111 protein-coding genes, 1 tRNA gene, 1 pseudogene and 1 riboswitch (2 of these 114 only partly in view) are annotated in these 115343 nt (G+C 66.9%); of the genes and pseudogenes, 33 read left to right on the top strand and 80 right to left on the bottom strand.

All coding sequences use genetic code 11. From position 1 onward, the window contains the following. The 4 genes in view from MF407_RS05030 to MF407_RS05015 are tightly spaced (at most 10 nt apart) and all read left to right on the top strand, a layout consistent with a single transcriptional unit that may run on beyond the window. Positions 1-1623: the 3' portion of a cation-translocating P-type ATPase gene (locus tag MF407_RS05030; protein WP_239701587.1), read on the top strand. 294 nt of this gene lie to the left of the window's left edge; 1623 of the gene's 1917 nt are visible here — the last part of the coding sequence; its start codon lies off the left edge, out of view; its stop codon occupies positions 1621-1623. Then, positions 1623-2231, top strand: a complete 609-nt coding sequence (locus MF407_RS05025; RefSeq protein ID WP_076693368.1) for a cadmium resistance transporter — start codon at positions 1623-1625, stop codon at positions 2229-2231. Before MF407_RS05030 ends, MF407_RS05025 begins: the two co-directional genes overlap by 1 nt. Continuing rightward, positions 2228-2752 (top strand): signal peptidase II, encoded by a 525-nt coding sequence (locus tag MF407_RS05020; RefSeq protein ID WP_026936350.1) that lies wholly within the window; start codon positions 2228-2230, stop codon positions 2750-2752. Before MF407_RS05025 ends, MF407_RS05020 begins: the two co-directional genes overlap by 4 nt. 10 nt (positions 2753-2762) lie before the next feature. Then, positions 2763-3074 (top strand): thioredoxin family protein, encoded by a 312-nt coding sequence (locus tag MF407_RS05015; protein WP_239701585.1) that lies wholly within the window; start codon positions 2763-2765, stop codon positions 3072-3074. Between the two features lie 7 nt (positions 3075-3081). Here the strand turns inward: MF407_RS05015 and MF407_RS05010 are convergent, their stop codons facing one another. The 3 genes from MF407_RS05010 to MF407_RS05000 are packed head-to-tail and all read right to left on the bottom strand — an operon-like array spanning position 3082 to position 6300. Beyond that, the gene (locus MF407_RS05010) at positions 3082-5043 is read right to left on the bottom strand and encodes a hypothetical protein (RefSeq protein ID WP_239701583.1); all 1962 of its coding nucleotides are present in this window, start codon (positions 5041-5043) and stop codon (positions 3082-3084) included. A 5-nt stretch (positions 5044-5048) separates the two neighbouring features. Continuing rightward, positions 5049-5384, bottom strand: coding sequence for a helix-turn-helix transcriptional regulator (locus tag MF407_RS05005; protein ID WP_026936353.1), 336 nt, complete (start codon positions 5382-5384; stop codon positions 5049-5051). Next, the gene (locus tag MF407_RS05000; protein WP_345770830.1) at positions 5374-6300 is read right to left on the bottom strand and encodes a tyrosine-type recombinase/integrase; all 927 of its coding nucleotides are present in this window, start codon (positions 6298-6300) and stop codon (positions 5374-5376) included. Before MF407_RS05000 ends, MF407_RS05005 begins: the two co-directional genes overlap by 11 nt. A 399-nt stretch (positions 6301-6699) precedes the next feature. Here MF407_RS05000 and MF407_RS04995 point away from each other — a divergent pair, with 399 nt between their 5' ends. Next, positions 6700-7206, top strand: a complete 507-nt coding sequence (locus tag MF407_RS04995) for a DinB family protein (protein ID WP_129625630.1) — start codon at positions 6700-6702, stop codon at positions 7204-7206. 641 nt (positions 7207-7847) lie between these two features. On the opposite strand, the gene MF407_RS04990 is transcribed toward MF407_RS04995, so the two are convergent. The 7 genes from MF407_RS04990 to MF407_RS04960 all read right to left on the bottom strand — a co-directional run bounded on the left by MF407_RS04990 (position 7848) and on the right by MF407_RS04960 (position 12116). After that, positions 7848-7920: transfer RNA gene (locus tag MF407_RS04990), tRNA-Ala, on the bottom strand. 402 nt (positions 7921-8322) lie between these two features. Beyond that, a complete protein-coding gene (locus MF407_RS04985; protein WP_239701578.1) occupies positions 8323-8889 on the bottom strand; it encodes a DUF4442 domain-containing protein in 567 nt (188 codons plus the stop codon). Next, a complete protein-coding gene (locus tag MF407_RS04980; RefSeq protein WP_239701576.1) occupies positions 8886-9506 on the bottom strand; it encodes a histidine phosphatase family protein in 621 nt (206 codons plus the stop codon). Before MF407_RS04980 ends, MF407_RS04985 begins: the two co-directional genes overlap by 4 nt. A gap of 32 nt (positions 9507-9538) precedes the next feature. Then, positions 9539-9940, bottom strand: coding sequence for a ribosome silencing factor (rsfS, locus tag MF407_RS04975; RefSeq protein ID WP_239701574.1), 402 nt, complete (start codon positions 9938-9940; stop codon positions 9539-9541). Continuing rightward, positions 9937-10542, bottom strand: a complete 606-nt coding sequence (gene nadD, locus MF407_RS04970; RefSeq protein ID WP_345770880.1) for a nicotinate-nucleotide adenylyltransferase — start codon at positions 10540-10542, stop codon at positions 9937-9939. Before nadD ends, rsfS begins: the two co-directional genes overlap by 4 nt. A gap of 2 nt (positions 10543-10544) precedes the next feature. After that, complete coding sequence (locus MF407_RS04965; RefSeq protein WP_239701570.1) at positions 10545-10769, bottom strand: hypothetical protein; 225 nt, start codon at positions 10767-10769, stop codon at positions 10545-10547. Between the two features lie 60 nt (positions 10770-10829). Beyond that, on the bottom strand, positions 10830-12116 hold the full coding sequence (locus MF407_RS04960) for a glutamate-5-semialdehyde dehydrogenase (protein WP_239701568.1): 1287 nt from the start codon (positions 12114-12116) through the stop codon (positions 10830-10832). Positions 12117-12528: 412 nt separating this feature from the next. On the opposite strand from MF407_RS04960, the gene MF407_RS04955 reads away from it, so the two are divergent. After that, a complete protein-coding gene (locus MF407_RS04955) occupies positions 12529-14196 on the top strand; it encodes an HNH endonuclease signature motif containing protein (protein WP_239701566.1) in 1668 nt (555 codons plus the stop codon). Positions 14197-14338: 142 nt separating this feature from the next. Here MF407_RS04955 and MF407_RS04950 read toward each other — a convergent pair whose 3' ends face one another. The 7 genes from MF407_RS04950 to rplU form a co-directional block, all read right to left on the bottom strand. Then, positions 14339-14464 (bottom strand): NAD-dependent epimerase/dehydratase family protein, encoded by a 126-nt coding sequence (locus MF407_RS04950; RefSeq protein WP_129625622.1) that lies wholly within the window; start codon positions 14462-14464, stop codon positions 14339-14341. A gap of 2 nt (positions 14465-14466) precedes the next feature. Further along, positions 14467-15246 carry a VTT domain-containing protein gene (locus tag MF407_RS04945; RefSeq protein ID WP_129625621.1) on the bottom strand — a complete coding sequence of 260 codons (780 nt, stop codon included), beginning with the start codon at positions 15244-15246 and terminating at the stop codon, positions 14467-14469. Beyond that, entirely contained in the window at positions 15243-16376 is a 1134-nt protein-coding gene (proB, locus tag MF407_RS04940) for a glutamate 5-kinase (RefSeq protein ID WP_239701564.1), read from the bottom strand. The genes MF407_RS04945 and proB overlap by 4 nt, the downstream gene beginning before the upstream one ends. After that, positions 16373-16732, bottom strand: a complete 360-nt coding sequence (locus MF407_RS04935) for a DUF2568 domain-containing protein (RefSeq protein ID WP_170221921.1) — start codon at positions 16730-16732, stop codon at positions 16373-16375. The genes proB and MF407_RS04935 overlap by 4 nt, the downstream gene beginning before the upstream one ends. Continuing rightward, entirely contained in the window at positions 16729-18243 is a 1515-nt protein-coding gene (gene obgE, locus MF407_RS04930; RefSeq protein ID WP_239701562.1) for a GTPase ObgE, read from the bottom strand. Before obgE ends, MF407_RS04935 begins: the two co-directional genes overlap by 4 nt. A 102-nt stretch (positions 18244-18345) precedes the next feature. Next, positions 18346-18603 (bottom strand): 50S ribosomal protein L27, encoded by a 258-nt coding sequence (rpmA, locus tag MF407_RS04925; RefSeq protein ID WP_129625617.1) that lies wholly within the window; start codon positions 18601-18603, stop codon positions 18346-18348. 39 nt (positions 18604-18642) lie between these two features. Next, positions 18643-18951 carry a 50S ribosomal protein L21 gene (rplU, locus tag MF407_RS04920; RefSeq protein ID WP_129625616.1) on the bottom strand — a complete coding sequence of 103 codons (309 nt, stop codon included), beginning with the start codon at positions 18949-18951 and terminating at the stop codon, positions 18643-18645. A 213-nt stretch (positions 18952-19164) separates the two neighbouring features. Between rplU and MF407_RS04915 the strand changes: the two genes are divergently transcribed. Then, the gene (locus tag MF407_RS04915) at positions 19165-20451 is read left to right on the top strand and encodes a DDE-type integrase/transposase/recombinase (RefSeq protein WP_205744823.1); all 1287 of its coding nucleotides are present in this window, start codon (positions 19165-19167) and stop codon (positions 20449-20451) included. On the opposite strand, the gene MF407_RS04910 is transcribed toward MF407_RS04915, so the two are convergent. Then, positions 20430-23186, bottom strand: a complete 2757-nt coding sequence (locus MF407_RS04910; RefSeq protein ID WP_239701548.1) for an Rne/Rng family ribonuclease — start codon at positions 23184-23186, stop codon at positions 20430-20432. The two genes, MF407_RS04915 and MF407_RS04910, sit on opposite strands and share 22 nt — an antisense overlap. A 325-nt stretch (positions 23187-23511) precedes the next feature. Then, positions 23512-24216: a TIGR03936 family radical SAM-associated protein gene (locus MF407_RS04905; protein WP_129625614.1), complete on the bottom strand. Its 705-nt coding sequence runs from the start codon at positions 24214-24216 to the stop codon at positions 23512-23514. A gap of 92 nt (positions 24217-24308) precedes the next feature. Between MF407_RS04905 and MF407_RS04900 the strand changes: the two genes are divergently transcribed. Continuing rightward, positions 24309-25613: an MFS transporter gene (locus MF407_RS04900; RefSeq protein WP_239701547.1), complete on the top strand. Its 1305-nt coding sequence runs from the start codon at positions 24309-24311 to the stop codon at positions 25611-25613. Between the two features lie 171 nt (positions 25614-25784). Here MF407_RS04900 and MF407_RS04895 read toward each other — a convergent pair whose 3' ends face one another. The 5 genes from MF407_RS04895 to MF407_RS04880 form a co-directional block, all read right to left on the bottom strand. Beyond that, positions 25785-27764 (bottom strand): TIGR03960 family B12-binding radical SAM protein, encoded by a 1980-nt coding sequence (locus MF407_RS04895; protein ID WP_129625613.1) that lies wholly within the window; start codon positions 27762-27764, stop codon positions 25785-25787. Between the two features lie 104 nt (positions 27765-27868). After that, a complete protein-coding gene (locus tag MF407_RS15800) occupies positions 27869-28054 on the bottom strand; it encodes a hypothetical protein (RefSeq protein WP_345770829.1) in 186 nt (61 codons plus the stop codon). Positions 28055-28063: 9 nt separating this feature from the next. Beyond that, a complete protein-coding gene (locus MF407_RS04890; RefSeq protein WP_345770828.1) occupies positions 28064-29710 on the bottom strand; it encodes a long-chain fatty acid--CoA ligase in 1647 nt (548 codons plus the stop codon). Between the two features lie 118 nt (positions 29711-29828). Then, positions 29829-30983 carry a rod shape-determining protein RodA gene (rodA, locus tag MF407_RS04885; protein ID WP_239701546.1) on the bottom strand — a complete coding sequence of 385 codons (1155 nt, stop codon included), beginning with the start codon at positions 30981-30983 and terminating at the stop codon, positions 29829-29831. A gap of 14 nt (positions 30984-30997) precedes the next feature. Next, positions 30998-31954, bottom strand: a complete 957-nt coding sequence (locus tag MF407_RS04880; protein WP_239701545.1) for a bifunctional riboflavin kinase/FAD synthetase — start codon at positions 31952-31954, stop codon at positions 30998-31000. 100 nt (positions 31955-32054) lie between these two features. Between MF407_RS04880 and MF407_RS04875 the strand changes: the two genes are divergently transcribed. Then, positions 32055-33086: a putative sugar O-methyltransferase gene (locus MF407_RS04875; RefSeq protein WP_239701544.1), complete on the top strand. Its 1032-nt coding sequence runs from the start codon at positions 32055-32057 to the stop codon at positions 33084-33086. Positions 33087-33096: 10 nt separating this feature from the next. Here MF407_RS04875 and truB read toward each other — a convergent pair whose 3' ends face one another. Together truB and rbfA are read right to left on the bottom strand one after the other, a co-directional pair. Beyond that, complete coding sequence (gene truB / locus MF407_RS04870; RefSeq protein ID WP_239701542.1) at positions 33097-34002, bottom strand: tRNA pseudouridine(55) synthase TruB; 906 nt, start codon at positions 34000-34002, stop codon at positions 33097-33099. 7 nt (positions 34003-34009) lie between these two features. Continuing rightward, complete coding sequence (gene rbfA / locus MF407_RS04865; RefSeq protein WP_141928862.1) at positions 34010-34447, bottom strand: 30S ribosome-binding factor RbfA; 438 nt, start codon at positions 34445-34447, stop codon at positions 34010-34012. A 168-nt stretch (positions 34448-34615) separates the two neighbouring features. Here rbfA and MF407_RS04860 point away from each other — a divergent pair, with 168 nt between their 5' ends. Continuing rightward, positions 34616-35176, top strand: a complete 561-nt coding sequence (locus MF407_RS04860) for a hypothetical protein (protein ID WP_239701541.1) — start codon at positions 34616-34618, stop codon at positions 35174-35176. A gap of 156 nt (positions 35177-35332) precedes the next feature. Here MF407_RS04860 and MF407_RS04855 read toward each other — a convergent pair whose 3' ends face one another. The 7 genes from MF407_RS04855 to MF407_RS04825 form a co-directional block, all read right to left on the bottom strand. Then, positions 35333-36352 carry an SAM-dependent methyltransferase gene (locus MF407_RS04855; RefSeq protein WP_239701540.1) on the bottom strand — a complete coding sequence of 340 codons (1020 nt, stop codon included), beginning with the start codon at positions 36350-36352 and terminating at the stop codon, positions 35333-35335. 179 nt (positions 36353-36531) lie between these two features. Next, the gene (infB, locus tag MF407_RS04850) at positions 36532-39516 is read right to left on the bottom strand and encodes a translation initiation factor IF-2 (RefSeq protein ID WP_239701539.1); all 2985 of its coding nucleotides are present in this window, start codon (positions 39514-39516) and stop codon (positions 36532-36534) included. 107 nt (positions 39517-39623) lie between these two features. Beyond that, entirely contained in the window at positions 39624-40007 is a 384-nt protein-coding gene (locus tag MF407_RS04845; RefSeq protein WP_239701538.1) for a YlxR family protein, read from the bottom strand. Then, positions 40004-41053 carry a transcription termination factor NusA gene (gene nusA, locus MF407_RS04840; protein WP_239701537.1) on the bottom strand — a complete coding sequence of 350 codons (1050 nt, stop codon included), beginning with the start codon at positions 41051-41053 and terminating at the stop codon, positions 40004-40006. The genes MF407_RS04845 and nusA overlap by 4 nt, the downstream gene beginning before the upstream one ends. After that, positions 41053-41589 carry a ribosome maturation factor RimP gene (gene rimP / locus MF407_RS04835; protein ID WP_129625603.1) on the bottom strand — a complete coding sequence of 179 codons (537 nt, stop codon included), beginning with the start codon at positions 41587-41589 and terminating at the stop codon, positions 41053-41055. Before rimP ends, nusA begins: the two co-directional genes overlap by 1 nt. Positions 41590-41719: 130 nt before the next feature. Continuing rightward, positions 41720-42427 carry a phosphoadenylyl-sulfate reductase gene (locus tag MF407_RS04830; protein ID WP_129625602.1) on the bottom strand — a complete coding sequence of 236 codons (708 nt, stop codon included), beginning with the start codon at positions 42425-42427 and terminating at the stop codon, positions 41720-41722. Beyond that, positions 42424-44067, bottom strand: coding sequence for a nitrite/sulfite reductase (locus MF407_RS04825; protein WP_239701536.1), 1644 nt, complete (start codon positions 44065-44067; stop codon positions 42424-42426). Before MF407_RS04825 ends, MF407_RS04830 begins: the two co-directional genes overlap by 4 nt. A 134-nt stretch (positions 44068-44201) precedes the next feature. Between MF407_RS04825 and MF407_RS04820 the strand changes: the two genes are divergently transcribed. The 4 genes from MF407_RS04820 (at position 44202) to MF407_RS04805 (ending at position 47580) form a co-directional block, all read left to right on the top strand. Beyond that, positions 44202-45215 carry a hypothetical protein gene (locus MF407_RS04820; RefSeq protein WP_239701535.1) on the top strand — a complete coding sequence of 338 codons (1014 nt, stop codon included), beginning with the start codon at positions 44202-44204 and terminating at the stop codon, positions 45213-45215. After that, positions 45212-46099: an aminoglycoside phosphotransferase family protein gene (locus tag MF407_RS04815; protein ID WP_239701534.1), complete on the top strand. Its 888-nt coding sequence runs from the start codon at positions 45212-45214 to the stop codon at positions 46097-46099. Before MF407_RS04820 ends, MF407_RS04815 begins: the two co-directional genes overlap by 4 nt. 117 nt (positions 46100-46216) lie before the next feature. Continuing rightward, the gene (locus MF407_RS04810) at positions 46217-47092 is read left to right on the top strand and encodes a DUF929 family protein (protein ID WP_141928870.1); all 876 of its coding nucleotides are present in this window, start codon (positions 46217-46219) and stop codon (positions 47090-47092) included. Further along, on the top strand, positions 47089-47580 hold the full coding sequence (locus MF407_RS04805) for a vitamin K epoxide reductase family protein (protein ID WP_141928871.1): 492 nt from the start codon (positions 47089-47091) through the stop codon (positions 47578-47580). The genes MF407_RS04810 and MF407_RS04805 overlap by 4 nt, the downstream gene beginning before the upstream one ends. Here MF407_RS04805 and MF407_RS04800 read toward each other — a convergent pair. The 4 genes from MF407_RS04800 to MF407_RS04785 all read right to left on the bottom strand — a co-directional run bounded on the left by MF407_RS04800 (position 47562) and on the right by MF407_RS04785 (position 52590). Next, positions 47562-48350 carry a TSUP family transporter gene (locus MF407_RS04800; protein WP_239701533.1) on the bottom strand — a complete coding sequence of 263 codons (789 nt, stop codon included), beginning with the start codon at positions 48348-48350 and terminating at the stop codon, positions 47562-47564. The genes MF407_RS04805 and MF407_RS04800 overlap by 19 nt on opposite strands. Then, positions 48350-49054, bottom strand: coding sequence for an HAD family hydrolase (locus MF407_RS04795; protein WP_141928873.1), 705 nt, complete (start codon positions 49052-49054; stop codon positions 48350-48352). The genes MF407_RS04800 and MF407_RS04795 overlap by 1 nt, the downstream gene beginning before the upstream one ends. Beyond that, positions 49051-50835, bottom strand: a complete 1785-nt coding sequence (locus tag MF407_RS04790) for a proline--tRNA ligase (protein ID WP_239701532.1) — start codon at positions 50833-50835, stop codon at positions 49051-49053. Before MF407_RS04790 ends, MF407_RS04795 begins: the two co-directional genes overlap by 4 nt. Before the next feature lie 99 nt (positions 50836-50934). Beyond that, complete coding sequence (locus MF407_RS04785; protein WP_239701531.1) at positions 50935-52590, bottom strand: acyl-CoA dehydrogenase family protein; 1656 nt, start codon at positions 52588-52590, stop codon at positions 50935-50937. Between the two features lie 86 nt (positions 52591-52676). Between MF407_RS04785 and MF407_RS04780 the strand changes: the two genes are divergently transcribed. The 4 genes from MF407_RS04780 to folP all read left to right on the top strand — a co-directional run bounded on the left by MF407_RS04780 (position 52677) and on the right by folP (position 56087). Then, a complete protein-coding gene (locus tag MF407_RS04780) occupies positions 52677-53096 on the top strand; it encodes a Fur family transcriptional regulator (RefSeq protein WP_141928875.1) in 420 nt (139 codons plus the stop codon). Positions 53097-53150: 54 nt separating this feature from the next. Further along, entirely contained in the window at positions 53151-54692 is a 1542-nt protein-coding gene (locus MF407_RS04775) for a catalase (protein ID WP_141928876.1), read from the top strand. Beyond that, positions 54689-55075 carry an ankyrin repeat domain-containing protein gene (locus MF407_RS04765; protein ID WP_141928877.1) on the top strand — a complete coding sequence of 129 codons (387 nt, stop codon included), beginning with the start codon at positions 54689-54691 and terminating at the stop codon, positions 55073-55075. The genes MF407_RS04775 and MF407_RS04765 overlap by 4 nt, the downstream gene beginning before the upstream one ends. A gap of 70 nt (positions 55076-55145) precedes the next feature. After that, positions 55146-56087: a dihydropteroate synthase gene (gene folP, locus MF407_RS04760; RefSeq protein WP_239701529.1), complete on the top strand. Its 942-nt coding sequence runs from the start codon at positions 55146-55148 to the stop codon at positions 56085-56087. Here folP and MF407_RS04755 read toward each other — a convergent pair. The 3 genes from MF407_RS04755 to MF407_RS04745 are packed head-to-tail and all read right to left on the bottom strand — an operon-like array spanning position 56084 to position 58457. Next, positions 56084-56467 carry a DoxX family protein gene (locus MF407_RS04755; RefSeq protein ID WP_239701528.1) on the bottom strand — a complete coding sequence of 128 codons (384 nt, stop codon included), beginning with the start codon at positions 56465-56467 and terminating at the stop codon, positions 56084-56086. The two genes, folP and MF407_RS04755, sit on opposite strands and share 4 nt — an antisense overlap. A 34-nt stretch (positions 56468-56501) precedes the next feature. Continuing rightward, the gene (locus MF407_RS04750) at positions 56502-57593 is read right to left on the bottom strand and encodes a winged helix DNA-binding domain-containing protein (RefSeq protein WP_239701527.1); all 1092 of its coding nucleotides are present in this window, start codon (positions 57591-57593) and stop codon (positions 56502-56504) included. Positions 57594-57611: 18 nt separating this feature from the next. Beyond that, entirely contained in the window at positions 57612-58457 is an 846-nt protein-coding gene (locus MF407_RS04745) for a DUF4081 domain-containing GNAT family N-acetyltransferase (protein ID WP_239701525.1), read from the bottom strand. Between the two features lie 73 nt (positions 58458-58530). Between MF407_RS04745 and MF407_RS04740 the strand changes: the two genes are divergently transcribed. Then, entirely contained in the window at positions 58531-59097 is a 567-nt protein-coding gene (locus tag MF407_RS04740) for a DUF402 domain-containing protein (RefSeq protein ID WP_141928881.1), read from the top strand. Here the strand turns inward: MF407_RS04740 and MF407_RS04735 are convergent. Then, a pseudogene (locus MF407_RS04735) lies at positions 59078-59209 on the bottom strand (DNA-binding response regulator); the annotation flags it as partial. The gene MF407_RS04740 and the pseudogene MF407_RS04735 sit on opposite strands and share 20 nt — an antisense overlap. Before the next feature lie 103 nt (positions 59210-59312). On the opposite strand from MF407_RS04735, the gene MF407_RS04730 reads away from it, so the two are divergent. Further along, entirely contained in the window at positions 59313-59549 is a 237-nt protein-coding gene (locus tag MF407_RS04730) for a hypothetical protein (RefSeq protein WP_239701524.1), read from the top strand. 54 nt (positions 59550-59603) lie between these two features. On the opposite strand, the gene ispG is transcribed toward MF407_RS04730, so the two are convergent. The 12 genes from ispG to MF407_RS04670 form a co-directional block, all read right to left on the bottom strand. After that, entirely contained in the window at positions 59604-60746 is a 1143-nt protein-coding gene (ispG, locus tag MF407_RS04725; protein WP_239702850.1) for a flavodoxin-dependent (E)-4-hydroxy-3-methylbut-2-enyl-diphosphate synthase, read from the bottom strand. 96 nt (positions 60747-60842) lie between these two features. After that, a complete protein-coding gene (locus MF407_RS04720; protein WP_136622858.1) occupies positions 60843-61199 on the bottom strand; it encodes a hypothetical protein in 357 nt (118 codons plus the stop codon). Between the two features lie 509 nt (positions 61200-61708). Continuing rightward, positions 61709-63046: a site-2 protease family protein gene (locus MF407_RS04715; RefSeq protein WP_239702849.1), complete on the bottom strand. Its 1338-nt coding sequence runs from the start codon at positions 63044-63046 to the stop codon at positions 61709-61711. Between the two features lie 158 nt (positions 63047-63204). Then, positions 63205-64395 (bottom strand): 1-deoxy-D-xylulose-5-phosphate reductoisomerase, encoded by a 1191-nt coding sequence (gene dxr / locus MF407_RS04710; RefSeq protein ID WP_239701523.1) that lies wholly within the window; start codon positions 64393-64395, stop codon positions 63205-63207. Further along, positions 64392-65105, bottom strand: coding sequence for a hypothetical protein (locus MF407_RS04705; protein WP_239701522.1), 714 nt, complete (start codon positions 65103-65105; stop codon positions 64392-64394). Before MF407_RS04705 ends, dxr begins: the two co-directional genes overlap by 4 nt. Beyond that, on the bottom strand, positions 65102-66298 hold the full coding sequence (locus MF407_RS04700) for a hypothetical protein (RefSeq protein ID WP_239701521.1): 1197 nt from the start codon (positions 66296-66298) through the stop codon (positions 65102-65104). Before MF407_RS04700 ends, MF407_RS04705 begins: the two co-directional genes overlap by 4 nt. After that, on the bottom strand, positions 66298-66594 hold the full coding sequence (locus MF407_RS04695) for a hypothetical protein (RefSeq protein ID WP_239701520.1): 297 nt from the start codon (positions 66592-66594) through the stop codon (positions 66298-66300). Before MF407_RS04695 ends, MF407_RS04700 begins: the two co-directional genes overlap by 1 nt. A gap of 42 nt (positions 66595-66636) precedes the next feature. Then, positions 66637-67359, bottom strand: coding sequence for a lysoplasmalogenase (locus MF407_RS04690; protein ID WP_239701519.1), 723 nt, complete (start codon positions 67357-67359; stop codon positions 66637-66639). Then, a complete protein-coding gene (locus tag MF407_RS04685) occupies positions 67356-68807 on the bottom strand; it encodes an NAD-dependent succinate-semialdehyde dehydrogenase (RefSeq protein WP_239701518.1) in 1452 nt (483 codons plus the stop codon). Before MF407_RS04685 ends, MF407_RS04690 begins: the two co-directional genes overlap by 4 nt. A gap of 185 nt (positions 68808-68992) precedes the next feature. Continuing rightward, a complete protein-coding gene (locus MF407_RS04680; protein WP_239701517.1) occupies positions 68993-70435 on the bottom strand; it encodes a gamma-aminobutyraldehyde dehydrogenase in 1443 nt (480 codons plus the stop codon). Beyond that, on the bottom strand, positions 70420-70941 hold the full coding sequence (locus tag MF407_RS04675) for a hypothetical protein (protein WP_239701516.1): 522 nt from the start codon (positions 70939-70941) through the stop codon (positions 70420-70422). The genes MF407_RS04680 and MF407_RS04675 overlap by 16 nt, the downstream gene beginning before the upstream one ends. Positions 70942-70956: 15 nt before the next feature. Continuing rightward, positions 70957-71364 carry a DUF4386 family protein gene (locus MF407_RS04670; protein ID WP_239701514.1) on the bottom strand — a complete coding sequence of 136 codons (408 nt, stop codon included), beginning with the start codon at positions 71362-71364 and terminating at the stop codon, positions 70957-70959. Here MF407_RS04670 and MF407_RS04665 point away from each other — a divergent pair. Next, entirely contained in the window at positions 71257-71844 is a 588-nt protein-coding gene (locus tag MF407_RS04665; protein ID WP_239701512.1) for a TetR/AcrR family transcriptional regulator C-terminal domain-containing protein, read from the top strand. The two genes, MF407_RS04670 and MF407_RS04665, sit on opposite strands and share 108 nt — an antisense overlap. Before the next feature lie 179 nt (positions 71845-72023). On the opposite strand, the gene MF407_RS04660 is transcribed toward MF407_RS04665, so the two are convergent. Next, positions 72024-72485, bottom strand: coding sequence for a hypothetical protein (locus tag MF407_RS04660; protein WP_239701510.1), 462 nt, complete (start codon positions 72483-72485; stop codon positions 72024-72026). 1 nt (position 72486) lies between these two features. Between MF407_RS04660 and MF407_RS04655 the strand changes: the two genes are divergently transcribed. After that, a complete protein-coding gene (locus MF407_RS04655; RefSeq protein ID WP_239701508.1) occupies positions 72487-72699 on the top strand; it encodes a hypothetical protein in 213 nt (70 codons plus the stop codon). A gap of 1403 nt (positions 72700-74102) precedes the next feature. Here the strand turns inward: MF407_RS04655 and MF407_RS04650 are convergent. Continuing rightward, on the bottom strand, positions 74103-74525 hold the full coding sequence (locus MF407_RS04650; protein WP_239701506.1) for a hypothetical protein: 423 nt from the start codon (positions 74523-74525) through the stop codon (positions 74103-74105). 819 nt (positions 74526-75344) lie between these two features. Here MF407_RS04650 and MF407_RS04645 point away from each other — a divergent pair. Next, a complete protein-coding gene (locus tag MF407_RS04645; protein WP_239701505.1) occupies positions 75345-75572 on the top strand; it encodes a hypothetical protein in 228 nt (75 codons plus the stop codon). Here the strand turns inward: MF407_RS04645 and MF407_RS04640 are convergent. The 8 genes from MF407_RS04640 to MF407_RS04605 all read right to left on the bottom strand — a co-directional run bounded on the left by MF407_RS04640 (position 75539) and on the right by MF407_RS04605 (position 87395). Beyond that, complete coding sequence (locus MF407_RS04640; protein WP_239701504.1) at positions 75539-77320, bottom strand: exonuclease domain-containing protein; 1782 nt, start codon at positions 77318-77320, stop codon at positions 75539-75541. The two genes, MF407_RS04645 and MF407_RS04640, sit on opposite strands and share 34 nt — an antisense overlap. 430 nt (positions 77321-77750) lie before the next feature. After that, positions 77751-78818 (bottom strand): macro domain-containing protein, encoded by a 1068-nt coding sequence (locus MF407_RS04635; protein WP_239701503.1) that lies wholly within the window; start codon positions 78816-78818, stop codon positions 77751-77753. 16 nt (positions 78819-78834) lie between these two features. Beyond that, the gene (locus MF407_RS04630; RefSeq protein ID WP_239701502.1) at positions 78835-79464 is read right to left on the bottom strand and encodes a DUF4433 domain-containing protein; all 630 of its coding nucleotides are present in this window, start codon (positions 79462-79464) and stop codon (positions 78835-78837) included. Next, positions 79464-82673: a type I restriction endonuclease subunit R gene (locus MF407_RS04625; RefSeq protein WP_239701501.1), complete on the bottom strand. Its 3210-nt coding sequence runs from the start codon at positions 82671-82673 to the stop codon at positions 79464-79466. The genes MF407_RS04630 and MF407_RS04625 overlap by 1 nt, the downstream gene beginning before the upstream one ends. Before the next feature lie 3 nt (positions 82674-82676). Continuing rightward, positions 82677-83792, bottom strand: a complete 1116-nt coding sequence (locus MF407_RS04620; RefSeq protein WP_239701500.1) for a restriction endonuclease subunit S — start codon at positions 83790-83792, stop codon at positions 82677-82679. After that, complete coding sequence (locus tag MF407_RS04615; RefSeq protein WP_239701499.1) at positions 83789-85399, bottom strand: class I SAM-dependent DNA methyltransferase; 1611 nt, start codon at positions 85397-85399, stop codon at positions 83789-83791. The genes MF407_RS04620 and MF407_RS04615 overlap by 4 nt, the downstream gene beginning before the upstream one ends. A 1-nt stretch (position 85400) precedes the next feature. After that, on the bottom strand, positions 85401-85736 hold the full coding sequence (locus MF407_RS04610; protein WP_239701498.1) for a hypothetical protein: 336 nt from the start codon (positions 85734-85736) through the stop codon (positions 85401-85403). 57 nt (positions 85737-85793) lie between these two features. Continuing rightward, the gene (locus MF407_RS04605) at positions 85794-87395 is read right to left on the bottom strand and encodes a hypothetical protein (RefSeq protein ID WP_239701497.1); all 1602 of its coding nucleotides are present in this window, start codon (positions 87393-87395) and stop codon (positions 85794-85796) included. Positions 87396-87538: 143 nt separating this feature from the next. On the opposite strand from MF407_RS04605, the gene MF407_RS04600 reads away from it, so the two are divergent. After that, a complete protein-coding gene (locus tag MF407_RS04600) occupies positions 87539-88048 on the top strand; it encodes a hypothetical protein (RefSeq protein ID WP_239701496.1) in 510 nt (169 codons plus the stop codon). A 1303-nt stretch (positions 88049-89351) separates the two neighbouring features. On the opposite strand, the gene MF407_RS04595 is transcribed toward MF407_RS04600, so the two are convergent. The 8 genes from MF407_RS04595 to MF407_RS04560 form a co-directional block, all read right to left on the bottom strand. Beyond that, on the bottom strand, positions 89352-92414 hold the full coding sequence (locus MF407_RS04595; RefSeq protein WP_239701495.1) for a DUF3427 domain-containing protein: 3063 nt from the start codon (positions 92412-92414) through the stop codon (positions 89352-89354). A 57-nt stretch (positions 92415-92471) separates the two neighbouring features. Further along, the gene (locus MF407_RS15795; protein WP_239701494.1) at positions 92472-92903 is read right to left on the bottom strand and encodes a GIY-YIG nuclease family protein; all 432 of its coding nucleotides are present in this window, start codon (positions 92901-92903) and stop codon (positions 92472-92474) included. A gap of 3 nt (positions 92904-92906) precedes the next feature. Continuing rightward, a complete protein-coding gene (locus MF407_RS04585; protein WP_239701493.1) occupies positions 92907-93068 on the bottom strand; it encodes a hypothetical protein in 162 nt (53 codons plus the stop codon). Positions 93069-93413: 345 nt separating this feature from the next. Then, on the bottom strand, positions 93414-93950 hold the full coding sequence (locus tag MF407_RS04580) for a DnaB helicase C-terminal domain-containing protein (protein WP_239701492.1): 537 nt from the start codon (positions 93948-93950) through the stop codon (positions 93414-93416). A 247-nt stretch (positions 93951-94197) separates the two neighbouring features. Then, positions 94198-94890 (bottom strand): DUF6308 family protein, encoded by a 693-nt coding sequence (locus MF407_RS04575; RefSeq protein ID WP_239701490.1) that lies wholly within the window; start codon positions 94888-94890, stop codon positions 94198-94200. Between the two features lie 70 nt (positions 94891-94960). Next, positions 94961-95305, bottom strand: coding sequence for a hypothetical protein (locus MF407_RS04570; RefSeq protein ID WP_239701488.1), 345 nt, complete (start codon positions 95303-95305; stop codon positions 94961-94963). Beyond that, positions 95302-95490, bottom strand: coding sequence for a hypothetical protein (locus MF407_RS04565; RefSeq protein ID WP_239701487.1), 189 nt, complete (start codon positions 95488-95490; stop codon positions 95302-95304). The genes MF407_RS04570 and MF407_RS04565 overlap by 4 nt, the downstream gene beginning before the upstream one ends. 269 nt (positions 95491-95759) lie before the next feature. Continuing rightward, positions 95760-97133 (bottom strand): L-serine ammonia-lyase, encoded by a 1374-nt coding sequence (locus MF407_RS04560; protein ID WP_239701484.1) that lies wholly within the window; start codon positions 97131-97133, stop codon positions 95760-95762. Positions 97134-97254: 121 nt separating this feature from the next. On the opposite strand from MF407_RS04560, the gene MF407_RS04555 reads away from it, so the two are divergent. Beyond that, positions 97255-98499: a saccharopine dehydrogenase NADP-binding domain-containing protein gene (locus MF407_RS04555; RefSeq protein WP_129625554.1), complete on the top strand. Its 1245-nt coding sequence runs from the start codon at positions 97255-97257 to the stop codon at positions 98497-98499. Beyond that, positions 98496-99905: a hypothetical protein gene (locus MF407_RS04550; protein WP_239701483.1), complete on the top strand. Its 1410-nt coding sequence runs from the start codon at positions 98496-98498 to the stop codon at positions 99903-99905. The genes MF407_RS04555 and MF407_RS04550 overlap by 4 nt, the downstream gene beginning before the upstream one ends. 180 nt (positions 99906-100085) lie before the next feature. Here MF407_RS04550 and MF407_RS04545 read toward each other — a convergent pair whose 3' ends face one another. After that, a complete protein-coding gene (locus tag MF407_RS04545; protein WP_239701482.1) occupies positions 100086-102002 on the bottom strand; it encodes an acetate--CoA ligase in 1917 nt (638 codons plus the stop codon). A gap of 77 nt (positions 102003-102079) precedes the next feature. Further along, entirely contained in the window at positions 102080-102883 is an 804-nt protein-coding gene (thiD, locus tag MF407_RS04540; RefSeq protein WP_239701481.1) for a bifunctional hydroxymethylpyrimidine kinase/phosphomethylpyrimidine kinase, read from the bottom strand. Positions 102884-102916: 33 nt separating this feature from the next. Beyond that, positions 102917-103026: riboswitch (TPP riboswitch) on the top strand. Here thiD and thiC point away from each other — a divergent pair. From thiC to MF407_RS04515, 5 genes are all read left to right on the top strand, one after another. After that, entirely contained in the window at positions 103024-104724 is a 1701-nt protein-coding gene (thiC, locus tag MF407_RS04535; RefSeq protein ID WP_239701480.1) for a phosphomethylpyrimidine synthase ThiC, read from the top strand. It overlaps the preceding riboswitch by 3 nt. Continuing rightward, entirely contained in the window at positions 104721-106043 is a 1323-nt protein-coding gene (locus MF407_RS04530; RefSeq protein WP_239701479.1) for an MFS transporter, read from the top strand. Before thiC ends, MF407_RS04530 begins: the two co-directional genes overlap by 4 nt. Then, positions 106030-106692: a hydroxyethylthiazole kinase gene (locus tag MF407_RS04525; RefSeq protein ID WP_239701478.1), complete on the top strand. Its 663-nt coding sequence runs from the start codon at positions 106030-106032 to the stop codon at positions 106690-106692. Before MF407_RS04530 ends, MF407_RS04525 begins: the two co-directional genes overlap by 14 nt. After that, positions 106692-106823 carry a hypothetical protein gene (locus tag MF407_RS04520; RefSeq protein WP_239701477.1) on the top strand — a complete coding sequence of 44 codons (132 nt, stop codon included), beginning with the start codon at positions 106692-106694 and terminating at the stop codon, positions 106821-106823. Before MF407_RS04525 ends, MF407_RS04520 begins: the two co-directional genes overlap by 1 nt. Further along, on the top strand, positions 106808-107482 hold the full coding sequence (locus MF407_RS04515; protein WP_129625548.1) for a thiamine phosphate synthase: 675 nt from the start codon (positions 106808-106810) through the stop codon (positions 107480-107482). Before MF407_RS04520 ends, MF407_RS04515 begins: the two co-directional genes overlap by 16 nt. Here the strand turns inward: MF407_RS04515 and MF407_RS04510 are convergent. Further along, positions 107448-108623, bottom strand: a complete 1176-nt coding sequence (locus tag MF407_RS04510) for an AAA family ATPase (RefSeq protein WP_129625547.1) — start codon at positions 108621-108623, stop codon at positions 107448-107450. The genes MF407_RS04515 and MF407_RS04510 overlap by 35 nt on opposite strands. Before the next feature lie 124 nt (positions 108624-108747). Between MF407_RS04510 and MF407_RS04505 the strand changes: the two genes are divergently transcribed. Further along, entirely contained in the window at positions 108748-109857 is a 1110-nt protein-coding gene (locus MF407_RS04505) for a Rossmann fold nucleotide-binding protein (protein WP_239701476.1), read from the top strand. Here the strand turns inward: MF407_RS04505 and MF407_RS04500 are convergent. From MF407_RS04500 to pyrH, 5 genes are all read right to left on the bottom strand, one after another. After that, a complete protein-coding gene (locus MF407_RS04500) occupies positions 109833-110336 on the bottom strand; it encodes a DUF664 domain-containing protein (RefSeq protein WP_239701474.1) in 504 nt (167 codons plus the stop codon). The two genes, MF407_RS04505 and MF407_RS04500, sit on opposite strands and share 25 nt — an antisense overlap. A 79-nt stretch (positions 110337-110415) precedes the next feature. Then, positions 110416-111582: a 23S rRNA (adenine(2503)-C(2))-methyltransferase RlmN gene (rlmN, locus tag MF407_RS04495; RefSeq protein ID WP_239701473.1), complete on the bottom strand. Its 1167-nt coding sequence runs from the start codon at positions 111580-111582 to the stop codon at positions 110416-110418. A 3-nt stretch (positions 111583-111585) separates the two neighbouring features. Then, on the bottom strand, positions 111586-112509 hold the full coding sequence (locus MF407_RS04490) for a phosphatidate cytidylyltransferase (RefSeq protein WP_239701471.1): 924 nt from the start codon (positions 112507-112509) through the stop codon (positions 111586-111588). A 19-nt stretch (positions 112510-112528) separates the two neighbouring features. Then, entirely contained in the window at positions 112529-113095 is a 567-nt protein-coding gene (frr, locus tag MF407_RS04485) for a ribosome recycling factor (RefSeq protein ID WP_129625542.1), read from the bottom strand. Positions 113096-113152: 57 nt separating this feature from the next. Beyond that, a complete protein-coding gene (gene pyrH, locus MF407_RS04480; protein ID WP_129625541.1) occupies positions 113153-113884 on the bottom strand; it encodes a UMP kinase in 732 nt (243 codons plus the stop codon). A 257-nt stretch (positions 113885-114141) separates the two neighbouring features. On the opposite strand from pyrH, the gene MF407_RS04475 reads away from it, so the two are divergent. Continuing rightward, positions 114142-115170: a hypothetical protein gene (locus MF407_RS04475; protein WP_239701470.1), complete on the top strand. Its 1029-nt coding sequence runs from the start codon at positions 114142-114144 to the stop codon at positions 115168-115170. Between the two features lie 53 nt (positions 115171-115223). Here the strand turns inward: MF407_RS04475 and MF407_RS04470 are convergent, their stop codons facing one another. Continuing rightward, positions 115224-115343, bottom strand: the end of a protein-coding gene (locus tag MF407_RS04470; RefSeq protein ID WP_239701469.1) for an aminotransferase class V-fold PLP-dependent enzyme. It continues 1041 nt past the right edge of the window; only the last 120 of its 1161 coding nucleotides appear in the window; its start codon lies off the right edge, out of view; its stop codon occupies positions 115224-115226.

Below are 115343 nucleotides of genomic sequence, written 5' to 3'. Positions count from 1 at the left end.
GTCGTCCTCGGCTACGTCGAAGAGGCTGCGGCGCTGGCGTTCCTCTACTCGATCGCAGAGGCGCTGGAGGACAAGGCGATGGACCGCGCCCGCGGCGGGCTGCGAGCGCTGCTGAAGCTGGTCCCCGACACCGCGACCGTGCGCCGCGACGGCGCTTCGGTGGAGATTGCGGCGAAGGACCTCGCGGTCGGGCAGGTCATGGTGGTTCGTCCCGGCGAGCGGATCGCGACCGACGGAGTCGTCCGTGCGGGGCGCTCCAGCCTGGACACCTCGGCGATCACGGGCGAGTCGATCCCGGTCGAGGTCGAGCCCGGCGACGCCGTGTCGGCCGGCGCGATCAACAGCGCCGGTGCGCTGGAGGTCGAGACGACGGCGGCGGGCACCGACAACTCGCTCACGACCATCGTGGAGCTGGTGGAGCAGGCGCAGGCGGAGAAGGGCGAGCGAGCGCGCCTCGCGGACCGGATCGCGCGCCCGCTGGTCCCGGGCGTGCTGGTCCTCGCGGCCCTGGTCGCCCTGGTCGGCTCGCTGTTCGGGGACCCGGAGCTGTGGATCACCCGAGCCCTCGTCGTCCTCGTCGCCGCCTCCCCGTGCGCGCTGGCGATCTCGGTGCCGCTGACGGTGGTCGCGGCGATCGGCGCGGCGAGCAAGTTCGGCGTGATCATCAAGTCCGGCGCGGTGTTCGAGCGCTTCGGCACGGTCCGCCACGTCGCCGTCGACAAGACCGGCACCCTCACCCGCAACGAGCCCGCCGTCACCGCGGTCCTCGCCGCGGACGGCGTGACCGACGCCCAGGCGCTGGCCTGGGCGGCCGCGCTGGAGCAGCACAGCACGCACCCGCTGGCCGCGGCGATCACCGCCGCAGCCCCCGGAGCCCAGGCTGCGGAGGGCGTGACCGAGCAGGCCGGGCACGGCATCGAGGGCAAGATCGACGGGACTCGGATCACCGTCGGCAGCCCCCGCTGGCTCGACGCCGGGGTGCTCGGCGACCAGGTCGCGGGCCTGGAGGAGCAGGGCATGACCGTTGTGATCGTGCACCGCGACGGGGCCCCTGTCGCCGCGATCGGCGTCCGCGACGAGCTGCGTCCCGAGGTCCCCGAAGTGGTGCGGACTCTCGCGGCGCAGGGCGTCGGGGTGACGATGCTCACCGGCGACAACGCCCGCACGGCACGGGCGCTGGCAGCGCAGGCCGGTATCAGCGACGTGCGCGCGGAACTGCGTCCCGAAGACAAAGCGACCGCGATCGGGGAGCTGTCAAAGGCGGGGTCGGTTGCAATGATCGGCGACGGCATCAACGACGCCCCCGCTCTGGCCGCCGCGGACATCGGCATCGCGATGGGCGCGACCGGCTCGGACGCGGCGATCGAGTCCGCCGACGTCGCGTTCACCGGCCACGACCTCCGCCTCATCCCGCGCGCGTTCGACCACGCCCGCCGCGGACGCCGCATCATCAACCAGAACATCGTCCTGTCGCTGCTGATCATCACCGCGCTGCTGCCGCTCGCGCTGTTCGGCGTCCTCGGACTCGCCGCTGTGGTGCTGGTCCACGAGATCGCCGAGGTCGTCGTGATCCTCAACGGACTCCGCGCCGCCCGCACGCGTACCCCACGGCTGGAGAGCTGATGCTTGCGACCATCGGCTCAGCGATCGGCTTGTTTGCTGCGACCAACATCGATGACATCGTCGTGCTGACCGTGCTGTTCCTGGCCTCCAGCCGAGGGAAGCCGCGACCGTGGCAGATCGTCGCAGGCCAGTACCTCGGGTTCATCACCCTCGTCGTGATCAGCGTGATCGCCGCGCTCGGCCTGACCATCGTCCCCGACGAATGGGTGGGCTTCCTCGGCCTGATCCCGCTCGGCATCGGCATCTGGACCCTCGTGCGGGGCCTGCGACGCAACGGTGACGACGATGACGACGACGAGAAGATCACCGCGGTCGGGCTGTGGGGCGTCGCCGGGATCACGATCGCCAACGGGGCCGACAACATCTCCCTCTACACGCCGATCCTCCGCACCAGTTCGCCCGGCGACGTCGTCGTCATGATCGCGGTGTTCCTCGTCCTCGTCGCCGTCTGGTGCGCTGCTGGACGCCTGATCGGAACCCACAAGGCCGTCACCGAAACGCTTGAACGCGTCGAGCACTGGCTCGTACCCGTCGTGTTCATCGGCCTGGGCCTGTTCATCCTGATCGATTCCGGCGTCATCGTCCGCCTCGTCGAGGTCCTCGCATGACCCCGGACGCGGCTGCCGATGCTGAGCTGACGTCGGGAGAGCGGCAGCAGAGGGGGCGTTGGCGGCTCACGGCGGGGGCACTCGCGCTCGGCGGGCTCGTCCTCCTGATCGATCAGGGGACGAAGGCATGGGCGGAGGCCACGCTCACAGTAAGTGAGCGCCTCCCGCTGATCGGCGACCTGCTGGGCCTGCAACTCGCTTACAACCCCGGCGCGGCGTTCTCCTTCGGTGAGGGTTCCACCTGGGTGTTCGCGCTGGTGGCCGTCGCGGCCACCGTCACCGCGATCGTGTTCGCGTTCCGTGTCCGACACCCCGGGTGGGCGATCGTGATCGGCGCGCTTGGCGGGGCCGCCGCCTCCCACGCCGGCGACAGGCTTTTCCGTGCTCCAGGGTTCGCCCAGGGGCACGTCGTGGACTTCCTCGCCTACGGGAACTGGTTCATCGGGAACGTCGCCGACGTCGTGATCGTCACCGCCGCGATCGCCGGAGCGCTTCTGATGATCCGCGGCAACGAGAACTGAGAGGACCATCATGGAGATCATCCTGCAGTATTTCAACGGCTGCCCCAACTGGGAGGTGCTCGACCAGCGGCTCGCTGAAGTAGTCAACGACCGATCCGATGTCAGGGTCATACGTCAGCTGGTCGAGACCCCCGAGGACGCCGTGCGCCTCGGGTTCCACGGCTCCCCAACCGTGCTCGTCGACGGCATCGACCTGTTCGCCGACGAGCGTACCCACGTCGGGCTCGCCTGCCGGATGTTCCGCACGCCAGCTGGGATCGCCGGGTCGCCGACCGTCGAGCAGTTGCGCGAAGCGATTTCCGGCCCGGGCGCTGACGTGTGATGCTCGTTCAGGCGTGGTCGGAACGGAGTGCCGGATAGTCGGACCAGTCACCGCCGGCGAGACGCGACCATGCGGCGGCGGACGAGGTCGTGATGCCGAGGAGATCCGAGACGATCCGGGGATGCATTTGCCGGGTGAGCTCGATGAGCGCTGTGGTGCGTGCGCTTCCCGCGAGCAGGCCTTCGGCGCGAAGACGACGGCTCAGCGGGCCAGGGGTGAGGTGATTGCCTGGGTTCCGGCCGGGGAACAGCCATCCTTCAGGATGGTGCTTCGCGGCGTCGGCGAGATCGCTGATGGCGTCGCCAAGGATCTCGGGGAGCCCGATCGGCTCGGCCCCGACGGTCAGCGTGACGGGCCGCGAGCTCGTATCGATCTGTGTCCGGGTGATCGTGACGATGCGGGTCAGCTGGATGCCGTAGAGCAGTACGAGGAGCCCGGCTGCCCGGGTCTTCGGGTCCATGCCGGCATCCGACAGGAACTTGCGAGCCATCTGCCATCGGTGGTCGGAGGCGTAGCTTCGCCCTTCGAGGCGATGGGCTCGGAACTCGACTCGGAGGGTGCTCATCCGGTGCCGTCGTAGCCAGCGAGTGAATGGTGCCAGCGCGTCACGCTGGCTCGGTGAATCAGTCAGATATGCGTCGAGCCGGCGCTGCGGATAGGTTGCCAGCGTCTCTTGCTGTGACCGAATCTCTCGAAGAAGCGCGGCGCAGTACTTCAGCGCGGCCCGTTGCCTTTGGAAGCCAGCGGCTGGACTCGATGTACTGCGGGGTACCGCTCGGAAAGCCCGGGTGGACCGGAGGAGCTCCCAGGTGCAGTACCGGCGCAGGACCAGCCGGTCCTCGGCATGTTCGATGCCCGCCAACCATCCATCGAGCCAGTGGTCGAAGCGCGTGCCTTCGACATCGATCTCCGGAAGCACTCCTGAGCGGACCAGAAGCGAGAGGAGGAACGCTACCGACTGTCCCGACCGAGCTCGGGTGATGATCGCCTCGGCGGTGAGTGGCAGGGTTCCGTCCGCGATCTCGCGGAGCACCATCGCGCACTTGCTCTTGTGCATCCAGCGTTCGAGCGATGCGGCTTTGCTGTGGTGCGTGAGCAGATAGTCCGCAAGGGGGTGGAGGTCCGCGCGGATCTCTCCCGCGTCGTCGGCGAGCAACTGCTGGATCGCGACGGGCCGGCGGCACTCGACGCAGAGATGATGCTTGCGGATCTCCTCGATCGAGCCACACCCAGGGCAGGCCATCGTCACCGGAGCGCCCGCGCAGTCGGCGCAGACCTTCTGACCGTTCATGAAACCGGTCAAGAACACCCTGCGCCCGCACTCGGGACAGGGCTGCGGTCTACGCATCGCGTAATAGCAGCGTGCGCATACCCGTCGCCCGTCAAGGTGGGAGCCGACCCGGCCAGGTTCTCCGCAGAGACCGCAGGTCTTGATCGGTGCGGTATAACAGGCCAGGCAGACGAGTTCCGGGCGGCGGACGATGATGGTCGCGTGCTGCCTGCACCGCGAGCAGTCACCGAACGATCGAGGGTCGGCTCGCCAGCATTCGCGGCAGAAGCGCTGTCCGTCGATCGTGCGCTGCACGGGTCGGACCCGGCCACAGGAAGCGCAGGAGACGGACCTGGCGTTCCGCTCGCAACGAGAGCAGTGCCGACCACCGCTCGGCGTCTTGTGGGGCATTCTCACCGAGCGGCCGCAGGACTCGCACGTCGGCAGCACTACCCGGTCTGCTCCTTCTTCTACCAGCGCGCGGGCCAGATCCTGGACGGTCACCGGCACATTCGCATGCCGCCCCTCGAGGACCCCAGGCTGCTTGATCAGCGCGAGCTCAAGAAGCCGCTGCGTGAGGGGCACTGGCGCAACCGAATGCACGATCTCAGCGAGACGCTCGGGCAAGATCTCGGGAACGAGGGGACGCACGAGGTCGATAACTTCCGTGACTCTCGGCTGCTGCGGAGGCTTGGCCACCGTGGCTACTTCGTACGCGGACGGCGGATGGTTGCGCGGACAGGACGGAGATCACCGATCGACCCGCGCGTCGCTTCCTCGCCCACGGCCACCGGGGTCGATGCCTCTCGGCGAGCGATTGTCACGAGATCGTCGAGTGAGCACTCCAGCGCATCGCACAACGCCGCCAACACGTCGAGACGCACCCGCTGAGGCGGTTGCGTCACCAGCCGATACACCTGCTCCCTGGACAGGTCGATCCCGCGTTCCTCGAGCAGTGGCTTCAGCTTGGAGGTCTGGAAGATCCCGCGCGAAGCCATCACTCTGCGGAGATTCCATCCGGTGTCGAGCTCAACGGTCATCAGCTTCTCCTTCGATGAGGGCCTTCAGTGCTTCCGCGAGCACCCGGTTCTTGTAGTCCGAACTGACGGAGGCGTAGATCGAGGTCGTCGAGGCGTGCATGTGCCCGACCTGCTCCTGGACGAATCGATCGGCATAGCCGAACTCCAGCAAATGCGTGACGTAGGAATGCCGGAGGCTGTGCAGCGTCAGATCCTTCGACAGGCCAGCCTCGTCCCGCAGCTCCGCGAACCTCCGGTCGAGATACCCGGCGGACAGACGCGTGCGACGCTCGGTCACCCAGAGCGCGTCAAGGTCAACTCCGGGCGCGAAGCGTTCCCGGGCCTGCTCGAGCCATTGCTGCATGCCCGGCACCCACCAGTCGAACTCGGGCACCAGCAGCACCGTCCGCCGCCGCGGCGCACCACCTCCTGCAGCCTTCGCCCACCGCACGTGTATCGCGCCGTAACGCCCCCACTGGCGCATCTTTGCGTTGTGGTGCAGGTCGACGGTGTCGAGCATCACCGCCTCCGTGCGGCGCAACCCGAACGCGTAGACCGTCTTCAGCAGTTGTGCGTCACGCAACGCCCCGAGAGCGCCCTTCCGGCCCGACGCCACGAGCAGCTCGACGCGAGCGTCGGCGGTGTCGAACAGGCGCTCGATCTCGTCGTACGTGAACGGGCGGCGTTTCCCGTCCCCCTCGAACTCAAACCGGTGCGCGACCGTGTTCCACGGCAGACACACCTGGGACGGGACCTCACCGAACTCCCGGTCGCAGATCTCCATCCAGTCGTACAACGGGTTCGTGAGGTAGTTGCAGAATCCCCGGATGGACCCGTGATTGGCGCGCATCGTCGACAGCGTGCGAGTGCGTCCGCCCGATTCCGCGGTGAACTCATCCACATCGGCGACCGTCCACCTCCACGGGGGCTTGTCCACGAAATCACGGAACCGCGACACCGTCGCCGTCCGATTTCGAATCGTTTGCTCGCGGAGCCCGCGTGACAACTGCTGGTTCCGCCAGCCCTCGATCATCGCGTTGAAGACCTGTTCCTCCGGGTTCGCCAATGCGACGTTCGACGCTGACGTGAGCAGCCGAAGCGCCGCTGGAGAGGCCCCAAAATCTTGCATTAGATGCAACAAAGTATGGGACAGTGCATCACCGTGTCAACTCAGATCCCGGCATCCGCGAGATCACGCTGTTATCGTCGGAGCAGTTGGGTACCGAACCAGACGAATAGGCGTCGTTTGCAAGTGTGAACAGTTGCATTCACTGCAACATGCGGTGGTTGCCGGTTCCCCGGCCGTGCCCTTCGTCGAGCTTCCAGTGCGGACGGTCTGCGCGACGCCTGGGCCGCCGTCGAACACGCATGGCAGTCGGCGATCCGACGCGTGGACGCCATGCAACCAGGTTCGGTGGATGCCCAGATCGGGGACGAATGGTCATTCGCGCAGACGGTGCGCCACCTTGTCATGGCGACGGACACGTGGCTCCGCAAGGCAGTGCAGGGCGTGGAGCAGCCCTATCACCCCGCTGGTCTGCCGGACACAAGCTTCGTCGAGGACGGTCGCGACACCAGCGTTTTCAGCGTGGCGTCCCCCGGCTGGGCCGAGGTGCTGCAGGCCCGAGCCGACCGAGTGGGCATGGTCCGGGAGTTCCTGGGGTCCGTCTCCGACGACGAACTGACGTCGACTCGACCCAACCCGCATGCCCCTGAGCACCAGGAGACCGTCCTGTCGTGCGTCCGGACGATCCTCGAAGAGGAGTGGGAACACTTGCGGTACGCAATCCGCGACCTGGACGCTCTCGAGAGGAGCCAGCAGGAGGATGCTCCCAGAGGCTAGACCAGATGGAAGCCTTTGGTAGGTCTTCGAACCCGGGCCGGCCCCGCTCCAGTCGCTTTCATGAGCAGAAGAACAGTGGGGCCCACCCACAGTTTCCTGCGAGCACGCGCCGGCGGCACGCTTGCCCCGCGGCCGTCAGTTCGGTCGCGGAGCAGTTGGACGTGACGTTTCCCTCATGACGAAAGTCGATCGTTCTTTCCAACCCAGTTCGCCGTGTGAAGGATCCATCCGAGCGCGCGCAAGCACGACGTCGACGATGGGGACGTACTTCAGGCGGCCTAATGGACGCAGTAGGTCGAGTTCCTGGAGGACGACACTGGCCCATTGGGATTCGACACCCACCTCCGACTACTGGAGGCCATCGTGCTGGCCTTCGAGAGCGGCAACGAGCTGGCGTTCCGCCATCGGCGCCGATGTCCACGAACGCTGCGACAACGCCAACCGACGCCTCTGCAACCAAGCCTTCTTCATCAAGATCTACATCGACGAAGACGACCAACTCCGCGTCGAGAACAACCGCCCCTTCGAAATGCTCCTCGATCCCCAGATCAACGCCAACGCCCTCACCTGGGCCCAAGACAGCAACAAGGCCCGAACCGAAACCATCCAAGATGGCAAGGATTCGAGCCTTGTGCGTGGGGTGGAGCATAGGGGATTCGAACCCCTGACCTCTTCCATGCCATGGAAGCGCGCTACCAACTGCGCCAATGCCCCAGGTGGGTTGTCTGCCCCGTGCGGGCGACTGGATTAGCTTACTTACCCTCCCCCACGACACCAAATCGGGTCGGGCCGTGCGGTCTTGACCCGTACGCGCCGCGCAAACCACCTGGTTGCGCGCGACTGCACCCGACCCACGGACGCGGTGGGATGCCGGGCGCAGCCGCGCGATGGTCAGTTGGTAGCGAAGAACTTCTGCAAGTCCTGAAGCACCAGCCCGGCGCCGGTGGGGCCGGGCCCAAGGAACCACACGTCATCGTTGACTCGCTGCGGCGATGCGCGGCAGTGTCATCGTCGGCCCGCGAGCGCCGTCACAGGTGCTGACCGCCGACCTCGTGAAGCAGGTTTTCGGGCTCGCGTGCCGGGTGATCGAAGACCCCGAATCGCACACCCCGCTGGTCATCCCGCGGATGAGCCGTCCGCACCCGATCGAAGACCCGATCGTAGATCGCGGCGCCGGGGACGATCAGGCGTGACCTCGCGCGTCGCACGCTTCTTGCGCACGTAGAGCTGGCGCCGGACGCGTGCAACGACGGTGCCGTCGCGCAGGGTGAGCTCGGTTTCGAACCACGGCAGCACCTTCTGCCCCGACGCCGCCTCCGCGCGGATCGCCTCGGCCATCTCGGCCGAGACCTCGAAGCGTCCGTAGACGGTGCCGACACCGGGGCTGACGTACTCGATCTCGGCGGCCTTGTCCCACACGTAGTAGTCGGTGCCGAGCTGGTGCATGAGCAGCAGGGCGTGGAAGGCGTCGGACATCGCGCCGATGGAGCCACCGTAGGCGGTGCCTTGCTGGTTGCGGTTGAAGCGGGTGAGCTTGAGCTCCACCCGGCAGACGGTCCAGTCGTCGCTGAACTCCTTGACCCGTAACCCCATTCCGAGAAACGGCGGGTAGAGGTTCATGCCGCGACGCAGCATGTTCGGGCTGAAGCGGCGGCGTTCGCCGTGGCGGGAGGTCTTGCTCATGCGTGTGCGTTCCACTTCTCGATGCGCCAGCCGTGGGCGCCTTCGGACAGTTCCACCCAGTGGCAGTTGTGCAGCCCGCCGAGCGCGAGCCAGGCAGCGTGCAGGTCGATGCCGACCAGGGACGCAGCGAGCGCGCGACCGGCGACACCGTGGGTGACGATCAGCCCGAGGCCGCCCACCGGGAGTTCGTCGATGAGGTCCTTCGTCGCGGCGAGCGCGCGGGCGGCGACCTCGGCGACGGTCTCACCGGTCTCACCGCGCCGGACGTCCTCGCCGCGGGCGATCGCGTCCAGCTCGGCGCCGTGGCGTTCGCGGACTTCCTCGCCCGACTTTCCTTGCCACTCACCGACATTGATTTCGCGCAACCGCGGATCGGATTCGATGTCCTGGCCGGTCAGCCCGACCACCGCCTGCGCGGTGGCGTACGCGCGGCGCAGGTCACTGGAGCGAACGACATCCGGTGTGCGTTCGGCGAGCACCGTCGCTGCCGCTGCGGCCTGCTGAAGGCCGACCTCGGAGAGTTCGGTGTCGAGCTGGCCTTGCCAGATGCCGCCTGCGTTGTGGGTGGTCTGGCCGTGACGCAGCACGATCAAACGCTTCGGGTTCTTGCTGAGCATAAGCCGCTCGGACGGTCCCGGGATCGCCGCGATCATTCGGCGTCGGTCGTGGCCGCGTCCGTTTCGTCGGCGCCGCTCGGTAGTTCGAGGTCGATCGTGGGGCAGTCACGCCACAGTCGCTCGAGTTGGTAGAACTCACGCTCGTCGTCGTGCTGCACGTGGACGACGATGTCGCCGAAGTCGATCAGCACCCAGCGTCCGCCGCCGCGGCCTTCGCGGCGCACCGGCTTCACCTTGCGCTCGAGCAGGGCGTCCTCGATCGCGCCGACGATGGCGTCCACCTGTCGTTCGTTGTCGGCGGAGGCGATGAGGAAGACGTCGGTCAGCGCGAGATGCTCGCTGACGTCGAGCGCGACGATCGTGGTCGCCTTGAGTTCGTCGGCAGCGGCTGCTGCAGCCTTGGCGAGATCGATCGCCTCGGGGGTGACGGTCACTGTTCCTCCTGCAACTCTCCGCCGCCGGGCAGGTAGAGCTGATATTTGTTGATGTACTGGACGACGCCGTCAGGGACGAGGTACCAGACCGGTTTGTCGTCGCGGACCCGGTCGCGGCAGTCCGTGGAGCTGATGGCCATCGCCGGGATCTCCTTGAGCGTCACCTTGTCCTTGGGCAGCCCCTTGTCGGACAGTTCGTGTCCGGGCCGGGTGACTCCGATGAAGTGCGCGAGGTCCCAGAGTTCCTGGACTCCCTTCCAGGAAAGGATCTGCGACAGGGCGTCGGCACCGGTGATGAAGAAGAGTTCGGCGTCCGGACGCTGGGTCTTCAGATCGCGCAGGGTGTCGAGGGTGTAGGTCGGTCCGGCCCGATCGATGTCGACGCGGCTCACCGTGAAGCGCGGGTTGGACGCCGTGGCGATGACCGTCATCAAGTAACGGTGCTCGGCCGGAGCGACGTCGCGGCCTTCCTTCTGCCACGGCTGCCCGGTGGGGACGAACACGACCTCGTCGAGATCGAGCGTCGCCTGCACCTCGCTGGCCGCGACCAGGTGGCCGTGGTGGATGGGGTCGAAGGTGCCGCCCATGACCCCCAGGCGGATGGTCAGTGATCCGGCCGTTCGTCGCGGTTGGTGACCTTCGGGTTGTCGTGCGGCACCTGCTCGCCGAGCTTGGGCGAGGTGTTGCGGAACGACCACAGGATCCCGAACATCAGCGCGAACACCGCCAGCGCGATCAGGCCGTACATCAGGTGCGGCATCGGCAGTTCGTTGTGGTGCAGCGGGGGCACATCGCCTTCGGCGACGATGGTCAGGACACGCGACGTCATGACGGCCACCTTACCGTCTGGTGTCGAGCGCGGCAGGCGTGCCTCTCCGGAGGCTGCGGCTCAGACTCGGATCTGTCCGTCGCCCTCGACGACCCACTTGGTGCTGGTGAGTTCCGGCAGCGCCATCGGGCCACGGGCGTGCAGCTTCTGGGTGGAGATCCCGATCTCGGCGCCGAACCCGAACTCTCCCCCGTCGGTGAACCTCGAGGACGCGTTCACCATCACGACAGCCGCATCGACGCGGGCGACGAACTCGCGGGAGGCCGCGCGGTTCTCGGTGACGATCACCTCGGTGTGTTGGGTGCCGAATCGGTCGATGTGATCGATCGCGGCATTGAGTGAGTCGACGACACCGACGCTCATCTCCAGGCCGTGGAACTCGGTGCCGAACAGTTCGTCGGTGACCGGTTCGTTCGGCACATCGCCTGCAATGGCGCGCGAATCGTCGTCGAGGTAGAGCTTGACGCCGGCGTCCGCGAGTTGCTTCAGGGCGTCCGGCAGGAAGGTCGCCGCGATGTCGCGGTGCACCAGCAGCGTTTCGGCCGCATTGCAGACGCTCGGACGATGGGTCTTGGCGTTGAACGTGATCGCGCGCGCCGTCTCGGGGTCGGCGGCGGAGTCGATGTAGACGTGGACGTTGCCGATGCCGGTCTCGATGACGGGCACGGTCGCGCCGAGCACGACGCGCTGGATCAGTGCCGCTCCCCCGCGCGGGATCACCAGATCGACCAGACCGCGGGCGGTGATGAGTGCGTCGACGTCCTCGTGGCCACCGTCGAGCAGTTGCACCGAGTCGGCAGGCAGCCCGTGCGCTTCGAGAGCCGCACGGAGCACCTCGACAATGACCGCGTTGCTGGACGCAGCGGCCGACCCACCGCGCAGGATCATCGCGTTGCCGCTCTTCAGACCGAGTCCGGCAGCGTCGACGGTGACATTCGGACGCGCCTCGTAGACCATTCCGACGACACCCATCGGCACCCGAATCTGCTTGATCTGCAAGCCATTCGCCAAGGTGGAGCCGCGCACGACCTCACCGATCGGGTCGGGCAACGAGGCAACGTCCTGGAGTGCCTGAGCGATGGATGCGACCCGTTCGGGAGTGAGCCGGAGGCGGTCCTGAAGGCTCTCGGTCATGCCGCCGATGCGGCCGCGTTCGATGTCCTCTGCATTGGCGTTGACGATCCGGTCGGCCGCCGCCCGCAGCGCGTCGGCCAGTGCGACCAGAGCTGTGTCCTTCTCGGCGCGGCTGAGCAGGGCCAGCCGCTTGCTCGCCGCTCGTGCACGCAGGCCAGCAGCCTGGACGCGCTCAATGGAGCTGACGGCGGTTTGGGACACGGCGGCGCTCATGGATCAAGCGTAGATCCGAGGCTGCCACGACCGTCGGCGTTGTCCAGATGCGGGCCTGGTACCGACCCGGTGTGGTCCTAGGCCCAGTACGGAATCTCTTCGTCGTCACCACCAGCAAGGTGTTTGAGCACCGCACGCGCGGCCCCATCTCGGAAGTCGTAACTGTCCCTATGGTGTCGATTTCGCACTTCACGGGCGACCTTGTCGGCGACAGCCCTGGATGCGGGACCTGCAGGAGTCGCCGCGAACGCCATGGCCACAGCCAGTACCTCGTCGTCCTCAACGCACGGCGCCTGTTGCGACCGGAGATCCTGCCGTCCGAATAGGTGTGTCGAGACACAAATCAAACCTGCGCGACCATGCCGTCGGCTCACCGACGGAGGTTGTCGGTGGTCCCGCCTAGAGTTTCTTCATGGCCATCAGCTACGAGTTCTACGAACCGGAGTCTCCGGTGGAATTCGTTCTGCTGCAATCGCTTTCGGATCAGAAGCAGCGTTTGTTGAACCAGCTTCTGAATGCGTTGGGGTCACCCGCGGAAGTACTGACGTTTGCGAACCGGATGTCCCGTGAAGCGTTCTACCGGCTCGATGCCCACGCCGTGCGCAACGCCGGGTCCATCAGCACCGCTCGGCCCGTCGATGTCGATGACCATCGTATGCTCGAGAAAGCAGTGACCGGTTCCACCCAGTTGGCATCGATCTCCCAAGCCGTGCAGGCCATGGCCATGGCCAGGTACGCAGCGATCGATGAAGAACTCGTCGATTCCGACACCGGTGTCACGGCGAAGGTCGAGCACGCGCTCGGTCATCAGGCGTCGTTCGCGGACACTGACGTGGCGGCTGCCTGTCAGATGGCGCCCCGCACCGCGTCGAGCAAGATGAGCAACTCCATCGACGCGTGCACCAAAACGCCCGGTCTGTTGGCGGCCGCGGTCGAGGGTTCGGTCCCGTACTGGAAAGTCAGCCTCGTTGCCTCCGAGCTGGTGAGCGCTTCACCCGAGACGTCCCGCCGGGTCGAGCAGCACCTGCTCGACACGAAAGGCTTCGACAGTTGGGGTTACCTGAAGGTGAAGAGCGCCGCGCGGGCACTGGTGACCCAATGGGAGGAAGAAGCCGCGAAGAAGACCCGCCAGAAGGAAGCCAAAGAAGCCACTGGTGTCTGGGTGCGTCCCTCCGACATCCCGGGCATGGCGGAGTTGTGTGCCGTCGGGCCGGCCGACCAGATCGCCCGCATCTACGGCGCGGTCGACCAGTTGGCTGATCAACGCGCCAAGAACCCGACCGCAAGTGAGGGCAGCGAGGCCGGTGAGTCGAAGCCGACGCTCGGACAACTGCGCCTCGGCGCGTTGCACGACCTCGTCACCCAAGGTGCTGACGTCAGCTACCAAGTCGCGATCCAGGTCCCTGTCGTGCGCGAGGAACGCGAGGAACAGGCCGCCGCGGCTGCAACGAAACGTGCCACCGACGACCCGGAACACCAGCCCGAGGCGTCCCCGGACGACGGATCACCACCACCCGGACAGTCCGCCACGTCCCCACGCGGCCCGAACACCACCGACCAGCCCACCAACACCCCCAGCGCTTCCGGCGCTTCCGGTGCTTCCGGTCCCGAATCCGGCTCAACAGCAAGGAAATCGGACCACTGCTACACAACGGGGTGGGCACGCATCGCAGGGATCGGGTTCATCCGGCCCGAGGTGCTCGATGCGTTGATCGAGCAGTTCGGATGCCGCCTGACCCGGGCACTGGTCGACGCCGACACCGGAGTCACGTGTGAAATCTCGACGACGGCGTACGAGCCGACATCAAGGATGAGGGAGTTCGTGCAACAACGCGACCAGACCTGCCGGTTCCCCATGTGCACCCGCGCCGCCATCAGGTGCGACATCGATCATGTCGTCGAATGGCCCCAGGGGCCGACTGCCGTTCAGAACCTTGCCGCGCTCTGCCGCCACCACCACGACGCGAAGACCAAGAAGCACTGGGACTACGACACGAGCGACGACGGAGTCTGCACCTGGACCTCCCGCACCGGCCGCACCTACATCACCTACCCCGACTCCGTGCACGACGCTTCATGAATCAGCCCCGTGCGGTCGGGTAGCCGTTCACGGTCACCGGGTTTCGGCGCATGCGCCCTCCTCCGTCGGGCGCATGACTCAACCAGCGGCGAAGCGACAACTCAGTACAAGCCTTCGTCGGACACCTAGCTCAACCAGCGGTTCAGGGACGATTCAGACCGACCGGCGCGCGATGCACGGTGGCTACGACGTCGTCACCACGCACGGCGAGCGCGCGGACGACCTGCCTGCCGAGCGCGCCGGACGCACCGGTGACCAGGACGCGCACGGTCAGGACGCAGCCTCGCGCTGCTGGCGACGGGTGCGCAGGAAGGTGCTGACGAAGATGAAGATCAGCATCGCGACAGCGAACCAGTTGGCGTACTTCGCGATCACCTTCACCAGGTCCTTCGCGGGTTCACCGATGTTGAACCCGAGATACATCCACACAGCGCGGTAGCAGAGCGCGCCGATGAAGTCGATCAGCATGTACTTACGCAGCTTCATTCCGACGTCACCGACGAACGCCGCGACGATCGCGCCGGGCAGGAACGGGATGAACCAGGACAGGAAGATCGCGGGTGCGCCGTACTTGCGTGCCAGCCGCTCGGCGGCGGCACCGGTACGAGCTGCCCACTTCGAGCGTCCGGACATGACCCGGATGATGTCGTGACCCCAGAGTTTGCCGGCCCACCAGAAGATCCAGTCGAACTTCACCGAGGTCAGGGCTGCTGCGAGCAGCGCCACCCACCACCAGGGCTCGTCGCCAGTCGCGAGCTTGGCGCCGATGTCGGCCATGGCGATGTTCGATCCGGTGACGAACGCGAGCACGTAGGAGTCAAGTCCGAGCAGGATCGGACGCAGCGGCAGCAGGATGATGCCGTAGAGGCCGAGCAGCGCGATCGCGGCCCAGCACTGTTTGTCCTGCTTGCTCGGCTTGCCCTGCCAGGGCAGGTTGGGGTCGTCCCACCACTCCTTGGTGGGCGGATTCTTCTCCGCGTCCGCCGCTGCCTGCTCGGCCGCGGTGGGTTCTTCGTGCGAGCCCGATCCGGGTTCGGACGGCTGGCTCATCGGGTTCCCTTTCGCAGCACGACCAGGTCGTCGCGGTGGATCACTTCTCGTTCGTACTCCGGCCCCAACGCGGCAGCCAGTTCTTTGGTGCCGCGGCCGAGCAACTCCGGCAGTTCGTGGGCGTCGTAGTTGACCAGGCCGCGCGCGACGACGGTGCCGTCGAGGGCGCACAGATCGACCGGGTCGCCGGCGGCGAACTTGCCGCTCACCGAGCGAATCCCCGCAGGTAGCAACGACTTTCCGCGCTGCACAACAGCAGCGACGGCGCCGTCGTCGAGCATCAGGCGCCCGCGGGAGGTGGTGGCGTGGGCCAGCCAGAGATGCCGAGCCCGGCGGACGCGCGGCTGAGGTGCGAACACGGTGCCGACGTCCTGCCCCGCGATCGCTGCCGCGGCCTGGGAGGCACTCGTCAGGACGGTGGTCACCCCGGCGCCGGTGGCGATCCGGGCTGCCTCGACCTTGGTCACCATCCCACCGGTGCCGACCGACGAACCGGAGCCCCCGACGTCGATGCCGTCGAGTTCGGACTCGTCCAGCACCGTCTCGATACGCGAGGTGCCGGGGCGCGAGGGAGGTCCGTCGTACAGCGCGTCGACGTCGGACAGCAGCACGAGCGCGTCCGCGCTGATCAAGTGCGCGACCAATGCCGCGAGCCGGTCGTTGTCACCGAACCGGATCTCGTGGGTGGCGATCGTGTCGTTCTCGTTGACAACCGGTACCGCGCCCATCGCGAACAAGCGATCGAGGGTGCGTTTGGCGTTCGTGTAGTGACCCCGGCGGGTCACGTCGTCACTGGTCAGCAGCACCTGGCCGACCACGAGGTCGTGGCGGGCGAAGGCCGCGGTGTAGGCGGCCATCAGTGCACCCTGACCGACACTGGCAGCAGCCTGCTGGGTGGCCAGGTCACGCGGACGACGGGCCAACTGCAATGGCGCGAGACCGGCCGCGATCGCGCCCGAGGACACCAGGACGACATCGGTGCCCTCGATCCGGCGCGCGGCAAGGACATCGGACAGCGCGGTGACGGCGTCCGGATCCAGGCCTCCCCCGGGCCGGGTCAGCGAACTCGAGCCGATCTTCACGACCAGCCGGTTCGCCGTCCGGACGGCGGCGCGCAGGTCGGAGGTCACGACCGCGAGGATACGTGCAGTTGTTCGGTCACGGGTTGGGCGACCACGGTCGCGGCGCATCCCGCGAGGCCGAGCACCGGTCCCCACCACACCCCGGCCGCCGAGAGCACGGCAGCGACACCGAGAAACAGTGCGCAGCCCAACAGCATCCGATGGCCCGGACGCAGCCGGTGGTCCGCGTTCGGTGACATCCAGCGATTCCAGGTCAGGCCGAGAAGCACGACCACGAGGATGACAGCAGGAATGGCCCAGGCACCCGGCGCGATCCTGGCGGCGGCATATCCGGCACCGACGAACAGCGCGATCTCACTGAGGAACGCTGCGACGGCAGCGACCCACACTGCGTTGCGGTTCACTCGTCGTCGGTCCAGACGCCGGCGTCACGCTCGGTCCACAGCTCCTCACGCGCTTCGCGCTGGGCGTCCTTGCGCGCGTGGAAGTCCTCCCGCTTCTCCGACCGGGTGGGACGCGAAGCACCTTCGTCCAGGCGCAGGTCCGTGCCACGGGCACCGAGCAACTCGGCTCCGGCCTGCAGCGTGGGCTCCCAGTCGAAGACCACCGCGTTGTCGGCCGGACCGATGACGACGGTCGAGCCGGGCACGGCGCCGGCCTTGAACAGTGCTTCCTCGACGCCGAGGCGGGCCAGGCGGTCGGCCAGATAGCCGACAGCCTCGTCGTTGGCGAAGTCGGTCTGGCGCACCCAGCGGGTGGGGCGCTCGCCGACGACGCGAAAGACCGGTTCGTCGGCCGGGCCTTCCTTCTTGATCGTGAAGCCGGAGTCGTCGACTGCCTTGGGACGCAACACGGTTCGTGTCGGTGCCGTGTCGCGTTCGATCTCGGCGCGGGCCTGTGCGACGTGCTTGGCGAGTGAGAACGACAGTTCCTTGAGCCCACGGTGCGCGACGGCGGAGACGATGTGCACCTCCAGGCCGCGGGCCTCGAGATCGGGCTTGACGAACTCGGCGAGTTCGAGTGCGTCCGGCACGTCGGCCTTGTTCAGCACGACGATGCGGGTGCGCTCGGCCAACGGCTTGCCGCCGAGGGTCGCGTCGGGCACGTACTCCGAGAGCTCGTGCTCGATGACGTCGAGGTCGGTCATCGGGTCGCGGCCGGGTTCGAGGGTCGCGCAGTCGACCACGTGCACCAGCACCGAGCAGCGCTCCACGTGACGCAGGAACTCCAGACCGAGGCCCTTGCCCTGGCTCGCGCCGGGGATAAGTCCGGGGACGTCGGCGATCGTGTAGCGCTCGGAGCCTGCCGTGACCACACCGAGGTTCGGGACGAGCGTGGTGAACGGGTAGTCGGCGATCTTCGGCTTCGCGGCCGACATCACCGAGACCAGTGAGGACTTGCCCGCGGAGGGAAAACCGATGAGCGCGACGTCGGCGAGCGTTTTCAGCTCCAGCACGACGTCCAACTCGTCACCGGGCTCACCCAGCAGCGCGAAACCAGGGGCCTTGCGCCGCGGCGAGGAGAGCGCCTTGTTGCCCAACCCACCGCGTCCGCCGCGGGCCACGATGAATCGGACGCCGTCACCGACGAGGTCGGCGAGGATCTCGCCCCGGGTGTCCTTGACGACCGTGCCCTCCGGCACCCGCAGGACGAGGTCTTCGCCGTCGGCACCGTTGCGCTCGTCACCGGCGCCGGGCTTGCCGTTGGTGGCCTTGCGGTTGGGAGTGTGGTGGTACTCCAGCAGCGTCGTCACCTGGGTGTCGACCTCGAGCACGACATCGCCGCCGCGTCCGCCGTTGCCGCCGTCGGGGCCACCGAGCGGCTTGAACTTCTCGCGTTTCACCGATGCGACGCCGTGGCCGCCCTTACCGGCGCTGACGTGCAGCAGCACCCGGTCGACGAAGTTGGTCGCCATCGCTGAACCTTCCGTTCAAAGGGAAACCTGTGGATGAAACCGACAGGGTGGGTCCGATCATCTCGGACCCACCCTGTCGAATGTCTTGGAGACGAAGCCTGATCAGGCCTCGACCTGGACGATGTTGACCGTCTTGCGGCCACGCTTGCTGCCGAACTCGACCGAGCCCGGGACGAGCGCGAACAGCGTGTCGTCCTTGCCACGTCCGACGCCCTCACCGGGGTGGAAGTGGGTACCGCGCTGGCGGACGATGATCTCGCCGGCGCCGACGACCTGACCGCCGAAGCGCTTCACGCCAAGACGCTGCGCGTTGGAGTCGCGACCGTTACGGGTCGAAGACGCACCCTTCTTGTGTGCCATGTCTGTGCCTACCTATCCGTTGTTCGTCGCAGTCGAGGCTCAGGCCTCGATCGCGGTGACCTTGACTCGGGTCAGCGGCTGACGGTGGCCCTGACGCTTGCGGTAACCGGTCTTGTTCTTGTACTTCATGATGGTGATCTTCGGGCCCTTGGCGGACTCGACGACCTCGGCCTTGACCGAGACCTTCGCCAGCTTGGCGGCGTCGGAGGTCACCTTGTCGCCGTCGACCAGCAGCAGCGGGGCCAGGTCGATGGACTCGCCGGCCTTGACGGCCACCTTGTCAATGATCAGGACGTCGCCCACGGAGACCTTCTCCTGGCGTCCGCCCGCGCGAACAATCGCGTACACGTCGTCACTCACTTTCGTCTTGGCGTACTCGCTCTGTATGACCGGCCAACAGCTACCCCGTGAGGGACGTCGGCTCGGTGGGCACACCGAGGAACAACTTTACCGGTCGGTCGGGTCCTGCTCCAAATTCGCGCGTTGACTCACGCTAAATGCCCGCGTGGGTGGAGTCATTGACTCATCCCAGAATGCCCGCGTGGGGTGCAGCCTCGATGGATGGAGCTCACGGTGGGTCAGCGCAAGGCGGTCCTGGTCTCGCAGGTGAAGGCGTGGCCGAAGGCGACGAAGGCGGAGAAGACAGCGATCCTGGACCATCTGGTCGCGGTCAACGGGTGGCACAGGGACCACGCCCGCAAGATGCTCCGCCGCGCGGTCGCCGGTCATGACCCGAATCGTCCCCGAGCACAGCGTGATCCGGTCTACCGCTACGACCCTGCCGTGATCGATGCCCTGGTGACCTGCTGGGTGGTCCTGGACGGCCCCACCGGGAAGCGACTGCACCCTGCGCTGCCCGACCTGACCACCGCGCTGATCGCCCACGGCGAACTGCACTGCACCCCTGACACGTTGGCCGCGCTGCTACGAATGTCACCCGCCACGATCGACCGCCGCCTCAAACCACACCGCACCGGCCTGATTGCGACCAAGGGCCGGTCGATGACCAAACCCGGCAGCCTCCTCAAGGCCAGCATCCCGATGAAGACCTGGCACGAATGGAACGAAACCGTCCCCGGCTTCCTCCAGATCGACCTGGTCGCACACGAAGGCGGCGACAACAATGGAGCCTTCCACTACACCCTGGACGCCACCGACATCGCGACCGGTTGGACCGAAGCGATCAGTGTCCGCTCCAAAGGCGAACGAATCGTCGCCGCCGGCCTGACCGACCTGATCCTGCGATTCCCGTTCGGCATCAACGGAATCCACTCCGACAACGGGGGCGAGTTCATCAACCACCACCTCGCGAAGTGGTGCGACGCGCGACGTATCACCCTGACCCGCGGCCGGGCCCACCACAGCAACGACCAGGCCTACGTCGAGCAGAAGAACTGGTCCAGCGTCCGCCGCGCGGTCGGTTACTACCGGTACGACACCCGCCACGAGCTCGACCTGCTCAACCAACTGTGGCCCCTGCAAGCAGCACTCGACAACCTCTACCTGCCCCAACAAAAGCTGCGCAGCAAGTCTCGCAACGGCGCCAAGGTCACCAAAACCTACGACACCGCCGCGACCCCGCTGCACCGCCTGACCCGGGACCACCCGCAGTACCTCACCGATCAAGACGCCGCTGACCTGAGCACACGAGCCACCCAGATCAACCCCGCCGAACTACGCCGTCAGATCCACGCGATCCAAGCCAGTCTCATCGAACTCGCCCGCCGCAGAGGCAAAGTCGAACAACGACCCAAGCGCAACGCGACCTACCTCAGCCGCAAGAAAATCCACCCCACCAAGCGGGCAAATTCAGATAAGTCAACGACTCACTCCACGCGGGCATCTTGACGTGAGTCAACATGATTCGCGGGCGGTCCTGCCGGAGAAACGACCCGGGCACGACGCGGACGCCGCTTCACCGGCGCCGCGGGAGCCTGCTCCGGCTCGTCCGCGACGATCTCGCGCGAACCGGCATCGGGGGCCTCGGCGGCCACCACGGTCTGCGGCACCTCCTGCGGCTCGGGCGCACTCGCCGGAGCAACCGAAGGCGAACCCGCGCGACGGGACCCGCGACGCTTGCGCGCCGGCGGCTCGGTCGTTGCGGGCGCCTGGAGGACCGGGGCCGCGGATGCTCCCACGACGGACGCGGTCACGTCGGCGACCGGGCGCTCGTCGACGCCGCGCTCACTCATCTCGACCTGCGAGGTCGGCGCGTCCACGTCGAGGTCGAGCTCGACGTGGGCGTCGTCACCGGCGGCCTGTGCGGCTTCGGCCTTCTTTGCTGCAGCGGCGTGCGCCGCTGCGGCGATCTGGGCCGCCGTCGGACCGGAGGACTTCGGCTGCTGCTCGGGCTCGTCCTCCTTGCGTCCGCGCTTGCTGCGCCGGCTGTTGCCACCGCCACCGTTGCCGTTGTTGCCGCCGGAGTTGTTGCCACTGCCGGAGTTGCCGTTGTTGCCGTTGCCGGCGTTGTTGCCGCCGGACTTCTCGACGGGCGCGTCGTGCACGATCACGCCGCGTCCGTCGCAGTGCACACAGTTCTCGGAGAAGATCTCCAGCAGTCCGCTGCCTACGCGCTTGCGGGTCATCTGGACCAGACCCAGCGAGGTCACCTCGGCGACCTGGTGCTTGGTGCGGTCACGTCCGAGGCATTCCAGGAGGCGGCGCACGACCAGGTCGCGGTTGGACTCCAGCACCATGTCGATGAAGTCGACGACGATGATTCCGCCGATGTCGCGCAGGCGCAGCTGTCGAACGATCTCCTCGGCGGCCTCGAGGTTGTTGCGGGTGACCGTCTCCTCCAGGTTGCCGCCGGAGCCGATGAACTTGCCGGTGTTGACGTCGACGACCGTCATCGCCTCGGTGCGGTCGATCACCAGCGAGCCACCCGAGGGGAGCCAGACCTTGCGGTCGAGCGCCTTGGTCAGCTGCTCGTCCACGCGGTGCACGGTGAACAGATCGGTCTCGCCGGTCCACTTCTCCAGGCGCTCGGCCAGGTCGGGAGCGACGGTGCCGATGTAGTCCGACACCTCGTCCCAGGACGTGTCGCCGGCGACGATCAGCTTGCTGAAGTCCTCATTGAAGACGTCACGGATCACGCGCAGCGTCAGGTCGGGCTCACCGTGCAGCAGCGACGGTGCGTTCTGGCTTTTGCTGGCCTTCTGGATCTGCTCCCAGGTGGCCTGCAGACGCTCGACGTCGGCGCGCAGGTCCTCCTCGCTGGCGCCCTCCGCGGCGGTGCGGACGATGACGCCCGCGTCGGCCGGGACGACCTCCTTGAGGATCTTCTTCAGGCGGGCGCGCTCATTGTCGGGCAGCTTGCGGGAGATACCGGTCATCGAGTTGCCCGGCACGTACACCAGGAACCGACCCGGCAGCGAGACCTGCGAGGTCAGACGGGCGCCTTTGTGACCGATCGGGTCCTTGGTCACCTGCACCAGCACCGACTCACCCGAGGAGAGCGCATGCTCGATCCGCTTGGGCTGGTTGTCGAGGCCGGCGGCGTCCCAGTTGACCTCGCCGGCGTACAGGACCGCGTTGCGTCCGCGACCGATGTCGACGAACGCGGCTTCCATGCTCGGCAGCACGTTCTGGACGCGGCCGAGGTAGACGTTGCCGGCCATCGAGGACTGCTGGGTCTCACGCGAGACGTAGTGCTCGACCAGGACACCGTCCTCCAGGACGCCGATCTGGGTGCGACCGTCACGCTCACGCACGACCATGACGCGCTCGACGCTCTCGCGGCGGGCGAGGAACTCGGCCTCGGTGATCGAGGTACGCCGACGACCTGCCTCGCGGCCCTCCCGGCGGCGCTGCTTCTTGGCCTCCAGACGGGTCGAACCCTTGATCGCGGTGACCTCGTCGCGCTCCTTGCGCGGCTCGCGCACCTTGGTCACCGTGCCGGGCGGGTCGTCCCCGTCGGCGGAGGTACCACTGCGGCGACGGCGACGGGTGCGCCGACGGCTGTTCGCATCATCGGAGTTGTCGTCGGAGTTGTCCTGGCCGCCGTCGTCGGACGTGTCGTCCGCACCGTCACCCGAGTCATCCGTGTCGTCGGAGTCGTGGTTGTTGTCGTCGGGGCCCTGACCGCCATCGCCACCGCGATCGGATCGCTTGTTGCGGTTGTTCCGCCCGCGGCCCGAGCGCTGGTTCGGCTTGTCCTCGGACTTCTGCTCGGAGTCGGCGTCGGACTCCTGGTCGTCCTGACTCCGGTCACGACCCTGGTCGCGGCTCTCGTTCTGGCCGTCGGCGTGGTTGTCGTCGTTCTGGCCGCGCGTGCGCCGACCGCGTCCGCCGCGACGACGGCCACGTCCGCCGCCGTCGATCGAATCGTCGGTTTCGTCCGAATCGGAGTTCGAACGGCCGACCGGCGCGTCGTTACCGCCCGCGTCCTCGTTGTCATCGGCGTCGTCCTGGGCACGGCGACGCGGCACCCGCACCTCGAGGTCTGGCGTCTGGAAGATCAGCCCGAAGCTGGGCGGTACCGCCGGTACGGACGGACGCTCCTGATCGGTGGACTTGGCAGTGGCATCGCCATCCGACTGCGCCGAGAAAAGACTGCCGGGTTCGTTCTGCTGGGGGCCCATGGCCCTCCTTTGTGGATCAGCACGCGGAGCCGCCCACGCCCTGAGATTCGCATCCCGCACACTCCGCATGTCGCGGTATCTGCCGCCGCCGTCCCGAAGTCCGGGCGGCGACGAGAAGTCGTCTGTTACATCGGGGCAGCTCGCGCGTTGCGCGGCACTGCGACGATGCCGTCGGGTGCTCTGGCCGGCGCGCTCTCGCTGATGGGGCGCACCGTTCGGCCGGAACCTCGGCGGGGCACGACGCCGGCGTGGTGGGCAGCGTGACCGTTACCGAGTATCGCACACCGCTCACCCGGAAGGGTTGCGGGCGGAAGCGGCGGGTCGTTCAGGCGAGCGGGTCGGCAATGAGACCGTCGTCGTGCGGTGTGCCCTGCCGCAACCGGGTGGTCAGCGGCGAGCGCGCGAACTCGATGCCGGAGACCTGCTTCAGGGCAGACAGGACGTCGTCCGGCCGCACACTCGGCGTCGTGTGCTCCAACGAGATCTCCAGCACGCTCCCCTGTGCCGTTGCCTTCTTGATCGCCGAGCGCACGTCGAAGGTGCGCGGACCGGACTTCATCATCCGGGTGACCTCGACGCGCTCCTGCGCGAGCAACACGTCCAGCGCCGCGGCGAGCGCTGCCTCGTCCGTGCCTTCGAACTGCAACCGCCAGTCACTGGCCTGCAGACTGTCGGCCAGCGAACCGCCCTGCGCCGGAGCGACCTTGATGACGTCGAGACCCTCCGGGAGGGCTTCGTCGAGCGCGATCCGCACCTGCTCGGGATCGCATTCGCGCTGCAACGCGAGTTCGAAGTACTCGGCCTCGCTCGCGGTGCCCGTCGCGGCCGCGTTCGCGTAACTGATGCGCGGGTGGGGGTGGAAACCGGCAGAGAAGGCGATCGGGATTTCAGCGCGGCGCACTGCGCGTTCGAGCGCCCGCTGGAAGTCGCGGGTGGAGGTGAACCGCAGCCGTCCACGCTTGGCGTACTGCACCCGCAGCTTCTGCACGACCGGTGCGGGAGGCGGACCTTCGGGTACTCGTTTGGCCATGGCGGATCAGCGTACGCCGCCCGGCCCACAGTCGTCCGAACGGATGGCGGAACGCTCTCGTCACCGTCGGGTTCGAGGTGCATCATGGCGCAGTGAGAGCACGCAGGTTCGCGATCCACCCGGCGTGGATCATCGCCCTCGTCACGCTGCTGACGATGATGGGTTCGGCCGGCTTCCGTGCTGCGCCAGGGGTGTTGATGCACCCCCTGCACGGCGAGTTCGGCTGGCCGATGGGCCTGATGGGCACCGCGGTCTCGATCAACCTGATCCTCTTCGGTCTGACCGCGCCGTTCTCTGCCGCGCTCATGGAGCGATTCGGCGTGCGACCGGTGATGGTGGTCGCGCTGATCCTCATCGGACTCGGGTCGATCCTGCCCCGCTGGATGACCGAGCCGTGGCAACTCATCGCCTGCTGGGGCGTGCTGATCGGCCTCGGCACCGGGTCGATCTCCATGTCCCTGGTCGCCACGATCACCGGACGCTGGTTCGTGCAGCAGCGGGGGTTGGTGTCGGGTGTTCTCAGCGCCGCGAACGCCACCGGCCAGCTGGCGTTCCTGCCGGTGATGGCATGGCTGCTGACCACCCAGGGCTGGCGCGCTGCATCCACCACGATCGGCGTGGCTGCGCTGTGCGCGGTGCCTCTCGTCGTCCTGTTCATACGCAACCGGCCCGAGGACCTCGGCGTCCGGGCGTACGCCGCCACGGAAAGCGACCCACCGGCGTCCGTGCCGGTGCAGAACGCAACGAAACTCGCGGTCACGACCCTTCGGCAGGCCTTGCACAGCCGGGCCTTCTGGCTGCTGGCCGGCACGTTCGCGATCTGCGGAGCGAGTACCAACGGACTCGTCGGGACGCACTTCATTCCGGCCGCGATGGACCACGGGATGGGCGAGCAGGCGGCCGCCGGACTGCTGGCCCTGGTCGGCGTCTTCGACATCGTCGGCACGATCGCGTCCGGGTGGTTGACCGACCGCTTCGACCCCAGACTCCTGCTCGGCATCTACTACGCCGGACGCGGGTTGTCGCTGTTCGCGTTGCCGACCTTGTTCAGCGATTCGGTGCAGCTGAACATGTTCGCGTTCATCCTGTTCTACGGCCTCGACTGGGTCGCGACCGTGCCGCCGACCATGGCGCTGTGCAGACAACACTTCGGCGAACGTGCGCCGATCGTCTTCGGTTGGGTGTTCGCGAGCCACCAACTCGGTGCAGCCGTCACCGCGAGCGCCGCCGGCTGGATCAGGGACGACCGCGGCACCTACGACCTGGCGTTCTACGCCGCCGGTGCCCTCTGCATCATCGCGGCCGCCGTGTGCCCGACCATTCACGCCGGTCGCAAGCAGCTCACCGAGAAGGACGCCGAGAACGTGCACTCGACCGTCGGCGAGTTGCAGGTCTGAGCGGTCAGCGTCCCGGCGGAGCCCTCGACGTAGCACCGACAGCGAGATCGACCGGACCCTCCAGCGGGCCGCGGTGCCAGGTCCGGACGTCGCGCACAGTTTCACCGGTCACCGGAAATCACGTGCCCGATACAACCACGGGTCACCCGAAATCGCTTGCGGTGCAGGCGATCAGACGACACTCAGCGGCAGCAGCTTCTTGCCGGTCGGACCGATCTGGATCTCGGTGCCCATCTGAGGGCAGACACCGCAGTCGAAGCACGGGGTCCAGCGGCAGTCGTCGACCTCGGTCTCGTCGAGGGCGTCCTGCCAGTCGTCCCAGAGCCATTCCTTGTCCAGGCCGGAATCCAGGTGATCCCACGCGAGCACCTCGGTCTCGCCGCGTTCACGCGTGGTGTACCAGGCGACGTCCACGCCGTACGGCTCCAGAGCCTCCTCGGCACAACGCATCCAACGCTCGTAGGAGAAGTGCTCGCTCCACCCGTCGAAGCGTCCGCCGTCGCGCCAGACGGCCTCGATGACGCGTCCGATGCGACGATCACCGCGCGAGAGCAGTCCTTCGACGATGCCCGGCTGACCGTCGTGGTAGCGCATGCCGATCGAGCTGCCGTACCGCTTGTCGGAGCGGATCGCGTCACGCAGTTTCTGCAGACGGGCGTCGGTCTCCTCCGCGCCCAGTTGCGCGCACCACTGGAACGGAGTGTGCGGCTTGGGCACGAACCCACCGATGGAGACGGTGCAGCGGATGTCCTTGCGGCCACTCACCTGTCGGCCGGTCTCGATGACCCGCTTGGCGAGCTCGGCGATCTGCAGCACGTCCTCGTCGGTCTCGGTCGGCAGACCGCACATGAAGTACAGCTTCACCTGGCGCCAGCCGGCACCGTAGGCGGCGGCGACGGTGTTGATGAGGTCGTCCTCGGTGACCATCTTGTTGATCACCTTGCGGATGCGTTCCGAGCCGCCCTCCGGGGCGAAGGTCAGGCCGGAGCGACGACCGTTGCGGGTCAGTTCGTTCGCCAGGTCGATGTTGAAGGCGTCCACCCGGGTGGACGGGAGTGACAGTCCGGTCTGGGTGCCCTCGTACCGGTCGGCCAGGCCCTTGGTCAGGTCGGCGATCTCGGTGTGGTCGGCGGAGCTGAGTGAGAGCAGTCCGACTTCCTCGAATCCCGTAGCGGCCAGGCCCTTCTGGACCATCTCGCCGATACCGGTGATCGAGCGTTCGCGCACCGGACGGGTGATCATCCCCGCCTGACAGAACCGGCAGCCGCGGGTGCAGCCGCGAAAGATCTCCACCGACATGCGTTCGTGCACCGTCTCGGCCAGCGGCACCAGCGGCTGCTTCGGATACGGCCACTCGTCGAGTTCCATGACGGTGTGCTTCGACACGCGCCACGGGACGCCGGGCGCCTGCGGTGAGGGCGCGACGCGCTTGATCCGGCCGTCGGGGAGGTAGTCGACGTCGTAGAACGCCGGCACGTAGACGCCCCCGGTGCGCGCCAGGCGCAGCAGCAGTTCGCGGCGTCCGCCCGGACGTCCCTCGGCCTTCCACGCAGCGATGTGGGTGGTGATCGCCAGGACGGCTTCCTCGCCGTCGCCGACGACCGCACAGTCGATGAAGTCGGAGATCGGTTCAGGGTTGAACGCGGCGTGACCACCGGCCAACACGATCGGGTCGTCGTCGCCGCGGTCGGCCGCGTGCAGCGGGATACCGGCCAGGTCGAGCGCGGTGAGCATGTTGGTGTAACCGAGCTCGGTCGAGAACGACAGGCCGAAAACGTCGAAGTCGCGCACCGCGCGGTGCCCGTCGACGGTGAACTGCGGCAGACCGTGCTCCCGCATCTGCGCTTCCATGTCGGGCCACATCGCGTACGTGCGCTCGGCGAGAGCGTTCGGCTGCTCGTTGAGCACTTCGTACAGGATCATCACGCCCTGGTTGGGCAGCCCGACCTCGTACGCGTCGGGGTACATCAGGGCCCAGCGAACTGTGAGTTCCTGGCCGTCCGGGCCGGTGCCGCCGCAGTTCCAGTCCTTGGTCTGGCTGTTCAGCTCACCGCCGACGTACTGGATCGGCTTGCTGACGCGCTCGAGCAGCGGCTCGAGATCGTGGAAGAGGGACTCACCCGGAGCGGAGGTACGCGGGGTCACAGACATGAACTCCAGGGTAGGTGAGCGGCGGGCATTGGTCGAACACACGTAGCGATGCACGAAGGCCCGCGCGGCAGGCGCGGGCCTTCGTGAACGGTTGTCTGCTCGGATCAGTCCTGGTAGAGCGTGTCCAGGTCGTCCTTGTACTTCTTGACGACGACCTTCCGCTTGAGCTTGAGGCTCGGCGTGATCTCGCCCTCCTCGATCGACAGGTCGCGCGGCAGGATGATGAACCGCTTGATCTGCTCCCAGCGGGCGAGCTTGCTGTTGAGCTCGTCGACATATCCCTGCACCATCTCGCGCACCTAGTCGGAGGTGACGATGGTCTGGTAGTCGGCGCCCTTCAAGTCGCCACCGTGCGCGTCCGCCCATTCCTTGATGGCGTCCTCGTCGAGCGTGATGAGCGCCGACACGAATTTGCGACCGTCGCCCTCGACGACCAGTTGCGAGGCGAAGGGGCAGATGCCCTTGAAGATCGCCTCGATCTGGCTGGGTGCGACGTACTTGCCGTTGGAGGTCTTGAAGAGGTCCTTCTTGCGGTCGGTGACCCGCAGGTGACCGGTCGGGTTGAGCTCGCCGATGTCGCCGGTGTGGAACCACCCGTCGTCGGTGAGCACTTCCTTGGTGACGTCGTCCATGCCGCGGTAACCCTGCATCACGCCGGGTCCCTTCACCAGGATCTCGCCGTCCTCGGCGATCTTCACCTCGGTGCCGGGCAGCGGCCAGCCGACGGTGCCCGGGATGTTGGCGTAGGGACGGTTGACGAACGTAGCGGCACTGGTCTCGGTGAGTCCGTAACCCTCCAGGATCGGGATGCCCATCCCGTCGAACCACTTGGCCACGTCCTGGTTGAGTGCGGCCGAACCGGAGATGAAGAAGCGGATGTTGCCACCGAACCGCTGACGGATCTTCTTGGCGATGATTGCGTCACCGATCTTGTGCATGGCGGCCGTGGCAGCTCCGAGCTTTTCGCCCTTGGAGTTGGCATCGGACACCTTGAGCGCGTTGGCCGAGTGCCAGTCGAACAACTTCGCCTTCGCGCCGCCCTCCTCGCGCATCATGATCGAGATACGGCCATAGACCTTCTCGAAGATGCGCGGTGCAGCGCCCATCCACACCGGCTTCACCACCGGGAGGTTCTCGACGATCTTGTCGACCCGGCCGTCGATGGCGGTGGTGAATCCGATCTGCAGCGGAAGGGTCAGCAGCACCTTGCCGAAGACGTGGGCCAGCGGCAGCCACAGGAAGGCCTTGTCGTCCGGCCCCAACAGATTGGACGAATCGACGGCCGCCGCTTCGTAGGTCCACGCGCGGTGCGGCAGCCGCACACCCTTCGGGCGGCCGGTGGTGCCGGAGGTGTAGATGAGGGTGGACAGGTGCTCCGGTTCGATCTTGTCGACCCGCTCCTCGATCGCACCCTCGTGCGAGGCAAGGTACTCGGCGCCGAGCTTCTCCAGGTCGGCCAACGAGATGATCCAGTCGCCGTCCGATTCACCGTCGAAGGTGACGACCTTGACGACGGAATCGATCGCGTCACGGCCCTCACGCAACATCGTGTTGTGCGCGTCGTCCTCGGTGAAGACGACTTTGCTGCCCGAGTCGGCGATGATGAACAGCGTGTCGTCGACGGTGGAGGTCGGGTAGATCGTGGTGGTGGCCGCACCGGCGAGCATCACGCCGAGGTCGGTGATCGCCCACTCCACGCGGGTCGCACTCGCGATCGCGACGCGGTCCTCCATCTCGACGCCGAGGCTGATCAGACCGGCGGCGATGTTGCGTGAGCGGACGGCGACCTCCGCCCAGGTCAGGGAGTGCCAGTTCTCGTCGGCGTCCGGGAACTCGAACGCGACCCGATCCGGGGTCTTCGAGACGCGATCGAGGAAGAGCGCACCGACCGAACGGGCGGCGTTGTTGATCACCGCGTAGTCGGGCTTCTCTTCCTGGTTGCTCATCATTGCCATGGTGTTCTTCTCTCCTGCGTCGGGGGCGGGGCTCGCCAGTTTGTGACCCAGGTTACTTACGGGTCACAAGATCGTCAGGCGTTCCCGGCAACAAACCGGTCTCTCTTGCTCAATACAGACGCCGCAGGCTCACCAGATGGACGTTCTCCAGCAGCCCGATCGCCACCCAACAGGCGAACATGCTCGACCCGCCGTAGGAGACGAACGGCAGCGGAAGTCCGGTGACGGGCATGAGCCCGAGGTTCATCCCGATGTTCTCCATCACCTGGAACAGGAACCAACCGACGACACCGACCGCGACCAGGCGTCCGAAGGAGTCCTGCGCGCGGCGGGCGATCAGGACTGCGCGCACCAGGATCGTTCCCAGCAACGCGATCACGATCGCTGCGCCGACGAAGCCGAGTTCCTCGCCTGCCACGGAGAAGACGAAGTCGGTCTGCTGGAAGGGGATGAAACCGCCCTGCGTCTGGCGTCCCTGGAAGAGTCCTTCGCCGGTCCAGCCGCCCGATCCGATCGCGATCTTCACCTGCTGCACCTGGTAGCCGATGCCGGTCGGGTCGCCGTCGGGATCCGCGAACGCGGTCAGGCGGGCTCGTTGGTACGGGTCGAGCACGTTCGTGGTCACGGCGATCACCGCCGCGCACGCCATTGCGGTGAAGATCGTGGCCAGCCACCACCGCGAGGCCCCCGACACCGCGAGTACGCAGACGCTGAGCATCACCAGGACCAGGGCCGAGCCGAGGTCGGGTTGGGCGAGCACGAGCAGGATCGGCAGGGCGGCCACTCCCCCGGCGAGCCACACATCGCGCCGCGGAGGCGGCGCGCCACGTTCTCCCCGCTCGGCCAGGATCATCGCCAGACCCACACATAGGGCGACCTTCGCCAGTTCGGCGGGCTGGATCGAGAAGCCGGGCACCTGGATCCAGGACCGGGACCCGTTGATGGTCGAACCCAACGGACTCAGTACGAGCACCAGACCTACGATCGCGCCCAGGTAGACCCACGGCGCCAATGCGCGGATCGCCCGGAAGTCGGTTCGCATCACCACCACCGCCAGGGTGACACCGACGACGGTGTTGAACAGATGCCGCACCAGAGATCCGGCGCCTTCCACGTTCCGCGTGGCGGAGTACACCAGGAGCGCGCCGATCGCGCAGAGAGCTGCCGCGGACAGCAGCAGACCCCAGTCGCTGCGCGTCCAGGACAACTGACGCGTGTCGGCGGTCTTCGGCCAGACGGCGCCGAGACCGCCCTGCGTCGTCATCGGGAGGTCCGTCGTCAGTCGCTCAGGGCCGGGCAGAGCCTGCGGGCCTCGTCGACGTCGCGGGTCATCTGCTCGATGAGTGGTTCGATGCCCTCGAATTTCACGTTGCCGCGCAACCGCTGCACGAACTCCACCGTGACGACCTCGTCGTAAAGGTCGAGGTCGGTGCGGTCGAGCACGTATGCCTCCACGGTGCGCTGAGTGCCCTCGAAGGTCGGGTTGGTGCCGACCGAGATCGCCGCGGGGAGGCGGTGATCGGGGTGGATCGGCGCCAGCGACGGACGTACCAGATAACCGGCATAGACGCCGTCGGCGGGCACCATGCCGGTGCTGTTCTGGGCGAGGTTCGCCGTGGGAAAGCCGAGTTCACGGCCACGTTCGAAACCGTGCACGACCATGCCGGTCACCGTGTGCGGGCGACCGAGGATGTCGGCGGCGGCGGTGACATCACCCTCCCGCAGCGCTTCGCGGACGCACGTCGAGGAGTAGCGCCGCCCGGTGCCCACGTCGTCCAGCACGACGACCTCGAAGCCGTGCTCGTCGCCCAGATCGCGCAGCGTCGAGACATCACCGGAGTTGCGCACACCGAAGCGAGTGTCCTTGCCGCACACCACGACCCGGACATTCAGTGCTTCGACGAAGACGGCACGGACGAAGTCCTCGGGAGTCATCGCAGCCAGTTCGGTGGTGAACTCCAGGACCAAGGTCGCGGCCACACCGGCGTCGGCCAGGCGGCTCATCCGCGCCTCGAGCCCGGCCAATGCCTCGGGAGCCTCGTCCGGACGCAGGACGGCGATCGGATGCGGATCGAAGGTCACAGCGACCGGGGTCGCGTCTCGCTCACCGGCGAGGCCACAGACTCGTTCCAACAGTGCTTGGTGCCCGCGGTGCACGCCGTCGAAGTTGCCCATCGTCACGACGGTGGGTCCGAGGTCGGCCGGCACGTCCTCGAGGCGGGTGATCACAAGCACGGCGGCAACTGTAGTGCGCGTGCTCATCCGACGGCGTTCCGCCTCGTGCCACTATTCGAACGACCCGGAACACCGGTGGACGCAGGTGATGGAGGTAGGGATGACTGGCTGGGCCGAGCTGACGCGCCGATCGCTCGACGAACTCCGCACGACGGACGAGACGTATCGTCCGACGAACTTCTGGGGACCCGGCGTGGATCGCCTGCTGTCCGAGATGGAGACGATCGGTCTGGCGAAGTTCAAATCGTGGCCGAGTGCCCCGATCTGGTTCTACCCGATGTACGGCAACGGCTGGACCGAGGCGACGTTGGCCAAAGCGCTGCAGAGCGCGAAGCAGGTCAACCCGCGCGCCGACCAGGGATACTTCTACAACTCACTGAACGGATGGTTCGAGGCACGGCGCGACTTCGACGTGGCCATGATGGCCTGGGACCAGCACCGGTGGCCGTTCGACATCGGCGGGCACGGCGAGAGCAAGGTCGGATCCCCTTGGCAGGCATTCGGGGGTGTCCCCGGAGGAAGTGCCCAGTTCGGCAGGGCGTACGCCAACTACCTGCTGCTGCTGGCGGCGCTTTCGCGGCACGTCGATCGTCCACCGACCAGCTTCCTGGAGATCGGCGGCGGTTTCGGCGTTCTCGGCGAGATCGTGCGCACGCGCGATCCGCAAGCACGGTACGTCGACCTCGACATCCCGCCGCTGCTGACCGTGGCCTCCTACTACCTGACCGAACTCTTCGGCGCCGATTCGGTCACCGTCTACGACCCGCAGACAGCCGCACGCGGTCCGATTTCCGTGCCCGAATGTGGCGTGTTGCCCAACTTCCGCATCAAGGACCTCGACGCGCAGTTCGACGTGTTCGTCAACTCCTTCTCCTTCCAGGAGATGGAGCCGCCCGTCGTCGACCACTACATCGGGCAGGTCTGCGACAAGGGCATCACGTACGCCGTGTCGCTCAACTCGCGAGAGGGCAAGCCGAAGGCAGCACAGGCCGGCGACTGGGGCGCCCTGGACCCGGTCAAGTCCGCCGACATCATCGACATGTTCGACCGCCATGGGCTCGAACTGGTCGGTCAGTACGACACCCCGCTGGTCCGCAGCGCCGGACAGGTCAACGTCTTCCGTCGCCGCTGACTCACCGACCTCAGCCGGCCGGGAAGACCACCTTCGACACAGCACGCTCCCCGGTCTGGTCGAGGATCGCCACGAGATCCTCGTCCGGGCCGATGGCTGCCACCACGTCGACCCGCGGTCCTGACGAAGCGAGCTTCTGTCCGTATCGCAACGCGCGTGCCTGCGCCTCGTCGAGTTCGCGCACCGGGAACTGCTCGCGCGCCGCCTGCGCCATGGGCAGGATGTTCAGCGGTTCATCGGCGTGATGGGCCTTGTTGAGCTCGTCCATCGTCGGTACGCCGTCGATCGTGTACCGCCCGACGCGTGTGCGGCGCAGCGCGGTGAGGTGCCCACCGACTCCGAGCAGATCGCCCAGATCCCGGGCGAGCGCACGGACGTAGGTGCCCGACGAAACCTCGACCTCCACTTCAAGGTCAAGGGCTCCGTCCCCGATCTCCGGACGTGGGGTGCTCGACCTGATCTCGAAGGTGCTCACCGTCACCGGCCGAGCCGCGAGCTTCACCTCGTCGCCTCCGCGCACCTTCGCGTACGCCCGCTTCCCGTCGATCTTGATCGCGCTCACCGAACTGGGTACCTGCTGTATCGACCCGGTCAGCCGTGCGACCGCGTCCGAGACGGCACCGGCGCCGAGCTGCGCCGTCGCAACTGTGGCGGTGATGTCGCCCTCGGCGTCATCGGTGACCGTCGACTGACCCAGTCTGATCGTCGCGGTGTACGTCTTGTCGCACCCGACCAGGAAGGTCAGCAACTTGGTCGCCCGATTGATACCGAGCACCAGCAGTCCGGTGGCCATCGGGTCGAGCGTGCCTGCATGCCCGACCCGGCGGGTGCCGACGAGGCGACGGGTGCGGGCCACGACGTCGTGACTGGTCCAGCCGGCCGGCTTGTCGACCAGCAGGAGTCCGTCGTCGGTCACTCGTCGGTCACTCGTCACCGGCGTCGTCCGCCGCAGGCTTGCGGTACGGGTCGGCGTCGCCGGCGTACTGGGCACCGGCATTGCGCTGCAGTTCGGCGTCGCGTTCCCGCGCGGCGGCGAGAGCTGCCTCGATGTTCGCTGCACCTTCGGGGATCGCGTCGGGAATGAACTCCAGCGACGGGGTGAGCCGGATGCCGAGGCCCTTGCCGACGTGCGAGCGGATCCGGCCGCGGTTGTCGGCGAGCGCCGCCTCGGTGTCGGCGCGCGCCTTCTCGTCCCCGAAGATCGTGTAGAACACCGACGCGTGCTGCAGGTCGCCGGTGACCCGGACGTCGGTGACGGTGATGAATCCGAGGCGCTCGTCCTTCAGCCGGAACTCGAGGTACTCGGCCACCAAGGACTTGATGCGTTCGGCGATCTTTCGTGCGCGTGCGGGGTCAGCCATGCGTGCAAACCTACCGCCAACGACGTCGGCCATCGTCGTCGGCGGGTGCGTGCTGCGACGAAGTCCCAGCCTTGCGAGGGCATCCCGACAGCCTCCTGACAGCCACCGGCCCGAATCTGCTTCAGGACGACATCGAACGGTGTCGGTTCCGACTCAGGAAGGCATGACATGGCAACCATGAAGATCCTCGCGACTGCCGGACTCGCGGCGGCAGCAGGTCTCGGCGTGGGCGCGGCGGCGACCTCGCTCGCCGACACCACCTCGCCGAGCGCGACCAGTTCACCGAGCTCGTCGAGCTCCTCGTCCGCTGACTCGAACACGAGCTCCGGTGACGACGCGTCGAAGGACGCGACCCAGGATTGCGGTCCGCGTGCGGGCAAGGACGCTCGCGGGATGCACAAGCACACAGAGGTGACCGGCACGGCCGCGACCAGCGTGAAGAACGCGGTGACCGCGAAGTATCCAGGCGCGACGATCGAGAAGGTGTTGCAGGACGAGGACGGCTCGTACGACGTGCTGGCCACCAAGTCCGGCGACAGGGTCATGTACGAGGTGAGCAAGGACCTCAAGACGATCACCGAACGCACCGGCGGCCCCGGTAAGGGCGGCCCGCGTGGTGAGCGTCCGGCTCCCCCGACCGGGCAGGGTCGCTCGGGAGACTCCTCGGCAGGCTCGTCCACAACGTCGCCCTCGGGGACGGCGCAGTCCAGCTGGACGCCGACCGTCTGAGTCGGTCGCTGAGCATCTGCGCGATCGGGACCGCGTGAACATCGCTGAGCGGCAACCCAGTTGGCTGCGCTCACGGGGACCTCACGTGGTCTCGATCGCGCTCGGTCGGTAACCCTGCCTCACTACTCGACCGGCGTGAGGGCGTGGCCCGTGTTGTCAGGGTTCCTTGCGAGCGACGATGAGGTCGCGGTCGATGGAGGCGTCGACCCGGTGGCGGAAAGAGCTGTCCCGCCAGTCGGTGACCACGATGAGACCGTGTTGTTCCAACATCAGCGCCATGTCCTCGGCAGGAGCCACGTGTCGGTTGTAGGACAGACCGACCGCTCCTCCGGTGCGCAGCGTCCGGATCCATGCGGGCATCGCACGGTCGAGCAGTTCGAGCGGACGGCGCGAGAGACGGTCTCCGTGTGATCCGTGCTGCACGCCGTACGGGGTGTCGGTGACGATGACGTCGATGCTCGCCGCACGGACGAGGCCACCGAGGTCGGTGGTGTCGGTCGACAGATAGCGCACCGTCTGCGTGTCTGCGGTTTTGAACGCGTCCTTGGTCGGTGCCACCTCGAGAGTGAACTCGCGACCGCGTGCCCGTCCGCCGGTCGTGCTCGCGCCCCGGTCCATCGTGTGTTTGAGCCGGTGCGCCTGCACCCACGTCTTCAGGAACGCGGCGTAGGTGTCGTAGTCCTTGCGGTCGACGTCGACGCCGGTGACGCTGTACCCCGCCAGCAGAGCGATGTTGAGGGTCGTCCCGCGTCCGCACATCGGGTCCATGACGTCCAGGCCGCCGTCCAGCCACTTGCTCGGACGCTTGGTCGCAGCCGCAGTGACGTTGAGCAACAACCGCGTCCACTGTTCGTTGGTCTTCCCCTGGTACTTCTGAATCGTCACCAGATCGCTGGGGTAGAACTGCCTGCGCTGCAACGGAATCGGCCGCAGCAGCTCTCCCTCGCGCTCGAACAGCGCGAACGTCGCCGAGAGGTTCGACAGAGCCGGCACGACCTCGTCACCGGAGGCGGAAATGGTCAGGTAATCGACCCTGGCCAATTCGATCGGCGCGACGTCGGGCGTCGATCCGAAGGCCGCCAGCACGGTCTCGATCTCGGCCGCGGCCAGGCGCGGGGCAGCGTCCGCATAGACACGATTGCTCGACGGTGCGACCAGCACCAGGTACTCACTCACGACCGGTCACGCTACCGGGCGGACGGCGCCGGCATTTCGGGGAGGCGTTTGTCCCACCGGCAGCGAACTTTCCATTCTCGCGGGAAAATCCCTCCCTGTTCCTGCCAGGACGCGATCAGGGACGCAGGAAGCCCCCGGCGCGAGCGAACTCGCACCGGGGGCTCCATGGAGCAGCGGGATCAGGCCCGCGGCTTCTCCCGCATCTCGTACGTCGCGATGAGGTCGCCCAACTGCAGGTCGTTGTACGACCCGAGGTTGATACCGCACTCGAAGCCCTCACGGACCTCGGTGACGTCGTCCTTGAACCGGCGCAGACCGGCGATCTCGACGTTCTCGGCCACGACGACGCCGTTGCGGGTGATGCGCGCCTTGGTGCCGCGCTTGATCTCACCCGAGCGGACGATCGAGCCGGCGATGTTGCCGAACTTGGACGAGCGGAAGATCTCGCGGATCTCCGCGGTACCGAGCTCGACCTCCTCGTACTCCGGCTTGAGCATGCCCTTCATGGCCGCCTCGATCTCCTCGATGGCGCTGTAGATCACCGAGTAGTACCGGATCTCCACACCTTCCTTGTCGGCGTACTCCGCGTTCTGACCCTCGGCTCGCACGTTGAAGCCGATGATCACCGCGTTGGAGGCCACCGCGAGGTTGATGTTGTTCATCGTGATCGAGCCGACGCCGCGGTCGATGATGCGCAGGTCGACCTCTTCGCCCACATCGATCTGCATAAGGGCGTCCTCGAGCGCTTCGACCGAACCCGACACGTCACCCTTGAGGATGAGGTTGAGGGTCTCGACCTTGCCGGCGGCGAGGTGCTCGTTGAGGTCCTCCAGGCTGATCCGCTTGCGCGCCTTGGCCAGGCTGGCCTGACGGTCGGCAGCTTCACGCTTCTCGGCGATCTGGCGAGCAGTGCGGTCGTCCGGAGCCACGATGAACGTGTCACCTGCACGCGGCACCGAGGCCAGACCGGTCACCTGGACCGGACGGGACGGGGTCGCCTCGTACACGTTGTTGCCGTGCTCGTCGAGCATCGCGCGGACGCGGCCGTGGGCCGTTCCGGCGACGATCGCGTCACCGACACGCAGCGTGCCCGACTGCACCAGGACGGTGGCGATCGCACCGCGTCCACGGTCGAGGTTGGCCTCGATCGCGACGCCGCGAGCGTCCTTGTCCGGGTTGGCGCGCAGGTCGAGGGCGGCGTCTGCGGTGAGCAGGACGGCCTCGAGCAGCTCGTCGATGTTCTGACCCTGGCGAGCCGACACGTCGACGAACATGGTGTCGCCGCCGTACTCCTCCGCGATCAGGTTGTACTCGGTCAGCTGCTGACGCACCTTGGCCGGGTTCGCACCGTCGACGTCGATCTTGTTGACCGCGACGACGATCGGCACATCGGCCGCCTGCGCGTGATTCAAGGCCTCGACCGTCTGCGGCATGACACCGTCGTCGGCCGCGACCACGAGGATCGCGACGTCGGTGACCTTCGCACCACGTGCACGCATGGCGGTGAACGCCTCGTGACCCGGGGTGTCGATGAAGGTGATCGGACGGTCGTTGCCCTCGTGCTCCTTGTGCACCTGGTAGGCACCGATGTGCTGGGTGATGCCACCGGCCTCCGACGCCTGGACGTCGGCGTTACGGATGGCGTCCAGCAGTCGCGTCTTACCGTGGTCGACGTGACCCATGACGGTCACGACCGGAGGACGGGCCTGCAGGTCCTCGTCGGACTCGGCATCGGCCTCTGCCTCGAGGTCGATGTTGAAGGCGCCGAACAGCTCCTTCTCCTCGTCCTCCGGCGAGACGACCTGGACGTCGTAGCCCAGCTCGGCACCGAGCAGCTTGAAGGTGTCCTCGTCGAGCGACTGGGTCGCCGTGGCCATCTCACCGAGGTGGATCAGTACGGTCACCAGCGACGCGGGGTTCGCGTCGATGCGGTCGGCGAAGTCGGTCAGCGACGAACCGCGACGCACCCGCACGACGGTCTTGCCGTCGCCACGGGGAACGCTGACGCCACCGATCGACGGAGCCTGCATCTGCTCGAATTCCTGACGCTTCGCGCGCTTGGACTTGCGACCGCGGACCTTTCCGCCGCCTCGTCCGAACGCACCCTGTGTGCCACCACGACCACCGGGACGGTTGCCGCCGCCACCGGGACGACCGGCGAAACCGCCGCCGCCCGGACGACCGGGCGCACCGCCGGGGCCGCCACCGGGACGACCGGGGCCCCCACCACGGGCGGGACGGTCACCGGGACGACCGATCGAGGAGCGCTCCGGCATCATGCCGGGGCTGGGACGGGATCCACCCGGGCGCGGGGCGCCACCGGCGGGAGCGCCACCGGGACGCGGACCTGCCGGACGCGGACCCGCTGCGCCACCGGCGCCGCGAGCCGAGGCCGGACGGGGCATGCCCTGGCTGGGAGCGAACGGGTTGTTGCCCGGACGCGCCGGCTGACCCGAGCGCATGCCCTGGCTGGAACTGAACGGGTTGTTGCCCGGACGCGGCGCGCCGGGGCGGCCACCACCGGACGCGCCAGCTCCACCGGGACGACCCGGGCGCGAGTCACCACGACCCTGATCGCGACCTTGATCGCGACCTTGGTCACGCGCCGGACGCTCTTCACGAGCGGCCGGAGCGGCCGGTGCCGGACGAGCACCGGGCTTCGGTGCTGCCGGACCCGGACGGTTCGACGTCCCGCGGGCCGCCGGGGCGGCGGGCGGCGCGGACGGCGCGGACTCGGCAGCGGGTGCCGATTCGGTCGCCGGCTTCGGGGCGGCCTTCACCTCGGGCGCGGCTGCGGGCTCGACTGTGGGCTTGGCAGCCGCGGCCGGAGCCTGCGGAGCCTTCGGCTCTGCAGCGGGCTTGGCCGGTGCCGGACCCGGACGAGCGGAGGTGCTCGACGGGGTGCTCGGTGTGCTGGACGGGGACGGTGCAGCCTTCTTTGCGCCGGGCTTCGGCGCAGCCGACTTCGCGGCCGGCTTGTCGGCCTTCTCCTCAGCCTTACCCGCCGAGGGCGGCGGGTTCTCCTTGATCTTGCGGACGACCGGAGCCTCGATGGTGGAGCTCGCCGTCTTGACGAACTCTCCCTGCTCCTTCAGGTACGCAAGAAGTTCTTTGCTCTCGATCCCGAGCTCTTTTGCGAGCTCGTGAACTCGGACCTTTGCCACGCTTCTCCTTTATGGATTGCGACGGTCCGAGCGCGAAAGAATCGCGAGCGAACCGTCAATCAGAGGGTGTTGCTCATCGCTGAGTACTCATCGGGTGCTCATCAGCGTCAAACCCGCTTTCGGTTCTTTTCCTTGTCCGCGGCATCGGTCGATGCAGCGGCGTCGTGCATGGCCCACCACTCCTGGACGGGTGTGGTGTCCACCTGCGCCGGTACTCGCAACGCGCGTCCGAGTGCCTGACGGGCTAAAGCCCGTTCGACACATGCGACTCGCGGATGCAACCAGGCTCCCCTGCCGGGCAACCGGCCTCGCTCGTCGACCATGACCTGCCACCGAGACGGCCGCTCACGATCGGCGATCGCGACGAGGTGTACCAACTCGGACCGTTCGTCCCGCTGCCGGCAGCCGACACACGTCCGCAGACCGGTGTGTGCAGGTTCGTGGTCACGTTCTGGCGAACTGTCCGCGAGCAAGTCTAGCGCAGCGTTCACTCCCCGCCGTTGCCGGCGGGTCCCGCGGCGGCCGGCGAACCGGACGCAACAGCCGGTCCACCGGGCGCCGTGTCGGGACGGATGTCGATGCGCCAGCCGGTCAGTTTGGCCGCGAGTCGGGCGTTCTGACCCTCCTTGCCGATCGCCAGCGAAAGCTGGTAGTCGGGCACGATGACGCGCGCAGCCTTGCCGGCCCGGTCGGTGATCTCCACCGCGGAGACCCGCGAGGGCGACAGCGCAGCGGCAACGAACTCGGCCGGGTCCTCGGAGTAGTCGACGATGTCGATCTTCTCGCCGTGCAGTTCGGTCATGACGGCCCGCACGCGCGAGCCCATCGGGCCGATGCAGGCACCCTTCGCGTTCACGCCGGGAGTCTTGGAGTGCACCGCGAGTTTGGTGCGGTGGCCGGCCTCGCGGGCAAGAGCCGCGATCTGCACGGTGCCGTCGGCGATCTCGGGCACCTCGAGCGCGAACAGCTTGCGCACCAGGTTGGGGTGGGTGCGCGACAGACCGATCTGCGGGCCCTTCGGGCCGCGCTTGACGCTCACGACATAGCAGCGCAGCCGCTCACCGTGCTTGTAGGTCTCGCCCGGCACCTGCTCGGCGGACGGCAGGAATCCCTCGACCGTGCCGAAATCGACACGGACGGTGCGCGGGTCACTGGACTGCTGGATGATGCCGGCGACGATGTCGCCCTCGCGGCCCTTGAAGTCGCCGAGGATCGCCTCGTCCTCGACGTCACGCATGCGCTGGACGATGACCTGTCGGGCGGTCGCCGCGGCGACGCGTCCGAAGTTGTCGGGGGTGTCGTCGAACTCCGGGCCGGGGTCACTGCGGACGCCTTCGTCGTCGATCTCGCCGTCCTCACGGGCCCACACGACGACATGGCCGCTCTTGCGGTCGAGTTCGACGCGGGCGTGCCGCAGGGATCCCTCCACGCGGTGGTAGGCGGTGAGCAGCGCCTGCTCGATCGCAGGCACGATGACATCCATCGGGATCTCGCGCTCCCGTTCGAGCGCGCGCAGTGCAGCCATGTCGATGTCCATCAGAGCTCTCCTTCCTCGGCCCGGTTGAACTCCACGTTCACCTTGCTCTTCGTCGTGTCGGCGTAGGCCAGCGTCGTCAGCGCAGGTTCGCCCTTGGCGGGTTGGACCAACAGGTCGAAATCGTCGGCACCGGCGCGCATCACGCGTCCGGTGAGTTCGCCACCCTCGGTGCGGGCGACCGTGATCAGCCGGCCGACGTTGCGCCGGTAGTGCCGCGGCTCGGTGAGCGGGCGGTCGATTCCGGGCGAGGAGACCTCGAGTACGTAGGGCTGTTCGCCCATCGCGTCGGTCTCGTCGAGACGGTCGCTGATGACGCGGGTGAGTTCACCGACGGTGTCGAGATCGAGCGGCTCGATGGCTGAGGTGTCGTCGGCGGGGTCGAGATCGGACAGGTCGCGGTCGACGAGCACGCGGACGACGCGGCGCTTGCCGGCGGGGGTGACGGTGAGGTCCTCGACGCGTGCGCCCAGGGGGGCCAACGCGCAGGTCAGGTCGGCAAGGATCTGCTGGTGCCGATCCGTCGGGCTGGTGCTCATCGCCTGACTCCTGTGTTCTCGAGTGGGGTCAACCACTCTAATCAGGACGGCTGCCGCTGCACCAATCGAAAGCGGGGTTGTCCGACCGGCGAGCCGGTCGTCTTCGATCCCGACTCGTCCAGGCACACGGTCAGCGTGCCCGGAGCGTCTCCTGCGACGTGTGGATCCCGCACTCGGTCTTCCCGGTGCCGGACCAGCGTCCGGCGCGGGCGTCCTCGCCGGCAAGCACCTTGCGCGTGCACGGCGCGCAGCCGATCGACGGAAATCCCTGGGACAGAAGCGGATTCATGATCACGTCGTGCTCGGCGACGTACCGCTCCACGTCCTCGTCGGTCCACGCGGCGAGCGGCGCGAGCTTGAGCAGCTCACGGCGATCGTCGTAGGAGACGACCGGCGTCCCGGCCCGCGACGGCGACTCCGCGCGCCGCAGACCTGTCGCCCAGGCGGCCTTCCCGTCGAGCGCCTCGTCGAGCGGATGTGTCTTTCGTAACGCGCAGCACAGGTCGGGGTCGCTGTCGTGCAACCGCGGGCCGTACTCGGCGTCCTGCTCGGCGACGGTCTGGCGCGGCTTGGCATCGATCAGCCGGACGTCGTACTCGCGGGCGACGCGGTCGCGGGTCTCGATCGTCTCGGCGAAGTGATAGCCGGTGTCGAGGAAGACGACCTGGATGCCGGGGACGGCCTTCGAGGCGAGGTGCACCAGCACGGTGTCCTGCATCGAAGCGGCGACCACCAGATCGTCCCCGAACCGCTCACCCGCCCAGCGCAGGATCTCCTGCGCCGGGGCGTCGGCAAGCTCGCGGGACGCGGTTTCTGCGAGCGCCGAGAGGTCACTCATCGCAGGTGCTCCTCGTCGGCCCGGCCGACCCATTCCGCGAACCGCTCGCCGTCGGTGCGCTGCTGCGCGAAGTTGGTGGCAAGGCGCTCGACGTAGTCGCCGAGTTCGGCGGAAGTCACCTTGTGTGCGCGCAGCTTGCGGCCGAAGCCGGCGTCGAGGCCGAGCCCTCCACCGAGGTGCACCTGGAATCCCTCGACCTGTTCTCCGTCGGCGGTGGTGACGATCTGCCCCTTCAGACCGATGTCGGCGGTCTGGATGCGGGCGCACGAGTTCGGACAGCCGTTGAGGTGGATCGCGATCGGCACGTCGAGGTCGAGGTGCTCCAGGCGCGCATCCAGTTCCGCGACGAGGTCGATCGCGCGCTGCTTGGTGTCGACGATCGCCAGCTTGCAGAACTCCAGACCGGTGCACGCCATCGTCGAACGACGCCAGCGCGACGGATTCGCCTCCAGCCCGACGGTCTTCATCTCGGCCACGAGCGGCTGGATCTGCTCAGGCGGCACGTCGAGCACCAGGAGTTTCTGGTGCGGAGTGAGCCGGACGCGTCCACCGCCGGCCCGCTCGGCGGCGTCGGCGACCTGCGACAGGATCGTGCCGGACACGCGTCCGACAACCGGCGCGAAGCCGATGTAGGCGTTGCCGTCGACCTGCTTGTGGATGCCGATGTGATCCAGCGGGGTCTCGTCGACCGGCGCCGGCGGACCGTCCGGCAGGTCGAATCCGAGAAACTCCCGCTGCAGCACGTCACGGAACTTCTCCGGTCCCCAGTCGGAGACCAGGAACTTGATGCGAGCACGGTGACGCAGACGCCGGTAGCCGTAATCGCGGAACAACTGCACGACGCCGTACCAGACGTCCGGCACCTGTTCGAGGGTGACGAAGGAGCCGAGGCGGACCGCCAACTTGGGGTTGGTCGACAGGCCGCCACCGACGAGGAGGTCGAAGCCAGGACCGAGTTCGGGGTGGACGACGCCGACGAACGAGACATCGTTGATCTCCGGCGCGGTGTCGGGCAGCCACGAGATGGCGGTCTTGAACTTGCGCGGCAGGTTGCTGACGGTCGGGTCACCGATGTACCGGCGGCTGATCTCGTCGATCGCGGGCGTTGCATCCAGTACCTCTGCCGAGCTGACACCGGCCACGGGCGAACCGAGCACCACACGCGGGCAGTCGCCGCACGCCTCGGTGGTCGAGAGCCCGACGGCTTCGAGGCGCCGCCAGATCTCCGGGACGTCCTCGACCCGCACCCAGTGCAACTGGATGTTCTGTCGATCGGTGATGTCGGCCGTATCCCGGCCGAACTCGGTCGAGATCTGCGCGATCACCCGCAACTGCTCGGTGCTGAGCGCTCCGCCGTCGCAGCGGATCCGAAGCATGAAGAACTCGTCGTCGAGTTCCTCCGGCTCCATCGACGCCGTCCGGCCGCCGGAGATCCCCTGGCGGCGCTGGGTGTACAGCCCCCACCAACGCATCCGGCCACGCAGATCATCGGGATGGATCGAGGCGAACCCCTGCTTGGAGTAGACCTCCTCGATCCGGCGACGCACGTTCAGGCCGTCGTCCTGCGCCTTGAACTGCTCGTTGTGGTTCAGCGGCTCGCGCTGGTCGAGCGCCCACTGCCCCTCGTTCTTCGTCGTCACGGCTGTCACGTTCCATAACTTCCCATTTGGTAACCGCAAACTTCAAATGATGCATGCCGGGATCTCGGACGGCGAGACGCCGCCGGCTGCGAGCATGCGGCTGCGCACAGCCGAGCCGTGCGACACTGGCGCGCATGTCCGGTGCCGCAGCCTCAGGTGACGACTCGCGGACCGTCTTTGCCACGCGGCGCTCCGTAATCCTCGCGACCACTGCCCTTCCCTTGGCGGCGTGCGGCGTTCGTCTCGAGCGGGACGCCCCGCAGATCCCCGGAGTACCGACGGCGACCCCACCCGCCGACACCGCGGTCATGCAGGAGTCCATCGCCCGTCTGCGCGCGCTCAGCCGCGCGCTGTCCGGTCAGGAACCTGGCCCGTGGACCGGTCGTCTGGCTGCGCTGCACAGCAAGCAGGCCGACGAGCTCACCCGCATCGCGGCGTCTGCCGGGATCACCGTCGAACCATCACCCGTCGCTTCCTCGACCGGTGTCACCACCACGAACAGTTCGACGAGCACGCCGGTGACCACCCGCCCCGCGCCCACATCCGCCCCCGGTTCGGCGACCACGAGCAGTTCGACGATCACCGTCCACCCCGCCGGAGTGCTGGAGGCGGACGAGATCAAGCCCGGACGCTTCGGCGCGGTGATCCGTGCGAGCGCGCAGCACCGGCCGGTACTCCTGGCGGTGCTCGCCGGGCACCGCACGGGGGCGCGTCTGCTCGGGGCGGTCGACTCGCCCGCGATCACCGGCTTGTCCGCCACGTCCGCCGTCACGGTGCTCGGACCGGTGCGCACAGCCACCTACGCCGCCGAGGTGCTGATCGCCAAGACCCAGGTGAAGCAGCGCGGCGATCTGGCCGGTCTCCTTTCCTTCCTGTACGCCGAGCGGATGCGGCTGGGCTCCGAGGCAGGGTCACGAGCACCCGCCGAGCAGCTGAGCTACGCGCTGCCCGCGGGCTCGGACGACCCGACCCGCGCCCGGCCGACGATGGCCCACCTGCTGGGATCGTGCGTCGTCGCGGCGGCGAGCGTCAGCGGTGAGGAGCGCGACCCTGGCGGGGCACGGCGCACGCTTGAGCTGTGGGGCGACCTGGCGGCCGCAGCCTGGACCTGGGGCACGGCGCCGACCACCTTCCTCGGGCTGAAATGAGTCTGATCCCGGAAGCCTTCGCTTCTTCGATCGCCGGACGTGAACCGCAGCCGTACGTCGGCGGCGATGCCTGGTTGCGCACCCTGCCCGCGACGGTCGACAGCCTGCTCGACGACTGGCAGCTGACGGTGGACGGCGAACCGATGTTCGGTGAGTGCGCACTCGTCCTTCCCGTTGCGGGCGCCGGCGAACAGTCCGTACTCAAAGTGACTTGGCCCCACCTCGAAGCGTCTACCGAACATCTGGCGCTGCGGGCCTGGGACGGCGACGGTGCGGTGCGGCTGCTGCGCGCCGATCCGCGGCGATGGGCCATGCAGTTGGAACGCCTCGACCCCACCGACCTCACCAGCGTCCCGGTGCTCGAGGGATGCGAGGTCATCGGCGACCTGATGCGTCGACTGGACCGGCCCGCTCTCCCACAGCTCATCACACTCAGCGACCTGAGCAGTCAATGGATCACGTTGTGCAGCAACGGGTCTGCAGCCGTTCCACGACGCTTCACCGAGCAGGCCGCATCCATGGTGCGCGATTTGCAGCACGACGATGTCGACGCCTCGCTGATCCACCAGGACCTGCACTTCATGAATGTCCTTGCTGCGGGGCGGACCTCTTGGCTGGCCATCGACCCGAAGGCGCTTGCCGGCGAATGGGAATTCGCCGTGGCGCCGGTGCTCTGGAACCGCGACGACGTCACGGCAGCCGCGCACCACGTCCGGTCACACCTTCGGCTGCGCCTGGGAGTCGTCTGCGAGGCGGCCGGTCTGGACGAGGACCGCGCCGCCGCATGGACCTTCGTCCGGGTGATCGTGAACGCCCTGTGGGGGTCGGACTCCAAGGAGTGGGTGACCCGGATGATCACGATCGCCAAGGCGATGACCGACTGACCTACTACGCTGCGTAGGTCCCGCTCTCCCGTTCGACGAACGGCGGATTAGGCTCGGACCACGAGGCTCGAGGGGGACGTACGTCCGCCCGAGCGAACGCACGTCGGAAGGAACACCGTGAGCATTCCCTCGACCCCCGGCAAGACCGGCCGTGAGCGGCTCGCTGAGGTCAAGGAACTTGAAGCCAGGCAGGCCAAGCAACGCAGGATGCTCGCCCTGGTGGCAGGTGTCGTGACCATTGCGGTGCTGGGCGTGGCGATCTTGTGGTTCGTGTCGCAGGGCAACAAGAAGAAGGAGAGCGAGTCCGCCGAGCAGCAGGCCCGCAACTCCCAGTTCATCAAGACGCTCACCACCATTCCGGCTGCCACCTACGACAAGGTCGGGTTCGGCGCGGCGACCGGCGTCCCGAGCGCGACCGACGGTCCGCAGGACAAGGTCGGGGACAAACCACGCGTCCTGTACGTCGGTGCCGAGTTCTGCCCGTTCTGTGCGGTCGAGCGGTGGTCGCTGGTGTCGGCCCTGTCGCGCTTCGGCACCTGGGACGGTCTGGGCGGCGCTGTGTCCAGCCCGAACGAGGGTGCGATGTCGAACATCCAGACTGTCACCTTCAAGGACGCGACCTACACCAGCAAGTACATCGCGTTCAAGGGGTGGGAGACCAAGGACCGGATGGGCGAACCGCTGCAGACGATGTCGGACGCCGACTCGACCCTGGTGAGCAAGTACAACGACCGGGGATCCATCCCGTTCGTTCTGATCGGCGGCAAGTCGACCACGCAGGGCGCGACCTGGGACGGACGCAGCCTGCCGGGCATGACCAATACAGAGATCGCCGAGCAGATGGCCGACCCGAACAGCGCGATCTCCAAGGGAGCCGTCGGCGCGGCCAATGTCTACTCGGCGCAGATCTGCACCCTCACCGGGCAGCAGCCGGCGAACGTCTGCAACTCCGCGGGAGTGAAGGCAGCCGCAGCGAAGCTCGAGGTGAAGTGACCGACGTCCGCGCGACGCGGGGGTCGGTGCCCGGCTGGGTACCGACCACCTCGTTCGCACTCAGCGTGCTCGGGTTGCTGATCTCGGCGTACCTGACCTACGAGCACTACACCGGCTCTGATTCGTTGTTCTGCGCCGAATCCTCGACGGTCAACTGCCAGACGGTCACTACGAGCAAGTGGTCGTCGCTGTTCGGCCTGCCGGTGTCACTGCTGGGGCTGCTTTTCTTCGTCGCGATGGTCGTGTTGTGCCTACCGCAGGTCTGGCGTCGTGCTCCGCGTGCCGCCGACCTGACGCGGTTGGCCGCGCTGGCCGTCGGCGTGCTGATGGTGGGCTATCTGATCTGGGCCGAGTTCATGTGGATCGGTGCGATCTGCCTGTGGTGCACCGCTGTTCACGTGATCACGTTCGTGCTCGCGATCGTCGTGGTACTCGGCGAGATCCTGCGCGAACCGGCTCCTGAGCCCGCTCAGACCAGATCGAACTGACGCAGCACGTCGTAGCCGATCCGGAGGATGAACGCGCTCACGACGACGACGAACACCAACCGGACGAACCTCGCGCCTTTCGCGACTGCCGTCCGCGCACCGAGGTAGCCACCGGTCATGTTGGCGGCGGCCATCGCCAGGCCCAGCTTCCAGAACCCGGCACCCTGCGGGATGAAGATCACCAGAGAGGCGAGGTTCGTGGCGAAGTTGGCGATCTTCGCCTTCGCCGACGCCTCCAGGAAGGCGTATCCCAGCAGACCGACCAACGCGAACACCAGGAACGAGCCGGTGCCCGGCCCGAGCGCTCCGTCGTACATGCCGATCGTGAACCCGGCACCGGCAGCGAGCACGGTGTGCTTGCGGCCGGTGTGCCGAAGCATCGTCGTCTGACCCAACGCCGGCTTGGCCACGGTGTAGATCATCACTGCGACGAGCGCGATCAGGATGATCGGGTTGAACGAACTGCGCGGCAGGTGCGAGGCGATGAGCGCACCGATCAACGATCCGGCGAACGCAGGAATCGCCAGTGCCAGAGCCGTTTTCGGATCGGGTCTGACCCGTCGCCAGTAGGTGACACTGCTGACGGTCGTGCCGGCGATGGAGGCCATCTTGTTGGTGGCGAGCAGGTGCACCGGCGCAGCGTGCGGGAAGGCGATCAGCAGCGCGGGCAGTTGCACGAGCCCTCCCCCGCCGACGACCGAGTCGATCCACCCCGCCGCGAGGGCTGCAACGACCAGCAGGATGAAGACAGTGGTGGAGATGTCGTCCATCAACGCCACCGCTCGACGTGGTCGGCGACCTCGTCGATGGTCTGGACGACGGCGTCCGGCTCGACCTCGACCGGCACCTGCTGCTCCCTCGGGATATCGCTGTGCGGCACCAGGATCGCCTTCATCCCGACCTGCTTGCTGCCGTGCACGTCCTCGAAGGGTCGGTCACCGACGTACGCGCAATGTTCGGGAGCGACACCTACGGCGTCCGCAGCTGCCCGGAAGGCGTCCGGATGCGGTTTGGCCCACGGGATCTCGGAGGAGTAGACGTCACCGTCGATCAGGTCGAGCACGCCGTCGCGTTCGAAGATGCCGCGGTGGTGCTCGCGCGACCAGATGGTGTTCGACAGCACGCCGATGCGAATGTCCATGTCGCGCAGACGTTCCCACATCGGACGCACCAACGGGTCGGTGTAGGTGTGCTCGTCCCAGAATGCCAGGTGCGCGGCGAGTCCGGCCTCGTGCCGAGCGTCGGTGGGGTCGACGCCGGCGTCCCGCAGGATGCTCTCGACGCTCGCGCTCGTATGTTGCTCACGGGCACGCGCCCACGCTGCCTGTCCGGCGGTCACGATGCGTCCGACCATCTCCTGCGGGTCGGGCACACCCCACGCCTGCGCGTAGCCGAGCCACTCACGTTCGTAGTCGATGTCGCCGTGCCACGGGGTGAGCGTGCCGCCCCAGTCGAAGATGACGGCGCGGATCACGCGCCCGCGACCTCGCCCTTGACCTCGCCCTTGACCTCGCGCAGCACCTCGGTGACCGCGCCCTCGACCGGCACGTCACGTCGCTCGCCACTGCGACGGTCCTTGAGTTCGACCGTTCCGTCGGCCAAGCCCTTGCCCAAGACCAGGATCGTCGGCACACCGATGAGTTCGGCGTCCTTGAACTTCACACCGGGCGACACCTTGAGGCGATCGTCGTACAGCACGTCCAGACCCTGGGCTTCGAGTTCGTTCACGATCTCGGCGGCCTTGAGGAAGACGGCATCGTCCTTGCCGGTCGCGACGACATGGACGTCGGCCGGGGCGACCTCGCGGGGCCAGACCAGACCGATGTCGTCCAAGTTGTCCTCGGCGATCATTCCGACCGCGCGAGTGACACCCACCCCGTACGACCCCATCGTCACGGTGACCAACTTGCCGTTCTCGTCCAGCACCTTCAGCCCGAGGGCCTCGGCGTACTTGGTGCCCAACTGGAAGATGTGACCCATCTCGACGCCGCGGGCCAGGGTGAGGGCACGCCCGTTCGGGCCGAGGTCACCTTCTCGCAGCTGAGCCGCCTGCACAGTGCCGTCGGCGGTGAAGTCGCGGCCGTACACCAGGTCGAGCACGTGCTTGCCGTGCTCGTCGGCGCCGGTCACCCACGCCGAACCCTCGGCGACGCTCGGGTCGAGCAGGTAACGGATCCCGCTCGCCTTCTCCTCACCGAGCACGCCGGGACCGATGTAGCCCTTCGCCAGCATCGGGTAGCGCTTGAAGTCGCTCTCCTCGAAGGGCTCGATCTCGGCCGGGGCGACCTTGGTCTCCAGCCGCTTCGGGTCGACCTCACGGTCACCGGGCAACCCGACAGCCAACGGCTCGCGGGTGCCGTCCGGGTGGGCGAGCATGACCAGCACGTTCTTGAGGGTGTCAGCGGCGGTCCAGGACCGGCCGTCCTCGCGGGGGTGGTTCGCGTTGAGCGCGGCGACGAGCGTCTCGATGGTCGGGGTGTCGGGGGTGTCCTCGACGTGGGCCGGACCGGCGGTGATCTCGACGGCCGGGGCCTGCGGCACCTCGACCGCCTCGACGTTCGCGGCGTAGCCGGCGTCGTCCCGGACGAAGGTGTCCTCACCCAGGTCGCTGACCGCAAGGAACTCCTCGGACGCCGAGCCACCCATCGCGCCGGCGTCGGCCCGCACGATGACGTACTCGAAGCCGAGCCGGTTGAAAATCTTGGTGTACGCGTCGCGGTGCGCGTCGTAGGACTTCTGCAGGCCCGCTTCGTTGATGTCGAAGGAGTAGGAGTCCTTCATGATGAATTCACGACCACGCAGGATGCCCGCCCGCGGACGCGCTTCGTCGCGGTACTTGTTCTGGATCTGGTAGAGCGACAGCGGCAGGTCCTTGTACGAGGAGTACATGTCCTTGACCGTGAGGCAGAACATCTCCTCGTGCGTCGGCCCCAGCAGCATGTCGTTGTCGCGCCGGTCCTTCAGGCGGAACAGGTTGGGGCCGTACTCGGTCCAGCGGTTCGTCGCCTCGTAAGGCTCGCGCGGCAGGAGCGCGGGGAACTGCACCTCCTGGGCACCGATCGCGTCCATCTCCTCGCGGATGATCGCCTCGACCTTGGCGCGCACCTTCAGACCCAGCGGCAGCCAGGTGTAGATGCCGGGGGCCGCGCGGCGGATGTAGCCGGCGCGCACCAGCAGCTTGTGGCCCGGCAGTTCGGCGTCGGCCGGGTCCTCGCGCAGGGTTCGCAGGAACAAGGTCGACATGCGCAGTGCCACGGGCGGATCTCCAGATGTTCGTGGGTGTTGTTCGTGGTGGCTCTCGGGCCGTCCACCAGCCTATCCGTCCCCCCGCCCCTGCCGAATCCGTAGTATCGGTCAGGCGGGAAGGGCTCGTCGCGCGATCGAGCGGACGTCGGCGGACGCCGGCAGGGTGCCGTACACGCCGTCCCACTCCCCCGCGACGCGGCTGGCGACGAAGGCGTCCGCCACCTCGCCGGTGGAGTGCTGCACCAGGAGGGATGCCTGCAGGAGCACGGCGAGCCGGGCGGTGAGCGAACGGGCACGGCCCTGAGCGGTGACCAGATCGCACGACGCAACCTGCAGATCAGAAAGCGCGCTGTCGACGGCGCGATCGAGCACCTCGTACTCCCCTGCCGCACAAGCCATTTCGCGACGCCATGCCTCGACCGCTTCCGGCGATCTCGCGAGCACACGCAGCAGATCCAGTGCGTTGACGTTGCCGCTGCCTTCCCAGATGGAGTTCAGCGGCGACTCCCGCACCAGCAGCGGCATGCCCGACTCTTCGGCGTAGCCGTTGCCGCCCAGGCACTCCATCGCCTCGACGGTGACGGTCGGCGTGCGCTTGCAGACCCAGAACTTCGCCAGCGGTAGCGCCATGCGACGTAGCGCGATCTCGTGCTCGTCGTGCGGCTGCTCGACGGCGCGCGCCAGACGCAGGGCCAGGTGCGTCGCGGCCTCCGACTCCAGCGCGAGATCGGCGATCACGTTGGTCATCGCCGGCTGGTCGATGAGGGTGGCTCCGAAGGCAGCCCGCTGGGAGACGTGCCAACTCGCCTCCGCGACCGCCCGTCGCATCAACGCCGCGGAACCGAGCACGCAGTCGAGCCGTGTCGCCGCGACCATCTCGAGGATCGTCCGGACGCCCTTGCCTTCGTCCCCCAGGCGCTGGGCGTACGCGCCGTGGAACTCCAACTCGCTGGACGCGTTCGACCGGTTGCCGAGCTTGTCCTTGAGCCGCACGATGCGCACGTCGTTGAGCGAACCGTCCGGGCACACCCGCGGCAACACGAAGCAGCTGAGTCCGTCGGGCGCCTGTGCGAGCACGAGGAAGAGATCGTTCATCGGCGCCGAGGTGAACCACTTGTGCCCGGTGAGCCGGTACGACCCGTCGTCCTGGCCGTCGGCGCGTGTCACGTTGGTGCGCACGTCGGACCCGCCCTGCTTCTCGGTCATGCCCATGCCGGCGAGCAGGCCGCGCTTGGTGTGCGGTTCGCGCAGCCCGAAGTCGTAGCTGGTCGACGCCAGGAGGTCGGTCCATTCCTTGGCCAGCGCGTCGTCGGAGCGCAGCGCCGGCACCGAGGCGTACGTCATCGTGATCGGGCACCCGTGGCCCGGCTCGAGCGGGGTCCAGGCGATGTAGCCGGCCGCGCGGCGCAGGTGCGGCAGCGGCTCGTCGCTCACCCACGGCGTCGCGCCGAGACCGTGGGCGATGCCGCGACTCATCATGTGGTGCCAGCTGGGGTGGAACTCCACCTCGTCGATGCGGGTGCCGAACCGGTCGACCGGGCGCAACGCGGGCGGGTGCTCGTTGGCGAGCATCCCGTGCTCGCGAGTTTCGGCCGACCCCGCCTCGAGGCCGAGTTCGTCGAGCGAATCGAGTAGCGCGTCGGCGTGATCGCCCGCCTGGGCGCGCACCGCGGCGACGAGACCGGCATCGCCTCGGACGGCGTTGTGCCCGACGAGCGGGCGCGGCTGGTTGATCGGGTTGCGCTGAAAGACATCGGTGCTCACCCTTCGAAGGGTAATTTGCCCGCCGCGCCGTCCACGCCTCGGGACTTATTCTTGACTCATTCCAGAAAACTTGAAAGGTTCGAGTCATGACCACCCCGACCGAGCTGCTGCGCGATGCGCAGTTGCGCGTCACCCGTCCGCGGGTGACCGTGCTCGAGGTGCTGCGCGACCATCCGCACGCCAGCGCGGACGCCGTCGCACAACAGGTGCGCGCGGCGATCGGGACGGTCTCGACACAGGCCGTCTACGACGTCCTGCACGCGCTGGAGAGCGCGTCACTCATCCGCCGGTTCGAGCCGGCCGGATCGAGTGCGCGTTACGAGTTGCAGGCACACGACAACCACCACCACCTGGTCTGCCGCCGCTGCGGCACGATCACCGACGTCGAGTGCGGCACCGGCATCCGCCCGTGCATGGACGCCCCTGACGACCACGGTTTCGCCATCGACGAGACCGAGGTGACCTATTGGGGCCTGTGCCCCGAGTGCAAGTCGCTTGACCCCTGATCCGTTCGAACTATCCACCGACGCAACAAGATTGCGCAACGAAGGAGAGATGGAATGACCGTCGAAGGACCCCGGCAGGACGCCGGTAACACCAAGCCGTTGACCACCGTCGCCGGTGCACCGGTGTGGGAGAACCAGAACAGCCTCACCGCGGGCGCCCGCGGCCCGATGCTGCTGCAGGACGTGTGGTTCCTGGAGAAGCTCGCCCACTTCGACCGTGAGGTCATCCCGGAGCGTCGTATGCACGCCAAGGGTTCGGGCGCCTACGGCACCTTCACCGTGACCAACGACATCACCAAGTACACCGGCGCGAGCATCTTCGCCGAGGTCGGCAAGAAGACCGAGATGTTCGCCCGTTTCTCGACCGTCGCCGGCGAGCGCGGCGCGGCCGACGCCGAGCGCGACATCCGCGGCTTCGCGCTGAAGTTCTACACCGACCAGGGCAACTGGGACCTCGTCGGCAACAACACCCCGGTGTTCTTCTTCCGCGACGCGCTGAAGTTCCCCGACCTCAACCACGCGGTCAAGCGCGACCCGAAGACCAACATGCGCAACGCCGAGAACAACTGGGACTTCTGGACCAACCTGCCCGAGGCGCTGCACCAGGTGACGATCGTGATGTCCGACCGCGGCATCCCGGACGGCTACCGCCACATGAACGGCTTCGGCAGCCACACCTACTCCTTCTACAACAAGGAGGGTGAGCGCTTCTGGGTGAAGTTCCACCACCGCAGCCAGCAGGGCCTGAAGAACCTCACCGACGCCGCCGCCGGTGAGATCGTCGCGGCCGACCGCGAATCGAGCCAGCGCGACCTGTTCGAGGCGATCGAGCAGGGCGACTTCCCCAAGTGGAAGCTGTTCGTGCAGATCATGCCGGAGGCCGACGCGGAGAAGGTGCCCTACCACCCGTTCGACCTCACCAAGGTGTGGCCGAAGGCCGACTACCCGCTGATCGAGGTCGGCGAGTGGGAGCTCAACCGCAACGCGGAGAACTACCACACCGACGTCGAGCAGGCCGCGTTCAGCCCGGCCAACGTCGTGCCCGGCATCGGCTTCTCGCCCGACCGCATGCTGCAGGGACGTCTGTTCTCCTACGGTGACGCCCAGCGCTACCGCCTCGGCGTCAACCACCACCAGATCCCGGTCAACTCCCCCAAGGGTGCGCCGCAGGTCAACTCCTACCACCGTGACGGTGCGATGCGCCTGTCGGCCGAGCCGACCCCGGGCATCAACCCGAACAGCTACGGCCGGTGGGAGGAGCAGCCGCAGTTCCGCGAGCCGGCTCTGAAGATCGACCCGCTCGCCGACCGGTTCGACTTCCGCCAGGACGACGCCGACTACTTCAGCCAGCCGGGCCAGCTGTTCCGCAGCTTCACCGACGCGCAGAAGCAGCGCCTGTTCGAGAACACCGCCCGTGCGATCAGCGGTGCCTCGGCCGAGACCATCGAGCGCCACATCGGCAACTGCACCAAGGCCGACCAGGCCTACGGTGACGGTGTCCGCGCGGCGATCGACGCGCTCAACGCCGGTGAGGCCCCGAAGGCCGGCACCGACGACCTCGAGTACGGCCCGGAGTTCGACGGAGACCTGCTCTGAGCCAGCGGGAACTCACGCCGGAAGATCGCGAGCGCGTCGTTGCGCTCGCGCTCGACCTGGCGCGTGCCGGACGCGGTGACGAACTCCTGGAGTTCGTCGACCACGGCCTGCCGATCGACGTCGTCGACGGCGACGGCAACACCCTGCTGATGCTCGCGGCGTACCACGGTCACTCCGACACCGTCCGCCGGTTGTTGACGGCGGGCGCCGACCCGAACCTGCGCAACGGACGTGACCAGTCGGTCGTGGCCGGCGCGTTGTTCAAGGGCGAGCGCGAGATCGTGCGTCTGCTCGTCGAGGCCGGCAGCGACCTCGACGCCGGCACCCCGACCGCCCGCCAGGCGGCCGAGATGTTCGGTCAACAGGCCTTGCTGGACGGCTGAAACGGTGCCAGCGAACGCCCACTCGGTCTTCGGGTGGGCGTTCGCTGTGTCCGGGTAGGTTGATCCGGCGATGACTTCCCACTCCCCCGCCCCCTTGCGTCTGCGCGGCCACACCTTCGACGCGTCCCGCCCGGCGGTGATGGCGATCGTCAACCGCACGACCGACTCGTTCTGGGCCGGCAACCGCCACTCGTCCTTCGAGTCGGCGCTGCACGCCCTGGACGCCGCCGTCGCTGCCGGCGCAGACATCGTGGATGTGGGCGGGGTGCGTGCCGGCCAGGAGGGCGATTGGGTGGATGACGCCGAGGAGATCGAGCGCGTCGTACCGTTCCTGCGCGCTGCCCGCGAACGACACCCCGATCTCGTCCTCTCGCTCGATACCTGGCGATCGTCCGTCGCACGCGCCGCCGCGGGGAACGTCGATCTGATCAACGATACGTGGGCCGGACACGATCCCGAACTCGTTTGCGTCGCAGCCGAACTCGGTGCCGGTTACGTGGTCTCGCACACCGGTGGTCTCCCGCCGCGCACCGATCCCGTCGCGATCCGGTACGCCGACGAAGGTGTCTCACGGGAGCAGGAGGACGCTGCCGTGGTCACTTCGGTCGTCCGCACCTTGCGTGAAGGCGCCGAACGCGCGGTCGCCGAAGGCGTCGCACCTGAACGGGTGCTGATCGATCCGACGCTCGATTTCGGCAAGACCACCCACCATTCGTTGGCCGTGCTGCGTGCCACTGCTGAGATTGTCGCCCTTGGTTTCCCTGTGCTGCAGGCGCTTTCGCGCAAGGACTTCGTGGGCGAGACGCTCGATCTTCCCGCTGATGACCGCTTGGAGGGAACTCTCGCGGCGACTGCAGTCGCCACCTGGCTCGGCGCGACCGTGTTCCGCGCCCACGACGTCCGAGCCACCCGACGCGTGGTCGACATGGTGGCTTCGATCCGCGGTGATCGCCCGCCTTCCGTTGCCCGGCGCGGCGAGCCACCCGGTGGCCCAGGGGTTCGGCTTCGCTAGTGCCGCTCCGACCACACCCAGCGGATCATCGGCCACTGCAGCGGCAGGCGCGCGATCGTCGCGGCAGCCAGCGCGTTACGGGTAGGACTCGGACGACGACGAGCCGCAGATACAGCATCGGCTGCCATCTTCACGTTGGCGGGAAAGACCGCCGCCAGCAACGCCGCAGACGCGACAGCTCCGACTCCCCGGGTGCGAGGCACGACAAGTGCTGCGGCACACGCGAGTTCCGCGACACCGGACAGATGCACGAGCGTCCTCGGGTTGCCCAAGAAGCGCGGCACGATCGGCTCGAAGACCTGCGGTCGCACCAGATGGGTCACACCCGAGGCGGTGAAGGCGATCGTGATACTGCGGGCTCCACGGGACAGTTCGCTCATTCGCCGACAGTACCGGCCGGCGTCCCCCACAATTTCAGGACCAATGCAGTTCGAGTTCGCGCTGGTGGAAGGCTGCCAGTCGCTCGGCTGCGTCGTGCACGGCCGTACGCTCCTGCGATGAGAGCCGAACATCGGCTGTCACCGACACGATCACGTGTTTCGGCGCGACCTTCCGCTTGAAGGTGCCGACATCGTCGAGTCCGGCGATCACCACCCCGCCGCCGGCTTCTGACACCTGCCTGGTCCGGTCCGCGTCGGGACCTCGCCGAACGAAACCCGTTGCGGGGTAGGTCAGTTGCGCCTCGTCGAAGGTGGACAACAGGTAGGCGTCCTGAGCTCGCGTGGCGCGAGCACTGACCGACGGGTCGAAGTGGAGCGTCTCCCCCTCGCATTCGACCGCAGCCAACCGCTCACCGAGGTCGACGATGGCCGCCCGGATCTGTGTGAGGGTCAGACCGCTCCAACGCTGCAGGTCCCGCTCGGACGCGGGCCCGTGTCCGGCATAGAACCGTTGTGCGAGGCGCCGGGCCGCTTCGTCCGGATCGAGCTCCTTGTCGTGCGCGACGACGTCCTCGACCAGTTGATATGTGTGTTCGGTGCCACGCGGCGGACCCGAACAGATGACGGAACGCACCTCGGCGACGAGCAGTTGGTGCCCGATCTGTTCGCCGGACGCCGGTAAACCATTCCGTGCGAAGTGTTGCTGAATCTCTTTGCGGGTCAGCGCATTCCCTCCGGCCAGCAGGTTGCTGAGTGCTTCGGAAGCTCGGCTCAGGCGCCGTGTGTCCAGGCCGAGTCCACGGTGGCGAGCGGCGAGACTCGACTCGACCTTCGGCCCGGTCAGGGCCTGGATCCATCGCAGGTCCTCGGGTGCGACGAAATGCCAGGTCGGTCGCAGGATGTGCGTACGCACCCAACCTCCGGCGCGCTGTTCGTCCAGCACGGCGTCGTAGGTGGACGAACGCGTCCGCATCGCCAGCGAGTGCGCTGTCAGTGGAGCGTCCTGGGCCTGCACGCAGACCAGCAGGCGAACCGCGTCCGAACCGGTTCGAAGCTCTGCGCCGGACAGCCGTTGGGTGGCCAGCCGACGCCGGAGCACCCAGTCACGCGTCACTCGCCGGGGCATCCGAACCTTCGAGTCATGTCAGAGGATGACGGTCGCGAACGTGTCGCGCTGCTGGAAGCCGACGCGTTCGTAGGTGCGGACAGCTGAGGTGTTGAAGTCGTTCACGTAGAGCGAGGCCGTCGACGCGTGCTCGCCGAGTACCTGTTCCACCACGGCCTTCATTGCCGGTGCGGCCAGGCCGTGCCCGCGCAGTTCGGGCGTGACCCACACGCCCTGTATCTGCGCAACGCCGAGCGCGAGCGACCCGACGTCCGCCTTGAAGACGACGCGTTTGCCCTCGACGATCACGTAGGTGTGACCCTGGCGGATCAGCGAGGCGACCATCCGTCGGTACTCGCGATCGGAGCCGTAGAACGGCGGGTAACCGATCTCGCTGGTGAACATGTGCGCCGCAGCCGGAACGACCAGGTCGAGTTCACTCATGGTCGCCGGGCGGACGCGCTGGTCGGCGGCCACCTCAACGTTGAGATCGTCCGCAGTCAGCGCCATCAGCGGCTGCTGCTCACGCACGGAACGCGCTGTGCCCCAGTGTTTCTCGAGCCGGTCCCAGAGTGGCAGCACCTGCGACGCGAGCCCGAAGACCGAACTGCTGCGTCGCCGGTAGCGGCGCAGTTTGCCGGCGTATGCGTCCAGCTCGCCTTCGTCGAGATTGATCGGCACCACGTTGGCCGACGTCCAGCACATCGACCTCAGGTCGTCGCCGCCGCCGCCCATGGCGATCACGTTCTGGGCCGCGTACTCCCCACCCGAGGCCAAGCGCGCGGCGACGAACACGTTGGCCACCGGATCGGTCGCGGCCAGGCGCAGCGCGGCGTCCAGGTCCTCGGACCGAAGCGTGGCGGGTGGCCGGAAGGTACGAAGCACCCCCTCAGCCTGCCAGCCCGGCGCCGCCGACGGGCGCGAACGCCGATGTTGCCTTGCCGATACCGTGGCGCGCATGACGACCGATCAGCCAGACGCCAACACGCCGGTCGGTACGCCGGTCCACGTCGACTTCCGTAAGTACGACGGTCGTGAGCACTGGCAGGAGCACTACTTTCTGCTCGGCGTGGACGAGATCGGGACCTGGTTGGGCATGCGCGCAGGCACCGCCTTCGCACGGCCCGGCGTGGACGTCACGGCACGCACCGACACGGTGCGACTCCTGCCCCACCAGGCGCTCTGGGCCGCCTGCTACAACGCACCCGACCCGACCGGACAACTGCGGTCCCGCACCTACGTCGACATCACCACGCCGGTCAGTTGGACGCGCACCGGCGAAGGTTTCCGGGCGACTCTCGCCGACATCGACCTGGACGTGATCGAGCGTTTCACCGGCGAGGTGTTCATCGACGACGAGGACGAATTCGAAGCGCACACAGTCGCATTGAGCTACCCGCCGGAGCTGGTCGCCGCGACCAGACGTACGGCGGACGAGGTCTTCGGCGCGGTCCGCGATCACCGGCCGCCCTTCGACGGCACCGGTGAAGCGTGGCTGGAGCGGATCAACGATCTCCCGGGCTGACGAACCCTGATTCGTAGGCGAACACCACCGCCTGCGTCCGGTCGCGCACACCGAGTTCGGCCAGCGCGGACGCCACATAGGCCTTGACTGTTTCCAGGCCGAGGAACAGTTCCGGCGGCGCTGGTCACCTTCCCGATGTGGGTGGGTTATGGCTTGCTCGGTCAGATCCTGCTGTTCGTGCCGCTCACCCTGATCGGGGGAACCGTCGGGACGCGGTGCTGGCGACCGGCCGTGCCCAGGTCAAGGCCTGGGTGCCGGTGCTCGCCGCCTTCACCGGCACCGGCGCCCTGTTCGCCTGGGGCCTGTTCCAGGCGGTGGTCACCATCGTGCCGAACGACCTGGTGCCCGCAGACACTCCCAGGACGGTCGTCGTGTATGCCGCTGCTCGCGGCGCGGTCGGGTTGCTGGGCGGTTGGGCGCTGACTCGTGAGCTTCGGCGCATCGCCCGCTGACACGCGAAGGCCGGTCGCCCGAGAGCGACCGGCCTTCTCGATGTCGGGCGTACGTCAGCCCACCGTGACGGTCGGCGCACCCGCGCCGTCCTCGTCGATCGGTTCGCCCATCTCCTCGGCGATCCGCATCGCTTCTTCGATGAGGGTCTCCACGATCTGGCTCTCCGGAACGGTCTTGATGACCTCGCCCTTGACGAAAATCTGACCCTTGCCGTTGCCGGAGGCGACACCGAGGTCGGCCTCGCGAGCCTCACCCGGGCCGTTGACGACGCAACCCATCACGGCGACGCGCAACGGGACGGTCAGGCCCTCCAGGCCGGCGGTGACCTCGTCCGCCAGCGTGTAGACGTCGACCTGCGCACGCCCACACGACGGGCAGGAGACGATCTCGAGCTTGCGCGGCTTGAGGTTCAGGCTCTGCAGGATCTGGTTGCCGACCTTGACCTCCTCGACCGGGGGCGCGGACAGCGAGACGCGAATGGTGTCGCCGATGCCCTTGGACAGCAGCGAACCGAAAGCGACCGAACTCTTGATCGTGCCCTGGAAGGCCGGGCCCGCCTCGGTGACGCCGAGGTGCAGCGGCCAGTCGCCCCGCTCGGCGAGCATCTCGTAGGCCTTCACCATCACGACCGGGTCGTTGTGCTTGACCGAGATCTTGAAGTCGTGGAAGTCGTGCTCTTCGAACAGCGACGCCTCCCAGACGGCCGACTCGACGAGCGCTTCCGGGGTGGGCTTGCCGTACTTCTCCAACAGGCGCTTGTCGAGCGAGCCGGCGTTGACGCCGATGCGGATCGAGACCCCGGCCGCCTTCGCGGCGTCGGCGATCTCCTTGACCTTGTCGTCGAACTGCCGGATGTTGCCCGGGTTGACGCGCACCGCCGCGCAGCCGGCGTCGATCGCGGCGAAGACGTACTTCGGTTGGAAGTGGATGTCGGCGATCACCGGGATCTGCGACTTCTTCGCGATCATCGGCAGCGCGTCGGCGTCGTCCTGGCTCGGGCAGGCAACACGGACGATGTCGCATCCGGTGGCCGTGAGTTCGGCGATCTGCTGCAGGGTCGCGTTGATGTCGGTGGTGGGCGTCGTGGTCATCGACTGCACCGAGATCGGCGAATCGGAACCCACCCCGACCGACCCGACCTTGATCTGCCGGGTCTTGCGCCGCGGTGCGAGCACCGGGGCCGGGGCGGAAGGCATGCCGAGCGAGATCGGGATAGAGGTCATGACGCCCATTATCAACCCGCGCTGGTCACGAACCGAATCCGCGCGCCGCGCGGCCCGGCGATCCGTGTATCAGGCGTCCGCCGACTCGCGGATGAACACGTAGAGCCGCACCTTCGTCGGTCCCTGGTCTGCCGCCCATCGCTCGACGGCCGGCACCGGACGCCGCAACTGGACGACGGCGACAAATCCATCCTCGGCAGGCGAAACTCCGACGCTCTCTATCTCTTCCGCGGCTTCCGTGGGCACCTGCATCGCACTCGCACTAGCGACATCTAAGTCGGTGCCTTTTCCCGGTTGAGCGTCCCATGCCGACGTCTCCGGATGGTCAACCCTCTCGACAAAGAGCCCCTGCTCGTCCAGGTGTCCGGTGAGCCGCACCGCACCGTTGCCGACATCGGCCAAGTCCACAAGGGAGTCGCGAATCATTACGGTTGACGATTCACCTCGCGTTTCCGCAGGCGACGAGGAGATGATGCGGGGCCCTAGAAGCCACCCCGTAACGATTACCCCTTCTCCTGCAACCACAGCTGCCACTTTCCTGCGTTCGCACCGCTCGTAAGCTTGAGACACTTGTACGAGATGATGTTCGGGTCCGCCTGGTAGGCCGCTCCAGCGCTCAGACACGACGACTGCGACGCGTAGTAGCCCCACGGATACCACTGAGGTTGAGGTCCCTGCTCCACCAACTGGATCGCGTGAACCGAGGGTCCGGAGGCGTAGGACGCCGAGGGCCCGCCAACCAGCAGACCCAAGACTGCAACCACCACCGCAACTAGACTCGTACCCAACCTTCTCCGCATCGCTCACTCCCCGACCCGTTGTCAAAAATTGTGTACTGATAATGAGCGGAGGCGAGGTCACTGTCAACAGCGGCGTCTCCTTCCGCCATCAACCGAAACCTCGGTCGCGCCAGGCGCCGGTAGTTACCGAAAACCTCAGTTGCCGAGTTTCACCGGGTTGACGATGTCGGCGTAGGCCAGCAGCACGAACATCACGATGAGCACCAGCGAGACGCCGTACGCGATCGGCATGCCCTTGGCCGCGTCGGCGTAGATGCGTCCCTTCACTCCGCGGGCGCGCAGGACCGGGCGCTTGATCGCCTCCCAGATCGCGGTCGCGATATGACCGCCGTCCAGCGGCAGCAGCGGCACCAGGTTGAACACGAACAGCGCCATGTTCAGCGCGGCGAGCATCATCAACAGCATCGCGAACTTGTCCATCAGCGTGATCTGCTGGATGTCGGCCACCTCGCCGGCGATGCGGCCGACGCCCACGACGGAGACCGGTCCGTTGACGTCGCGTTCACCGCTGCCGAACGCGGCGTAGAACACGCCGACCATCTTCTGCGGGATCTTGACGAAGATGGACGCGGTCTTGGCCAGGGTGTCCCACACGATGCCGGGCGCGGCGGTCAGCGGACGTCGTTCGTCGACGATCTTCGCCGCGCCGATGGAGGCGCCGATCACGCCGACCTCGGCCCGCTCGCGCTGACCCTTCCAATCCAGGACGGGAGCGCCGTCGGCGTCGATCTTGTCCATCGTCCGGGCGACGGGAGTGACGGTGATCGCCTGTTGCCGACCGTCGCGCAGCACCACGATCTCGACCGGCTTCCCGGCGTGCGCGCGGATGGTGTTGATGGCCTCGGTGCCACCGGTGATCCGGCGTCCGCCGATGGAGACCAGTTCGTCGTCATCCTTGAGTCCCGCGACGGACGCGGGTGCTCGCTCGGCCGGCGCGCAGGTTTTCACTGCGGCGTCCTGGCACTGCTGAACGGTGTAGATCTTGGCGGCCTTCTCCGTCGGCAGGCCGATGCCGCACGCGACGATCGTGAGCAGTACGCCGGCGATGACCAGGTTCATGAACGGTCCGCCGAACATGATGATCAGCTTCTTGTGCGTCGGCAGGTCGTAGAAGACGCGGTGCTGGTCGGCGGGCGAGACTTCCTCGTGCGCGGCGTTGCGCGCCTCGTCGACCAGCTGGCTGAAGCGTCCGGTGGACGATGCGCGGACGCGGATGGTGCCGTCGGGGAGCACTTCGTCCTCGGGCCGCGGCGGGAACATGCCGATCATCCGGATGTAACCGCCGAGCGGGATGGCCTTGACGCCGTACTCGGTCTCACCCTTGCGCTTGGACCAGATGGTCGGACCGAAGCCGACCATGTACTGGGTGACCTTCACCCCGAACTTCTTGGCCGGGGTGAGGTGGCCGATCTCGTGCAAGGCGATCGACGCCCCGACACCGAGGATCATGAACAGAACGCCGAGCAGGAACATCACGCGCGGAAGTCTCTCACGCGTTCATGTGCACCGCCGTCGCGAACGTGGAGCCTCAACTGCGCAAACCGCGGTTTGTGAGTCCCTGCCTGTGCAAACCGCGGCGCCACTGGCGCGGTTTGCACAGCTGGGTTACGCCGAACCGTGGCTTGCACAGTTCAAGCCGGTCGTCGGTCGAGGAGTTCGTTCGCACGGGCGCGGGCCCAGGTCTCGGCGTCCAACACCTGCTCGACGCTGAGTTCGCGCTCGGTCTGTGCGTCGTGCTCCCCGACGACGCGGGCGACAGTGTCGACGATGTCGGTGAAGCTGATCCGGCGGTCGTGGAAGGCCTCGACGCATTCCTCGTTGGCTGCGTTGTAAACGGCCGGGTAGGTCGAGCCCGCGCGTCCGACCTGGCGGGCCAGTTGCACCGCGGGGAACGCCTCGTCATCGAGCGGGGCGAACTCCCAGGTGCTGGCCTTCGTCCAGTCGATCGCGGTCTCGACGTCGGCCACACGGTCGGGCCATCCCATGCCGAGCGCGATGGGCACCATCATCGTCGGCAGTCCGATCTGTGCGACGACCGCACCGTCGACGAACTCCACCATCGAGTGGATGTACTGCTGCGGGTGCACCACGACGTCGATGTCGTCGATCGGCACGTCGAACAGCAGGTGCGCCTCGATGACCTCCAGCCCCTTGTTGACCAGCGTCGCCGAGTTGGTGGTGATGACCTTGCCCATCGCGAAGTTCGGGTGCTTGAGGGCTTGCTCCGGCGTGACGTCCTGCAGTTGCTCGCGGCTCATGCCACGGAACGGCCCGCCACTGGCGGTGACGACGAGCTTGCGTACCTCGTCGCGCCGTCCGGCCAGCAGCGACTGCGCGATGGCCGAGTGTTCGCTGTCGACGGGGACGATCTGCTCGGGCTTGGCCAGGGACTTCACCACCGGTCCCCCGACGATGAGCGATTCCTTGTTGGCGAGCGCCAGGGTCGAATTCGCTTGCAGCGCAGCGATGGTCGGGACGAGACCGATCGATCCGGTGATGCCGTTGACGACCACGTCGGCGCCGCAACCGGCAACGATGGACGCCGCCTGGTCGCCCTGCAGCACCTGCGTCGCCCCGGGCTGCTTACCCATCGCCCGACAGGCCGCGATGATGCGCTCGTCCAGGTCGGTTCCCTGGCGAGCCACCCCCACCAGCGGCACCTCGAACTGCGCCGCCTGCTTCGCGATGAGGTCGAGATCCGATCCGCCGGCACTGAGCGCGACGATGCGGAACCGGTCGGGGTTGTCGCGGACGATCCGGCACGCCTGGGTGCCGATCGAACCGGTGGAACCGAGCAAGGCCACGGTGCGAGGAGAAGTCACGCGGTCATTGTGCCGCCTGGACCTGCCGGCCCCGCGCAAGCATCGTCGCCGACGGTAGGCAGAAGCGTCACGATGCGGTGCACGATGCGGTCGAGGTCGACGGGTTCGAGTTCCACCTCCCCCGGCTGCTGCGGTGCCACATCGGTGAGCCAACTGCCACGGGTGCCGCCGAGCACACCGATGAGACGTCCGCGGGGCCCACCACGCAGGTGAAGGGTTGCGTCGAGACGGAACTGGCAGTCCCCCCACGGTTCGGCCGCGTCGACCACGCGCATCGGATTCCCCTGTGCGGCAAGCGGTTCGAGCGGGATGATCCAGTCCCGCACAGCGTCGTCCACCGCGGCGGGAGCGGCGAGCCCGAACTCATGCACGCCGTCCGCGCTGACATCCTCGACCACGAAGAAGCCGTCGCAGCAATGCAGGTAGCGAGCAGCCCACAGGTCACGACGCAGGTCGGATGCGATCAGGACGAGCGACGCGTCCGCCTCTCGTCTGCAGCGCAGCAGGTCGAGGATCTGCTCCGGGACGCCGATGGACCCGTCCTCGGCCATCGCCCCGTGAGCGAAGAGGGCACGCTGAGCGACGGTCATCGCGACCGACCGGGCGTCGGGCTCCAGTACGTCGAGGAACGGAAGTGCGACGACGTGATGGTCGCCGCCGAGCAGCACGAGCTCCTCGTCGGTCAACCGCAGCGGGGGTGACTCGGTCATCGCGGCACGCCTACCTCGGCTGGGGGCGGCGGATACCACTTCAGACCGCGGAACCCGGCGGGTGGCGGAGCGGGCGGACCCATGGGCGGCGGCGCAGGACGCAACGGGGCGGGTGGGCGACGCCTTGCCGCATCGGGGTGCGGTGGCCTGGTCGCCAGGTATTTGATCAGCATGGCGGCAGGAACGTCCTGCTCGACGTGCTTGAGCAGAATGGGTGGAAGCTCCTCGGTGAGCCAATCCTCGTTGTCGTAACTGGCATTCGCGCCCTTCCACACCACCCACGTCCCGATCGCGATGGCACCGGGCAGCCGAGCAGAGGTACGCATCGCGATGACGCCGCCGATCTGTGCCAATCCCGCCAGGCGGGTACTGGCGTCGCGCCACCCGGTGTAGCCACCACCGGTCTTCACGTCCTTGATGCCCGGTCGCGCTGCGTCGAGGATCCCGACGACCGGAGCCAACGGCCCGAGCAGTCGTACCACTCGTCCACCACCCGGCACCCGGTCGAGGTTGCCGGTGATGAAACCCTTCTGCAGTTTCTGGGTGGCTTGCGTGTGCGCGGCGGTCTGGTTCGGCGTGAGGGTCGGCTTGCGTTCGAGGTGGATGACGGTGACGGCGGCACGGCCTTTTGTGAGTGCCGCGATGGATGCCTTCGCCAGACCGACGCGGCGAGCACCCAAGTGCCACAACGCTTCCGGCGGGTCAGCGCGTTCGAGCGCGGTACGGAAGGTCGACACAGCACGGCGATGCCTCAGCCACAGATCGTCGTGCTGTCGCGTGAGATCACCGACGGCGCCCTGCGCCTTCGTCAGTTCCTTCTGTGCTTGGGCCGTGCTCAACGGATCCGTGGCAACCCGGATCTCGGACCGCAACGCCCGCACGTCGAACTCGGCGGCGACGATCTTGCGACGCAGTTCCCTGTCCTCGGCCTGATGGCGGTCGAGGGTGCCGGCATACGTACGCACCACGCCCGCGACAATACGCAGCGCAGCAACCGCTCGATCGACGTCCTTGCCGTAGGTCACGAACGTACCCGCGAACGACATGGACCCACTCCCGTCCCAGTTCGCCAGCCCGGCGTGCACCGCGTTGCGCTGATTGCCTCGTTGCACGCTCAGTTCGTCCGCCCGGCCGGTCAATGCGGTTGCCGCCTTGCGCAGAACGCCGGGATCACCCTCGATCGGACGCCGCATCACTGCACCGATCGCATCGCGGCGAGGACGAGAGCTTCGTTGCGGCTGTACGCACCACCCGCCGTCGCGAGGCTGTCAGCGAGGCAGCCGCCACCGTCGACGAGCATCCCCAGTGCCAGTTCCCATTTCGTGGCGAGGTTGAACGAGAGGCTGGAGCATCCCTCGTCCCCACAGGCACCGTCGACCGCGACCAACGCGTTGCGCACACCGCCGGGCACCTGCAGCACCTGGTTGGTGGCGTGTCGCAACTGACGTGAACTCGCTTGCAGGTCAGGCGGATCGACCGAGTACTTCATGAACATCCCTTTCGTCCGTCGACGAGAGGGAGGCTAGGACGATTACGCCTGGCGCGTTTCGGTTATCCCCAGGGGCGCACTCGGACGGTCGGAACGATCGATCACGGCGGCGACGATCAGCGCCTGCGCAGCGATGTAGGTGAGCATCACCCAGAAGCTGCGGTGGAGCAGGTCGACGTCAGCGAACGCGTCCAGCGCGATGAGCGAATCGGACAGCATGAAGATCGCACCACCGATGCCCGCGTGAGCGCCGAGTCCGGTCGAGAGCATCGCCATCACCGCGAGCGCCAGCCCGTAGACGATCACCGGAGCAAGCATCACGCCGGCGCCGGGGGCGCACCACACGACGAGCACGGCGAACGCAGCCAGGTACGGCAAACGCGGCCAGCAGCGCCGCCACGGCGGCGCGTTATCCCGATGCGGCCAGAACGCGCGGATGTAGGCGCCCTGGGCCACCAGAAAGGCTGCGACGAGGCAGAGGAAGGCAGGGTCACCGTCCACGAACCGCGGCAGCGTGTCACCGAGCCAGGAGAAGAAGAGCGCCACGCTCACACCACGAACCAACGGTCCCCGGTCGGTCGTGCTGGTGAGCAGCACTGCGGCCAGCGCAGGCATCAGCAGCACCTGGGTGATGTCGCTGACCAAGCTGTCGGGCACGACCAGTTGCGAGACCAAATGCAGGCCAGCCACCAAGCCGGCGGCCGCGACGGCGACCCGCGAGCGAGAATCTCGCCCGATCCCACGCACGATCGAGCGCAGGCTCACAGAGCCAGGCCGATGTACTTGGTCTCCAGGTACTCGTCGATGCCTTCGAAGCCGCCCTCACGACCGAAACCGGACGCCTTGACGCCGCCGAAGGGCGCGGCTGGGTTGGACACGACGCCCTGGTTGACCCCGACCATCCCGTATTCGAGCGCCTCACTCATGCGGATCGCTCGGGAGAAGTCCTGGGTGAAGAAGTAGGCGACGAGTCCGAACTCTGTCTCGTTGGCGCGGCGGACGACGTCGTCTTCGTCGGTGAAGGTCTGGATACCGGCGACCGGACCGAAGATCTCCTCGGCCGTCATCCGGGCGTCGCCCGGCACGTCGGTCAGCACGGTCGGCGTGAAGAAGTGGCCCTTGCCCTCGGCAGGCTTGCCACCGGTGACCACCTTGGCGCCGCGCGACGTGGCGTCATCGAGCAGTTCCTGAACTCCCGCAACGGCTTTCGCGGTGATGAGCGGACCCACGGTGACGCCGTCGTCCATGCCGTTGCCGACGGTCATCGCGTCCATTTTGGCCGCGAACTTCTCACTGAACTCCGTCGCCACCGACTCGTGCACGAAGAACCGGTTGGCCGCGGTGCAGGCCTCACCGATGTTGCGCATCTTGGCCAGCATCGCCCCCTCGACGGCCTTGTCGATGTCGGCGTCCTCGAACACGATGAACGGGGCGTTGCCACCGAGCTCCATCGAGACGCGCAGCAGCTGCTCGGCGGACTGTTCGACCAGCTTGCGTCCCACGTTCGTGGAACCGGTAAAGGTGAGCTTGCGGGCGCGCGAATCGCGGATCAGGGGTTCCATCACACCGCCGGAGTCGGATGTGGTGATGACATTGATGACGCCGGCGGGCACGCCGACCTCCTGCATCAATTGCGCGAGCGCGAGCATCGTCAGCGGTGTCTCGGACGCGGGTTTGATCACCATCGTGCAGCCCGCCGCGAGTGCCGGACCGATCTTGCGAGTGCCCATCGCGAGCGGGAAGTTCCACGGCGTGATCATCAGCGAGGGTCCGACCGGCTGCTTCATCGTCACCAGGCGGGTCGCGCCGTTGGGCGCGGTCGACCAGCGCCCGGAGATCCGCACGGCCTCTTCGGCGAACCAGCGGAAGAACTCCGAGCCGTACGCGACCTCGCCCTTCGACTCGGCGAGCGGCTTTCCCATTTCGAGCGTCATCAGCTCGGCGAAGTAGTCGGTGCGCTCGACCAACAGGTCGTACGCCTTGCGCAGCATCTCACTACGATCACGCGGCGCGGTCTTGGCCCAATCGGACTGTGCCGCAGCGGCGGCCGCAAGCGCTGCCTCACCATCGGCGACGGACGCGTCCGCCACCTTCGCAAGCACTTCTTCGGTGGCGGGGTTGTGCACGTCGAGCGTTCGTCCACCTTCGGCGTCGCGCCACTCGCCACCGATGAAGAGTTGGTTCCTGACCTGGGAAACTGTCGATTCACTCATGGGATCCAGTATTGCGCCGAAGTGAGCCGGATTACATCCAGGGTGTTGTCGTGACCGGACGGATGAGGGCTGTCGAGCGCAGTCCGGCATCGCCATCGCGCGACATCGACCGCACCTACTGAAATGCACCGAACCCACTACGCATGCGCAATGGGTTCGGTGGCAAGTAATGGGGCTCGGTTGGCCTAGGAATCGAGGTTGGCCATCACGTGCTTGACGCGGGTGTAGTCCTCGAACCCGTACATCGACAGGTCCTTGCCGTAGCCGGAGTGCTTGAAGCCGCCGTGCGGCATCTCGGCGACCAACGGAATGTGAGTGTTGATCCACACGCAGCCGAAGTCGAGCGCCTTGCTGACCCGCATCGCGCGTCCGAAGTCCTTTGTCCAGACCGACGACGCCAGCCCGTACTTCACGCCGTTCGCCCAGGCGATGGCCTCGGCCTCGTCGTCGAACTGCTGGACGGTGATGACCGGGCCGAAGATCTCGTCCTGCACGACCTCGTCGTCCTGCCTCAGACCGGATACGACCGTCGGCTCGAGGAAGAAGCCCTCACCGAGCGAAGAGACACGGTTACCACCGGTGGCGACGCTGGCGTGGCCCGGCAGACGGGACAACATGCCGGTGATCTTCTCCAGGTGGCCGGCACTGTTGACCGGGCCGAACAAAGCGTCCTCGTCGTCGGGCAGACCGACCTTGGCGTTGCTCCGGGCGTAGTCGGCGAGCGCCGCGACGAAGTCGTTGTGGATCTTCGGGGACGCGAGCACACGGGTTGCCGCGGTGCAGTCCTGTCCGGCGTTGAAGTAACCGGCGGTCGCGATGCCTTCGACCGCAGCCTCGATGTCGGCGTCGTCGAACACGATGACCGGCGCCTTTCCGCCGAGTTCGAGGTGAACGCGCTTGAGGTCCTTGGACGCCGACTCGGCGACCTGCATACCGGCACGCACCGATCCGGTGATCGCGACCAACTGCGGGATCTCGTGTTCGACGATCAGGCGTCCAGTGTTCCGGTCACCGGTGACCACGTTGAAGGTGCCGGCGGGCAGGAACTCGGACGCGACCTCGGCCAGCAAGAGGGTGGTCTCGGGTGTGGTGTCACTCGGTTTGAGGACGACGGTGTTGCCTGCGGCGAGCGCCGGGGCGATCTTCCACATCGCCATCATCATCGGGTAGTTCCAGGGCGTCACCTGGCCGACGACACCGATCGGTTCCCGGCGGATCCAGCTGGTGTGACCCTTCATGTACTCAGCCGACGCGCGACCTTCGAGCACCCGTGCAGCGCCGGCGAAGAAGCGCAGCTGGTCGACCATCGGCGGGATCTCTTCGGAGGTCGTCAGCGCGTAGGGCTTGCCGGTGTTCTCGGCTTCGAGCTTCACGAACTCGTCCGCACGCTTCTCGATGGCGTCGGCGAACTTGAGCAATGCCTGCTGCCGTTCGCTCGGAGTCGTCTCGCCCCACTCCCCCGCGAACGCCTTGCTCGCCGACTCGTACGCGGCGTCGACGTCGGCTTCGCCCGAGATCGGCGCCTTGGCGACCAGCTGGGCGTCGACCGGGTTGACGATGTCCTGCGTCTGGTCGGTCTGCGCCTCGACGAACTTTCCGTCGATGAAGTTCTTCAGTTGCCTGACCACGAGGGCCCTCCCTGTTCTTCGGATTCGAACATCTCCGAGCCTATGTCCCTTGCACGCGCAGTGTGACCCAGGTTGCAACAGTCAGCCCGAATCCGCCCGCCGGCTCGTCGGTCACGACTGTCGGAGTCCCATCGGTGCCGAGATCGCCAGAGCTGCACGGCCATCACCAGGGCGGCGACCACGAGGCAAGTCGCAGCGACGGCGAGCACGGCGTGGTAGACCGCGAAGTCGTGCACCAAGGCACTGGTCGAGGGGGCGAGACTCGCTGCCGAGACATCGAGCCGCACGGCGCACGCCGCGACCGCGACCTCTGTGCCCGACACCTGCGGCAGGAACGACAAGACCGACGACAGCGGGGCGAAGGCACCCTGGACGTTGGCGATCACGATGACAACCCCGATGAGAGTGACGCACGCGGCCGCCCCACTCGCGGTCGCCCGTCCGATCCGCCGCATCCGCGAGGCCGCACCCCGGGCCCGCAGGCGCGGCACGAGAATGCTCGCCACGACGACCGAGGACGTTCATGCCGCCACCGGAACCGTATGGTCGGCGGCGCGCGCTTGCTCCGGTGGCTTGAGACCGCGAACGAAAAGCGTTGCGCCCAAACCGATTTCCCAGGCAAACAGCGGCACCGCGAGCACGGGCACAGGCTTGGAGAGCCCGAACATGACGACGAGGTTCATCGACGCGACCACCACCGTGCCGCCGAGGCCGAGCCACGGCACGATGCGTGGCACCAACCGACGGCGCAGCAGCAGTGTGGCGAGCAGCGCGGCGCTGATCGGATTCAGCAGACCGGGGCCGACCAGGAAGGTCCAGTCGTGCATAAGGTGCAGTGCCTGCACGAGGTGCGCGTCGAGGCCCGGCGCTGCATCGGTGGCGGGGCGGGCGACGGCGGGCAGGATCGCGACGACGCCGCTGAGGATCACCGCGGCCTCGAGCAGACCGAGGAGTTCATCGGCAACGCGGACCCGATCGACAACCTGCGCGCGATGGCACTGGTCGCGTTCGACGCGATCGCCGCGCGTCCGTGGCTGCCCGACTACTTCATGCGCAACACGATCAGCCAGCCCAACAGCCTGCAGCCCTACGAACGTTTCGGCGAACAGGTGCTGCGGCTCGAGCTCACTCCCCTGCAGAGCTTCCACGCGGTGTCGGCGGTGCTCGGGTTCGTTGTCGGCAGCGCCGCCGACATCGGGCAGCAACCCCCGCAGGAGGTGCTCGACGGCACGATGAGCCGGGAGGAGTACTTCGAGCACGCCGTCGCTCCGTGGCGGGCGCTCGACCCGGCCGAGTTCCCGTTCATGCACCACATCCTCGAGGAGTTCGCGGAGCACGAGGATCGCGACCAGTTCGCGGCCGGGCTCGATCTACTGTTGGCCGGATTGCGCTTACAGGCAACGAGGTAGCCGAGATCTGTGACGCCAGCGAGCCCTTCGGAGGCCCAGCCACATACTGTCAGTTGAATTCCTGGGCAAGGACCGCCCGGACGCCGTCTACACGGCCAAGCGCTGACGGCGCCGGCCGCGAAACCTGGCTCGCGGCCGACCAAGATCACAAGTCCGTCACGACATCACTCGTTGAGCGATCAAGGAGCTAGTCTCCGCTGGGGGCACAAGGGATGGGCCTCATCAAGGGAGAAAAACATGAAGCGCCTCAGCATCGTTGCTGCTCTTATTGCGGTGCCCCTTCTCGCGGGGTGCAACTCGACGACCAACGTGTCGTCGTCCTCGTCGACAAGCAGTTCTGCTGAGACCCAGACATCCAATTCCTCGTCGACCGAGTCGTCGAGCACCGACGGGTCGGCGTCAAGTTCGGAGTCACCGGCCGCGTCCGAGTCCAGTGAGACCTCGGCTGCGTCGGACGGATCGTCACTTACGAAGCCGTTCGGCTCGACGTTCACCTGGGACGACAAGCTCGCGGTGACGGTGTCGAAGCCCGTGCCGTTCACCCCGTCGGAATACGCGGTTACGGACAGCAAGTTCAAGAAGTTCGTGAAGCTGACTGTGGTCATCAAGAACGGTACTGACAAGGTGTACGAGTCGTTCAACTTGAACGAGAGTGCGACCTCCGGTGATCAGCAGACCGACAAGGTCTTCGACTCCGCCAAGGGCATCGAACTGCCGACGGCGAAGATCCTGCCCGGCAAGTCGCTCACGTACAACGTCGCCTATGGCTACACGCCCGGCCAGGACTTCACCCTGACCGTCAACTCGATGGACCGCTTCGACCGCGCAGACGGCATCTACAGCGGGAAGCTCTGACACCAGACATATCCAGCCCGGGCTCCACGATCGTGGAGCCCGGGCTTTCCATTTCAAAGAGACGCCAGGACTGCGCAAATACGGGTTGCGGGTCGCAGGCTTTGCGACGAGCGGGCTGCCTGGAACTCAAATGCGCCAACCGGGCAGCCGCGCCTATCCGGCGCGTCCGTAGCGGTGCTGCACGACCGCCGCATTCCCGGCACACGCACCAACATCGACCACCTTGTCGTGACGACTGGTGGGGCGTGGGGTCATCGATGCCAGGCGGTACAAGGTGCGCCCCGAGCTGAGGGTCGAAGGCGGCAGTCTGCGTCCCCGCGTGGAGAGGCTCATCGTGGGACGGCGTGACTGCACCGCACTGGTGGACGGTGCACTCGATCAGGCCGCGGTAGTGAGAGATCTTGTCGGTGACCTACGCGTGGTCAGTGCGCTCTGCCTCGTCGACGCCGATTGGCCGCTTGTCGGCGGGCCTTCGTTCACGCGAGGGGTTCACGTGCTGTGGCCGAAGCGACTGGTCAAACTTCTTCGCGATGACCTTCCTGGCGAAGCACCGCTCGCAACGGTGGATGTAGCCCGCATGCGCGGAGTGCTCGCCGCAGCTCTTCCGCCGGCGTGAGAAGGTTCCGAACCGCCTACCGTCGGCGCCGGCTGTCCTTCTTCCTGAGCTCGGACAGCCGAGTACGCAGCGAATTCCGTTGAACCTTTATCGAGATTCAGTGGAGGGTCCAACAGCTCAAGCACCGCCGACTCCAACCCACCCAGTGTGTCCGCGTCATCGACCGGCAGTGTGATGACTCGCAGGTGATCGTGGATCCAAGTGGTCAACGCGGGTCAGAAGTCGACAACGAATCCGACCGCAGACCCCGGCGACCTCTGAGGGCTGACATCCGCCAGTCCAAGCCACCATGAGACGACGTGGCTCAGATTTACGGTCATCGTCGGCATGTTCAATGCCGCACCTTGCAGCGGCATCACAGCGGCCGGCACCAGGTGCATGTGCCCCGGCGTCGGGGGGCAGTTGTCGATGTACTGGAGCATCGGCCGTGCGAGCTCTTCGGGTGCCGGCCCTCTTCGATTGAGCAGAGACTTCGCCCCAGATGTCCTGAGAGCCTCGCGTACAGCGGCGCGTCGGGCCTCAAGGGCCCTGCTGCGGGAAGCGGGAATCCCTTGGACGAGACCGGCCGCTGTGAGCAGCGTGACGCGAGGGCACGGCTCACCCCGCTCCGCCTGCGCGATGAGCGTCGCGAGCTCTTGGCTGATGCCCGTGGCATTGGACCCCGAGTACTCGTGCATGCGGTGATTGTCGCACCCCCGCCATGGTCTGTGCCGCTTTGCCTCCCATGGAGGATTGCGCGGCGACTGGCGCTATGACGGGCTCAGCAGCGGCTCGCACCCCCTCAGCGTCAGGCACCGGGGCGTGACGTCAGCCCCTGCCGCCACGCCCACTCGAACGCGTCCACCTGCGGCAGTCCCCAATACCGAAGCAGCGCGTTCACCACGTCGAGCCGCGCCCGACCGTCCTCGACCGCAACGGCCTGCAGTGTCGGGGGCAGTTCGCCTGCGGCAAGGCGCTTTTCGAGCTCCGCCGCCGTCATGCAGGTGACGATGTGATCGGGAATCGTCATCGGTGGAAGGAAGCCTTGCGGCGTAGGCCGGTCGCCGCGGAAGGCTGCCGCGAGTGAGTCGGCAACCAGTTGCGCACCCACACACTGGTCGCCGGGCAGGAAGATCAACTGGCCGACCGTGCCGCCGTCGCCGGGCACCATGTCGACGCAGTACATGCCGCGCTCGTCGGGATCGCCGACCGGAAGCCAGTGCTCGGACACAACCGCCGGCTGCACACCGACCGGGAAGCGACGCGTTTCGAGGTCGACTCTGGTGCGCCACCACCCGGCCCCAGCGTTGCGGATCGCGGGTCTTGACGCTGAGTGGCCCCCACATCCCCGCCCCCACGAACTCCTGCGCGAGCGGAGTGTGCGGCACCGCCGGATCGATGCTCGAGTGTCCCGCCGACACCGCCAAATAGGCCCGCGCCTGAGCGGGCAGCGGACCCGATCGGCGCTCCTGTTCCTCGATCGACGCACGCCTCCGTCCGACCTCCTCCGCGTCACCCGGACGGAACAACTTCCGCAGGTAACCGATGTCGCGATCTTCCGGCCCGACGTTCTGTGCGGCCGCGGACGCAACCCGCCCGGGGGGACGAGCGTCCGGGTCACGGACGATCTCCAGCGGTCCCGAGCCCAGGTATCCGAACACGTGCGGCGAGGGGTACTCGGGCACGAACCGCACCGACCCGTCCGCACGGATGGTGAGCTCAAACCCTCTTTCCCTTCGAACAGCGGCCACACCGCAGGATGCCGCCGCATCGCGACACCGTCCACCCGGATCCGGCGCCGCCACCACCGCTGCGGGTTTCGACCGAGCGACACCCTCACCTCCGAGTGCGCAGGGTCGCTCAGCGCCCACACCTGGGGCACGATCGCGCGGAGTTCGGTGAGGTCGAAGGGCACGAAGTCATGAAAGCACCCACGTCCGATGCACGGGCGACTCCGCCTAACGTTCTGAGGCTGCCCTGGCAAACGAGATTCGGCCCCTCGCTCGTCAACCGATTTGCTCGGAGTTACCGAACCATCGGCGGGCACCTCGTGTTTCCTGCCAACCCGATCGGCGGCAAGGTGACGATCAACGGCGCGAAGGGCTTCCACCCGCGCATCAAGGACCGCAGCGACCTGACGCTCGAGTGCATCCGCCGGACAGGCGTGCATGACTTTCGTTGCGGCACGTGGCAACCGGATCGCAGTGTGGGCGACGCAGCATGGCCTCGCCTGACCCTCCGCGGCTACTCCACGTCCTCCTCGATGTCGACCCCGTAGCCGACGGCAAGCCCAGCCAGGCGTCGTTGGTAGCCCTGACCGATCGCTCGGAACCGAAGCGCCCCGTTACGCCAATACACCTCAGCGAGAAGCATGCTCGTTTCGTCGGCGGCTGCGTCGAGCGTCGCGCGCGCCAGCAACGAGCCGTCGCTCGATCGCACGCTCAGCTCAATAGCGCCGAGGTCTCCGAACGTGCCATCGCCATCGATCGCGGCGGCAAGGGTGATCCGTGAGTCGATCGGAAGGGCCCCAGCTTGAACGTCGACGGACGCTTGGTCGGGTGTCGCAAGGTCGAGGTCGACGACACCGGTCGGATGGGTCGGCTGGTTGTAGAAGCAGAAGTCCTCATCACGCGCGACGCCGCCCGTCGGGTCGGTGACGAATGCGACGACGTCGACTTCGCCGACCGACTCGGCGGCGACCCAGGTGGCAGTGACCGTGAAGTCGAGGTGCGCGACGTCGGTGACGCCACCACGCGGGAGCGACACCACGTCCACCGAATCGAGTTGCTGCGCTTCGCCATTCGCGCTGGGCTGCGAGGCACCGACAGGCGCGAGTGTCACCGGGTCGAGCTCGGTCAGAGCACGTTCCTTGACCTTCGAGATGCGCGCGTCCTTCTCGGCGTCCGCCAGCGCGACAAAGTCCGTCACCGTGAGGGTGAGGTTCACCGCGCAGGTGCCACCAACCTCCTGCACCCGGGTACGCACGTCGGCCGCCTCCTCGTGTGAGCCGCCGAGGATGATCACGCGTCTGCGCGAGAACCGCCCGGGCGCAGCCACCTTCGCGCGCGGTCTTGTCGGGCTGAGCACGGGCACCACGTCAGGCATCGTCTGCACGACAACCTGCGCCATGGTTCTCGGGTCACCGGGTTCGACGGAGTCGAGCAGCCCCATGAACTGCTCCTCGGTCATCAGGCTGGTGCCGTGCTTGAGCGCGAGCTCCGCCTTGCGCGTGCCGAGTTCGCCGTTCGACACGAGGACGCTGGTGCGTGAACTCACCGAGTTCATCACGTCGAGACCGCACCGGGTTGCCGTCTCGATCAGCATCGCCCGGTCGCGGCGCGTCTGACCGGTGTACACCACCGTCATGCCTTGGCGTAGCGGTTGGCCAGGCACGTGCCGGCCGGGATACCGCCACATGCAGGGCGTGCGCGGCGCAACGGGCGGGTAACCACCGAGGGGGCGTGGTCGCGCGTAGGGCAACGGCAGTCCCAACCGGTGCGCCAACGCGAGCGAATGACGGGTGAGCTCGACGAGCGCACGCACATCGTCCTCGGCATCGTGGGCACGGTGTTGCTTGATGCCCCAGTAGTCGCACAGGCTCGCCAACCTGAAATCGGCCACGGGCAGGTCGAACCGCTGCGACAACTGGCAGGTGCACAGCCGGGTGTCGGCGGGAAAGCGGTGCCCGGCCCGGTGCGCTTCGTGGGCAAGGAAGTCCCAGTCGAACCGAGCGTTGTGCGCCACGACCACGCGCCGGCTGAGCATCTCGTGGATCCGCGGAGCGACATCGGCGTACCTGGGTGCCCCGCGCAACCTTGCCCGGGTGATGCCATGAATCTCGACAGGGCCTGGGTCACGCTCGGGATCGATCAGCGTTGACCATTGATCGGTCACGACACCGTTCGGCTCCATCTGGGCGATCGCGATCTGGACCACGCGGTCGCGACTCGCTGTCAGGCCGGTTGTTTCGACGTCGACAAGTGCGTACGGGCGGTCGTAGGTGTTTGCGACGCCGATCGGCAGCATCACGAGGTCCGGCCGGTCGTCAGGTCGGTGCGCTGTGCGTGCGTTGTTGAGTTGCGAATCATGCTGCCCCTTGTCCCCGGTCGTTCGAGGCTGAGGCTATCGGGCACCGCTGACGATGAGCTAGGGGTTCTTCGAATCACGGCTCTATCACATGGGCGCCTCACCGCACCCTCGACGATCGCGTGCTCACTACGGCACGTCAGCCCCGATGGACCAGCGCTGGTCCAAGTACGTTGAGCCGCAGGGAACTTCGCAGGGGTAAAGGGATGGATTACCGTGGGACTCCTCCGGAAGACGATGTCGGTCTCGATCGCCAGGTGAAGTCGGCCCCGCCCACGGAGCAGAGCAACTCGTAGGAGCACCCAGGTGAGGTACGACTATGCCCGCCCGGCCCAGCGGTCGGAGTCGACCATTCGCGCTTGCCGCTCGCTCACCCTCGAGTCGTCGCCAGCTGGGGCAACCAACCATGGTCCTGAAGCGTCCGCCACGCAGTTGCCACGTGCTCGGCGGTGAACATAGCTCGCTTGCGAGCAGTCCACGTTGAGAGCTGACGAAACGCCGCTTCCTCATCCGCGACGGGGCTCTCCCCCGCGGTTGCCAGCCAATGAACGGACGCCAGGAGTTCAAGCCCGTAAGGGGTTTCCCACCCACGAACCAAGCTGAGGACTCGTTCGATCCGCTCAGTCAAGTCCGGATCAGCAGCGATCAACCGCTCGGCTTCGTCACCACCATCCGACAACAGTTGGATCGGTTCGGCTTCCTGCACCTTCGCGCCGCCGTCGCCATATCCAGTCAGGAACTGGCCTTCAAGTTCCACCAACACGAATCGTAGGTTGTCGGCATACGGCCCGTAGACGCCCTTCGTGTAGTTCAGGCGGAGTGGCTGACCTGCTGCCTGAAGGAAGTACATCAGCTTCTGGACCTCGATCAACGATGGTCGTTCGAACGCAACACCCTCGTAATCGCGCACGATCTTCAGCAAGGCAGCGCGGGCAGGTGTCAACGACCGCGGCGGCCGTCGGTCGATCATCTCGGTCGCCTTCGGCGCACCCGCCGGCACGAAGAGCTGTACCTCAACATCGAGCCCGCCGAGCTCATCCAGGATGAGAGGACGCACCGTTGCCCAGGGCAGGCCGCCGTTCCCGCAGCCAAGTGGGGGTACAGCGATCGAGGTGATACCACGCTCGCTGAGGACGCGGGCCAAGTCAGCCAATCCCGTCTCGATGTCTTCCAGACGCGACGGCGCGCGCCAGTGCCTCTTCGTCGGGAAGTTGATGATGTAGCGGGGGCCGGTGAGCGATCCGGTCTCCCACACATGCACGCGGCCGGGCTGGATCTCGCCCGCCTTCGCGGCGCGGGCGTAGGCCTTGAACATTTCCGGGTAGGCCCGTTTGAACTGCAAGGCGATGCCCTTGCCCATCACACCGACGGTGTTGACCGTGTTGACGAGGGCCTCGACGTCTGCCCGAAGGAGGTTGCCCTCGGTCTCGGTGATCATCGCCTGCTCCATGACCCTAGAAGTACCACTCCGGTCTGACAGCGACCGGGACATCCAGACTACCGAGCATCGCGCGTGCTTCCGCGGCGACCGAGGCGGTCGGCGCCACGATTTCAACGATGCACTCCACGGGGAGGCGTTGGTGGACGAGCGCTTCGGCCATCCGCCGCTCCTTACGGTCGGGCCGCTCAGCGGTGTTGTTCCACATCCGTTCCTTCATCAGTGGCCATTCCACAAGGTCATCGAAGTCCGAGACGTTCGCGCTGAACGAAGCGAATGCGACCGCTGCGTTTCGGTCGCTGACCACAAGGTCGAGTCCGGAGGCCAGCACGGCCTCCACCGTTGACACGACGTAGATGATGCGTCCGCAGCCTTCGGTGTACTCGGGCACACTGCCGCCATTGATTGCGTACATCATGGGGCTGCGGGGTGCGAAGTAGAACGGCACATAGTGCGAGACGAAGCCACCAGGACCGCACGGGACAGCTCGGGTCCGTCGAAGCTCCTTGATCCCGCGATGCCCAATCTCAATGGCAAGCGGACCCCTCTTGGCCGCCTCATCAGCAAGGAGTCCACTCTCGAGAATGGTTGGCAGGTGCTCAATCCGCGTGAAGTGGAGTATCGGCGTCGGGCTCGGTCGCGGCATCAACCCACCCCCGCGCTGCGCCGCTCCTCCGCAAACCTCGGCGCCATAGCCTCCATCTGCTCGATGACCGTCCGGATCGCCTCGGGCTGCTTGTCCGGCGGGTACCCGTGCTTGATAAGCAACCGCTTGATCGACGCCCGCAGCTTCGCGCGCACGTCGTCCCGCACGGTCCAGTCGGTCCGCATGTCTCGCCGCATCACCGAGACCAGGTCCCGCGCGATCGCGCCGAGCACGTCGTCACCCATCAACTGAACGGCCGAGTCGTTCTCGCTGACCGCGTCGTAGAAGGCGAGTTCGTCGTGGTCGAGCGGGGGTGAGAACTGCGCTCCACGGTCTTCATGCTCGGCGACGTCCTTCGACATCTTGATCAGTTCGGCAATGACCTCGGCTGCGGTGAGCTGCTGGTTCGTGTATCGATTCATCAGCTCGGTGAGCCGCTCGCTGAACGCGCGCTGCGCGACGAGGCTGTTGCTGGCCGACCGGCGAACGTCGCTCAACAGTTGCGCGCGCAGCCGGTCGATCAGCACGTGCGGACTCTCGGCCTGCAGCTCGGCGATCACCTCTTTGCTCAGCTGGTGGATCGACTGCTGCTCCATGCCGGCCCGCTCGAAGATGTCGTAGACCTCGCCGGTGCTCGTCGCATCGTCGAGCACCTTCGCGAGCAGCGTGGCGACGTCATCCGGCACCACCTCACCGTTCGCCTCGCGCTCCTGCGCCTCGATCTTCGCCAACCACACCCGCACCTCGTTGTAGAAGCGGATGTCGGCCAGTCGGGCGGCCGCGCCGGGCAACTGGGCGCAGAGCGCGAACGCCCTGGCCAACTGGTGCGCGAGTCCCCGGAATCGTTCTGCGACAGGCCGTTCGGACGGGTCCTCCCCCTGATTCCCTTCCGTCGCCGGGCTGCGCAGGTAGTTCGTCACCGCGAGCACCGCCTTGAGCCAGCCGGACTTCGGGTCGGAGCCGTGGATCGTGCGCCAGTTCGTCGCCGCCGTCAGCGTGTCAAGCTCGGCGAGCCGGTCGAGCAGAACCTCCAGCATCTCCTGCGCCGTGCGGCCGACTGCGTCGCGCTGGTCGCGGTCGCCGGCATGGGTGAACTCGGCAAGCGCGTCGTTGAGGTTCTCCATCACCGGGGCATACGCGACGAGCAGGCCGTCCGGCTTGCCGCGGAAGGTGCGGTTGACCCGGGCGAGCGTCTGCATCAACAATGCGCCCTTGATCGGCCGGTCGAGGTAGAGCGTGTGCAGCGGCGGCGAGTCGTAGCCAGTGAGCATCATGTCCTTGACGATCACCAACTCGAGTTCGTCGTCGGCGGTGCGGAAGCGTTCCTTGATCGTCTTCTGCTCGCTCGGACGACGAATGTGCTTGCGGATCAACGGATCCAGTTCGCTCGGTTCACCGGAGTAGACGACCTTGATGCGGCCTTTGTCGATCGCATCGTCGTGCCAGTCGGGTCGAGCCGCGACGATCTCGTCGTACACCTGCGCGCAGATCCGGCGGGTGGCGCACACGATCATCGCTTTGCCCGGACCGCCGATGAACGGCTTCATATTGTCCCGGCGCACTTCCCAATGGCGCACGAGGTCGGTCACCAGGGTGTGCACGCGCTCCGGGGCTCCGTAGATCGCGTTGATGACCGCCACCGACTGCTCGACCTTGCGACGTTCGGCGTCGTCGAGCCCGCGGGTGGCTTCGTCGACAACCTCGTCGATCGAATCGTCGGTCATGCCGTCGGCACGCTTGACCTCGATGAGCCGCGGCTGAAACACGACGGGCACGGTCGCGCCGTCGTCGACCGCCCGGTTGAGGTCGTAGACGTCGATGTGATCGCCGAAGACCGCGCGCGTATTGCGGTCCTTCGTCGTGATCGGGGTACCGGTGAACGCGATCAGCGTGGCGTTCGGCAGCGCGTCCTTTAGGTGACGCGCGTAGCCGTCGAGCTGGTCGTAGTGGCTGCGGTGGGCCTCGTCGGCGATCACCACGATGTTGCGCCGCTCCGACAAGAGCGGGTGACGCTTGTTCGCGTCCTTCTCCTCTTTCGACAGCCCGAACTTCTGCAAGGTGGTGAAGTAGATGCCGCCTGTCTTGCGCTGCGCCAACTCCTCCCGCAGCGACTCGCGGCTACCCACCTGCTTCGGGCTCTCCGGCAACAGGGTGCTGGAGGAGAAGGCGCCGAAGAGCTGGTCGTCGAGTTCGGTGCGGTCGGTGAGCACGATGATCGTGGGGTTGTGCAGCTCCGGGCGGCGCATCACCGCCGCCGAGTAGAGCTCCATCTCCATCGACTTGCCCGAGCCCTGCGTGTGCCACACGACGCCGGCCCGCCCGTCGCCTCGCACCGCGTCGACGGTGGTTCCGACGGCCTTCGTGACCGCGAAGTACTGGTGCGGCTTTGCGATGCGTTTGGTGACACCGTTCTGGCCGCGGTCGAACGCGGTGAAGTTACGAAGCAGCTGCAGGAACCGCTCCGGGTTGTAGACGCCGTCGAGCAGCACCTCCAGGCCGGTGCGCGAGTTGCCGTAGTAGTCGGTGTCGTCGAGCTCGACCGGGCAACCGTCGTCGTCGACGTTCCACGTGGCGAAGTGGTTGTACGGCGTGAACGGCGTGCCGTAGCGGGCACCGATGCCGTCGCTGGCCACCACGAAGCACACCGTGGAGAAGGCGGTCGGGAACTCCGACACGTAGGTCATCAGCTGCTGGTACGCCGCCTGCACAGTCGCCTTCGCCGCGCCGGCGCGTTTGAGCTCGATGATGCTGAGCGGCAGCCCGTTGACGTAGAGCACAACGTCGAACCGGCGCTCCCGATCACGATCGCGAACTGTGAGCTGATTGATGGCCTGCCACCGGTTCTCGGCTTCGTTCGTGCTGATCAGCCGGATGGTCGGATTCTGCTGCTGCCCTTCGTGATCGACGTACGACGTGCCGGTCCAGCCGTCGACAAGGATCTGGTGCAACCGGAAGTTTTCGGCCAGCGCATCATTCGACTTCGGGGCCAGGATGTCGGCTGCGGTCTGTTCCAGGTATTGCGCGGGCACCTGCGGGTTCAGCCGCCGGAGCGCATCGACGAACACGTCCTTCAGGACGAGGTCGTGCCAGGTCTCACGTGCGCCCGAACCCGGTGCGACGCTCGCGCCGTTGCCCGGCTCCCACCCGATCTCGGCGAGATGCTCGAGAACGAGCTCCTCCCACTGCGCCTCACTACCGTCCTTGACCACGGGTCAGAGCACCTCCTCGGCTCGCTTCTCGGCGTCCTTGACCGTGAGCTTGCCGGACATCAGTAGGGGCAGCAGCTCGTCGCGTGCTTGGGCGAGCACCCCTTGTTCAGCTGAGTTCGCTGCGAGCGCGACGATCAATGGGTCCGTGTGATCGGCGAGCCCCTCGAGTGATTCCGTTCCCGGCAGCGGAATCGGGCACCGTGCCAGATCGTTCGCCGCCAAACGCTGACGTCCGCTTGTGCCGGCGAGGTGCTTGATCGCGAAGTCGCGGATCTCGGGCATTCTGCACAACGCGAAGGGCAGGATTGTCGGCGTGCCGCCCATCGGGCGCATAACGATGAACTCTGTTGATCCGCAGGCGACTTCACCATCTTCGAGTCCACCCACCAATCCCAGCTTGCCGTTCTCAAGGCACGGGGTGATCCGCGCAAGAAGGGTGTCCCCATTCGCGAACCAAGTGCCACTTGCGCGCTCGCGAGATGCCCACGCGGACGGGTGCAGCTCCCCGGTCGGGAGCGCCTTCATGTCAAGGAATGGCACCGGTCCCTTTGGCACTGGAAGGCGGGGGTTCAACTCGACCAGGTCAGCGAGTTCACCGGTGGAAAGTGCGTTTCTACAGACGCTCTCCACCATCGCCTGCATGAGGTTGATCGAACTGAGCCCCACCGCGCGGTTGGCGGCGATCTTGTCGTCGAACGCCCCCAACACCTCCGCAATCCCTCGCTGCTCGGCTAATGGCGGGGTTGCGACCGGGATCGCCCTGAGGAAATTCCTATTCAGAGATGGCTGAGCGCTACCCGAATTGAATGCGGTGAAGTCGATCGTCTTGAGCATCCAGTAGACCCAGCGCGGATCGTTCCCCTTGAAATCCTTCACGAAGAGGCACGTGTTCAATGGCCAGAACGGCCCTGCAACGTAGGTCGCCGTGCCAATGGCGGCCCCGCTTCGGCCGATCGCCACACCTGGACCGTCGTACTTCGCTTCCGTGTGCCACCCGGTAACCCCGAACGATCCGATGATGGGCACAGCGCCGGGCTCTCGCTGAGGCGCAGGCAGATCATGGCCACGCTGAAGCCCAACCAGATCAGCGAGCGCGCGGTTGCCAAAACCCTTGCTCATCCCAGCCGCCCCAACTGCTTGCGAACCTCGGCATCGAGCCGGGCCGACTCGTCCATAGCAGCGAGGAGTTCCTTGGTGAGCCGAGCGACCTTCTCCTCGATCGGTTCACCGTCGTCCTCCGCCTCGGGCGCACCCACATACCGCCCCGGAGTCAACGCGTAGGCGGCTTCCTTGACCTCCGCGAGCGTCGCCGACTTACAGAAACCGGGAACGTCCGCGTACTCGCCGGATGCGGAGGCTGCACCACGCCACGAGTGGTAGGTGTCGGCCATACGAGCGATGTCCTCGTCCGACAACGCACGCTCGGCCCGGTCGACCATGTGCCCGAGTTCGCGGGCGTCGATGAACAGCACCTGGCCGGTGCGATCGACCGAACCACCTTGTCCCGCAACCTTGTTGCGGGCGAAGAACCACACGCAGACCGGGATGCCGGTGCTGCGGAACAGCTGGGTCGGCAGCGCGATGATGCAGTCGACGACGTCGTCCTCGACCATCGCGGCGCGGATCTGTCCCTCGCCGCCGGTGTTGCTCGAGAGCGAGCCGTTGGCCATCACGACACCAGCCCGACCGTTGGAGTCGAGGTGGCTGAGGATGTGCTGCATCCACGCATAGTTGGCGTTGTTCTTCGGCGGCACGCCGTAGGTCCACCGGCTGTCGGATTCGTTACGCGCCCAGTCCTTGATGTTGAACGGCGGGTTCGCCATCACGAAGTCGGCCTTGAGCGTGGGGTGGATGTCGTGGGCGAAGGTGTCCTCCCACTTCGCGCCGAGTCCACCGGTGTCGATGCCGTGGATGGCGAGGTTCATCTTGGCCATGCGCCAAGTGCGCTCGTTGTTCTCCTGGCCGTAGACCGCCAGGTCGGAGGCTTCCTCACCGTGCGCGGCGAGGAAGCGTTCGGACTGCACGAACATGCCGCCCGACCCGCAGCACGGGTCGTAGACGCGTCCGCTATGCGGCTCAAGCACCTGCACCAGCACCTGCACGACGCCGGCCGGGGTGTAGAACTCGCCGCCACGTTTGCCTTCGCTGCGGGCGAATTCAGCGAGGAAGTATTCGTAGACCTCCCCCAGCAGGTCACGCGCTTTCGTCGACCCGTCGCCGGTGAACCGGGCCGAGTTCAACACGTCGAGCAGTTCGCCGAGGCGGCGCTGATCGACCACTTCACTCTTGAAAGTCTTCGGGAGCGTGCCGCGCAGAGTTGGGTTCGAGCCCTCGATGAGCTGCATCGCGTCGTCGACCAGTTCGCCGACCGACACCCTTCGCCCCAGCTGGGGGTCGTCGAAGCCCTTCGCGTTCTCGGCGAGGTAGCTCCACCGCGCAGTCGGCGGCACGAAGAAGACGCCGCTGCCGCGGTACTCCTCGAAGTCATCGATCACCTGATCGATCTGCTCGGTGCTCCACCCTTCCGCGGTGAGGTCGGCCTCGATCTGCGCGCGGCGCTCGTCGAACGCGTCCGACGCGTACTTAAGGAAGATCAGCCCGAGCACGACGTCCTTGTACTGCGAGGCGTCCATCGACCCGCGCAGTTTGTCGGCGGCCTTCCACAGCGTCGCCTTGAGTTCCTTCATGGTCGACGGCGAGGCGTCGACCTTCTTCTTTGGGGGCACGTCAGTCCTTCGGGTCGGTCGGGGTGGATTCGATTCGGGCGTAGCCGGATGCCACCGACTCCACCAACGTACTTTCCAGCTGTTCGAGACTCGCGAGCTGCGCGAGCAATCGGCTTCGCGTGTCGGCGATTTCGGTGGTGCGCTCGGCAAGAGCAGCAACCTGGCCAGCGGCGATTGGACGTATCCGCATCAGCTTCACGTCGCGTGCCGGCGCCGATTGCGCTGCAAGGTCGCGGGCGACGACCTCCGGACTCAACCCGGCGGCGAGCCCTTCGTCGGTCACCCGCAGTGCCCGCAACGGGGTGAGCGCCAGTGCGTCGCCGACGCGATCAACCATCGCGCCGTGCGCCGGAGCGAACACGACGTCGTCGGGCTGGGTGAGTCGCGCCGACCCCTAGCGCCACTCGAGTTCGACCCGGTCGATGCGCCGTGGCGCACTGCCGCCGAGCTCGGGCACGCCGAGCACGCGGACGCCGCTGCTCCCAGCGTGAAGTAGGTCGTCGCGGATCCGGTTGCCGGGAACCAGCCGCAGCCAGCCCGCCTTGATGGCGTGCTCGATGGTGCAAGCCTTGGTATCGGTCGGGCGTGCCTCGGGTACAACCTGCCAGCCGGACGTGAGATCGCCGCAGGCGGAGCGCAGTTCGTCGGCCCGCAGGGCGATCGACCGGTCGACTCCCCGTGACGGGTCGGCATCGGCATCGGTGACCACCCGCCGCACCAGGTCGCCGTCGCCGGCGAGCAAGGACGGCACCGGCACCAGCCGGGCCGACTTCAGCACATGCGCGCGGCCGAGGATATGAGCACTCGTCGCAACCACGAGGTCGGTCACGAAGTCGTCGATCGACAGCTCGGCGAGCACCCGGCCACCCAGGTCTCCCGTCACCACACCCAACCGATTCTGAGGCACCGCAACGGGGCTCGCCCCGAGCAGCAGAAGCGAGAGCCGCCCGCTATGCCGGTGAGTCATGACGCCTGCGGGAAGCCGGGCGGCCATCCGGAGCTGGCCGGAACGCAGCCAGGAGTCACGCAGCTTCACGTCGGCAGGGTCAGGGAGCGAGTTGGTCAATGCGGCTGACGCGCCGACGAAGAGGGCGAGGTTGCGCTCGCCGAGTTGAAGCACAATGTTGTCAACGGCATCGAGCGCATCACGGTTGGGGAGGTCGCGGACGTCGCCGAGCAGCACGCCCGGCCCGGTCACCGTGTCGTCACTTGCGAGGTCAGCGTCGATGCCGGCCGCGCGCAGGCGGCGAAGTGCGCTCCGCGTCGCCCTGTCGCGGCAGTCGACCAACCTGATGTGTGCCAGCGGCTCGCGGTCAGCCACGGCCAAGGCGACTCCGACGAGTGCGGGGTTGAGGAGAGTCAGCCGCAGAGGGTCGATCTCGAGCGCTCCATCGGCGGCGATGACGCTCTCGACGAGGAGCTTCTCGAACTGCGCTGCGTAGCCGCCGGTGCGCCGAGTCTCGTCGACGACGAGCGCCTCGAGCGCCGATCGTGCGGAGTACGACGCGTTGGCAAGCTCGTCGCAAATACCCAGCGCCGTCGCGTTAATGGGTGCGCCGACGATCTCCGAGAGCAGGAATTCGTCGTGCGAGTCGGCGCTCTGGGCGAGGTCGGCGACTTCGGTGGGCGTGAGATCGCCGAGGTCGGATCCAGTGATGGCCGAGAGAGCGAGCAATGCTGCCAGTGTGTCGGTGTTGAGGTCACCGACGACCTCGGGATCGATGCGCGTGAAACGCGGCAGATCGTCGATCACGGAGTCGTTGTTGCCGGGAAGACGCCCGAGCTGCACCTCGCTGCGACGGAACCAGTCGGCGATCGCATCGGCATCCCACAGCTCGTCCGCGCCATCTGTGGTCGCGGGCTGCGGGAACGGCACCTCTCGCCCAGCGCTTCGAGACCGCCACATGCTGACCACCGGACGCTGCACCTTGGCCGCACGCGCGACGTCGGCGAGCGACATGCGTAGCGGGCCTGGCGCTAAGTAGGTGGTGGTCATGGGTTGAACCTTACGACGCCTCCTTCGCTGGCACTCATGATCCCTGATAAGCCCCCTTATCAATGCCGCGCATGTTCGAACGTCCTTTGATCAGCAAGTCTTGCCGCATCGCACGCAACGGGCGTGCCAACACGGAGGCAGACATGTACAACCAGGTCCAGCAGCAAGCCCAGGCCAATCCCGTGCCGGCGCGTAAGTCGCGCCGGAACACGTGGCTCAAGTACGGCGGCACTGCCATCGGAGCGTTCGTTCTCGGCATCGCCGCCGGCTCGTCGTCCGGGTCGGGCGCCACGACGGCCGCCGACGCATCAACCGTCACCGTTCACGAACCGGCACAGACCGTCTACGAGACGGCAGCGGCTGCACCCGCCGAGACCGTCACCGTGACCGAGTCTCCCGAGCCAGCAGCGACCCAGGACGGCTCGAGCATCCCCGGCGATGGCACGTTCCAGGTCGGCGTGGACGTGCAGCCGGGCACCTACATCTCGACAACACCGGACAGCGGCAACTGCTATTGGGCACGCCTCAGCGGATCGGACGGGTTCGGCAACATCATCGACAACAGCAACAGCTCCGGGCAGTCGCTCGTCACCATCAAGGCGACCGACAAGTTCTTCGAGTCGCGCGGCTGCAACGCCTGGACGGTGCGGTGAGCTGACCTATGCGACCGAGCAAGCGCAGGCAGTTCACTCCGCACCGACGGTGCGCCGTCACCGACAAGATCTGTTTCCCCGACCACGCGGCGACGATCCCCGCTCTGTGGAGCGCAGAGCTTGCTCGGACTCGAGCCAATGAGCACGGCTCGGAGTGCCGACGGCGCGAGCAGCGCAGCTACAAGTGCCCGCACTGCAGGCAGTGGCACCTCACGTCGCAGGCGTAGTAGCACCGGGCGGGCCGTCCGAGCAGGGGGTCGGACGACGCGCCCACCTTCGAGGCCCCTCTTGATCGTGAATCATGAGCCAGCCCGAATTACGCCCGGAAGATTTTCTCACCTTGCCCAAATGTGAGCAAACTCAACCTATCTTCGTAGCTACATGCGGAGGAAACGGCCACGAGCGGGTCCTATCTTTTCTTGGGCCCAGCCCCGATAGCTCTCAGCCAGCGAAAGGAAACCAAACCCGCACGCCATGCTCACTCATAGAATTGGAATCATCCGAAGCTACCTACCCCAGTAGCGAGCACCATCATTGCCTCACCATCTATTTCCTCGCCTTGAGTTACATGTTCGACAAAGGGTGCGAAGGTTGTCGTATGTGTCTGGGCCACCGCGAGAAAAGTGTTTTATGTGGTCAAGCGTGAGATCTCGGCGCGAACCACACATCAGACACTGGTACCGGTCGCGCTCGAATACCGCCCATCGAATATTCGGGTCAATCCCTCGCCGCTTGGCGGGGATGCTCACGTTTCGCGCCCCCTCCTGTTTTTGAAATCCCTCCTCAGCCCTCCAAAGCGGGCTACCAAACTCTATCTTGTTGACGACGACCACATTCTGAGTGGAGCCAGAAGTAATCTGAACCCAGAGCCCCGCGCCGACGATCCTCTTAAAGAGTCGGTCTGGCGACGAAAGTGGGCTAACTCCAGAGTGCATCCGCACCAGCCTCTCAGCATCGACGAGAGCTATCGCATTCTCAGGACCCGCGCTCGCCACTACCAGGCGAATCGAGTCATACCACGCACGGAGGGGCCTGCCGCGAAAAGGTGGAAAATATGAATGGTGCGGATCAACCGTAATCGGCGGCACCCATCCCCCTTTAGGGAACAGCGCCCGAGTATGTCTCGTTGCAATCGGGGTGATTCTCTGATTCATTCAAAATTCCTCCAGTCACGTTCCCCGAAGATACTGCTAAGCGCCCATCCACGAGATCGACGCACGCAACCATGTCAGTCCCCCTGCGAAGGACGCGCCCAGGAAACAACTACCCAAAAGGAAGCTACCAGGCTCAGACTCCCCTGGCATTACATCCTTGCCCATCCAAACACCGCCTCCGGCATCGGCATCTCAAACCGCCAGGTGATCGCCATTGGCCGCTCCCCCTCGTGCCGCACGTACTCTGCCGACCCCAAAAACACGTACGGCGCACCCCCGCCGAACTCGGTCACCTTGTGCTCGCGAGCGAACAACAGGATCGAGTCGCCCGAGCGGGCGTGGTTGATGTACCGCTGCCCGGTCGCCGAAGCCTCGCGCGTTGTCGACTGCGACTCCCAGTGGAACAGGCTCGGCGAGATCGCGTAGTCGCGATACATCGTCGTCGGCGAGAACCCAGAGTCGGTCTTCACGGTGGTCACCAGCAACGCGTCGAGGTGCCGGTCATCGACTCGGTATACGCCGGCCACCGCGTGCGCCGGGAAGTTGCGCCGCTCGAACGACGCGTACCCGATCGCGGTGAGTAGCTCCTCACGCGTGTAGCTGCCGTGCAGCGCAAGCGCCGGAGCACCGGTGCTGGCGACCGAAGCCGAACTCGTCCAATGCGCTTGCTCGAGCGCGAGATCGAGCACCTCGGTCAGTTCACCGCGGATGGTCGGCTCAGCAGCCAGAGCATCGAGCGCATCCTTGGCCGACGTGAAGCCACCACCGCTCGGCCACAACGACATTGCGAGCATCGGCGCAAACAGTCGCGCATCGTCCGACGCCGCCGACCAGTCAAAGCCGTCGGCGAGAAGCTCTCGGTAGGCACGATGCCGACGCACGTCGTTCACATGCACGAAGGCGCGCACCCGCTTCACGAGTTCCGGCTCGCGTGGGCCAGGAGGCGGGAGGGCAACCCCCGCGTCTCGACGCAGCGTGGTCCATGACTTGTTGTTACGCAGCACGTCGCTGAGCTCAAGGCCGGCGTCGTCGAGAAACTCGGCCAGCCCGGTGACAGTCGACGACCGCAGTTCTGCCGTCATCGACTTCCACGACGAGCCGACGCCAGCCCGAATGTTTTCCAGCACCGCCTCGCGGGCGACGTCGTCGAGCACAATCTGCGACCCGCCGGGGATATCGAAACCGCGATCAACTGAGACCTTAAGCTCGGCGCGGGTCATGCGCTTGGCAATGGCACGCAGCTTGCGATCGAGGCGATACTCGGCGCGCTGATGCCCGACGAAGTCGAGCGCGGTCAGCACCGGCTTGTTGTTGGCCAAGCGCAGGCCACGACCGAGTTGCTGCACAAACACCGTCGCGCTCTTGGTCGGTCGCAGGAAGATGACGGTGTTGACCGCCGGGATGTCGATGCCCTCGTTGAACATGTCGACGGTGAAGATCACCTTCACGTCGCCACTGACGAGTTGTCGCACGGCCGCGCTGCGATCGAACGAGTCCGGGCTCGAGACAACGGCAACCGAGGGCACGCCCGCCTCACTGAATTGGCGCGCCATGAACCGTGCGTGCTCCTGCGACACACAGAAGCCGATGGCCTTCATCTGCGTTAGGTCGCCGACCTTGTCTCGCACCGATCGCAGCACGTGTCGTGCACGATCGGCGTTCGAGGCGAACAAGCGCTCAAGTTCCGCCTGGTCGTACGCGCCTCGCACCCACCGCACGTGACGCAGATCGACGGTGTCACCGATTGCGAAGTAGTGAAACGGCGTCAACAGGTCGGCTTCGAGCGCGTCCCAGAGTCGCAACTCCGCGGCGATGCGGCCTCCGAAGAAGTCGGCCACGTTCACCCCGTCCGCACGCTCGGGGGTCGCGGTGAGGCCGAGCAACTCGCGCGGCTGGAAGCGATTGACGAGCCGCTGGTACGACGGCGCTTCCGCGTGGTGGAACTCGTCGATGACGACGACGTCGTAGGCCGCCGGGTCGACCGCGGCAAGATCGAGCCGCGCCAACGACTGCACCGACGCGAACACATGTCGGCCGTGCGTCGGTCGCCTGCCATCGACCCATAGCTCACCAAAACCGCCGTCGCCCAACACTTCTCGGAAGGTGCGCCGTGCTTGCAGCAGGATCTCTGCGCGGTGTGCGACGAACAGCAAGGGTGGCCGCTCGCTCCCCTTACAGAGCCGCTGGTAGTCGAGGGCCGCGATCACGGTCTTGCCGGTGCCGGTCGCGGCCACGACGAGGTTGCGGTGCCGGTCGTGCACCACCCGCTCGGCCTCAATTTGCTCGAGGATCAGCTTCTGGTGGGGAAACGGGTGGACGGCGAGTCCGGAGATGCTGATCGTGTCGTCTGGTTGCTCCCGGTTGCCGGCCTTGGCGAGCGCGAGGTCGAGTCGCTCGGCGTCGCGCTCGGGCAGGTAGGCCTCGAATGCCGAGTCATTCCAATACGACTCAAAGGTCGCGTCGAACTTCCGCATGAGCGTCGGCGTGGCCACCTCGGAGATACGGACGTTCCATTCGACGCCTTCGAGCAGCGCACTGCTGGAGAGGTTCGAGGAGCCGACGTAGCCGGTGTTGAATCCGGTGTTGCGTCGGAACAGCCATGCCTTCGCGTGGAGTCGGGTGCGTTGGATCTCGTAGTGCACCTTTACCTGGGCGCCGAAGTCGTTGACGAGGCGGTCGAGCGTGCGGCGGTCAGTGCAGCCGGTGTACGTCGAGCAGATGACCCGGATTGGAACGTTGTGCGCGCGCAGAGTTCGTAGTTCGTCCTCGAGCAGCCGGATGCCTGGCCACATCACGAACGCGCACAATAGGTCGACCGAGTCGGCACTCACCAGCTCTGCCCGAAGCTCGGCACCGAGCGACGGCTCGCCGTGCGAGTTGGTCAACAACGCTGCCTCAGACAGCGGCGTGGTGGGACGGGTCGCGTACGACCGCCGGGTGCCGAGCGTGACCTTGCGCTCGACGCCGACGAGTTGCCGCGTCTTGCCCGGCGGCAGTTGCGCGTCGTCCTCGTCGTCAAGGCCGGCGAGGATCTGGTTCGCCAGTTCCGGCGTGATCTGTCGAACGAGAGCTGACGCGACATGCCGGCTCACGACATGGCGGAGGTCTGCGTCGGGGACGTCCTTGAGGTGAGCGATGAGGTCGTCGTCGAGATCGTCGAGAGCGCGTGCGAGGCCGGCGTCGACCAGTCGCTCGTACAGCCCAGGCTCCATGCAATCCCCTTGCCTCGCAGACGCGGTGAGCCGTCATCGTCTCAGGCGCGATGTGGGTCAGTTCCGATTGAGTCCATGCTTGCGCGTGTCGAGAGCTTGCTTGAAATGACTCTCCGCCTCATCGATGACGCGCGTGGGCGTTGCCGGATCGAAGACCCGCAGGATCGAGTAGCGGAGGGTTGCCGGATCGAGCCCGCGGAGCTCAACGTTGCCGCCGTGACCAGTTGTTGCGTACTCGCTCCACCGCTGGAGAATCGTCTCGGCGCCGTCGGCCTTGCCGACGTATTGGCGCCCGTCACGGGTGTCGGTGATCAGGTAGATGCCTTTGACCGAGGCGAGAGCGGTGCGCCATCCCGTGTATCGGTGCTCTCGCGTCAGCGCTTGAAGTTGCACGCGGTCGACGATGAGCCTGTCAAACCCCGGGAAGCGCAGCGGCCTCGCGTCGGCGACCTCTGCCACGCGGTACCCCGCGGCGGTGATGCCGTACACCTTTCAGGATCGCGGCGCCGGCCAGGAGATGACCAGCCGGTTCCTGAGATCGGCCAGATCGTCGGAGACCCTGAGGTCGAACCCGCGAAGCGTGCCGTCGTTGTAGGTCTCTCCATGGTTGTCGACGACCGACCAGAGACGAGCCCGGTCTCCGCCTTCCTTCATGAAGATGACCCACTGCCGAGGCGGGGTTGCCGGGAAGGTCCGAGTATCCGCCGACTGCCGCGATGTGTAGGCGAGAATCTCGTCGTCAGCGAGTCGGCGTGGAGACCGCGCTCGCCGTCGGCATGGGCAAGCACGAACGAGTGCCGGATCACGATTGCGTGAGCCGGGTCGATCCCGGCGCTCGCGAGGATTGGGCCGCGTGTGAGCGTCACTCGATGGTTCCCCTCCCGTCTGAGTCCCGGCTGCTGGCGATGATCACGAGCAACGCGGCATGCACCGGTATGCCGTACGCAACGGCGGAGTGTCAGAAGACCGCAACCCACTCAGGCAACCCGAACCGGGCGTCTAAGCCAACCCGGGAAGCGGGACCGAACGACCGCCGAGGTCGGCCTCCGAAAGATCATGGAACCGACCGCTGTTCGGCGAGAACCGAACCGTCACGGTTCCCCTCGCACCGCCCCGGTTCTTGTGGATCGTCACGTCAACGAAGTCGTGGTCACCGCGGCTGAGCTCAAGGACGACGTCAGCGGCCGCCATCCAGACACCGTGCGACTCAAGTGGATCTCCGACCGGTGGATGCCAGTCGAAGCAACAAGCGCGTGGCACCGCCACTATGACGAGGCGTCCAGCCCACAAGAGCGGCCGAAACCAGTCGGTGCTGACACAGCTGCAACCCGCGGTCTCGGCGACGATCACCCCGGGCCCTTCGCAAGCCCCCAAGAGCCAGGCGTCGACGAGCTCGCTCGGATCGCCCCGCTGAACATCGAGCCCGGCAGCCGAGAGCGGCGGCTCGCTCACTGCATGGCCGTAGGCTGCGGCGTTCCGCGAAAACCAATGCCGGTATGCGCCTTCCGGTTGCTGACGAGTGCCGATGAAGTTCACCGGCAGACAGTTGACTACGGCAAGGTCGTATGCCCACTGGCAGAGCAGCTGCGACGTGCCGACCCCTGCGACCACCCAGACACGACCGGGCTCGAACCAGACGATCTCGTCGAGGGCCGCCGACCCCGTCGACCAGGTCGTGCGTGGCTCACCAGGAGTTGCCGACGGTCGGAGGAACTCAGCGATGTGCGTCATACCCCGCATCATGCGACCGACCGCCGACAGCCTCGCCGACGCGGAGGTGTGGTTAGGGGCGTGGGACCGCCTTCGCCTTCCCCGATCCCTCGAGCCAGGCCAGCACGTCGAACAACCGTAACGGGCTGACCTCACTGCCGAGCCCTGCATCCTGGCGCAGGTCCTCGAGCCGGTCGTGGAGGCGGCGGTGCGGCGTCTCCTGCCGTAGTGCCGCGTGCAGCGGCTGCCACTGCTTACCCGACGGAAACACGGTCTCCTTCAGCACCGAGTCATAGACGGGCACAAGTCGTGGGCGCTTTCGGGCGATCAGCTTCGCGGTCTTGGTCGCGCCCACGTTGTGGAGCTTCCGAAGCTCGTGCCAGAGCGCCCACACCGGGCCGTATTTCTTTCCCGACTCGCTGACGTCGTCGACGTCGACAAGGTCCAGGTCGTCGCCGATGGCCGACAGAAGCTGATCGAAGCGATCCTTCTGCTTCACGAGAATCTGCACCGCCGCGTCTCCGGGGAGGTTTACCCCCAACAGCGACAGCGATGTCAGGTCGTCCGAGGTGAAGGTGTTCTGCGAGCTTGCCCGGGTACCCGAAGGGTCCCAGGCATCCCACTGACCACCGCTGAACAGCGGGCGGCCGGGCGAGACTTCGTCGAAGAAGTAGAACTTCAGGAGGTCAACAGCCCAAGTCTCGTTCCCTGGCTGCAGGGACGCCGGAAGGTTCAGACCTTCGTAGCTCAATTGTCCGTCGCTCATGGTGTTTCCTCCCGAGGTAGCAGCTCGACTTCATCATGATGCAGACCGCATACGCGCAGTCGGCACACCGTTACCCCTTGTCCCAAATTCGGTCGTAGTCCCTTGCGACGAGCGGCCAGACAATCTCGATTCCGTCGTCCACTGTCTCGATAGCGAGTCCAAGTTCGTCTGGAACCACGAAATCGTGCGGGATGACGCGTCCAGACACGTCGCGGCGCTCTTGCGGATCCGAGAAACGGAGAGCCACGGCGCCGGCCACCCGATCACACGCGGTGGACTCGTCCTGATCAACTCGCTCGAATGCTCGCTCGTACTCCGGCAACGGGTCGGGCAGGCCGCCGTCCAAGACGAAGCGGAAACCCCACGACTTGCCCCCGGTCAACCAGATCAGCCCGTCGGGAGAAACGGCCGTCACTTCCGGCTCTTCAACAGCAGTCGTTCCTCAACCCCACGCTCCAAGTCGAGCTTGAACTGCGTGTGGGTCGCAGCCAGTACGTCACGGTTGGCCCGGGCCTGCTCGTTCGCGTCCTTGAGCGCGTCGCCGGCGAGCCGTGCTGCAGCGACGAGAGCCGGTGATGCGGCTGTTGAGAGCTTGCCCACTCTGGGCACCTTCTTAACAACCTTGGTCAGGAAGCCTCCGGCAACGAGTCGCCGCAAAGCGCGATTCGAGGCCCGCAGCACGGGCGAACTTGTCGAGCGCGGCGACAGCCGCGTCACAGACTCGCACGCAACTTCATACTGCAATGCTGCTCGGGTGGTACCCGCCTGCGACCAACGCTGTGGAGAAGGCAACCGTCCACCGAAGGTTGAATTCGACGCCGAAGCGCAGCTGGTTCACGAGGCCGGTCTGCCCCTCATTCGCGACGAAGTCAGCACTCGATGACGTTGACCGCAAGACCGCCGCGGGCGGTCTCCTTGTACTTGATCGACATGTCGCGCCCGGTGTCGCGCATCGTCTTGATCGCCTTGTCGAGGCTCACGTGGTGGGTGCCGGTTCCGTTGAGCGACAGGCGAGCTGCGTTGATCGCCTTGACCGACGCGATCGCGTTGCGCTCGATGCACGGGATCTGGACGAGACCGCCGACCGGGTCGCAGGTCAGGCCCAGGTTGTGTTCGATGCCGATCTCGGCGGCGTTCTCGACCTGCTCGGGTGTGCCGCCCAGCACTTCACACAATGCGCCGGACGCCATCGCGCACGCCGAACCGACCTCGCCCTGGCAGCCGACCTCCGCACCCGAGATCGATGCGTTCTCCTTGAACAGGATGCCGATCGCCGCAGCAGTGAGCAGGAAGCGAACGACGCCGTCGTCGTCCGCGCCGCCGACGAAGTCGCGGTAGTAGTGCAGCACCGCGGGAATGATGCCGGCGGCGCCGTTGGTCGGGGCCGTCACGACGCGTCCGCCGGATGCGTTCTCCTCGTTGACCGACAGCGCGTAGAGGTTGACCCAGTCCATGACGTGCAGCGGGTCCATCCGCGCACCGTCGGCGGTGAGGTCGCGGTACAGGCCGGGTGCACGACGCGGCACCTTCAGACCTCCGGGCAGCACGCCCTCGCGGCCGTACCCGTTCATGACGCACTGCTGCATCACCGCCCAGATTCGAAGCAGTCCGTCCCGGATCTCTTGCTCGCTGCGCCAGACCTGCTCGTTGCGCATCATCACCTCGCTGATCGACAGGCTCTCGCGCTCGCAAATCTCGAGCAGTTGCTCGCCGGTGGTGAAGTACAGCGGAAGCGGGGTGTCGTCCTGCACGACGCGGTCGGCACCGGTGGCGTTCTCGTCGACGATGAAGCCGCCGCCGACCGAGTAGTAAACCCGGCTTGTAATGACCTCGCCGTCACCGTCGAACGCGTCGAACTGCATGCCGTTCGGGTGCGTCGGCAGCGACTTGCGACGGTGCAGGACGAGGTCCTTGTCCGCGTCGAACGCGACCACGTGGGTGCCGCCGAGGCGAACCAGCCGGCGCACCTTCATGTTCTGGACGCGTGCATCGGCTGTGTCGACGTCGACGGTCTCGGGGTCCTCCCCCTCCAGACCGAGCAGCACGGCCTTGCCGGAACCGTGGCCGTGGCCGGTGGCACCGAGCGAACCGAACAACTGGGCGTGCACCCGGACGACATCGTCCAGCCGGCCGTCCTGCTCCAGTGCGTCGACGAACATCTTCGCCGCGCGCATGGGACCGACCGTGTGAGAGGACGACGGTCCGATGCCGATGGAATACAGGTCGAAAGCGCTGAGCGCCATGGGTGTCGGCTCCTCGAGGTGACGGGATTGTCCGCAGACCTGATGGTTGATGAGGCCTGCGTCACGCCATCTTAGGCGCCGGTTCGACAACCGGGCCGGGCGCACACCTTACGGTTGGGCCATGGATTCCCGTACCCGCGAGTTCGACATCGTCCTGTTCGGCGCCACCGGTTTCGTCGGTGAGCTCACCGCCGCCCACCTGGCCAAGCACGCCCCGGAAGGCACCCGCATCGGCCTCGCCGGCCGCAGCGAGACCAAGCTCGCCGACAGTCGCGGCGACCTGCCCGCAGCAGCGCGCGAGTGGCCGTTGCTCACCGCCGACTCCTCCGACCCGGCGTCGCTGAAGGCGATGGTGGAGCGGACGAAGGTCGTCATCACGACCGTGGGACCGTACGCCTCCTACGGCCTGCCGCTGGTCGAGGCCTGCGCCGATGCCGGCACCGACTACGTGGACCTGACCGGCGAGGTGCTCTTCCACCGCGACGCGATCGACGCCTTCGACGAGCGCGCCAATGGCTCCGGAGCGCGCATCGTCCCCTCCTGCGGATATGACTCGGTGCCCTCCGACATCGGTGTGTTCGTACTGGCGAACGCCGTGCGTGAAGCCGGCGACGGCGAACTCGGTGACACCACCACGTACGCGTCGATGAAGGGTGGCGTCAGCGGTGGCACCGTTGCCTCGATGATGGGTCAGGTCGACGCGATCAAGGGTGACAAGGAACGCCGCAAGGTGGTCACCGACAAGTTCGGCCTCTCCCCTGAACGCGGCAACGAACCGTCAGGCGAGTGGAGCGACTCGGCTGCCGTTCGTGAGGACAAGGACCTCGGTGCGTGGACCGCCCCCTTCGTCATGGCCACCTACAACACCCGCATCGTGCGCCGCAGCAACGCCCTGGCCGGCTACCCGTACGGCCGGTCGTTCCGTTACCGCGAGGTGATGAAGACCGGCAAGGGCATCAACGGACGCCTGACCGGGTACGCCGTCGCAGCCGGCCTCGGCGGTGCGCTCGCCGCGATGAACGTCGGCGTGCTTCGACCGGTGGTCAAGAAGGTTGTGCCGGCGCCCGGCACCGGACCGAGCGAGAAGGCCCGCAACGAGGGCTTCTTCAAGATGGATATCCGCACCACGACGACCACCGGTAAGAAGTGGCACTCGATCGTCGCCGCGCAGGGTGACCCCGGGTACGCGGCGACGTGCGTGATGCTCGGCGAGGCCGGCCTCGCCTTGGCACTGCAGCGCGACGAACTCCCACTCCCGGATGGACGCCAGGGTGGATTGCTCACTCCCGCAACGGCATTGGGCATGCCCTACGTCGAGCGGCTGCGCGCGCAGGGGTTCACCATCGAGGCCGAGCCGCTGGTGTGAACGAGGCACTCACCCGACTGGTCAACCTGCTGCGAACGCAAGAGGCCGAGCGACTGCGCGGACGCAAGCTCGTGGTGTTCGCGCCGGTGCTGGCATCCGCGACCCCGCGGGTCGAGCACTACCGCACCCTCGGGGTGACCGAACAGCTGATCGTCACCTTCGGTGACGGGACCGGCCTCCTCCCCAGCGGCGACGACCTCACCGTCGTCCGCGCGACCTACGAAGCGCCTGTGCTGTCGGTGATGGATGAGTTGGCAGGGTGGCGACACGTGCTCAACAACCCGCCCGCTCACGTGCTCGCTGCGGTCGACAGCTTCGACCCGGAGGGCACCGCGCTCGTGCTCAACGCGACTCCGACGGCGAGTGACGCGAAGGTCTTCGGACGCGACGTCATCGGCGGCAGATCCCTGGCCGACGAGTCGCTCGAGGACAAGACGTTGTGCGGCGCGATCTTCGAGGCTGCCGGTCTCCGGACACCTCCCGAGGAGGTGGTCTCCGCGGACTCGAAATCGCTGCGCGACAGCGTTCTTCGTCTGGACCGCGGCGCCGGCGTGGTGATTTCGGCGGACGCGTCGCAGGGCATGAACGGCGGCGCCGCCAAAGTGTGGTGGGTGCGTCCTGGGACCGACCCGTCAACCGTCTTCCGCGAGGTGGCCGCAGCCGGCGAGCGTGCGCGGGTGATGCCTTTCCTGGAGGGTCAGCCGTGCAGCATTCACGGCATCGTCACCGACCGGGGCGTGCTCGTGCTGCGGCCGGTGGAGCTGTGCATGTTGCGCCCAGCGGGCGGGCACCGATTCGTGCAAGCCGGCATTTCCACGTGGTGGGATCCGACCTCGGCGCAGCGCGACGAGATGCGCACCGCTGCACGACGCGTCGGTGAGGCGCTTGCTGGAGAACATCGCTACCGCGGCGCGTTCGGCATCGACGGCATCCTCACGGCCGACGGTTTCCGTCCGCATGAGCTCAACCCCCGCTTCTCCGGCGGCATCAACACCATCAACAAGGGCACGGCCGACGTGCCACTCAACCTCCTCGACCAGACCGTCCGCTCCGGCGCGAACCTCGACGTCGAGCTAGACGCCGTCGAGACCGAGCTGCTCGACGCAGCCGACGCGAACCGCGCCGGCTCCGCCTATCTGGCGACGGACGCGGTGACGCCACAGGCGACGACCGCGATGTTCGTGTGCGGCACCCCCGATGATCTACGCCCCTGCGACGACGACGCCACCGCTGTCGGCACCCTCGAACTCGGACCCGCAGCGATGGGCGCGTTGGTGCGGTTCACTCCCATCGACTTCGCGCACGGGGAGCGGATGACACCGTGGGCCGCAGCCGCACTCGATCTCGCAGATCGGTTGTGGCACACAGGATTCGGCCCGATGGAGCAACCGCGCGAGGTTCGCTGACTCACAATTGCGTTGCCGTTCGGCGCCCGCACCGCGCAGTGCACGGGCCCGCAGTGCACGGGTGATCTTCGCCGACCCCGAGGGCAACGAGAGGATCGCTGCGACCCGACCGTCCGGGCGGTGACCTGCGTCTTCACCCGAGGTACAGCTCGCTCCGCGACCATAACCCTGCGAAGTGCCTCAACCCTGCGAAGTGCCTTGCCGCCCGAGGATTTTCGCGAGGGCGTCGAGCACGGAAGGGTCCTCGATGGTCGAGGGCACCTGCGCGTCCTGGCCGTCGGCCATCTGGCGCATCGTCTTGCGAAGGATCTTGCCCGACCGGGTCTTGGGCAGTGCGGCGACGACGTCGACCTGCTGCAGGGTGGCGATGGCGCCGACCTCCTCGCGCACCCGCTGTCCGAGCTCGGTGCGCAACTGTGCGAGCCCGGCGTCGTCGAGGTTGGCCCACTTGTCGCCGGCCTTCAACACGACCAGCGCCCGCGGCACCTGACCCTTCAACGGATCGGCAACACCGATCACCGCACACTCCGCGACCGCGGGGTGGCCGGCCAGCGCCGCTTCGATGCCGCCGGTCGACAAACGGTGGCCGGCCACGTTGAGCACGTCATCGGTACGGCCGAGCACGAACAGGTAGCCGTCGTCGTCGATGTAGCCGCCGTCGCCGGTGAGGTAGTAGCCCGGGTAGGCCGACAGGTACGACGACTCGTACCGGGCGTCGTCCTGCCAGAGTGTCGGGAGTGTGCCGGGCGGGAGCGGCAGCTTGATGCAGACCGCGCCCTCGGTGCCTGGCGGCACCTGTTCACCCATCGAGTCGAGGATCTGCACGTCGTAGCCGGGGGTCGGCACCGCCGCTGATCCCGGCTTGATCGGCAACTGCTCGAGCCCCATCTGGTTGGACGCGATCGGCCAGCCGGTCTCGGTCTGCCACCAGTTGTCGACCACAGGCACCCTGAGCTTGTCGGTGGCCCACTGCCAGGTGTCGGGGTCGAGACGTTCGCCGGCCATGAAGAGGGTGCGGAACGACGACAGGTCGTGGCCGGCCATCAACGCCGCATCCGGGTCTTCCTTCTTGATCGCCCGGAAGGCGGTCGGCGCGGTGAACAACGCCTTCACGCTGTATTCGGCGATGACCCGCCAGAAGGTCGAAGCGTCTGGTGTACCAACGGGTTTGCCCTCGAACACGATCGTCGTGCAGCCGGCGATGAGGGGTCCGTAGACGATGTAGGAGTGGCCGACGACCCACCCCACGTCCGACGCGGTGAACCATACGTCACCCGGTTCCATGCCGTAGACGTTCGTCATCGACCACTGCAGCGCAACCTGGTACCCACCGTGATCGCGCACGATGCCCTTCGGCTTGCCGGTCGTGCCGGAGGTGTAAAGCACGTAGAGGGGGTCGGTTGCCGCGACCGACTCACAGCCCGCCGGCTCGACGGCGCCCGGTTTCATCGCCGTCGCCCAATCGATGTCGCGCTCCCCCGTCTCGGCCTGGAGTTGCGGACGCTGCACCAGCAGTACGCGATCGGGCTTGTGCTCGGCGCGCTCGATCGCCTCATCGACCATCGGCTTGTACGGGATGACGCGGGTCCGCTCCACGCCGCACGACGCGGTGACGACGACCTTGGGCCGCGCGTCGTCGATGCGGGCGGCGAGCTCGGCCGGCGCAAAACCGCCGAACACGACCGAGTGCACCGCACCGATCCGGGCGCAGGCCAGCATCGTGATCACCGCTTCGGGAATCATCGGCAGGTACACGACCACACGATCGCCCTTGCCCACACCGACCGCCTTCAGCACCCCGGCCGCCCGCCCGACCAGATCGAGCAGCTCGGCGTAGCTGTAGCTGCACCGGACCTCGGTGACCGGGCTGTCGTAGATCAACGCCGTCTGGTCGGCCCGGCCCTCGATCACGTGGCGATCGAGCGCGTTGTAACAGATGTTGGTCTGCGCGCCGGGGTACCACCGGTAGAACGGAGGGTTCGTGTCGTCGAGCGCCTGGGTCGGCTTCTTGAACCAGTGCACTGCCGATGCCGCGTCCAGCCAGAAGCCCTCGGGGTCGGCCATGCTGCGCTGATACTCGTCGCTGTAAGCACCCATGGCACGAGTGTGTCATCGGCCACACTCCGGCCGCTGCGACTCGCGCCGGACGGCCCGAACCGGTCGCTCAACGGCGGTCACCACCATCGGTGGAAGTGGTGCACCGGCCCGTGACCGGCGCCGATCTCGAGCGAGTCGGCCGCGCGCAGCGCATCGGTCAGCCAGACCTTTGCGTCGGTCACGGTGGTGTGCCAATCGGGCCGCCGCGGACGCAGCGCGGCGAGCGCGGACGACAAGCTGCAGCCCGTGCCGTGCGTATTGGACGTGCGGATACGCGGGGCTGCGAACCGTTCGAAGCCGTGTGCGTCGACCCACAGGTCGACCGCGTCACCCCCGAGGTGGCCACCCTTGATGAGCACCGCGGGCACACCGAGGTCGAGCAGGCTCCTGGCTTGATCGCGCATCCCCCGCTCGTCGGTCGCAACAGGGGTGGCGGTCAATGCGGCGGCCTCCGACAGGTTCGGTGTCACAACGCTGACAACGGGCAGCAGGTCACGCAGCACAGACGTCACCGACGCGTCGCCGAAGCGGTCTCCGGAGGTTGCGACCAGCACCGGATCGAGCACGATCGGCACCCCGCGATCACGCATGTGCGCGAGCGTCGGGCGGATCACCTCAGCGACCCCCGCTGAGCCCAGGACACCGATCTTCACACCGTCGACACGCACGTCACTCGTCACTGAATCAAGCTGTGCCGCAACGAATTCCGAATCGATTGGTAACACCTTCTGCACACCGATCGTGTTCTGCGCAGTCAGTGCCGTGAGAACGCTCATGCCGTACGCACCGAGTGCGCCGAAGGTCTTCAGATCTGCCTGAATTCCCGCACCTCCACTCGGGTCACTTCCGGCGATCGAGACGACAGCTGGTGGACGGACCATGTGCGACACCGTAAGTGACATGGGTTACGGTGGCGACACCCACACGGGAGCCCTCGGCAGAGGGCTGAGATCGAGCTGACGCCGCTCGGACCGTCCGAACCTGCCCGGGTCATTCCGGCGAAGGAAGTGAGGAGATCTCGATGTCCGAGATTCATCCCAAGCACCGCCTGCACCACCTCGTCGACGGCGACATCTGCGTGCCCGTCACCGCGATCAGCCTCGACGAATCCCCCGACGGCACACCGAATCCCGATGTGCATGTCTACCGCACCGCGGGACCCGGCAGCGATCCTGCCGCCGGCCTACCCGCCACTCGTTCCGGCTGGATCCAAAGCCGCGACGATGTCGAGACCTACGAGGGTCGCGAACGCACCCTGCAGGACGACGGACGCTCCGCCGTCCGTCGCGGCAAAGCTTCCGACGAATGGCGCGGTGAGCGACGAAATCCGTTGCGCGCCAAGCCTGGTCGCACCGTCACCCAGATGCACTACGCGCGTCAGGGCAAAGTGACGGCCGAGATGCGCTACGTCGCGCTGCGCGAGAACGTCGACGTCTCAGTCGTTCGCGAGGAGTTGGCGGCGGGTCGCGCGATCATCCCGTCCAACATCAATCATCCGGAGTCGGAGCCGATGATCATCGGCCGCCGGTTCCTCACCAAGGTGAACGCGAACATCGGCAACTCGGCGGTCACCTCCTCCATCGAGGAAGAGGTCTCCAAGCTCAGCTGGGCGACGCGCTGGGGCGCCGACACGGTCATGGACCTCTCGACCGGCGACGACATCCACACCACCCGCGAGTGGATCGTCCGCAACTCCCCCGTGCCGATCGGCACGGTGCCGATCTACCAGGCCCTGGAGAAGGTCGACGGACGCGCCGAGGCCCTCACTTGGGAGATCTTCCGCGACACCGTGATCGAGCAGGCCGAACAGGGGGTCGACTACATGACGATCCACGCCGGGGTGCTCCTGCGGTACGTCCCGCTCACCGCCGAACGCGTCACCGGAATCGTCAGTCGTGGCGGGTCGATCATGGCCGGCTGGTGCCTGGCACACCACGAGGAGTCGTTCCTCTACACCCACTTCGACGAGCTGTGCGAGATCTTCGCCCAGTACGACATCGCATTCAGCCTCGGCGACGGACTGCGTCCCGGATCGGTGGCCGATGCGAACGACGAGGCCCAGTTCTCCGAACTGCGGACCCTGGCCGAACTCACCGAGCGCGCCTGGGCGCACGACGTGCAGGTGATGGTCGAGGGCCCGGGACACGTGCCCCTGCACCTCGTGCCGGAAAACGTTGAACTGCAACAGGAATGGTGCCACGGAGCGCCGTTCTACACGCTCGGTCCGCTGGTCACCGACATCGCGCCGGGATACGACCACATCACCTCCGCGATCGGTGCCGCAGTCATCGCCCAGCACGGCACGGCGATGCTGTGCTATGTCACCCCCAAGGAGCACCTGGGCTTGCCCAACCGAGATGACGTGAAGACCGGGGTCATCACCTACAAGATCGCGGCGCACGCGGCCGATGTCGCCAAGGGACACCCCGGAGCGCGCGTGCGCGACGACGCCTTGTCGAAGGCACGCTTCGAGTTCCGCTGGCACGACCAGTTCGCGCTCTCGCTCGACCCCGACACAGCGATCGCCTTCCATGACGAGACGCTGCCGGCCGAAGGCGCCAAGACGGCGCACTTCTGTTCGATGTGCGGACCGAAGTTCTGCTCGATGCGAATCAGTCAGGACATCCGGGATCAACACAAGTCGGCAATGGATGGGATGCGGGACAAGTCCCGGGAGTTCATCGAGCTCGGCGCCAGCGTCTACGTCGACGCGGCCCAGTGAGCGCAGCGGTCACCGACCGCGAACACACCGACCCCCTCTCCCCGCAGGGCCGCGCCGCCCTGCGGGGCGGAGTGGCCGGCAATTTCGTGGATCAGGTCCACATCTTCCTGCCCCTCGTCGCGCTGGCCCCTGCCCTTCCGGCCATCACCGGCCCGCACGGTGGCACTGCCGGCGCGACGATCGTCGTGATGGCGATGCTGCTGGGACGACCCGTGGGTGGCGTCGTCTTCGGCCGGCTCAGCGACCGGTTCGGACGCACCCGAACCGCGACCGTGGCGATCGGTGGAACCGCCACGTGCACCCTCGGTATCGCGGTGACCCCCACCCATGAGGTCATCGGCGCCGCGGCGATCTGGTGGATCCTGGCGATGCGCTTCCTGGGTGGCGTGTTCGTCGCCGGTGAGTACTCGGCCGCCATCCCGCTGGCGATGGAATGGTCGCGTCCGCGCCTGCGCGGTCTCTACTCAGGGCTGATCATGTCGATGGCACCGTGGGCGCAGGCGACGATCGCCTTCACCACCTGGGCGCTGCTGTCGCTGCTTGATCCCGGCGCCTACGAAACCTGGGGTTGGCGGGTACCCTTCGTCGCCGGCGGCGTTGCCTCGCTGACTCTGCTGCACTTCTACCGACGCCAGGTCGCCGACCGCGCAACAGCGGCCGCAAGCTCACGAATCGGGTTGCGGGACTTGCTCATCGGACAGCACCGCCGCTCGTTCTGGCAACTGTTCGGGCTGATGACCGGCCTGTGGATGATGACCAACCTGGTCGTGATCGCGTTGCCGGACGAGCTGCGTCGCAGCGTCGGCCTGGACACCACGACCGCGGCCTGGATCATGGGCGCGGCCGCCGTCGCGCAGGCGATGGTCATGGCGTGCACCGGTCACCTGTCGACGCTGGTGGGCCGTAGACGGTTCTTCGTCCTGTGGGGTCTGCTGGCGGCGGTGAGTGGACCGCTGGTCTGGCTCGAGCTGGTCGGCACCTCCCAGATCGGGCGCGCGATGGCCCTCGCGTGTCTGTTGCAGGTCATCACGGTCTGCGGCTACGGACCCGTCGGCGCCTATCTCGCCGAAGGCTTTCCGGCAGCCATCAGGTCGACCGGTTACGGCACGGCCTACAGCCTGTCGATCATCGTCCCCGCGCTGCATCCCTTCTGGTTGCCGCAACTGCAGCACGCGATCGGTCATCGGACGGCTGTCGTGGCTCTGCTGGTGCTCGCCGGTCTGCTCGTGGCTTCCTGCGGGCACCTGGGGCCGCGCGACGACGTCCGACAACTCGACCTTCACCCTGCTGCGAAGGAGACCTCCCATGCACACTCCTGATGTTGCATCGATCCTGGACGCAATGAGAGTGAAGGCCCCGTTGGTCCACTGCCTCACCGGAGCCGTATCCGCGCCGTTCGTCGCCGATGGTTTACTCGCCGCCGGTGCCCGTCCACTGATGACCGCCACGATCGGCGAGGCACCCACCCTCGTCCGGGGCGCGGACGCGCTGTTGGTGAACCTCGCTGCTCTGGGCGAGGAGACCGCGGCAGCGATCCTGCCGACGGTCGCAGCTGCCCGTGACGGCGGCCGTCCATGGGTACTCGACCCTGCGGTCGTCGGACCGACTCCGGTGCGAACTCCCCTGGCGCGCAACCTTGTTCGCCACCATCCGGGAGCGATCCGAGGCAACGCGTCCGAAATCCGCGCGTTGGCCGGGGCGGACGGTGGCGCTCGTGGCGCCGACACCACGTGCTCCTCCCGGGCCGTCATCGACGATGCGGCCCGATTGGCACACGACGCAAGGTGTGTCGTGGTCGTGTCCGGCGAGTTGGACGTCATCACCGACGGGCACCGGGTCATCGGATCGACCGGCGGCGACGCACGCCTCACCCAGGTGACCGGAACCGGTTGCCTGCTGAGCGCGCTGGTCACGGCGTTCATCACGGTGGCAACCCCCTCGATGCGGCCCTCACCGCTGTCGCCCTGATGAGCTCCGCCGCCGAGGACGCCGCCCGCAAGAGCGCCGGCCCCGGCAGCTTCAAGGTGGAGCTGCTGGACGCTCTCGACCGGATCGGACCAACTCATCTGGAGGTGAGCACCCGATGGTGCAGCGGCTGAGCACGTCCCTGGATCTGCGGTGCTACCTGGTGACGTCGGGCACCTCGCGTCGCACGGTCGAGATTGCTGCGGACGCCGCAGCAGCAGGAGTAGGCGTCGTGCAGGTGCGGGCAAAACAGGCCACGACCAGGCAACTGCTCGACCTCACCATCGCGGTGGCCGACGCCGTGCACGCAGTTGCGCCGGCGACGAGGGTTCTGGTGGACGACCGCACGGATGTGGCGCACGCCGCCCGCCTGCACGGCGCGCCGGTGCACGGGGTGCACCTCGGTACGGACGATCTGCCCGCCGAAGCGGCCCGGGCCATGCTCGGCGACGAGGCCGTCATCGGACTGACGACCGGCACCGTCGAACTCGCCCGGTGGGCGCAGCAGCAGCAGGAGTGGATCGACTACATCGGTGCCGGACCCTTCCGGCGGACCCCGACCAAGGACTCCGGGCGTGACCCGCTGGGCGTCGAGGGCTATCCGCCGATCGTGGCGGCGACATCGCTGCCGGTCGTTGCGATCGGCGACATCACACCGGCCGATGTGCCGGCCCTCATGAGCGCTGGAGTTGCCGGCGTGGCGCTGGTGCGCTCGATCATGGACGCGGACGACCCGGCCGCCGTGGTGCGCGACGTGCTCAGCGGCTGCCCCACTCCCAGGCGGGTGTACTGAGCAGGCCGAACCCGCGCACCAACGTTTCACCGAAGTCCTTGTAGAGCTCGATGAGCACGCGTTCCTCGACCGGTTCGTCCGGCTCGAACGGCGTCGGATCGAGTTCCTTGAGGAGCAGGTCGCTGTGGGTGACGACGATGACCTGAGTGTGCCGGCTCGTGGCTCGGATCAACCGTCCCAGGGCTGGGATCAGCGAGGGATGCAGAGAGGTTTCGGGCTCGTTGAGCACCATGAGCGAAGGCCGATCGACGCTCGTGAGCGCGGCCGCCCAGAGCAGAAATCGCAAGGTGCCGTCGGACAGTTCGCCGACCCTCATCGGGCGCAGCATCCCGGGTTGCTGCAGCACCAACCGGAAGAATCCGTCGTTGACCTCGACGTCGATGGTGCTGTCGTCGAAGGCGTCGGCGACGGCTCGAGGCAGGTCCTCGAATCCCGCCTCGAGCGTCGTTGCCACGGTTGCCGCGAGGTCGTGGCCGTCGCCGGCCAGCACCCGGGTGCGCGTGCCGACCTGCGGTGCTCGGGCCGGGGCGTCGGCGTCCGAGCGGAAGCCGTCGTAGAAGCGCCAGGTGCGCAGTTGGGCGCGCAGCGCGGCGAGTTCGAAATGCCGACGTGGATCGGCGAACTCGGTGAGCATCGAGCGGTAGGTCGGCAGTTCACCGACCTCGGCCCACACCCGTCCGTCGCGCTGCTCGACCGTGTGCCAGCGACGCCGGACGACCGTCGTCGCCGGACGCATGACCGGCCCGGAGAACACGGCCTCACGCTTGATCTCCGGGTCGCGATCGAAGAATGATCCTGACTGTTGCGGAATGCCGAGATCGACGAGGTAACCGTAATCGTCTGTGGCGCAACCGAGTTGCAGACTGACTCGCTTGCCGTTGCGCATCAGACCCTCGACCGGTGCACCCCGGCGCGCGGCGGTGAGGGTGGCCGGGCCGGCCCACAGCGCCGACTGCAGACCCCCTTCCCGGGCAAGTGAGCCCACCACATCACCCGTGCCGCAGTCGGCCAGCAGACGCAGGGCGCGATACAGCGAACTCTTACCGGAGCCGTTACCGCCGGTGACGACGGTCAGCCGCGACAGCGGTAGGGCGATGTCACGCAGCGAGCGATAGCCGGCGACCGCGACGGTGGAGATCATGTCGGCAGGCTATTGGCCGATACCGACATTCTGGCTCAGCCCCTGGGGCAGCCGCCCCAAGAATCCCAGCGTTGCGTGCGTGGAACAACCTCCGAGCGGGGCTCGATCACGCAGGATGGACGACGTGAACCCGCACGAAGTCGAAACGCTCCTCGCGCTCGACAGGCTGCTCGAGCAACCTGTCGGACACTTCCACCACGCCCGCTTGCAAGGTCTCGACCTGACCACGCGCGAGTCAGATCTGCTGCGCCGCAACGACTTCGAGGGCGTCGTCGTACTCGGTGGGGTGATCGGTCCGAAACTGGAAGAGCATCTGCGCAGGCACGGCGCTGTCATCTTCCACGACGATCCGTCGCTGCCGGTCTCGTCCTTCCGGCCTGCGCTGTACGACTACACCGAGTTGTACGAGGGCCTGCTTGCCCGCGGTTACGAGAACACACCGGATGCTCGCGCCTACCACTGGAGCCGCGACGCCCGCTCCGCTCACGACGCGTACGCCACGCTGCAACGCGCCATGCACGACGACGGCATCACCGACGCGTTGCAGGAGTGGGTGCACGGACGTCGCGTGGTCGGCGTGATGGGTGGGCACGCGCTGCGCCGTGGGACTCCTGAGTTCGAGGATGCCGCGCGACTCGGGGCTCGGCTCGCGGACGCCGGGGTCACGGTGGTGACCGGCGGCGGACCCGGAGCCATGGAGGCCGCGAATCTCGGTGCGCTGCTTGGTGATTCGAAAGAACTGCAACAAGCGCTGATCGACCTCGCTGACGAACCGGACTTCGCACAAAGTATCGACGGGTGGGCGTCGACAGCGTGGAAGGTGCGCGAGCGTCACGTGCCGACCGACACCCACCGCTCGCTCGGCGTCCCGACGTGGTTCTACGGGCACGAGCCGCCGAACCTGTTCGGCTCGGCGATCGCGAAGTACTTCAGCAACGCGTTGCGCGAGGACATCCTCCTCGCGATCTGCAACGCCGGCATCGTCGTGCTCGCGGGAGCAGCGGGCACCGTTCAGGAGATCTTCCAGGTGACGACGCGGCTCTACTACGGCACCGAGCCCGGCCCACCCCTCGTCCTGGTCGGCCGCGAGCAGTGGACCCGGACCATCCCGGTCTGGCCCGCCCTCCAGGCACTGGGCGCGAAGTCGCCCCTGGGCGACTCACTCCACCTCGTCGACACCATCGACGAAGCGCAGGCGATCATGCTGGATCAGGCCAGGAGTCCCCGGACGTAGGCGGCCTGGCCCGCGTGCTGAGCAGCATCGTCGATGATGCTGACCAGGCGGGACGCACGGGTCACCGGCGGGTCCCAGTCTTCGTCGACGACGTCGTCCCAGCTCGACTCGTCCAGGTCACGCAGGTAAGCGCACGTCGTCTCGACGGCCGCATCCAGGTAGCCGGTCAGCAGTGCCGGGTCGTCGACCCGCACCTTCGCGGCGTCGGCCGCAGTGTGCCCGTACCCCATCGACTCGTCCGGCAGATCGAGACCGAACCGCTGCGCCCAACCGTCGCGGGTCCAGACCTGTTCGGCGCCGGCGAGGTCGGCGATCTGAACATCCTGCTGACGGGCCAGGTGCCAGATCAGCCAGGTGATCGAGTTCGCTTCGTCCGTGGGACGACGGTTGAGCGACGCGGCGTCGAGTTCGTCCACGAGACCGTGTGCGACCTCCTGGCTGCGTCCGATGCCGTCGATGAGCAGATCCTGGGGCAACATGACGCCCACGCTAGCGGCATCCGTGCCCGTCCGTGCCCGTCCGTGCCCGTCTGTGCCCGTCTGTGCCCGTCCGTACGGCTCAGGCGGTCGAGGCCGCCAGCTGTCCGCAGGCTCCGTCGATGTCGGAGCCGCGGGTGTCGCGCACCGTGGTCGGGATACCGTGCGCACGCAGTCGCTCGACGAACTGCTGCTCGACCCCCTTGCGGGATGCCGTCCACTTCGAACCGGGCGTGGGGTTGAGCGGGATGGGGTTGACGTGCACCCAACCCTTGCCGCGGGCGTTCAGCTTTTCTCCCAGCAGGTCGGCCCGCCAGGCGTGATCATTGATGTCCTTGATCAGCGCGTACTCGATCGAGACCCGCCGACCGGTGGTCTGGTAGTAGCGGTACGCGGCGTCGAGCGCCTCGTCCACCGACCAGCGCGTGTTGATCGGGACGAGTTCGTTGCGCAGTTCGTCGTCAGGGGCATGCAGACTCAGCGCCAGGGTGACCGGGATGCCTTCGGCCGCCAGTTTGTCGATGGCGGGCACCAGGCCGACCGTCGACATCGTCAGGCCGCGCGCACTCATGCCGAGACCGGACGGCGGCGCCTCGGTGAGGCGGCGGATCGCGTTCACCGCCTGCCGGTAGTTGGCCAGCGCCTCCCCCATACCCATGAAGACGACGTTGGAAACGCGCAACGGGGCTTCGCGGTCCTCGCTGTTGCCGCCGGCAAGCTGTCCGCTGCGCAGGTAGCGCGCACCGGCGACGACCTGCTCCACGATCTCGGCGATGGTGAGGTTGCGGGTGAGCCCCTCCTGGCCGGTGGCGCAGAACGGGCAGTTCATGCCACAGCCGGCTTGGCTGGAGATGCACATCGTGACGCGACCCGGGTAGCGCATGATGACCGACTCGACGAGTGCTCCGTCGAAGAGCCGGAAGACCTGCTTGATCGTGCGGCCGTTGTCCGCTTCGAGCGAACGCACCGGCGTGAGCAGCTGCGGGAGCATCGCCGACACGAGCTCGTCGCGCCCGCCCTTGGGCAGGTCGGTCATCTGCTCCGGGTCGGTGACCAGGTGCTCGAAGTAGTGCGTCGAGAGCTGCTTGGCACGAAAACCCTTATGCCCCAATGCTTCGACCGCTTGTTTGCGGCCGGCCTCGTCGAGATCGGCCAGGTGCACCGGCGGCTTGCCGCGCCGGGGCGCGGTAAAGGTGAGTTGCCCCGGTACCGGCTTGCGGGTCGAGGGGGTGGGCAGATCAGTTGACATGTTTCAGTTCACCGCTACGAAGGGAGTGAGGATGGCCCAGGTGACGGGTGCTGCGATCACCAGGGAGTCGAGACGGTCCATCAGACCGCCGTGACCGGGGATGAGATTGCTCATGTCCTTGATGCCGAGGTCTCGCTTGATCATCGACTCGCACAGGTCGCCTATGGTGGCGGCGACCACCAGGCAACAACCCATCAGCGCGCCGATCCACCAACGTCCATCGAGCAGGAAGTGGACGGCGAGCGAACCGGCCAGGACGCAGGACGCGAACGATCCTGCGAACCCTTCCCAGGACTTCTTGGGAGACACCGTCGGTGCCATCGGGTGCTTGCCGAACACCACCCCGACCGCGTACCCACCGATGTCGGAACAGACAGTGGTCAGGATGAACACGACAATGCGTTGCGGTCCGTCGGCCGGGTGGACGAGCAGGATCGCGAACGAGATGAGAGTCGGTACGTACAAGGTGGTTAAGATGCCGCCCGCGACATCGGCGGCGCTGTCACGCACCCGCCCGATCGAGCGCCAGACCAGAATCCCGACGAAGGTCAGCGCCACTGCGGCTGCGAGAGCCTGCGGACCGAACGCGTACGCGACCGGCGGGATGATCGCCGCGCCGGCAAGCGTCGGGACCGCCGGCGGGTGGATGTTGCCGTGCGCCATTGCGCGCAGCAGTTCCCAGGTGCCGACGACCGCCGCGGCGGTCGCCAGAACGACGAAGGCTTCCTTGCGAACGAACAACGACACCAGAACGAGCGCCGCCAGGCCGAGCCCCACACCGATCGCGGCGTAGAGATTGCGTCCGGCCTTCGGGGTCGGGTTGTGAGCCACCGTGGCGCCCCGGCCGGCACGCGCCGAGCGACGGGTGACCGACGTCGCCGCAGCCTGGTCGGGCTGCGGCGGACGCTTCGGTGCGGTGTGGCTCATGAGCGGACGCGGAGGTCGATCAGACCTCCAGCAGTTCGGCTTCCTTGCGCTTCAGCAGATCGTCGATGACGTCGACGTGCTTCTTGGTCAGTGCTTCGAGGTCCTTCTCGCCGCGGCTGCCCTCGTCCTCACCGATGTCGCCGTCCTTGACCAGACGATCCATCTCCTCCTTGGCCTTGCGGCGGACGCTGCGCACCGAGACGCGCGCGTGCTCGGCCTTGTCGCGCGCGATCTTGATGTAATCGCGGCGGCGTTCCTCGGTCAGCTGCGGCAGGACGATGCGGATGACGTTTCCGTCATTGCTGGGGTTGACGCCGAGGTCGGACTCGCGCAGAGCCTTCTCGATCGCGGCCATTGAGCCCTTGTCGAAGGGCTGGACGAGGATGGTGCGGGCCTCGGGTGTCTGGAACGACGCCAGCTGCTGCAGCGGGGTCGGCGCACCGTAGTAGTCGACGGTGAGCTTGTTGAACATCGCGGCGTTCGCCCGGCCGGTGCGGATGGCGGAAAAGTCCTCCTTGGCCACCTCGACGGCCTTGTCCATCTTCTCCTCGGCCTCGAACAGGCTCTCTTCGATACTGCCGTCCATCGCGCGCGTGCTCCTTCGTACGGAAAGTCGTTCTGACAATGCTCAGATGTGGTCCGGTCAGGCCGGAACCACCAACGTCCCGATCCTCTCACCTTGCAGGGCTCGGGTGATGTTGCCCTCGCCCTCCATCCCGAAGACGACCATCGGCAACTTGTTCTCGGCACCGAGCGCGAACGCGGTCTGGTCGATGACCCGCAACTCGCGCTCCATCGCCTCCTGGTAGGTGACCTCGTCGATGAGGGTGGCGCTCGGGTCCTTCTTCGGGTCGGCGGTCATGACGCCCTCGACGCCGTTCTTGGCGATCAGGACGGCGTCGCAGCGGCTCTCCAGGGCGCGCTGGACCGCGACCGTGTCGGTCGAGAAGAACGGCATGCCCATTCCGGCGCCGAAGATGACCAGGCGGCCCTTCTCCATGTGGCGGATCGCGCGACGCGGGATGTACGACTCGGCGACCTGACCCATGGTGATGGCGGTCTGGACGCGGGTCTCGATGCCTTCCTTCTCCAGGAAGTCCTGCAGGGCAAGGCAATTCATCACGATGCCGAGCATGCCCATGTAGTCGGCACGTACCCGGTCCATGCCGCGCTGCTGCAGTTCGGCGCCACGGAAGAAGTTGCCTCCTCCGATGACGACGGCGATCTGGACGCCGGCGCGGTTGGCCTGCGCCATCTGAGCGGCAATGCCCTTGACGACGTCCGGGTCGAGGCCGATGCTCCCGCCTCCGAATACTTCACCGGAGAGCTTCAACAGCACTCGGTTGTAGGTCCGGCTGATGGCGGGTTCGGTCATGCGTGCCTCCGAGTTCGTGACTGGGCGTCGGTGAGTTCCCCCGGAGGAGATCCTGCGACCGTCCCTGACGATGCGGTCGACAAATACTTCCACATTCGCAGCGCTGCTCAGTCCACGGTTGCCTTCCGCGCGGACGGCTGGCACTCTGTACCAGCCGTCCCTTAGTCACAAGAGCCACTTTGGTCAACGACTGTCACGGCGTGTCGCACGATTCACATCCAGGACCCCGTCCCCCGAAGCCACCGGAGCCCCCGCCGATGACTGTCCTCTTCCCTCGCCGCGCCGGCTTGTCAACATTCCTGGCCGCCGCCCTCCTGCTCCCCTTCGCCGCATCCGCAGCTGCCACGGACGACAAGGTCGGCGCCTACTCGCCGACGACCGGCCTGCGGAGCCCCGGAATCTCCAAGGCCGCCTGCAGCACCTACCCGTCGGGTCGTGACATCAACGTGACTCGCAAGATGTACGAGATCGGGCAGAACCGGAAGATCTCCGCGAAGGTGATGCTCGCGATGTTCGAGGCGGGCTGGGTCGAGTCCTGGCTCAACAACCTCAACTGCGGTGACCGCGATTCCATCGGCATCTTCCAGATGCGTCCGAGCATGGGGTGGGGCACCTACGAGCAACTGCGCGACGTGACGTACCAGGTGAACAAGTTCATCAATGTCGCACTCCCCCTCGAGAGCCGGTACGCCACCGCGGGTCAGCTGGCGCAAGCCGTCGAACGTTCCGGGTATCCCTACCGGTACGACCAGGCGCAGGCCACCGCGCAGAAGTACATCAACGAGGCAGCACGCCCGTACGGCACCATCCTGACGTTGTGGACCAAGCTCGGTGGGGTCAATGGGTCCCTCGGCGGTCCCCTGGCCGCAGAGACCGATTACGCATCCGGTGTTCGGTACGTGCCGTTCTCCAACGGGATCGCCGTGAAGTACAGCCGCGGCACGTTCTCCGTCTGGGGTGACAACTACCGCTACTGGGCTGCCGGGGGCGGCTTGGCAACCTACGGCCTGCCCACAATGTTGCCGAAGCGGGCCGCGGTGTCCCCCACCGGAACCAGTGGCTTGACTCAGGGCTTCCAGCGGGGATGGATCTACTGGTCGTCCAAGACCAGGTCCCACGCCGTGATGCCGGCGATGCAGTCGACGTTCGTGAAGTACGGGGCCGAGGCCGCCGTCGGGTTCCCCGTCGGTGCGACAGTGACGAACTCCACGGGCACCACCCAGACCTTCGAGAAGGCCATCCTGAAGATCAGCCCGACCCGCGTCACCACCAAGGTCGCCCGCTGACCTCGGCCACGGTTCCGCACGAACAGCGGTGGCGGGTCCGACCGCGGACGGCGTCAGTAGCCGCTGACCGTCCGTAACGCCGCGATCAGAGCTGCCGCGCACCGGTCGTAATCGAGCTCGTCCACGTGCAACCCGCCGCCGAGGCGGATGTAGCCGCGGCCGGCGAAGTACAC

The organism is Yimella sp. NH-Cas1 (genome assembly GCF_022359705.1).
Classification (GTDB): Bacteria; Actinomycetota; Actinomycetes; order Actinomycetales; family Dermatophilaceae; genus Yimella; species Yimella lutea.
The sequence above is the reverse complement of the archived record's forward strand: the minus strand, read 5'-3'. Positions and strand labels throughout refer to the sequence as shown.

Bases quoted from the DNA above. Each gene is read 5' to 3' on its own strand.
- MF407_RS04640 (WP_239701504.1), bottom strand. From the start codon at position 77,320: ATGCTGCCGATCGGCGTCGCAAACACCTACGACCGCCCGTACGCACTT.
- rimP (WP_129625603.1), bottom strand. From the start codon at position 41,589: ATGAGCACCAGCCCGACGGATCGGCACCAGCAGATCCTTGCCGACCTG.
- MF407_RS04980 (WP_239701576.1), bottom strand. From the start codon at position 9,506: ATGCTCAGCAAGAACCCGAAGCGTTTGATCGTGCTGCGTCACGGCCAG.
- MF407_RS04750 (WP_239701527.1), bottom strand. From the start codon at position 57,593: ATGCCCCGGCGAGTGACGCGTGACTGGGTGCTCCGGCGTCGGCTGGCC.
- MF407_RS05005 (WP_026936353.1), bottom strand. From the start codon at position 5,384: ATGACCGTTGAGCTCGACACCGGATGGAATCTCCGCAGAGTGATGGCT.
- MF407_RS04575 (WP_239701490.1), bottom strand. From the start codon at position 94,890: ATGAGCGACGGACAATTGAGCTACGAAGGTCTGAACCTTCCGGCGTCC.
- MF407_RS04705 (WP_239701522.1), bottom strand. From the start codon at position 65,105: ATGACCGAGTCACCCCCGCTGCGGTTGACCGACGAGGAGCTCGTGCTG.
- MF407_RS04905 (WP_129625614.1), bottom strand. From the start codon at position 24,216: ATGGCCAAACGAGTACCCGAAGGTCCGCCTCCCGCACCGGTCGTGCAG.
- frr (WP_129625542.1), bottom strand. From the start codon at position 113,095: ATGGACGGCAGTATCGAAGAGAGCCTGTTCGAGGCCGAGGAGAAGATG.
- MF407_RS04610 (WP_239701498.1), bottom strand. From the start codon at position 85,736: ATGGTTGATCGCGTCGGCGACGCACTGGCGCTCACCCCGTTGCGGGCA.
- MF407_RS04775 (WP_141928876.1), top strand. From the start codon at position 53,151: ATGACCGTCGAAGGACCCCGGCAGGACGCCGGTAACACCAAGCCGTTG.
- rpmA (WP_129625617.1), bottom strand. From the start codon at position 18,603: ATGGCACACAAGAAGGGTGCGTCTTCGACCCGTAACGGTCGCGACTCC.
- MF407_RS04515 (WP_129625548.1), top strand. From the start codon at position 106,808: ATGGTGCAGCGGCTGAGCACGTCCCTGGATCTGCGGTGCTACCTGGTG.
- MF407_RS04955 (WP_239701566.1), top strand. From the start codon at position 12,529: ATGGCCATCAGCTACGAGTTCTACGAACCGGAGTCTCCGGTGGAATTC.
- MF407_RS15800 (WP_345770829.1), bottom strand. From the start codon at position 28,054: ATGGTGCAGGGATATGTCGACGAGCTCAACAGCAAGCTCGCCCGCTGG.
- MF407_RS04815 (WP_239701534.1), top strand. From the start codon at position 45,212: ATGAGTCTGATCCCGGAAGCCTTCGCTTCTTCGATCGCCGGACGTGAA.
- MF407_RS04560 (WP_239701484.1), bottom strand. From the start codon at position 97,133: ATGGCGCTCAGCGCTTTCGACCTGTATTCCATCGGCATCGGACCGTCG.
- thiC (WP_239701480.1), top strand. From the start codon at position 103,024: ATGTCCGAGATTCATCCCAAGCACCGCCTGCACCACCTCGTCGACGGC.
- MF407_RS04525 (WP_239701478.1), top strand. From the start codon at position 106,030: ATGCACACTCCTGATGTTGCATCGATCCTGGACGCAATGAGAGTGAAG.
- folP (WP_239701529.1), top strand. From the start codon at position 55,146: ATGACTTCCCACTCCCCCGCCCCCTTGCGTCTGCGCGGCCACACCTTC.
- MF407_RS04715 (WP_239702849.1), bottom strand. From the start codon at position 63,046: ATGTTCCTGCTCGGCGTTCTGTTCATGATCCTCGGTGTCGGGGCGTCG.
- MF407_RS04700 (WP_239701521.1), bottom strand. From the start codon at position 66,298: ATGCGGCGTCCGATCGAGGGTGATCCCGGCGTTCTGCGCAAGGCGGCA.
- MF407_RS04595 (WP_239701495.1), bottom strand. From the start codon at position 92,414: ATGGAGCCTGGGCTGTACGAGCGACTGGTCGACGCCGGCCTCGCACGC.
- MF407_RS04620 (WP_239701500.1), bottom strand. From the start codon at position 83,792: ATGAGCAAGGGTTTTGGCAACCGCGCGCTCGCTGATCTGGTTGGGCTT.
- MF407_RS04605 (WP_239701497.1), bottom strand. From the start codon at position 87,395: ATGACCACCACCTACTTAGCGCCAGGCCCGCTACGCATGTCGCTCGCC.
- MF407_RS04695 (WP_239701520.1), bottom strand. From the start codon at position 66,594: ATGAAGTACTCGGTCGATCCGCCTGACCTGCAAGCGAGTTCACGTCAG.
- MF407_RS04740 (WP_141928881.1), top strand. From the start codon at position 58,531: ATGACGACCGATCAGCCAGACGCCAACACGCCGGTCGGTACGCCGGTC.
- MF407_RS04600 (WP_239701496.1), top strand. From the start codon at position 87,539: ATGTACAACCAGGTCCAGCAGCAAGCCCAGGCCAATCCCGTGCCGGCG.
- nusA (WP_239701537.1), bottom strand. From the start codon at position 41,053: ATGGACATCGACATGGCTGCACTGCGCGCGCTCGAACGGGAGCGCGAG.
- MF407_RS04720 (WP_136622858.1), bottom strand. From the start codon at position 61,199: ATGATTCGCGACTCCCTTGTGGACTTGGCCGATGTCGGCAACGGTGCG.
- rbfA (WP_141928862.1), bottom strand. From the start codon at position 34,447: ATGGCTGACCCCGCACGCGCACGAAAGATCGCCGAACGCATCAAGTCC.
- MF407_RS04555 (WP_129625554.1), top strand. From the start codon at position 97,255: ATGGATTCCCGTACCCGCGAGTTCGACATCGTCCTGTTCGGCGCCACC.
- ispG (WP_239702850.1), bottom strand. From the start codon at position 60,746: ATGCCTTCCGCCCCGGCCCCGGTGCTCGCACCGCGGCGCAAGACCCGG.
- rlmN (WP_239701473.1), bottom strand. From the start codon at position 111,582: ATGTCAACTGATCTGCCCACCCCCTCGACCCGCAAGCCGGTACCGGGG.
- MF407_RS04965 (WP_239701570.1), bottom strand. From the start codon at position 10,769: ATGACGTCGCGTGTCCTGACCATCGTCGCCGAAGGCGATGTGCCCCCG.
- MF407_RS04985 (WP_239701578.1), bottom strand. From the start codon at position 8,889: ATGAGCAAGACCTCCCGCCACGGCGAACGCCGCCGCTTCAGCCCGAAC.
- MF407_RS04890 (WP_345770828.1), bottom strand. From the start codon at position 29,710: ATGAGCAACCAGGAAGAGAAGCCCGACTACGCGGTGATCAACAACGCC.
- MF407_RS04635 (WP_239701503.1), bottom strand. From the start codon at position 78,818: ATGATCACCGAGACCGAGGGCAACCTCCTTCGGGCAGACGTCGAGGCC.
- MF407_RS04490 (WP_239701471.1), bottom strand. From the start codon at position 112,509: ATGAGCCACACCGCACCGAAGCGTCCGCCGCAGCCCGACCAGGCTGCG.
- obgE (WP_239701562.1), bottom strand. From the start codon at position 18,243: ATGGCGACCAACTTCGTCGACCGGGTGCTGCTGCACGTCAGCGCCGGT.
- MF407_RS04915 (WP_205744823.1), top strand. From the start codon at position 19,165: ATGGAGCTCACGGTGGGTCAGCGCAAGGCGGTCCTGGTCTCGCAGGTG.
- MF407_RS04475 (WP_239701470.1), top strand. From the start codon at position 114,142: ATGACTGTCCTCTTCCCTCGCCGCGCCGGCTTGTCAACATTCCTGGCC.
- MF407_RS05020 (WP_026936350.1), top strand. From the start codon at position 2,228: ATGACCCCGGACGCGGCTGCCGATGCTGAGCTGACGTCGGGAGAGCGG.
- MF407_RS04500 (WP_239701474.1), bottom strand. From the start codon at position 110,336: ATGTTGCCCCAGGATCTGCTCATCGACGGCATCGGACGCAGCCAGGAG.
- MF407_RS04860 (WP_239701541.1), top strand. From the start codon at position 34,616: ATGGCAACCATGAAGATCCTCGCGACTGCCGGACTCGCGGCGGCAGCA.
- MF407_RS04585 (WP_239701493.1), bottom strand. From the start codon at position 93,068: ATGAAGGAAGGCGGAGACCGGGCTCGTCTCTGGTCGGTCGTCGACAAC.
- MF407_RS04545 (WP_239701482.1), bottom strand. From the start codon at position 102,002: ATGGGTGCTTACAGCGACGAGTATCAGCGCAGCATGGCCGACCCCGAG.
- MF407_RS04685 (WP_239701518.1), bottom strand. From the start codon at position 68,807: ATGAGTGAATCGACAGTTTCCCAGGTCAGGAACCAACTCTTCATCGGT.
- MF407_RS04895 (WP_129625613.1), bottom strand. From the start codon at position 27,764: ATGTCTGTGACCCCGCGTACCTCCGCTCCGGGTGAGTCCCTCTTCCAC.
- MF407_RS04800 (WP_239701533.1), bottom strand. From the start codon at position 48,350: ATGGACGACATCTCCACCACTGTCTTCATCCTGCTGGTCGTTGCAGCC.
- MF407_RS04510 (WP_129625547.1), bottom strand. From the start codon at position 108,623: ATGATCTCCACCGTCGCGGTCGCCGGCTATCGCTCGCTGCGTGACATC.
- pyrH (WP_129625541.1), bottom strand. From the start codon at position 113,884: ATGACCGAACCCGCCATCAGCCGGACCTACAACCGAGTGCTGTTGAAG.
- MF407_RS04755 (WP_239701528.1), bottom strand. From the start codon at position 56,467: ATGAGCGAACTGTCCCGTGGAGCCCGCAGTATCACGATCGCCTTCACC.
- MF407_RS04780 (WP_141928875.1), top strand. From the start codon at position 52,677: ATGACCACCCCGACCGAGCTGCTGCGCGATGCGCAGTTGCGCGTCACC.
- MF407_RS04520 (WP_239701477.1), top strand. From the start codon at position 106,692: ATGAGCTCCGCCGCCGAGGACGCCGCCCGCAAGAGCGCCGGCCCCGGC.
- MF407_RS04875 (WP_239701544.1), top strand. From the start codon at position 32,055: ATGACTGGCTGGGCCGAGCTGACGCGCCGATCGCTCGACGAACTCCGC.
- MF407_RS04830 (WP_129625602.1), bottom strand. From the start codon at position 42,427: ATGAGTGACCTCTCGGCGCTCGCAGAAACCGCGTCCCGCGAGCTTGCC.
- thiD (WP_239701481.1), bottom strand. From the start codon at position 102,883: ATGGTCCGTCCACCAGCTGTCGTCTCGATCGCCGGAAGTGACCCGAGT.
- MF407_RS04960 (WP_239701568.1), bottom strand. From the start codon at position 12,116: ATGAGCGCCGCCGTGTCCCAAACCGCCGTCAGCTCCATTGAGCGCGTC.
- MF407_RS04820 (WP_239701535.1), top strand. From the start codon at position 44,202: ATGTCCGGTGCCGCAGCCTCAGGTGACGACTCGCGGACCGTCTTTGCC.
- MF407_RS04910 (WP_239701548.1), bottom strand. From the start codon at position 23,186: ATGGGCCCCCAGCAGAACGAACCCGGCAGTCTTTTCTCGGCGCAGTCG.
- MF407_RS05015 (WP_239701585.1), top strand. From the start codon at position 2,763: ATGGAGATCATCCTGCAGTATTTCAACGGCTGCCCCAACTGGGAGGTG.
- MF407_RS04630 (WP_239701502.1), bottom strand. From the start codon at position 79,464: ATGCCGCGACCGAGCCCGACGCCGATACTCCACTTCACGCGGATTGAG.
- rodA (WP_239701546.1), bottom strand. From the start codon at position 30,983: ATGACGACGCAGGGCGGTCTCGGCGCCGTCTGGCCGAAGACCGCCGAC.
- MF407_RS05025 (WP_076693368.1), top strand. From the start codon at position 1,623: ATGCTTGCGACCATCGGCTCAGCGATCGGCTTGTTTGCTGCGACCAAC.
- MF407_RS04945 (WP_129625621.1), bottom strand. From the start codon at position 15,246: ATGAGCCAGCCGTCCGAACCCGGATCGGGCTCGCACGAAGAACCCACC.